Annotated in this window: 83 protein-coding genes, 2 tRNA genes and 2 pseudogenes; 57 read left to right on the forward strand and 30 right to left on the reverse strand. The window is 42.5% G+C overall.

Annotated features, from left to right (window positions below):
- Positions 1–371: 371 nt before the first annotated feature.
- From R2Q26_RS07950 to R2Q26_RS07970, 5 genes and pseudogenes are all read left to right on the forward strand, one after another.
- Entirely contained in the window at positions 372–1,418 is a 1,047-nt protein-coding gene (locus R2Q26_RS07950; protein ID WP_317535796.1) for a hypothetical protein, read from the forward strand.
- Between the two features lie 531 nt (positions 1,419–1,949).
- Positions 1,950–3,419, forward strand: a complete 1,470-nt coding sequence (locus R2Q26_RS07955) for a DegQ family serine endoprotease (RefSeq protein ID WP_317535797.1) — start codon at positions 1,950–1,952, stop codon at positions 3,417–3,419.
- A gap of 57 nt (positions 3,420–3,476) precedes the next feature.
- Positions 3,477–5,087, forward strand: coding sequence for a S10 family serine carboxypeptidase-like protein (locus R2Q26_RS07960; RefSeq protein WP_317535798.1), 1,611 nt, complete (start codon positions 3,477–3,479; stop codon positions 5,085–5,087).
- A gap of 98 nt (positions 5,088–5,185) precedes the next feature.
- Positions 5,186–5,619: pseudogene (gene trxC, locus R2Q26_RS07965) on the forward strand (thioredoxin TrxC).
- Between the two features lie 87 nt (positions 5,620–5,706).
- Positions 5,707–6,675, forward strand: a complete 969-nt coding sequence (locus R2Q26_RS07970) for an ornithine cyclodeaminase family protein (protein WP_317535799.1) — start codon at positions 5,707–5,709, stop codon at positions 6,673–6,675.
- 361 nt (positions 6,676–7,036) lie between these two features.
- On the opposite strand, the gene R2Q26_RS07975 is transcribed toward R2Q26_RS07970, so the two are convergent.
- Positions 7,037–7,555, reverse strand: a complete 519-nt coding sequence (locus R2Q26_RS07975) for a cation transporting ATPase C-terminal domain-containing protein (RefSeq protein ID WP_317535800.1) — start codon at positions 7,553–7,555, stop codon at positions 7,037–7,039.
- A gap of 279 nt (positions 7,556–7,834) precedes the next feature.
- Between R2Q26_RS07975 and R2Q26_RS07980 the strand changes: the two genes are divergently transcribed.
- Entirely contained in the window at positions 7,835–8,419 is a 585-nt protein-coding gene (locus R2Q26_RS07980) for a CBS domain-containing protein (protein WP_317535801.1), read from the forward strand.
- Between the two features lie 706 nt (positions 8,420–9,125).
- Positions 9,126–9,539 carry a VOC family protein gene (locus tag R2Q26_RS07985; protein ID WP_317535802.1) on the forward strand — a complete coding sequence of 138 codons (414 nt, stop codon included), beginning with the start codon at positions 9,126–9,128 and terminating at the stop codon, positions 9,537–9,539.
- A 431-nt stretch (positions 9,540–9,970) separates the two neighbouring features.
- Here R2Q26_RS07985 and R2Q26_RS07990 read toward each other — a convergent pair whose 3' ends face one another.
- The 7 genes from R2Q26_RS07990 to gyrA form a co-directional block, all read right to left on the reverse strand.
- On the reverse strand, positions 9,971–12,718 hold the full coding sequence (locus R2Q26_RS07990) for a pitrilysin family protein (RefSeq protein ID WP_317535803.1): 2,748 nt from the start codon (positions 12,716–12,718) through the stop codon (positions 9,971–9,973).
- 147 nt (positions 12,719–12,865) lie between these two features.
- The gene (locus R2Q26_RS07995) at positions 12,866–13,747 is read right to left on the reverse strand and encodes a prephenate dehydrogenase (RefSeq protein WP_317535804.1); all 882 of its coding nucleotides are present in this window, start codon (positions 13,745–13,747) and stop codon (positions 12,866–12,868) included.
- 54 nt (positions 13,748–13,801) lie between these two features.
- The gene (hisC, locus tag R2Q26_RS08000) at positions 13,802–14,920 is read right to left on the reverse strand and encodes a histidinol-phosphate transaminase (RefSeq protein WP_317535805.1); all 1,119 of its coding nucleotides are present in this window, start codon (positions 14,918–14,920) and stop codon (positions 13,802–13,804) included.
- Between the two features lie 73 nt (positions 14,921–14,993).
- Positions 14,994–16,061, reverse strand: a complete 1,068-nt coding sequence (pheA, locus tag R2Q26_RS08005; protein WP_317535806.1) for a prephenate dehydratase — start codon at positions 16,059–16,061, stop codon at positions 14,994–14,996.
- A 12-nt stretch (positions 16,062–16,073) separates the two neighbouring features.
- Positions 16,074–17,282: a phosphoglycerate dehydrogenase gene (locus R2Q26_RS08010; RefSeq protein WP_090570065.1), complete on the reverse strand. Its 1,209-nt coding sequence runs from the start codon at positions 17,280–17,282 to the stop codon at positions 16,074–16,076.
- Positions 17,275–18,378, reverse strand: a complete 1,104-nt coding sequence (serC, locus tag R2Q26_RS08015) for a 3-phosphoserine/phosphohydroxythreonine transaminase (protein WP_317535807.1) — start codon at positions 18,376–18,378, stop codon at positions 17,275–17,277. Before serC ends, R2Q26_RS08010 begins: the two co-directional genes overlap by 8 nt.
- Before the next feature lie 33 nt (positions 18,379–18,411).
- Positions 18,412–20,958: a DNA gyrase subunit A gene (gene gyrA, locus R2Q26_RS08020; protein ID WP_317535808.1), complete on the reverse strand. Its 2,547-nt coding sequence runs from the start codon at positions 20,956–20,958 to the stop codon at positions 18,412–18,414.
- Positions 20,959–21,365: 407 nt separating this feature from the next.
- Between gyrA and R2Q26_RS08025 the strand changes: the two genes are divergently transcribed.
- The 36 genes from R2Q26_RS08025 (at position 21,366) to rplQ (ending at position 43,746) form a co-directional block, all read left to right on the forward strand.
- Complete coding sequence (locus tag R2Q26_RS08025; RefSeq protein ID WP_317535809.1) at positions 21,366–22,583, forward strand: aspartate aminotransferase family protein; 1,218 nt, start codon at positions 21,366–21,368, stop codon at positions 22,581–22,583.
- A 12-nt stretch (positions 22,584–22,595) separates the two neighbouring features.
- Positions 22,596–23,519, forward strand: coding sequence for an ornithine carbamoyltransferase (argF, locus tag R2Q26_RS08030; RefSeq protein WP_317535810.1), 924 nt, complete (start codon positions 22,596–22,598; stop codon positions 23,517–23,519).
- Positions 23,520–23,558: 39 nt separating this feature from the next.
- Positions 23,559–24,785, forward strand: a complete 1,227-nt coding sequence (locus R2Q26_RS08035) for an argininosuccinate synthase (RefSeq protein WP_317535811.1) — start codon at positions 23,559–23,561, stop codon at positions 24,783–24,785.
- Between the two features lie 433 nt (positions 24,786–25,218).
- Positions 25,219–25,596, forward strand: coding sequence for a 30S ribosomal protein S12 (gene rpsL / locus R2Q26_RS08040; RefSeq protein WP_090570049.1), 378 nt, complete (start codon positions 25,219–25,221; stop codon positions 25,594–25,596).
- Between the two features lie 81 nt (positions 25,597–25,677).
- On the forward strand, positions 25,678–26,148 hold the full coding sequence (gene rpsG, locus R2Q26_RS08045; protein ID WP_090570046.1) for a 30S ribosomal protein S7: 471 nt from the start codon (positions 25,678–25,680) through the stop codon (positions 26,146–26,148).
- Between the two features lie 109 nt (positions 26,149–26,257).
- The gene (fusA, locus tag R2Q26_RS08050) at positions 26,258–28,351 is read left to right on the forward strand and encodes an elongation factor G (protein WP_317535812.1); all 2,094 of its coding nucleotides are present in this window, start codon (positions 26,258–26,260) and stop codon (positions 28,349–28,351) included.
- Between the two features lie 22 nt (positions 28,352–28,373).
- Positions 28,374–29,564: an elongation factor Tu gene (tuf, locus tag R2Q26_RS08055; RefSeq protein WP_317535813.1), complete on the forward strand. Its 1,191-nt coding sequence runs from the start codon at positions 28,374–28,376 to the stop codon at positions 29,562–29,564.
- Between the two features lie 70 nt (positions 29,565–29,634).
- A complete protein-coding gene (rpsJ, locus tag R2Q26_RS08060) occupies positions 29,635–29,943 on the forward strand; it encodes a 30S ribosomal protein S10 (protein ID WP_046851108.1) in 309 nt (102 codons plus the stop codon).
- 72 nt (positions 29,944–30,015) lie between these two features.
- Positions 30,016–30,669: a 50S ribosomal protein L3 gene (rplC, locus tag R2Q26_RS08065; protein WP_317535814.1), complete on the forward strand. Its 654-nt coding sequence runs from the start codon at positions 30,016–30,018 to the stop codon at positions 30,667–30,669.
- Positions 30,670–30,722: 53 nt separating this feature from the next.
- Positions 30,723–31,340, forward strand: coding sequence for a 50S ribosomal protein L4 (rplD, locus tag R2Q26_RS08070; protein ID WP_317535815.1), 618 nt, complete (start codon positions 30,723–30,725; stop codon positions 31,338–31,340).
- Positions 31,337–31,669, forward strand: coding sequence for a 50S ribosomal protein L23 (gene rplW / locus R2Q26_RS08075; RefSeq protein ID WP_317535816.1), 333 nt, complete (start codon positions 31,337–31,339; stop codon positions 31,667–31,669). Before rplD ends, rplW begins: the two co-directional genes overlap by 4 nt.
- 3 nt (positions 31,670–31,672) lie before the next feature.
- Positions 31,673–32,506, forward strand: a complete 834-nt coding sequence (gene rplB / locus R2Q26_RS08080; RefSeq protein WP_317535817.1) for a 50S ribosomal protein L2 — start codon at positions 31,673–31,675, stop codon at positions 32,504–32,506.
- Positions 32,507–32,511: 5 nt separating this feature from the next.
- Entirely contained in the window at positions 32,512–32,793 is a 282-nt protein-coding gene (rpsS, locus tag R2Q26_RS08085) for a 30S ribosomal protein S19 (protein ID WP_090568226.1), read from the forward strand.
- Between the two features lie 11 nt (positions 32,794–32,804).
- Complete coding sequence (gene rplV, locus R2Q26_RS08090) at positions 32,805–33,134, forward strand: 50S ribosomal protein L22 (RefSeq protein ID WP_090568229.1); 330 nt, start codon at positions 32,805–32,807, stop codon at positions 33,132–33,134.
- Between the two features lie 32 nt (positions 33,135–33,166).
- Entirely contained in the window at positions 33,167–33,892 is a 726-nt protein-coding gene (gene rpsC, locus R2Q26_RS08095) for a 30S ribosomal protein S3 (RefSeq protein WP_090568232.1), read from the forward strand.
- Between the two features lie 79 nt (positions 33,893–33,971).
- Complete coding sequence (gene rplP / locus R2Q26_RS08100; protein ID WP_090568235.1) at positions 33,972–34,388, forward strand: 50S ribosomal protein L16; 417 nt, start codon at positions 33,972–33,974, stop codon at positions 34,386–34,388.
- Positions 34,389–34,392: 4 nt separating this feature from the next.
- Entirely contained in the window at positions 34,393–34,587 is a 195-nt protein-coding gene (rpmC, locus tag R2Q26_RS08105) for a 50S ribosomal protein L29 (RefSeq protein ID WP_090568237.1), read from the forward strand.
- A complete protein-coding gene (gene rpsQ / locus R2Q26_RS08110; protein WP_090568240.1) occupies positions 34,584–34,838 on the forward strand; it encodes a 30S ribosomal protein S17 in 255 nt (84 codons plus the stop codon). The genes rpmC and rpsQ overlap by 4 nt, the downstream gene beginning before the upstream one ends.
- 135 nt (positions 34,839–34,973) lie before the next feature.
- Positions 34,974–35,342: a 50S ribosomal protein L14 gene (gene rplN / locus R2Q26_RS08115; protein WP_317535818.1), complete on the forward strand. Its 369-nt coding sequence runs from the start codon at positions 34,974–34,976 to the stop codon at positions 35,340–35,342.
- Positions 35,343–35,360: 18 nt separating this feature from the next.
- Positions 35,361–35,675 carry a 50S ribosomal protein L24 gene (gene rplX / locus R2Q26_RS08120; RefSeq protein ID WP_090568244.1) on the forward strand — a complete coding sequence of 105 codons (315 nt, stop codon included), beginning with the start codon at positions 35,361–35,363 and terminating at the stop codon, positions 35,673–35,675.
- Positions 35,676–35,693: 18 nt separating this feature from the next.
- Complete coding sequence (gene rplE, locus R2Q26_RS08125; RefSeq protein WP_090568246.1) at positions 35,694–36,233, forward strand: 50S ribosomal protein L5; 540 nt, start codon at positions 35,694–35,696, stop codon at positions 36,231–36,233.
- A 7-nt stretch (positions 36,234–36,240) separates the two neighbouring features.
- Positions 36,241–36,546 carry a 30S ribosomal protein S14 gene (rpsN, locus tag R2Q26_RS08130; protein ID WP_317535819.1) on the forward strand — a complete coding sequence of 102 codons (306 nt, stop codon included), beginning with the start codon at positions 36,241–36,243 and terminating at the stop codon, positions 36,544–36,546.
- 86 nt (positions 36,547–36,632) lie between these two features.
- Complete coding sequence (gene rpsH / locus R2Q26_RS08135; protein WP_090568251.1) at positions 36,633–37,028, forward strand: 30S ribosomal protein S8; 396 nt, start codon at positions 36,633–36,635, stop codon at positions 37,026–37,028.
- Between the two features lie 12 nt (positions 37,029–37,040).
- Positions 37,041–37,577, forward strand: a complete 537-nt coding sequence (rplF, locus tag R2Q26_RS08140) for a 50S ribosomal protein L6 (protein ID WP_090568254.1) — start codon at positions 37,041–37,043, stop codon at positions 37,575–37,577.
- A 14-nt stretch (positions 37,578–37,591) separates the two neighbouring features.
- Entirely contained in the window at positions 37,592–37,948 is a 357-nt protein-coding gene (gene rplR, locus R2Q26_RS08145) for a 50S ribosomal protein L18 (protein ID WP_090568256.1), read from the forward strand.
- A 14-nt stretch (positions 37,949–37,962) separates the two neighbouring features.
- Complete coding sequence (gene rpsE / locus R2Q26_RS08150) at positions 37,963–38,502, forward strand: 30S ribosomal protein S5 (RefSeq protein WP_090568258.1); 540 nt, start codon at positions 37,963–37,965, stop codon at positions 38,500–38,502.
- On the forward strand, positions 38,499–38,690 hold the full coding sequence (rpmD, locus tag R2Q26_RS08155) for a 50S ribosomal protein L30 (protein WP_090568261.1): 192 nt from the start codon (positions 38,499–38,501) through the stop codon (positions 38,688–38,690). The genes rpsE and rpmD overlap by 4 nt, the downstream gene beginning before the upstream one ends.
- A complete protein-coding gene (gene rplO, locus R2Q26_RS08160) occupies positions 38,691–39,122 on the forward strand; it encodes a 50S ribosomal protein L15 (protein WP_317535820.1) in 432 nt (143 codons plus the stop codon).
- 14 nt (positions 39,123–39,136) lie between these two features.
- Positions 39,137–40,459: a preprotein translocase subunit SecY gene (secY, locus tag R2Q26_RS08165; protein WP_411182332.1), complete on the forward strand. Its 1,323-nt coding sequence runs from the start codon at positions 39,137–39,139 to the stop codon at positions 40,457–40,459.
- 15 nt (positions 40,460–40,474) lie between these two features.
- The gene (infA, locus tag R2Q26_RS08170; RefSeq protein WP_074905475.1) at positions 40,475–40,693 is read left to right on the forward strand and encodes a translation initiation factor IF-1; all 219 of its coding nucleotides are present in this window, start codon (positions 40,475–40,477) and stop codon (positions 40,691–40,693) included.
- A 53-nt stretch (positions 40,694–40,746) separates the two neighbouring features.
- Positions 40,747–40,860 carry a 50S ribosomal protein L36 gene (gene rpmJ, locus R2Q26_RS08175; RefSeq protein ID WP_090568269.1) on the forward strand — a complete coding sequence of 38 codons (114 nt, stop codon included), beginning with the start codon at positions 40,747–40,749 and terminating at the stop codon, positions 40,858–40,860.
- A gap of 41 nt (positions 40,861–40,901) precedes the next feature.
- Positions 40,902–41,261, forward strand: coding sequence for a 30S ribosomal protein S13 (rpsM, locus tag R2Q26_RS08180; RefSeq protein WP_090568272.1), 360 nt, complete (start codon positions 40,902–40,904; stop codon positions 41,259–41,261).
- 35 nt (positions 41,262–41,296) lie between these two features.
- Positions 41,297–41,686, forward strand: coding sequence for a 30S ribosomal protein S11 (rpsK, locus tag R2Q26_RS08185; RefSeq protein ID WP_090568274.1), 390 nt, complete (start codon positions 41,297–41,299; stop codon positions 41,684–41,686).
- Between the two features lie 12 nt (positions 41,687–41,698).
- Positions 41,699–42,325, forward strand: coding sequence for a 30S ribosomal protein S4 (gene rpsD / locus R2Q26_RS08190; protein ID WP_090568277.1), 627 nt, complete (start codon positions 41,699–41,701; stop codon positions 42,323–42,325).
- Between the two features lie 34 nt (positions 42,326–42,359).
- A complete protein-coding gene (locus R2Q26_RS08195; protein ID WP_317535821.1) occupies positions 42,360–43,361 on the forward strand; it encodes a DNA-directed RNA polymerase subunit alpha in 1,002 nt (333 codons plus the stop codon).
- Entirely contained in the window at positions 43,351–43,746 is a 396-nt protein-coding gene (rplQ, locus tag R2Q26_RS08200) for a 50S ribosomal protein L17 (protein WP_090568282.1), read from the forward strand. Before R2Q26_RS08195 ends, rplQ begins: the two co-directional genes overlap by 11 nt.
- Positions 43,747–44,315: 569 nt before the next feature.
- Here rplQ and R2Q26_RS08205 read toward each other — a convergent pair.
- Entirely contained in the window at positions 44,316–44,558 is a 243-nt protein-coding gene (locus R2Q26_RS08205; protein ID WP_317535822.1) for a hypothetical protein, read from the reverse strand.
- Between the two features lie 341 nt (positions 44,559–44,899).
- Positions 44,900–44,984: transfer RNA gene (locus R2Q26_RS08210), tRNA-Leu, on the reverse strand.
- Between the two features lie 56 nt (positions 44,985–45,040).
- Between R2Q26_RS08210 and rnr the strand changes: the two genes are divergently transcribed.
- Both rnr and rlmB read left to right on the forward strand, forming a co-directional pair.
- The gene (rnr, locus tag R2Q26_RS08215; protein ID WP_317535823.1) at positions 45,041–47,218 is read left to right on the forward strand and encodes a ribonuclease R; all 2,178 of its coding nucleotides are present in this window, start codon (positions 45,041–45,043) and stop codon (positions 47,216–47,218) included.
- Between the two features lie 170 nt (positions 47,219–47,388).
- Positions 47,389–48,132, forward strand: coding sequence for a 23S rRNA (guanosine(2251)-2'-O)-methyltransferase RlmB (gene rlmB, locus R2Q26_RS08220; RefSeq protein WP_317535824.1), 744 nt, complete (start codon positions 47,389–47,391; stop codon positions 48,130–48,132).
- Between the two features lie 586 nt (positions 48,133–48,718).
- Here rlmB and R2Q26_RS08225 read toward each other — a convergent pair.
- Positions 48,719–48,795 (reverse strand) — tRNA-Val (locus R2Q26_RS08225).
- A gap of 317 nt (positions 48,796–49,112) precedes the next feature.
- On the opposite strand from R2Q26_RS08225, the gene R2Q26_RS08230 reads away from it, so the two are divergent.
- Entirely contained in the window at positions 49,113–50,087 is a 975-nt protein-coding gene (locus R2Q26_RS08230) for a hydrolase (RefSeq protein WP_317535825.1), read from the forward strand.
- Between the two features lie 36 nt (positions 50,088–50,123).
- Here the strand turns inward: R2Q26_RS08230 and yegQ are convergent, their stop codons facing one another.
- Positions 50,124–51,479 (reverse strand): tRNA 5-hydroxyuridine modification protein YegQ, encoded by a 1,356-nt coding sequence (yegQ, locus tag R2Q26_RS08235; RefSeq protein ID WP_317535826.1) that lies wholly within the window; start codon positions 51,477–51,479, stop codon positions 50,124–50,126.
- Positions 51,480–51,610: 131 nt separating this feature from the next.
- Here yegQ and dnaE point away from each other — a divergent pair, with 131 nt between their 5' ends.
- The gene (dnaE, locus tag R2Q26_RS08240) at positions 51,611–55,150 is read left to right on the forward strand and encodes a DNA polymerase III subunit alpha (protein ID WP_317535827.1); all 3,540 of its coding nucleotides are present in this window, start codon (positions 51,611–51,613) and stop codon (positions 55,148–55,150) included.
- 21 nt (positions 55,151–55,171) lie between these two features.
- On the opposite strand, the gene odhB is transcribed toward dnaE, so the two are convergent.
- The 8 genes from odhB to R2Q26_RS08280 form a co-directional block, all read right to left on the reverse strand.
- A complete protein-coding gene (gene odhB, locus R2Q26_RS08245; RefSeq protein WP_317535828.1) occupies positions 55,172–56,401 on the reverse strand; it encodes a 2-oxoglutarate dehydrogenase complex dihydrolipoyllysine-residue succinyltransferase in 1,230 nt (409 codons plus the stop codon).
- Between the two features lie 15 nt (positions 56,402–56,416).
- Positions 56,417–59,272, reverse strand: a complete 2,856-nt coding sequence (locus R2Q26_RS08250) for a 2-oxoglutarate dehydrogenase E1 component (protein WP_317535829.1) — start codon at positions 59,270–59,272, stop codon at positions 56,417–56,419.
- Positions 59,273–59,451: 179 nt separating this feature from the next.
- Positions 59,452–60,753, reverse strand: coding sequence for a citrate synthase (gltA, locus tag R2Q26_RS08255; RefSeq protein WP_317535830.1), 1,302 nt, complete (start codon positions 60,751–60,753; stop codon positions 59,452–59,454).
- A 60-nt stretch (positions 60,754–60,813) separates the two neighbouring features.
- Positions 60,814–61,047: a succinate dehydrogenase assembly factor 2 gene (locus tag R2Q26_RS08260; RefSeq protein WP_090568308.1), complete on the reverse strand. Its 234-nt coding sequence runs from the start codon at positions 61,045–61,047 to the stop codon at positions 60,814–60,816.
- On the reverse strand, positions 61,044–61,739 hold the full coding sequence (locus tag R2Q26_RS08265) for a succinate dehydrogenase iron-sulfur subunit (RefSeq protein WP_317535831.1): 696 nt from the start codon (positions 61,737–61,739) through the stop codon (positions 61,044–61,046). Before R2Q26_RS08265 ends, R2Q26_RS08260 begins: the two co-directional genes overlap by 4 nt.
- Before the next feature lie 115 nt (positions 61,740–61,854).
- The gene (gene thrC, locus R2Q26_RS08270) at positions 61,855–63,270 is read right to left on the reverse strand and encodes a threonine synthase (protein ID WP_317535832.1); all 1,416 of its coding nucleotides are present in this window, start codon (positions 63,268–63,270) and stop codon (positions 61,855–61,857) included.
- Positions 63,271–63,366: 96 nt separating this feature from the next.
- Positions 63,367–64,680, reverse strand: coding sequence for a homoserine dehydrogenase (locus R2Q26_RS08275; RefSeq protein ID WP_317535833.1), 1,314 nt, complete (start codon positions 64,678–64,680; stop codon positions 63,367–63,369).
- A 97-nt stretch (positions 64,681–64,777) separates the two neighbouring features.
- On the reverse strand, positions 64,778–66,013 hold the full coding sequence (locus tag R2Q26_RS08280) for a pyridoxal phosphate-dependent aminotransferase (RefSeq protein WP_317535834.1): 1,236 nt from the start codon (positions 66,011–66,013) through the stop codon (positions 64,778–64,780).
- 243 nt (positions 66,014–66,256) lie between these two features.
- Here R2Q26_RS08280 and R2Q26_RS08285 point away from each other — a divergent pair, with 243 nt between their 5' ends.
- Positions 66,257–66,625 carry an Mth938-like domain-containing protein gene (locus R2Q26_RS08285; RefSeq protein ID WP_317535835.1) on the forward strand — a complete coding sequence of 123 codons (369 nt, stop codon included), beginning with the start codon at positions 66,257–66,259 and terminating at the stop codon, positions 66,623–66,625.
- A 266-nt stretch (positions 66,626–66,891) separates the two neighbouring features.
- On the opposite strand, the gene R2Q26_RS08290 is transcribed toward R2Q26_RS08285, so the two are convergent.
- Both R2Q26_RS08290 and R2Q26_RS08295 read right to left on the reverse strand, forming a co-directional pair.
- The gene (locus tag R2Q26_RS08290; protein WP_317535836.1) at positions 66,892–67,554 is read right to left on the reverse strand and encodes a zonular occludens toxin domain-containing protein; all 663 of its coding nucleotides are present in this window, start codon (positions 67,552–67,554) and stop codon (positions 66,892–66,894) included.
- Positions 67,526–68,221 (reverse strand): type IV secretory system conjugative DNA transfer family protein, encoded by a 696-nt coding sequence (locus R2Q26_RS08295; RefSeq protein ID WP_317535837.1) that lies wholly within the window; start codon positions 68,219–68,221, stop codon positions 67,526–67,528. Before R2Q26_RS08295 ends, R2Q26_RS08290 begins: the two co-directional genes overlap by 29 nt.
- Positions 68,222–68,357: 136 nt before the next feature.
- Between R2Q26_RS08295 and R2Q26_RS08300 the strand changes: the two genes are divergently transcribed.
- Positions 68,358–69,107, forward strand: coding sequence for an IS5 family transposase (locus R2Q26_RS08300; protein WP_317535838.1), 750 nt, complete (start codon positions 68,358–68,360; stop codon positions 69,105–69,107).
- Here R2Q26_RS08300 and R2Q26_RS08305 read toward each other — a convergent pair.
- Complete coding sequence (locus R2Q26_RS08305) at positions 69,096–69,452, reverse strand: hypothetical protein (protein ID WP_317535839.1); 357 nt, start codon at positions 69,450–69,452, stop codon at positions 69,096–69,098. The genes R2Q26_RS08300 and R2Q26_RS08305 overlap by 12 nt on opposite strands.
- A 17-nt stretch (positions 69,453–69,469) precedes the next feature.
- Positions 69,470–71,107, reverse strand: coding sequence for an ABC transporter ATP-binding protein (locus R2Q26_RS08310; RefSeq protein WP_317535840.1), 1,638 nt, complete (start codon positions 71,105–71,107; stop codon positions 69,470–69,472).
- Between the two features lie 183 nt (positions 71,108–71,290).
- Between R2Q26_RS08310 and rfbA the strand changes: the two genes are divergently transcribed.
- From rfbA to R2Q26_RS08330, 4 genes are all read left to right on the forward strand, one after another.
- Positions 71,291–72,244: a glucose-1-phosphate thymidylyltransferase RfbA gene (gene rfbA / locus R2Q26_RS08315; protein WP_411182333.1), complete on the forward strand. Its 954-nt coding sequence runs from the start codon at positions 71,291–71,293 to the stop codon at positions 72,242–72,244.
- A gap of 2 nt (positions 72,245–72,246) precedes the next feature.
- Entirely contained in the window at positions 72,247–72,792 is a 546-nt protein-coding gene (rfbC, locus tag R2Q26_RS08320; RefSeq protein WP_317535841.1) for a dTDP-4-dehydrorhamnose 3,5-epimerase, read from the forward strand.
- Positions 72,793–73,083: 291 nt separating this feature from the next.
- Complete coding sequence (gene radA, locus R2Q26_RS08325) at positions 73,084–74,457, forward strand: DNA repair protein RadA (protein WP_090568343.1); 1,374 nt, start codon at positions 73,084–73,086, stop codon at positions 74,455–74,457.
- A gap of 40 nt (positions 74,458–74,497) precedes the next feature.
- On the forward strand, positions 74,498–75,286 hold the full coding sequence (locus tag R2Q26_RS08330) for an alkaline phytoceramidase (RefSeq protein ID WP_317535842.1): 789 nt from the start codon (positions 74,498–74,500) through the stop codon (positions 75,284–75,286).
- 127 nt (positions 75,287–75,413) lie between these two features.
- Here R2Q26_RS08330 and R2Q26_RS08335 read toward each other — a convergent pair whose 3' ends face one another.
- Complete coding sequence (locus tag R2Q26_RS08335; RefSeq protein WP_317535843.1) at positions 75,414–76,781, reverse strand: DEAD/DEAH box helicase; 1,368 nt, start codon at positions 76,779–76,781, stop codon at positions 75,414–75,416.
- A gap of 331 nt (positions 76,782–77,112) precedes the next feature.
- Complete coding sequence (gene tyrS, locus R2Q26_RS08340) at positions 77,113–78,327, reverse strand: tyrosine--tRNA ligase (RefSeq protein WP_317535844.1); 1,215 nt, start codon at positions 78,325–78,327, stop codon at positions 77,113–77,115.
- A gap of 180 nt (positions 78,328–78,507) precedes the next feature.
- On the opposite strand from tyrS, the gene R2Q26_RS08345 reads away from it, so the two are divergent.
- Positions 78,508–79,809, forward strand: a complete 1,302-nt coding sequence (locus tag R2Q26_RS08345; RefSeq protein WP_317535845.1) for an OapA family protein — start codon at positions 78,508–78,510, stop codon at positions 79,807–79,809.
- A 44-nt stretch (positions 79,810–79,853) separates the two neighbouring features.
- The gene (locus tag R2Q26_RS08350) at positions 79,854–80,954 is read left to right on the forward strand and encodes an anhydro-N-acetylmuramic acid kinase (protein ID WP_317535846.1); all 1,101 of its coding nucleotides are present in this window, start codon (positions 79,854–79,856) and stop codon (positions 80,952–80,954) included.
- Positions 80,955–80,972: 18 nt separating this feature from the next.
- On the opposite strand, the gene erpA is transcribed toward R2Q26_RS08350, so the two are convergent.
- The 4 genes from erpA to rplM form a co-directional block, all read right to left on the reverse strand.
- Complete coding sequence (gene erpA / locus R2Q26_RS08355; protein ID WP_317535847.1) at positions 80,973–81,338, reverse strand: iron-sulfur cluster insertion protein ErpA; 366 nt, start codon at positions 81,336–81,338, stop codon at positions 80,973–80,975.
- Between the two features lie 159 nt (positions 81,339–81,497).
- Positions 81,498–82,526 carry an N-acetyl-gamma-glutamyl-phosphate reductase gene (argC, locus tag R2Q26_RS08360; protein ID WP_317535848.1) on the reverse strand — a complete coding sequence of 343 codons (1,029 nt, stop codon included), beginning with the start codon at positions 82,524–82,526 and terminating at the stop codon, positions 81,498–81,500.
- A gap of 88 nt (positions 82,527–82,614) precedes the next feature.
- Positions 82,615–83,007 carry a 30S ribosomal protein S9 gene (gene rpsI, locus R2Q26_RS08365; protein ID WP_090568365.1) on the reverse strand — a complete coding sequence of 131 codons (393 nt, stop codon included), beginning with the start codon at positions 83,005–83,007 and terminating at the stop codon, positions 82,615–82,617.
- A 3-nt stretch (positions 83,008–83,010) separates the two neighbouring features.
- On the reverse strand, positions 83,011–83,445 hold the full coding sequence (rplM, locus tag R2Q26_RS08370) for a 50S ribosomal protein L13 (RefSeq protein WP_090568368.1): 435 nt from the start codon (positions 83,443–83,445) through the stop codon (positions 83,011–83,013).
- A gap of 281 nt (positions 83,446–83,726) precedes the next feature.
- On the opposite strand from rplM, the gene rpsT reads away from it, so the two are divergent.
- Positions 83,727–83,990, forward strand: a complete 264-nt coding sequence (gene rpsT, locus R2Q26_RS08375) for a 30S ribosomal protein S20 (RefSeq protein ID WP_317535849.1) — start codon at positions 83,727–83,729, stop codon at positions 83,988–83,990.
- A 75-nt stretch (positions 83,991–84,065) separates the two neighbouring features.
- A pseudogene (locus R2Q26_RS08380) lies at positions 84,066–84,454 on the forward strand (hydroxylamine reductase); the annotation flags it as partial.

Below are 84,454 nucleotides of genomic sequence, written 5' to 3' on the forward strand. Positions count from 1 at the left end.
TTCTTCCGTTTTTTGGTTGATTCATAAAATGGTGAATGTTAACAAACAGCAAAAATCGCTACATCAGCTAGCTCTCACAATTTCCAAACAGTTTCTTAGATGCTGAGGGATAAAAATTGTATGCTGATGCATTATTGTCTACCTGATTGCTGTTGGCTAGCATCATAATGTAATAAAGGCTAGGCCGGTTTGATTGTTGCTTCTGTTCGGGTACTTGGAGTCAGCAGATAATTACAACTTTATATGCAGCGGTGACACAATCTATATTTTGAGATAGATAATGGCAACGTAATAGTAATGATCTGGGAGGGAAAAAGATGCAGCAAGCACCTGCAACCGCGAATTCTCAACTGGGTATAAAGGGATAATGAATGGGTAAGTCTGTCATTAGTTATCCAATGCGCGTTGTATTCTTGTGGTTTCTACTTGGGCAGATGCCGCTGTTGTCTGCTACGGAGGTTGCGGCATCCACACCCACGGCTGACGCCATCTTTACCATGCTTAAGCTTGATCGGGATAAAGTAGCTGATCTTGAACGCGGTAAGATCGTCACTTTTGAGACAGGGGAGGCAACAACCCAAAAGGAATTGATGATGGGGTTGAGCATGTATCTTCCATCATCACCAGTGAAGCTGGCAGTTTTTTTCAAACATAAAGATTTGGCGACGATTGATCAAGATGTCTCGGCACTGGGCGAGATATTTCCACAATCCGGTGTAGACGCTTTCAAGGAATTTGTTTTTACGCATGAGCAGAGCAATGAAGCCCGGAATTTGCTCGCAGTTACTGCGGGTGATCAATTCAATTTGTCTGCCGAGGAAATTGATAGCTTTGCTTCTCTTAGAGAAAAATTGACCGATGCCGACGAAGCGGCTTTGGTTACAAGCGTATCGCAGCATTACCAGCAGATCTTATTGCAGCGCTGGCAAGCTTATAGTAAGCATGGTCTGGCTGGACTCGCGCCTTACGTACGCAAACGAGCAGATGTTAATCTTGTTGACGAATTACGCATAGCAGCTGCTAACAGCAAATTGCTGGCGCACTTTTCTCCAGCTTTACAAAAGGTCTGGTTAAATTATCCGACCCAGCTGCCAGCCAATACTGAAGAACGATTTTTTTGGCTCAATCGACAAGTGCAAAATCGACCTACGGCAATTCTCAGCCATCGTATCGTGTTAACAACTGATGCTGCTTCAGTAATTATTACCAGACAATTCTTTGTCGGCCATTCTTACAACTCCAGTCATCTGATCTTGGGTTGCCTGCCGTACCGTGATGGCTCTATCGTGTTTTATACACACAGAACTTCAACTGACCAGGTTACTAACAGTTTAAAGCGCAGCATCGGCCGCCAGCGGATTAAACAGCAAATGATTAAGAATTTGCAAGGTTTACGTACTGCACTCGAATCCTTCTAAGCACGTTAGCGGGATTGATTCTTTGCCATCTTATTAATACTGTCTGCGGCTTGCCTTCGCGTCATATTTGATTTGGAAATGGAATAAGTCGTAAATCGGTAAACCTGGCAATGAAAACGGTGTCTCAGAAATATAGTTACCAAAAGTTGTTTTCATTTAAGGAGATTCTGAATAATTCCATTTCTAAATCAAAGCTGACTTTATTGGCTTCTCCTTGCAGTCTTATTAATACTGTCTGCGGCTTGTCTTCGTGTCATGTTTGATTGGAAATGGAATAAGTGCTATACGTAGGCGAAGTGGTGCAGAGGGGTCTATATTTGGTGCTCGAAAACTCGCTCTATCTATTCTGATATGTAGCTATGCCAAAACATAGTTTCGCTAAAATTTTGTTTGATCGAAACTCGTTGAGCTTGTTTTCCCGTTTCCTGCGCTCTGTCTGCCTTACAGTTTATCCTGCTTGGCAACTTATTCAAGGCTTCCTTAGATAGATCACTCATTTGTCTCAGATGTGTAAAAGGAGGTTCTAACAATATGAAAAAAAACTTATTTACTCAGCTCCTGTACCTGGCGTGGCTGCTAGCCCTGCCTGGCCATGCAAGTGATGATGCTATCGCTAATCTGCGGCAGACCGGTAAGGCATTTGCCTCTGTTGCACGCGCCGTTTCACCCTCTGTCGTGTTCATACAGGTGGAGGGTAAAGCATCGAGAGGGGTTACACCATTTTCTTCTCCATTCGATGATGAGTGGCCTTTTGGTGAGGATTTCTTTAAACGTTTTTTTGGTGATCAGTTTCCAGGAATTCCTCGGACGCCACGCTCTGATAAGCTACAAGAAGAGCGCCGCGTCATGGGACAGGGTTCCGGTTTCGTTTTTGCAGCCAAGGACGGTCTGCTATCTAATAAAACTTATATTCTGACGAACAGCCACGTGGTAGAAAATGCCGACAAAATCCGGGTGAAATTTCAGGATGATCGTGAATTCGTGGCCAAGGTCACCGGCCGTGATCCGCAATCTGATATCGCGGTGATAGAGATCAATGCGCATGGCTATCACCCACTCACGTTAGCGGATTCTTCTAAAGTGGAGGTTGGTGAGTGGGTGGTGGCGATTGGTAATCCCTTTGGCCTTAGCCACACGCTGACAGTCGGTGTAGTCAGCGCCAAGGGGCGAACGAGTCTTGGCATCAATGATTACGAGGATTTCATTCAAACCGATGCTGCAATCAACCCCGGTAACTCAGGTGGCCCATTAGTCAATCTGGATGGTGAGGTAGTAGGCATCAATACGGCCATCTTTAGTCGCAGTGGAGGGTACATGGGCGTAGGCTTTGCTATCCCTAGTAATCTGGCCAAGACAATTGCCAATCAATTGATTGAACATGGCGAAGTTACACGTGGTTACTTGGGTATCGTCATTCAGCAGCTGACATCTGCCCTGGCAGAATCGTTTGGAATTGAGGCATCGCAAGGGGTTCTTGTTGCTCAGGTCAGCAAGCATTCCCCTGCAGAGAAAGCAGGGCTGCGCCAGGGCGATATCATCGAGCGCTTTGAGGGCGAGCCAGTCAAAGATGTAGGAAGCTTTCGTAACCGGGTAGCGTTGACTGCTCCCGGTACCACTGTCGAGTTAATTATTCTGCGAGATGGCAAGCAAAAAACCATGGAAATCACGATCGGTAAACTCACCAAGGATAAGCAGCTTGCCGAGGAAACATCGCAACGTGCAGAAGATATTGGTTTGACAGTGCAGACGCTGACACCGCAACTGGCAGAACAGTTTGATGCAACAGTGGGTGAAGGTGTACTCGTCACGGAGGTTCGACGCGGCTCCATTGCTGCCATGGCGGGAATCAAGCCAGGTACGATTGTCCTTCAGGTAAATCGCAAAGAAGTGAAGAGTGCTGCCGAGTTTCAACGTGCAGTCAAAGAAAGCAGCAGTGATAAACGTTTGTTGCTGCTTATCCGTGAGGGTGAAACGCAACGCTTTGTCGCTTTGAGCTGGTAGCAAACTAATGCGTGTAAATAAAATGCCAACTTAGTGCTTGTGGAAGGGGAGCTTACGATGACGGGAAAATTTGTTCTAAATCCGCGCATGTTATGGATATTCGTTACAACCTGGTTCTGCTTGTCGCAGGTAACGATTGTGCTGAGCGCACCGGAGAAGGCTCAAGTACAAATAGAGCCTTTGAACGAACCAGGTGTTCTTGATGTTTCCAATCGCTCCATTACTTCGCATACCTTTACGGCTGGCGGAGTAAAATTTGACTATACGGCTACCGCTGCATCGATCACGGTTTATGATAAACGATCAAAACCAATAGGCCAGATTTTCTATGTTGCCTACACGAGGGAACAGCAGGGTGGGTGTCCCCGACCGCTTACCTTTGTATTTAATGGTGGCCCTGGTGCCGCTTCCGCGTACCTGCACCTTGGCGCGCTCGGACCACAGCGAGTGGTTTTCAATCCAGATGGTACCGTGCCGCCGATGCCAGCGCGAATCGTGGACAACCCGAGAAGCTGGCTAGCTTTTACTGATCTGGTTTTTGTTGATCCTATCGGAACGGGTTATAGTCGTGAAGTGAGGCATGACGAAAGCAGCAAGAAAGATGATGAGGTTAGGCGGAAACCGGAATCTTCCGGCAATACCTCTCCGCAAGCGAAGGCCTGGGGGGTTGAGGAAGATACCGTTTCGCTGTCTCGTTTTATTCGTACCTATCTGACTGAAGAAAATCGCTGGTTATCGTCCATTTATCTGGTTGGTGAGAGTTATGGGGGATTCCGGGTCGCGCGCCTGTCTAAACGGTTGCAATCCAAGTTTGGTATTGCGCCAACGGGTTTGATCCTGATTTCGCCTGCGCTGGATTTTAGTTTTATCTTGAGTGATGAGCGCAACCTGTGGCCATGGGTGTCGTTATTGCCGAGTTACGCGGCGGTTGCGGCAGTCCATGAACGCAGTAACAAGATAAACTACCGGGCGAGTGATCCCCGTTCTTCGCTAGCGGAAGTGGAGCGTGTCGCCTCGTCCGACTATCTTCGCGGACTGGCAACGGGCTCGTTCGAACAGGATTTGCTTGAGCAAATCAGTAGATTGATCGGTTTGGATAAGGATATCCTGCTACGTGGGATGGGGCGTGTTCCTTCCGCACGTTTTGCCAAGGCGCTGCTCGCCCACCAGCGTCGTGTGCTGACTTTGTATGATGGATCGATTACACTAATCGATCCAGAGCCAGCTACATCACTGCTTACTGGCAGCGATTTCTATCTCCAGCGGCTCAATGCGCCTCTGACAGCAGCTTTTAACAATTATGTCCGCGATCGCCTCAATTTTAAAACTGATATACCCTTTCTGCTGTTAAATGAAGAGGTATCTGAATCGTGGAATTGGCGATCTGGAATTCGCGGGCAACAAGGCTTTGCCGAAGCCCTTTCAGATCTGAAAGAGGCCATGAACCTGAATCCCGCTATGCGGACGCAGATTGTGCATGGTGTTTTCGACCTGGTCACCCCATACTATGCCTCGGAGATGATGATCAAACAAATGGCGCTGGATCCGCTGATAAGTAATAACATTAAGCTCAAGGTCTACCATGGCGGACACATGCCTTACTTGCATCAGAAGACGCTTGATAGCCTGTTTGAGGATGCGCTACAGTTTTACAAATTTACGCCATGACTGAATCACCCTGGCAGTTGATCAGGCGATGTACAGATGCTGGTTTGAGTGTAATCTGGCTAATAGGGAGATCGGTAATCTTTGATCAGGAAGATATAATGAACGAGTCTATGCATATTGTTTGTCCGCAGTGTGATGTCATCAATCGTATTCCTTCTGCGCGACTGAGTGAAGCACCGAAATGTGGTAAATGTCACCGGCCACTGTTTGATGGTCATTCCGTTGAATTGACTGAGTCCACCTTTCAGCAGCATATTAGTCATAATGATATTCCGTTGTTAGTAGATTTCTGGGCGCCATGGTGTGGTCCCTGCAAAATGATGGCGCCTCAGTTTGCTCAGGCCGCCATCCAGCTTGAGCCCAAAGTGCGTCTGGCCAAGTCAATACCGAGGTTGAGCAGATGCTGGGCGCCCAGTTCGCTATTCGCAGTATTCCGACGCTGGTGTTGTTTCAGCACGGTCGTGAGGTGGCACGTCAGTCGGGAGCTATGGGAATGGCAGATATCGTGAGATGGGCGCTTAATCATAGCTGATTAGATCTTTCTTCGGATTGCTTATACGTTTGTACCTGCCATAGCAGTCATTCTGAGTTTCAAGGTAATGAAAAATGGGTAGTAGAAATGGAACAGCCTGAGAGCTTATTGTATCTATCCCATAAGACGCTTGAGAGCTTGGCTCTCACGACAAAAGATATTATCGAAAGTATTGAGTATCTTTTGCATGGGCGTAGACAGTCACAGGTCTGGAATGCACCGAAGGCTGTTATTACACCGCCGGATGGCAGATACATGATGGCGACACTGTCTGCGGCCGATGATCCACCTTTTCTGGCTGTAAAGTCGCTTATTCTCAATCCGCGCAATCGGGAACATGGACTCCCGGATATTAACTCATTGGTTACCCTTCTTGATAGCAATACAGGTCTGCCACTGGCTGTCATGGATGGTAATTGGATTACAGCAGTGCGCACAGCAGGATTGAGTGCGGTTGCCGCCAGGCAGCTTGCAAAGTCTGATGCTTCCACCGCTGCATTTATCGGTTGCGGTGTTCAGGCACGCAGCCATTTGCAGGCCTTTTCTGAGTTGTTTCCTCTAAAGGAAATTCGAGTGTTCGGTCGCGGAAGCGCAAACCGGGAAGCTTTATGTCAGGCAGCGGAAAAGCTGGGTCTATTGGCAGTCGCTAGCAAGAGTGCCCGGGAAGCGGTGAGTGACGCTGATCTGATAATTTCGACCGTTACCCTTTCGCCCGAGCTCGTTCCCTTTCTTGATGCATGCTGGTTGAAGCCAGGTGCCTTTGTCACGGCGGTTGACTTGGCTGCATCCTGGTTAAAAAACGGTATGCCCACATTCGACCGAATTATCATTGATGATATTGAGCAGGAGGCGCAAATGTCCACACCTCTGGTTGATCCTGAGTTAGTGAGTGGTGATCTGACAGGTTTGGTTAATGGTGACATCGCTGGGCGCTGCTCTGACGATGAAAAGACTGCTTTTATTTTCCGCGGTCTGGCTTTGGGAGATCTTGCTCTTGCAGCGCTTGCCTACCAGCGTGCCCGTCAGTCATTCAAGGGATTTGAAATTGAACGCTAGTGAAACCTGGATTAAAAAAAGAGAAATCAGCAAGAAACCACGCCTCGCTCTGATTAAATAATACCGTGCTGCGCCAGCTATTTTTCAGCTTCGATAGCAAGTAACACAATCCACGGGATCGTGCAGCAGAATATGAGTTCTTCCGTTGATAACGGTACAGTATTAAAGATATCGTTAAGCAGGGGGTATGTAGATCACACCTAACTGTAGCAGCACGGTCAGCAATACTGCGTCAATCAGGACTCGATTCGTCAATCAGCCGATGGTAAACAATGATTGTGTTTCCGAGCGGATCGCCAGCACGTGGACCAACTGCGAAAACGTCAGGACAGTAAAGACCCTCGTCTGTCAATTTTTGACGTTATTTTGCAAGCCCCATGCTTGCGTAAACAGCGATAACGCGCCAATCAGCAATCCGATTCATAAAATATGTTTGCCACATGCCATGCGCAAAAATGCTTTCTCGCGGATGCCGTGGTGGTCGCTGCATGATATCTTGTTCTGCTTTCTCCTGGCTCAATGCCAAATTGGGCGTTAGCATTCCAGTGGCTGTCACCACCCCTGTTGCTCGGCCGCGTGTGGTAAGGGTGCCACGAAACAGCATGTTATGCCGTTCAGCAAGGATAGCGTTCTTGTCCAGTATCGGAGCAATGATTTTGCTCACTGGCATGGATTCACATGTGAGCGCTGCTTCGTCAACCTCTAGATCTGTTGCTTCCAGCAGGTGAATATCTGCTGACACCATATTACCGGCCTCCAATAACACGATATTGCCTGGAACAAGCTCTATCGCGGACAACAAATGAGTGATTTCATCATGTCGTATTCGTACCATCTGCTTCAAGGCAGCTACAGCTCGCTCGGCGCGATATTCCTGCATAACCAAAAATTAAGCTATTGTTGCAACCCATAAACAGTTTTGAAGCTGTTTGATTTGATTGAATCGTTGATAGGCTTGAGCAAAGTAAAGTAGCTAGTGCGCGTTTGGCATGTTTCTGAGCTTGGGTGGATGTAACATACGCAATATTTTGTAATACGACGCAATATGCAGTATTGACCCTCCATTTTGATAAGCGTAAAGTTAAATAAGATAGTCTGAAGTTTGCTTTAATCCTTCTCACTTTCACGTATTTATCCACTAACCATGGAGGATGTTATCATGACTGAATACCATGTACTTCCTGCTCAACACTTAATAGGTGCTGTTCGGATTGCCCACCCAACTCCGCCAAAATTTGTGACAATGGAATCGCCTGCGCTCGAAATTATGACTGATTTGCGGCATAGTCATGTTGCTGAGATCGACCCACATGCAACTATGGAGTCAGCCAATGAATATATGATGCAACGAGGGGTGCGCTCGTTGTTTGTATTAAATGATGATCATCTTCTGCAGGGTGTGATTACCGCCTCCGATATTCTTGGTGAGAAACCCTTGCGCTTCATTCAGGAACACCGCATGAAACGTAGTGAGATTCTAGTCTCGGATATCATGACACCACTCGATTACTTAGAAGTGATTCCTTTCAAGGAAGTGCTGCGTGCAAAAGTTGGGGATGTGATTGCTAGTTTGTGTGATGCAGGGCGCCAGCATACCCTAGTTATGGAGGGAGATATCGATGGTGCCCCAACGATATGCGGGGTTTTTTCACTGACCCAAATCGAAAAGCAGTTAGGCATTGCCATTCCACTTCCAGGGGTTGCCAAAACTTTTGCGGCGATTGAAGCGACCTTGATTCATTGACAACAGCATAGCTCAGCTTGATTACAATGACCGGAAGGTACTAATAAAGGATCAGTACCTTCAACCTCGAAGCGGGGTGTAGTGTCTGGTAACTACCTCGACATTAACAGGCCGTTGAAAAACGTATTCGAGGCAGTCGATGATAGGCAAAAACAGGTGAAAGAAGCGGAGTTTATATCTGATAAATGAGCATTTTGAACCTGTTTTTAACACCGCAGCGGCAACGTAGATAGTTTTTCAACAGCTTGTTAAACCATATTTTTTGCAGGTAGCATTGGGCTTTCTTACCATATATTCAATATGGCTACGAAATTACCCATTGTCTTTTGTCTTGGTTAAGATTAAATGATTCATCAGTCAATTGGTAAGGTCGCATGATTTTTAATTTGCCTTGAGAAAAATGTGCTTAACCCGGATATTTCACCAAGTCGGCTTTTACTACAATGCAAAAATTGATGAACAAGTGTTTCTGGACAGATTTACGCAAATCCAATTTGTACCGTTGGCTTTCGCGGATGCTGGCGGGAGATTTGCAGCATTTCTCCGCCCCCACTTCGCACCAATATTCGTGGATATCGGCTTAGCGCGGGATACGTAAATCTGCTCGCAAATCTCTTCACCATCATCCCGCGTCCTGGCAAAATATCCGGGTTGAAATGTTGCGTCACTTAGACTATTAAAAAATGACAAATTCTGGGAAATCAAAATGGCAATCGAGGGTATGAACCATTTTACAGTGCTGACCAGCGATCTGGAAAAGTGCAAGGCTTTTTATATTGACGTGCTTGGATTAACGGAAGGATATCGCCCACCTTTTTCTTTTCCAGGTGCTTGGCTTTATTCCGGCGACCAAGCCATTCTACATATCATTGCAGGCAGACCTTTACCAGCAGATGCGCAGGGCGTCATTGATCACATGGCGTTTACTGCATCCAATCTCCAGTCAGTCGTGGATAAACTCAACCTGCACGGCATTGTGTTCAAGCTCCATCGACTCATAGGTCAACAAACGTGGCAGCTTTTTTGTCATGATCCAGATGGCGCGAAAGTAGAACTCGATTTTGTAGCGAGTGAGCCTGAGCCCAAGATGGGTATTGCGAGGGAAGGTCTCAATAAGTAAGCGAAGTGAATACAGTGCAAGGCACACCCAACCTCTTGCTTGTTTTGCCAGATTCTTTTAACCTAAATTCCTCAGTTGAAGACTCCTAAATCGCTCAAGAACCCTATTGATTAAGGTTCTTTGAAAGATCCATGGCATTACCAATCAGATGAGATTTTAGTGAAATAATCAAAATCTGCTGAAAGTGTTGCCACACCTTGCTCTCAGCTTGTTTACTGTAACTGAGGAGCAGTTAACATTTTTGGCTATAAACCGTTGATAGTATTAGATTACAGCTATTTTCATTCTAAATTCCAACTGAGGAATTTAGGTTTAACAGAGATATTAAGGAATGTATTGCACTTCTCTATGCTCGGAGCGCAGTGTATTTCCAGGGCTCCGAGCGTTGTTACTTATCATCACTCCATAGCGATTATTGAGATCGCTTTAAGTTATTGTGAAGCAGTAGCAGTGGTGACTTTGGAAAAGTCACCGGCTTTTATGATCGTCAGCTTGTTGAAATCAAGATGCTTGCGCAGTGCAGCGAGAATCGATTCTGGAGTGAGCGCTGCGATTTTGGCCTCAAACTCGATATCCCATTGCATGGTACGTTTGCGTGTCAGGTAATTAGCCAGACGTTCAGCAAGTGCTTTATCTTGCCCACGGGCGATGCGCCTTGCTTGCAGATAACCAGCCTTGGCTGTTTCAACTTCTTCTGTAGTGAAACCTTCTTTCATTACGCGCTCCAGTTCTTCCTTCACGGCTGACTCAACACGTGCACGGTTTTCCGGCGCATAGATGGCATATATACTGAATTCGCCTTGTTCATCAAAAGCACTTGCCGAGAGAGTCGAGGCGACATTGTAGGACAAGCCTTCTTGTTCGCGGATGCGGCGCCATAATCTTGAGTCGGCCGAGCCACCAAGAAGATAATTGCCTACAATCAGAGCAGGATAATCAGGATGATCATCACGCAACCTTAGGTTCATACCAGCTTGAAATACGGCATTGGCTTTATCTGGTGTTTCAAGGTCATGATTGATGGGGGTGATGTCTTGATAGGGCACAGGAATACGCTGGTAGGGACGTGGACTTTTCCAATCACCAAAAAGCTGTCGTGTGAGCTGGAGAATTTCTTCCGGCTCAAAATCACCTATGATAGAAAATTCACTGTCCGAAGCACCAAATAGCTCACTGTGGCATTGCTTTACTTCGTCAAGGGTCAGCCCATTGATGCGCTCAATACGTTCTTCTAGTGTAGGTGTGTAATGCCAGTGCGAGGCAGGGTAAGGAGCAAGATGACGCTCTATGAGCAAGCTTGCCTGGGCGCCAGGTTCACTTCGCTTGCTTTCGATGGATGACAGCATTGCGAGTTTTAGCTGTTCAAACTCTTTTTCAGGAAAAGTTGGTTCGCGCAATACTTCAGCAACCAGTCTGAGTGTATCGGGGAGATTGGCGCGTACTGTTTCAATGGAAACGCCTTCATTATTAACGTTGACCTGTGCTTTGAGTCTGTCGAATGCGTCACGTAGCGTTTGACGAGTATGGTGTTTCGTACCGCGCATCAGCATGGCGCTTGTTATATCACATGCTGTAGCCCGGTTTTGTGTGCTTTCCTCATCACCCCAATGCAGTAAAAGTGATGTCACGACTGTACCGCCACGGGTTTTCTTGGGTAACATGGCAAGCTTCATGCCTCCAGGTAAGGTAGCACGAACAATTCTTGCTTCAATATTCGTGGGTGTGGGATCAAAGGCTTCTCCAGCGCTTACGCTGGGATCACCACGATACCCTTCAAGCATGAGGGCTACATCTGGGACTGCTGGTATCTCGGCACGATCAAGTGTCGAAGTAGGGATAAATAAACCCAATGTCCGATTGCTTGGTTTGAAATAATTATTAGCGGCATGCTGTACCTCATCGAGTGTTACTTGTTTGATGCGATCGCGATGCAGGAACAGTAATCGCCAATCACCCATGGCAATGTATTCAGTGAGCGTGATGGAGAGCTTGCGTGTATCGGCAAGTAGTTGTTCAATTTCATTTAGCAGGCGAGTACGAGCGCGCTCAAGCTCTTCGGCAGTAATCGGGTGAGCAGCGAGCGATTCGATGGTATTGATCAGGACATCGCGCGCAGTATCCAGTGACATGTCGGGTCGTAGATTTGCGCCGAAAAAAGCATAACCTGCTTCCCGCAACTGTCGTTCAAAACCCAGAATGGAGGTTGCATGTTTAGACTCTACTAGTGCTTTGTGCAATCTGCCGCCAGGAACTTCTCTAAGGATGGTGACCAGTAGATCAATCGCAGCATATTCAGGATGTGCGCCAGAAGGAATATGATAAAGTGTGGCGGCAATCTGGGTATCACCCACACGACGCAGCTTAACCATGCGTTCACCGTCTTGCGTTGGTTCGGCTGTATAGGTTTTTTGCAGTTTGCGCGTCGGGCGTGGAAGAGGACCGAAATGACGCGCCACCATTTTTAATGCTTCAGCCTCCTCGAATTTTCCTGCAACGACAAGCACAGCATTATCTGGCTGGTAATAATGACGATAGAAAGCCTGCAATCGCTCAATTGGTACATTTTCGATATCTGAGCGTGAACCAATGATGGAACGGCCATAATTGTGCCAGGAATAAGCTGCCGAAGTCATGCGGTCAGCTAGCACGCTGAAGGGACTGTTTTCACCGGCTTCGAATTCGTTGCGTACCACGGTCATTTCGCTATCGAGATCTGATTTTGCAACGCGTGAATTGACCATGCGATCAGCTTCTAAGCGAAGCGCCCAGTCAAGATTATCCGCGCTGGCGGTAAAAGTTTCAAAATAATTGGTGCGATCATAGGAAGTGGTACCGTTCCAACGGGCACCGCGTTTGGTAAATTCATTTTTGATGTTGGAAAATTGCTCCGTTCCTTTGAATAAAAGGTGTTCGAGCAGATGCGCCATGCCTGATTCGCCGTAGCCTTCATCACGTGAACCAACGAGATAAATAACATTGACCGTAATCGAGTCGAGTGAGTTATCCGGAGCAAGCAGGATGCGTAATCCATTGGTAAGTTGATATTCCGAGATACCTTCAACAGTCGTCATTTTAGTTAAACCAGCAGGTATTTCTGCATTGGGTTGCTGAGCGTTAGCTTCCTTAAATAATATAAGAGATATGACAAAGGTGATAAACGTAATCAGATGTCGATACATAGTTGCTTTTTTATTCTTAAATTAAGATTAATAAACAATAAAGAGACTACTCTTTCAATAGGAAGTTCGATCAAGCTGCTTGCTTTTTTTCCCATCTTTGCAGAGTAAGCTTGCAGGGAAGTGGCTCCATAGCGGTTACTTGGAAATCTAATAGTTTTTTAGCCATTGTTGCCGTGTTTCGCGAGCATTCGCAAATGCCCTTTCGAGTGCTTCCCCATCGTTGTTTGCTAGAATAGTGCGCAGGCTGGTTAGCTCATTCTGATAGACATCAATTTGTTTAAGTAACATTTCCTGGTTAGCAAGACAGATGTCGCGCCACATTTCCGGCGAGCTGCTTGCAATGCGAGTGCAATCACGAAAACTGCTGCCCGCAAAGCGCAATACCTCTTCAGGTTTGTCTTCAATGTTGGTTCGAACGTGATTCATGAGCGTAAACGCTAGAATGTGAGGCAGGTGGCTGATGATGGCGAGTATCCGGTCGTGCTGATCTGCTGCCATGCAAGAGACTTTTGCACCACAATGCTGCCAGAGTGCTGACACTAGGTTGATTGCCTGATCATTATTTTCTGCTAAGGGAGTGATGATCAGATGTTTGTCGCGAAATAAATGGGTACTGGCAGCTTCAGCACCACTGAATTCAGTTCCGGCAATAGGATGACAGGGAACGAAGTGAGTGAGATGCCGGGCAAGATGAGTACGTGCAGCGAATATTACATCTTGTTTGGTACTTCCAACATCAGAGACAATCGTTCCAGGCTCGAGAAAGGGAGCGATCTGCTCCATGATGTTGCTGGTTTGGCCTACGGGCATGGCAAGCAGGACAAAATCCGCGTCTTTTAGCGCAGATGCCGAGTTATCCGCTACTTCATCAATGATGTCCAGCTCAAGCGCACGCTGCATATTTTTTTTGCTACGTCCGATGCCAACGATGTGCTTGACCATTCCAGCGTGACGCAATGCTAACGCAAAGGAACCTCCAATCAGACCGACACCGATGACAACTAGCTTGTGCAGTAGGGGAGAAATCATGTTTGCGTACTTTTAAATGGATTATAGGGTTATCGTGATTCTGGACATTGATCTTCAGAGGGAGGTTTTCAATACTTGTTCCAAATCATACAGGAATTTCTGGTTCTCAGATTCCAATCCGATGGTAACCCTTAAATGATGGGGCATTTCGTAAACACCCAGTGGCCGTACGATAACGCCTTGCTCAAGTAAGCTTTGGTAAACCTTAATTGCATTAGTAGCATCACCTCTCACGCGGAAGCTGATGAAATTTCCGTAGGAGGAAATATATTCCACTCCCAATTGGCGCAGCCCAGTGGTTACTTGCAGCATGCCCGCTCGATTCAGCGCATAGGAACGTTTGACAAATTCGATATCTTGTAACGCAGCGAGCGCACCCACTAATCCAATACTATTGACATTGAACGGTTGGCGGATACGGTTCATCAAGTCTGCCAAATCAGGGTTGGTCAGCGCAAATCCTACCCGAATGCCTGCTAGGCCGTATGCTTTTGAAAAGGTGCGTGTAATTAACAGATTTGGAAATTTTCTCAACCACGAAATACTATTGGCTTTATTAGCTTCAGGTAGATATTCATCGTAGGCTTCATCCAAAATGACCAAGACGTCCGGTGAAACCCGCTCAAGAAAACGTAATAAGTCATCAGCATCGCAGAGTGTGCCTGTGGGATTATTGGGGTTAGCGATAAAGACGATTCGTGTTTCTGGTGTGATGGCATTGAGCATGGCAACCAGATCGTGGCCATAAAGTCGGGCAGGAACGGTAATACCATGCGCTCCTAATGCCTGTGCCAGTAGTGGATAAATTGCAAAAGCATGTTGTGAATAAACAGCTGAAGCACCTGGTTTCAAGAAGATACGAGCAGCGAGTTCCAACACATCATTCGAACCATTCCCCAGTACAATTTGATCGACATTTACGCCATAGTGTTTTGATAAGGCATTTTTCAGTTCAAAACCACTTCCATCAGGATATCGAGCAATTTCTTGGAGTGCGTTAATCATTGCTTCCATAGCCATTGGGCTTGTTCCGAGTGGATTCTCATTGGATGCAAGTTTGATAACACCGTATTTTTCCAGGCCGAGCTCTCGTACCAAGTCTGAAATGGGTTTGCCTGGCTGATAAGGGTGTATAGCTCGGATACATTCTGGTGCAAGTTCACAAAGTTTCATAAGATTTGAATACTAAAACTGGAAAATAATATTGAATTAAAAAATTACCAAGATCAGGAATAGGCGCAAATTATTACGCGACTGGATATGAGCCAAGTATTTTAAGGAAAGTTGCTTTGTCTCGAATTTCTTCAAGCGCTTTTGCAACGTTCTCATTTTCTTGATGGCCTTCTATATCGATAAAAAATACATATTCCCAGAGCCCTCTACGAGAAGGCCGGGACTCTAGCCGACTCATACTGACTTGATAGCGGGCAAAAGGGGCTAATAGTTCATGGATGGCGCCAGGTCGGTTACTTATCGATGTGACAATTGAGGTTTTATCCTTGCCGGAGGCAGAAACTTGCTGTGTGCCAATAACTAGAAATCGGGTAGTATTGTTCGGATCATCTTCAATATTCTTGGCGCAGATCGTAAGACCAAACACGTCAGCAGCTTTTTTTCCTGCAATAGCAGCAGCGCTTTTGTCTGTTGCAGCCATTCGAGCTGCATCAGCATTGCTTGCGGTATCAATGCGTGCTATGGCTTGTAAATTGGGTAAATGTTTGTTCACCCACCCAAGGCATTGCGCAAATGATTGTGGGTGGGAGTAAATTCTTTGAATAGCTGTTAGATCTGTCTGTTGTGCCATCAAACACTGATGGACTGGCAATTCTATTTCACCACATACGGTGAGTGAGGTTTGTAACAGCAAATCCATAGTCCGTCCGACAGCACCTTCTGTAGAGTTTTCCACAGGAACAACACCATAACTAGCAGTACCTAATTCTACTTTGCGAAAGACATCATCAATCGAATTGCAGGCCAGAGTTACCACCGTGCTGCCAAAACGCTTAGTTACAGCTTCTTCAGAAAAGGTTCCTTGAGGGCCAAGATAAGCAACAGTCAAGGGTTCTTCCATCGCGCGGCAGGCCGATATGATTTCCGTGAACAATTGTATGATACGCTCATTGGTGAGCGGCCCAGGATTTAATTGCTGTAGGCGTGCTAATACCTGAGATTCGCGTTCAGGACGGTAGGTTACACCATTTTTCTGATGGCCGATCTGTTGTGCTAATTCAGCACGCGTATTGATGAGTTTGAGTAATTCGCTATCAATCGAATCGATTTTATCTCGCAACTGTTTGAGTTGTTCAGTCATGGGAAATCAATATTAGTCTGAATTTTTTGCCGGAATGGGCAAATAGCGTACCAGTAAGACACCGGTAATTCCAGAAAGATCGTCAATCACATTTTCTGGTACGGGACTGTCTGTATCTACCAGGGTATAGGCCATTTCACCACGCGACTTATTGGTCATATTATGTATATTCAGCTCCGCTTTAGCCATGCAAGTTGATATTTGACCTAAAAGATTAGGAACATTGGCGTTGGCAACTGCAACCCGATAGGGTGATCCTCGTTCCATTACTACATCCGGAAAATTAACCGTATTAATAATATTGCCGTGTTGTAGATAATCCATCAATTGATTAACAACCATTATTGCGCAGTTTTCTTCTGCTTCCTGAGTGGATGCTCCCAGGTGAGGTAGCGTAATGACTGCTTCCTGATGCTGTAATTTTTGACTTGGAAAATCACATACATAGTATTTAATCTTATTATTCTTGATTCCAGCAAGAACTGCATCTTCGTTAACAATAGCATCACGGGAGAAATTAAGAAGTATTGTATCTCGCTTTAGATAGTGGATAAGCTCATCGTTGATGAGATGATAAGTAGAATCCATCAGAGGCACGTGCAACGAAACGAAATCACTGTGGCGTAACAGATCTTCGATACTGTGGGCTTTTTGTACCTCTGAAGAGAGACTCCAGGCAGAATCAACAGTAATTTTCGGATCATATCCCAATACTCTCATGCCAAGCTTAATGGCAGCATCAGCAACGAGTCGTCCAATTTTGCCCAAACCAATGATGCCAAGTGTCCGCTTGGGCAATTCCACTCCCAAGAATTTTTTTTTGTGATCTTCAACCTGCTTGTGCAAGACTTGATCATTACCTTGCAAACTTTCCACAAAGCGAAATGCAGGAATAAGATTGCGTGCTGCTATTAACATGCCGGCTAATACCAATTCTTTGACAGCATTAGCATTGGCACCTGGTGTATTAAATACTGGAACACCCCGATGATTCATTTCGTTAACAGGAATATTATTTGTGCCAGCACCCGCTCGCCCAATTGCGATAACGCTTTTGGGTATGTCCATATTCAGCATATTGTGCGAACGTACCAAAATAGCTTCAGGGTTAGTTAAATCACTACCGATATGGTAGCAATCTGAGGGAAAACGCTTCAATCCAACTGTTGAAATTTGATTAAGCGTGAGGATATTAAAAATCCTTTGCGTCTGGTCAGCCATAGATCTTCTCAAATTCTTTCATGAAAGAAACCAGAGCCATGACCCCTTCATAGGGCATGGCATTATAGATCGAGGCTCGCATTCCACCCACAGAACGGTGGCCTTTTAACTGAAGTAATCCACGTGCCTTAGCTTGCTTTAGAAATTCATTATCGAGTGCAGCATCTTTCAATGTAAACGGAATATTCATACGTGACCGGTCGGGTTTGGCAACTGGGCATTGATAGAAATCACCAGAATCGATTAAATCATAAAGTAATTTGGATTTGGAGATATTGATCATCTCCATTGCCGCTAATCCGCCCTTTTGTTTCAGCCACTCAAGCACGAGACCCATGATATAAATTAGGTAGGTAGGTGGTGTGTTATACATGGAGTGATGCTCTGCATGAGTTTTATAATGATACATGGTCGGAGTGCCATTTATCGGCCTACCTAGTAAGTCCTCGCGTACGATAACAACCACAAGCCCAGCTGGACCGATATTTTTCTGTGCACCAGCGTAAATAAGTCCAAATGGTGTGACATCCAGCGGGCGTGACAAAATGTTGGAAGACATATCGGCTACCAGGGGAATATCAGCCCTTCCGCCTTTCACTTGTGTGAGATCAGGCACCCAGTTGAATTCCACTCCACCAATGGTTTCGTTGGGTGTGTAATGAACATAAGCGCTATGAGGGTCAATTTCCCATTTATCGAGTGTGGGAGCATAGGTAAAATGAGCGTCTTCTGCTGAAGCAGCGATATGAACCGTGCAATATTTTTTTGCTTCATCGATAGCTTTTTGTGACCATTGACCAGTGTTGACGTAATCAGCACTCTTTTTTTCGTGCAGAAGGTTCATTGGCACCATGGCAAATTGACTGGAAGCACCTCCCTGAAGAAAAAGTATCTTGTAGTGATCAGGAATATTTGCTAATTCACGTAAATCACTTTCGGCTTTGGCGGCGATGGACATAAACTCTTCACCGCGATGACTCATCTCCATGACAGACATGCCGCTGCCATGCCAATCCAGCATCTCGTCACGAGCTCGTTGGAGAACTTCTTTAGGCAATACAGCTGGTCCCGCGCTGAAGTTGTAGGTTATGTTCATTGGTAGATTCCTGGATTGTTAAAAAAATTGATCCTATGTTTCATCAGTTTCAATCACTCTTTCCAGCCCAGCAAGTTTTTCTCCCTGATCTAGGTTAATGAGTGTAACACCCTGCGTGGCACGACCCATTTCACGAAGTTCATTGACACGGGTTCGAATCAATACACCACCTGTTGTGATCAGCATGATTTCATCATCTGGTTTGACAAGTTGTGCTGCTACCACTTTGCCGTTACGTGCGCTGGTGATGATTGCGATCATGCCCTGGGTGCCACGGTTATGGCGAGTATATTCGCTGATCGGGGTACGCTTGCCGTATCCATTTTCGGTTGCCGTCAAGACAGCTAGTTCCTCGTTCTCAGCGACAAGCAGTGAAATAACTTTCTGACCAGCGCCGAGCTTCATTCCGCGTACGCCGCGCGCATTGCGCCCCATTGGTCGAACATCATTTTCGTCGAAACGCATGGCTTTGCCGTTGTCCGAAAACAGCATGACATCATGCTTTCCTTCGGTTAATGCGACACCGATGAGATAATCACCTTCATCGAGATCAATTGCGATAATTCCATTATTGCGTGGTCGTGAGAATTCAGATAAAGGTGTTTTTTTAACAGTACCGAAAGAGGTCGCCATAAAAATATAACGATTATCGTCGAATGTTTTTACCGGTAATACCGCATTAATTTTTTCATTTTTTTCCAGCTGTACCAGATTGTTTATGGGTTTTCCTCGGGAAGATCGGCTACCCTGAGGGACATTGTAAACTTTAACCCAATACACACGCCCTAGGCTGGAAAAACATAAAATATAATCATGGGTGTTGGCGATGAACATATTGTCAATGAAATCATCTTCTTTGGTAGTTATCGCTAATTTCCCGCGCCCACCACGTTTTTGAGCTCGATAATCATCCATCAACTGTGATTTGATGTAACCCGCATGCGATAATGTAATGACCACATCGGCTGGTGTAATCAAATCTTCTGTGTTTAAATTTTGGGCATCAATAACGATTTCACTGCGACGTTTATCGCCAAATTGCTGCGTTATACCAGTGAGTTCTTCCGAAATAATGGCAGTAATTCGCTCCGGACTAGCAAGGATATCAAGAAGATCAATGATTTTATCGATGATTTCCCTATATTCATCAGTTATTTTATTTTGCTCTAGGCCTGTAAGGCGCTGAAGGCGAAGATCTAGGATCGCCTGAGCTTGTGTATCAGACAGGCGATAATCTTGATCGAATAAACCAAATTCAGCTGATAATCCCTCTGGACGGAAAGCTTTTGCATCGACCATTGCTCGCGTGAGCATTTCTTCTACCAGCTGGGAGCGCCAAACTCTAGACATGAGCGCTCTTTTAGCATCGGAAGGAGTGGGTGCAGCTTTGATGAGCGCGATAATTTCATCCACATTGGATAATGCTACCGCTAAGCCCTCGAGCAAGTGTCCGCGTTCACGCGCTTTCTTCAATTCAAAGCTGGTGCGGCGCGTTACTACTTCACGCCGATGGCGCAGAAATGCTTCTAATATCTGTTTTAGATTCAGTAGGCGAGGTTGACCATCTACCAAGGCTACCATGTTCATCCCGAAGGTATCTTGCATCTGCGTATCTTTGTACAGATTATTCAGGACTACTTCGGGAATTTCGCCGCGCTTCAGCTCAATGACTACACGCATGCCTGATTTATCAGACTCATCTCGCAATTCAGAAATACCCTCGATTTTTTTATCACGTACTAGCTCACCGATACGTATGAGTAAATTAGCTTTGTTTACCTGATAAGGTAATTCATCAATGATGATGCTGTGGCGATTACCTTTATCTATGTCTTCAAAATGCGTACGTGCTCGCATGATTACTCGACCCCGCCCAGTATGATAACCATCTCTTATACCTGCTGTACCATAAATAATGCCAGCTGTAGGGAAATCAGGTGCTTGAATATGTTCCATTAACTCATCTATACTGGTTTCTGGACTACTAAGTAACAAAAGACTGGCATCGATTACTTCAGTTAGATTGTGTGGCGGAATATTAGTCGCCATGCCTACCGCGATTCCGGAAGAACCGTTGATGAGTAAGTTAGGAATCTTTGCAGGAAAAATGAGTGGCTCTTGCTCAGAGCCGTCATAGTTAGGCCCGAAATCAACAGTATTTTTATCAAGATCGACAAGTAATTCGTGCGCGATACGCGACATCCGAATTTCGGTATAACGCATGGCTGCGGCATTATCTCCGTCAACAGAACCAAAGTTGCCTTGCCCATCGATTAGCATATAACGTAAAGAAAAATCTTGAGCCATCCGGACAATTGTGTCATATACCGCGGTGTCGCCATGTGGATGATATTTACCTATGACATCGCCTACGATACGCGCAGATTTTTTATAGGGACGATTCCAGTCATTTGAGAGCTCATGCATGGCATACAGGACTCGCCGATGGACTGGTTTTAGTCCGTCTCGCACATCGGGTAGAGCACGCCCAACAATTACGCTCATTGCATAATCAAGATAGGAGCGTCGCATCTCTTCTTCGAGACTAATGGATAAAGTTTCCTTTGCGAATTGATTCATTTTGATGGATTTTATCGAGTTCGGAATTCAGCTCGTCACATTTAATTTTATTGGATTGAGCTGAAAAGTTTGATATGACTATAAAAATTGATTTCTTGCTAAGAGAATCAGAGCATTAATATTATATTTTAGCATGCATCGTAAGCCTTAGCTTTTTATAAGTAAAAGTTGCTAATAAGTCTTGATGACAGAATATATTAATTTAAGCTATTGAGCAGATCAGATGCCTCAATCATAAAATGTTTTCATGTTTAAAAATAACACAAAACAAAAAAGACCTTGAAAAAGCTTACTAAATAAGTAAATATAGATTTAATACAAGGTTACGGTTACTAATCGATTTACGGCGGCAAATGCCGCCGTATTTGTTTTCTTTTCTTCAAACTTAAATGTGAGAGTGTAGCGCTGTGTCAAACTTGATGAATACTTATTTGCGGCTTCCTGTAACTTTTATCAAGGGCGAAGGAGTCTGGTTATGGGACGATCGTGGCGATTGTTATCTTGACGCTCTTTGCGGAATTGCTGTATGTGGCCTTGGGCACAGCCATCCCGAATTGACTAAAGTGCTGTGTGAACAGGTAGGGATGTTAATACATACTTCAAATCTTTATCAAATCGAAAAACAGGAATTACTGGCTGGTAGATTGGCTGCTTTGTCGGGAATGGACAGAGTATTTTTTTGTAATTCAGGAGCAGAGGCAAATGAGGCTGCTATCAAATTGGCAAGATTGTATGGTCACAATAAAGGAATTGAATTACCTACAATCATAGTGATGGAGCGATCCTTTCACGGCCGTACTATGGCGACTTTGACTGCAACGGGTAATCGTAAAGCTCAGGCTGGTTTTGAGCCATTGCTCGCTGGTTTTGTGCGTGTTCCCTATGATGACCTTAATGCGGTAGCTCAGATTGCTGATAATAATAAGCACGTCGTAGCAGTGTTAGTGGAAACTTATCAGGGTGAAGGAGGCGTTAATTTTCCGCAAATCAATTATCTGCAAGGTTTACGTCAATTATGTGATCAGAATGGCTGGCTGCTAATGCTTGATGAGGTGCAGTGTGGTATTGGTCGCACAGGAAAATGGTTTGCATTCCAGCATAGCGGTATCATGCCGGATGTTATGACGCTAGCAAAAGGTCTGGGTTCTGGTGTACCTATTGGTGCTTGTATTGCAAAAGGTGAGGCGGGAGAGGTATTTAAGCCTGGTAATCATGCCTCGACGTTTGGGGGTAATTCCCTTGCTTGCACAGCAGCGCTAACTACCTTGGATGTGATTGAAAAAGACCGTTTGATGCAGAATGCAGTTCAGGTGGGTAGTTTTATACGAGATCAGTTTAAGGAAAAACTTGCTCGTTGGCTTGATGTGATACAAATTCGGGGTCAAGGGCTCATGCTGGGTGTTGAACTTCCTGTACCTTGCAGTGAGCTGGTTAAGGAGGCCCTAAAAAATCGACTATTGATTAATGTAACTTCGGAAAGAGTGGTGCGGTTGTTACCTGCTCTGGTAATGAATCAAGCAGAGGCTAAGCAAGTGGTTGATATTGCTTCTGAAATTATTGATGGATTCTTGGCAAGTCAAACTGCGAATATGATCACGCGTGACAGACCTGATTCATCAAATTAAATCAGTCATTTTATGCAAATAAAGCATTTTCTGAAGATTAGCGATTTAACCCGCAAAGAGTTTGAATATTTGTTCGAGCGGGCGCGCTGGATTAAAAATGAGTTCAAGCAATATCGACAATATTGGCCGCTGACGGACCGGACTCTAGCAATGATTTTTGATAAGAATTCTACGCGTACACGATTATCATTTGAGGCGGGGATGTATCAGTTAGGTGGGAATGCTATTTATCTCTCAACCAGGGATACTCAACTAGGTCGCGGTGAACCTGTAGAGGATGCAGCGCAAGTAATTTCGCGAATGGTGGATATAGTCGTAATTCGCACTTATGAGCATAGTATAATTGAACGTTTCGCAGAATATTCTCGTGTTCCTGTTATTAATGGGTTAACTGATGAATATCACCCTTGTCAAATTTTGGGTGATATTTTTACTTATATAGAGCATCGTGGAAGTATTACTGGTAAGACTGTGGCATGGATCGGTGATTCCAATAACGTGTGTAATACATGGCTACAGGCTGCGGAAATATTTGATTTTAATGTTCATGTCTCAACTCCTCCTGGTTATGAAGTCGAGCCAGAGCGCGCTGGACTATATAGTACTGATCATTATGAGGAATTTGCCTGTCCACATGACGCTGTAAAAGACGCTGATCTTGTTACTACTGATGTATGGACAAGCATGGGTTTTGAAGACGAGGAAGAAGCTCGAAGAAATGCCTTTGCTGATTTTTGTGTTGATGAAGAGATGATGTCTTATGCTAAGAAGGATGCTCTGTTTATGCATTGCTTACCTGCCCATCGCGGGGAAGAGGTGACTGCTGAGGTATTAGATGGTCTGCAATCGGTGGTCTGGGATGAGGCAGAAAATCGATTGCATACTCAGAAAGCATTAATGGAATATTTATTGTTAGGCAAAGTGGAAATTAAGTAAGCGGATGCTTCAATTAATCTGTATGGATTCTGTTTTGTTATGAATAAAATTAACAAGGTAGTTCTAGCTTTTTCTGGTGGGCTAGATACTTCAGTCATATTGAAATGGTTGCAAGATGTTTATCAGTGTGAGGTTGTTACTTTTACTGCTGATATTGGTCAGGGCGAAGAAATTGAACCTGCGCGTGCAAAAGCACGAAGCTTTGGCGTTAAAGAGATTTATATAGAAGATTTACGTGAAGAGTTTGTTCGAGAGTATGTGTTTCCAATGTTTCGTGCAAATGCTGTCTATGAAGGAGAATATTTGCTCGGAACAAGTATTGCAAGACCACTTATTGCCAAGAGGCAGATTGAGATCGCTCAAGAAACGGGCGCAGACGCTGTTTCACATGGCGCAACGGGTAAAGGAAACGATCAAGTTCGCTTTGAGCTTGGTTATTATGCGTTGAAACCCGATATCCATGTGATTGCTCCGTGGCGTGAATGGGATCTCACTTCACGCGAGAAGCTCTTGGAGTATGCAAAAAAACATGGTATTCCAATTGAGATGAAGCAGCAAACTGGGTCTCCGTACAGTATGGATGCAAATTTATTGCATATTTCCTATGAAGGACGTCTATTGGAAGATCCGGCGAAAGAGCCCGAAGAATCAATGTGGCGATGGACAGTTGCGCCAGAAAAAGCGCCTGATCAACCAGAGTATCTCGACTTAGAATTTGAGCATGGTGATATTGTTGCGCTGAATCAAGAAAGGTTATCGCCCGCGGCAGTTCTCGCAAAACTAAATCAATTGGGTGGTAAACATGGTATCGGACGTTTAGATTTGGTTGAGAACAGATATGTCGGTATGAAGTCACGAGGATGCTATGAAACGCCAGGTGGCACAATCATGTTGCGGGCTCATCGCGCCATTGAGTCTGTCACATTAGATCGGGAAGTGGCTCATTTAAAAGATGAGTTAATGCCACGTTATGCGGCCCTTATTTATAGCGGATATTGGTGGAGTCCTGAGCGAAAAATGTTGCAGGCTATGATTGATGAATCACAGCTTAATGTTAACGGTTGGGTGCGGGTAAAGCTCTATAAAGGCAACGTAGTAGTGGTTGGTCGTGATTCTAAAACTGATTCCTTGTTTGATTCGGCGGTGGCAACATTTGAAGATGATCGCGGTGCTTATAATCACGCAGATGCCGCAGGATTTATCAAATTAAATGCGCTTAGAATGCGAATAGCTGCGAAACTCAGAAAATCGTTGAAAAAAGAATAGAAACAAAGCTGGCTTAAGAAATTATCAGATTGATAAAAAACAGAAACTTAAGGCATAGGTTAATATCCAAAGAAATATTGAGCAAATTGTAGCCAGAAAAATTATTTAACCGGAAAATTATGCAGCTAATTTAAAAGCAATAAAAAATTTCTGCTGTACTGTATTTTCGTAATTTATTTGTAATTTTGATAAATGAAAATCAGACAATAATTGTTCTTCCTTCTTGACATAAGAAGATAAACCCCATACAATCCGCAGTCTTTTTAGCTGCCTCTTTTAAGATCTTAAACATGAGAACTCGGAAAAGAGAGAAATAGATTTTTAGAAAAGGCGAGTCAAGATAAGATGAAATAAAGTTAAAGCAGTTTACCTATACCAATATTAAAATCGTGATGAAAAATAAGACAAAGGTTTAATTGAGAAATAAAATATTATGCCAACCATAAGTCAACTTGTAAGAAAGCCGCGAAAAGCAAAGCGTGTAAAAAGTAAAGTGCCAGCACTAGAGAGCTGTCCACAAAAGAGGGGTGTTTGCACTCGAGTCTATACAACGACTCCTAAGAAGCCAAATTCAGCTTTACGCAAAGTTGCGCGGGTAAGATTGACAAATGGGTTTGAAGTCACAAGCTACATCGGTGGTGAAGGTCATAACTTGCAAGAACACTCAGTAGTGTTAATCCGGGGAGGTCGCGTTAAGGATTTGCCTGGGGTCCGTTACCATACTGTACGTGGAAGTTTAGATACGGCTGGAGTGAAAGACCGTAAGAAAGCACGATCCAAATATGGTTCTAAGAAACCAAAAGCATCATAATAAGATGTTTCTAGCAATATGATGATTGTGCAATGTGACGAGTGTGAAATCATTAAAGATAAAATAGTTCGGGGTTAGTAAATGCCAAGACGTAGAGAAGTACCAAAACGCGAGATTCTGCCAGATCCGAAATACCATAATGTAGAGGTAGCTAAATTTGTAAATGTATTGATGATCCAAGGAAAGAAGTCGGTAGCGGAGCGAATAATTTATGGCGCGATGCAACAAATTGAGAAAAAAACTGGCAAAGATCCTGTAGAGGTGTTTACTCAAGCGATGGCAAATATTAGGCCTATCGTCGAGGTTAAAAGTCGGCGTGTTGGTGGTGCTAATTATCAAGTTCCAGTAGAGGTAAGATCGGTGCGTCGTAGTGCGTTGGCAATGCGCTGGTTGCGGGATGCTGCTCGTAAACGCAGTGAGAAGTCTATGGATATACGCTTGGCTGGAGAGTTAATAGAGGCTTCAGAGGGTCGTGGCGGAGCAATTAAGAAGCGTGAAGAGGTGCATCGCATGGCGGAGTCAAATAAAGCATTCTCTCACTATCGATTTTAATGAATTTGTAAAGATTTGAACTTTGTCAAATAAGCGCCAATGAAGCATTTGATGAAGAGTTTTATCAGTTAAATATTTAATTCGTAACATAAGATAAGAGTTTAGATTAATGTCTAGAAAAACGCCCATAGAACGCTATCGCAACATTGGAATCATGGCGCATATTGATGCTGGGAAAACAACAACGACAGAGCGTGTTTTGTTTTACACCGGCGTATCCCATAAGTTAGGGGAGGTTCATGATGGTGCGGCAACGATGGATTGGATGGAGCAAGAGCAGGAGCGTGGTATCACAATCACCTCGGCTGCGACAACCTGTTTCTGGAAAGGGATGGCAAGTAATTATCCGGAGCATCGTATAAATATAATCGACACGCCCGGTCACGTGGATTTCACTATTGAGGTAGAGCGTTCCCTGAGAGTGCTAGATGGTGCATGTACAGTATTTTGTGCGGTCGGTGGAGTGCAGCCCCAAACTGAAACGGTTTGGCGGCAGGCTAATAAGTATAAGGTGCCACGACTTGCCTTTGTAAACAAAATGGATCGCTCAGGTGCGAATTTCATGCGTGTTTTAGAGCAGATAAAAACACGCTTGAAAGCTAATCCTGTGCCTATTCAATTACCAATAGGTGCGGAAGATAGATTTGAGGGCATTGTTGACCTGGTAAAAATGAAAGCTATTTATTGGGATGAAACTTCTCAGGGTATGAAATTTGAGGAGCGAGATATTCCCGATAATTTGAAGAATGATGCGAAGACTTGGCAAGAGAAAATGATAGAGTCTGCTGCAGAAGCTTCGGAAGAGTTAATGAATAAATACCTTGAGGAAGGGGTGCTTTCAGCAGCTGAAATAAAGCAGGGTTTAAGAGCGCGAACTCTGGCTAATGAAATTGTCCCAATGCTGTGTGGTTCGGCTTTCAAAAATAAAGGTGTGCAGGCCATGCTGGATGCAGTGGTGGAATATATGCCTTCTCCATCAGATATTCCTGCTATTCAGGGTGCAACGGAAAGTGGTGAAAAGGATGAGCGTCATGCAAGTGATGATGAACCGTTTTCTAGCTTAGCTTTCAAAATTGCTACCGACCCATATGTTGGCCAGCTAATTTTCTTCCGTGTGTATTCCGGTGTGGTTACATCAGGGGATACCGTTTATAACCCAGTTAAAGGTCGAAAAGAGCGAATTGGCAGATTATTACAAATGCACGCCAATCAGCGCGAAGAAATCAAAGAAGTGCGTGCAGGTGACATCGCTGCTGCTGTTGGCTTAAAAGAGGTAATAACCGGTGATACTTTGTGCGATCAGGAACATGTTATAACCCTGGAGCGCATGGAATTTCCAGAGCCGGTAATACATGTGGCTGTCGAACCGAAAACTAAGAATGATCAAGAAAAAATGGGGATCGCGCTAAATCGTTTGGCGCAGGAAGATCCGTCATTTCGTGTGCGTACTGATGAGGAGTCGGGTCAAACGATCATATCTGGGATGGGTGAGTTGCACCTAGAGATCATTGTGGACCGGATGAGACGAGAGTTTAGTGTTGAAGCAAATGTCGGTGCACCACAAGTAGCCTATCGTGAAGCAATCAAGAAAAAAGTTGAGATCGAGGGTAAATTTATCAAGCAAAGTGGTGGCCGTGGCCAGTATGGACATGTTTGGTTAAGAATGGAGCCCAACGAGGCTGGGAAAGGGTTTGAGTTTATTGATGAAATCAAAGGTGGCGTAGTTCCTCGTGAATACATACCAGCAGTAGAGAAAGGATTGCTGGACACTTTGGGATCAGGAGTTCTAGCTGGTTATCCAGTGGTAGATGTTAAAGTTGCCTTGTTTGATGGTTCTTACCACGACGTTGATTCAAACGAGAACGCATTTAAAATGGCTGCTTCGATTGCATTTAAGGATGGTATGAGAAAAGCCAGTCCAGTATTGTTGGAGCCAATGATGTCGGTCGAAGTGGAAACACCAGCAGAGTTTATGGGGAATGTCGTTGGTGATTTGTCATCAAGGCGCGGCATGATTCAGGGCATGGATGATACAATGGGTTTCAAAATTATAAGAGCAGAAGTTCCATTAGCAGAAATGTTCGGTTATTCAACTATTTTGCGTTCCGCAACACAGGGCAGAGCGACATATACAATGGAATTTAAACATTATTCAGAAGCACCAAAAAGTGTTGCTGAAGCGATTATCAATAAAAGCAAATAATTATTGAAGATAAGGATATAACATGGCGAAGAGTAAATTTGAGCGATTGAAGCCGCATGTAAACGTTGGCACAATAGGTCATGTTGATCATGGCAAGACGACATTGACCGCGGCTATTACGACAGTGTTGTCAAAGAAATTTGGTGGTGAGATAAAATCGTATGCTCAGATTGATTCTGCGCCGGAGGAGCGTGCACGAGGCATTACCATTAATACGTCACACGTCGAGTATGAGACCGAAAAGCGTCATTATGCGCATGTGGATTGTCCTGGTCACGCAGATTATGTAAAAAATATGATTACAGGCGCGGCCCAGATGGATGGAGCTATATTGGTAGTATCAGCTGCAGATGGGCCGATGCCGCAGACGCGAGAGCATATCTTGCTGGCAAGACAAGTTGGGGTCCCATATATCATAGTCTATATGAATAAAGCGGATATGGTGGATGATGCTGAATTGCTCGAGTTGGTAGAGATGGAAATACGAGAGCTATTGTCCAAATACGATTTTCCGGGAGATGATACACCGATTATTATAGGGTCAGCATTGAAGGCGCTTGAGGGAGATCAGAGTGATATTGGGGAACCGTCGATATTTAAATTAGCGGATGCGCTGGACAGTTATATTCCTGAGCCACAACGGGCCATAGATGGTGCTTTTATCATGCCGGTGGAGGATGTATTTTCAATATCTGGACGCGGCACGGTTGTGACAGGGCGTGTGGAGCGAGGTATAATTAAAGTTGGTGACGAGATTGAGATAGTAGGCTTGAGACCAACATTGAAAACGGTGTGTACCGGTGTGGAGATGTTCAGGAAGCTACTTGATCAAGGGCAAGCCGGAGACAATGTTGGAATATTGCTGCGTGGAACTAAGCGTGAAGAGGTTGAGCGTGGTCAAGTGCTTGCAAAACCTGGGAGCATATTGCCGCATACGAAATTTACAGCTGAGATATATGTTTTAAGTAAAGAAGAAGGTGGGCGGCACACGCCGTTTTTTGCTGGATATCGTCCTCAGTTTTATTTCAGGACAACTGACGTTACGGGGTCGATAGAGCTGCCATCCGGTACCGAGATGGTGATGCCGGGAGATAATATTTCGGTGGCAGTAAATCTTATTGCTCCGATTGCAATGGAAGAAGGATTGCGGTTTGCAATTCGTGAAGGTGGCAGAACTGTTGGGGCAGGTGTTGTAGCTAAAATTATTGAGTAGAATTGTTGCCAATTAAGATAGTGATCTAATTCTGGAATTAGAATACGGATCGGCTAATCTCAGGATTAATATGCAAAATCAAAAAATACGTATTCGTTTAAAAGCGTTTGATTATCGACTTATAGATAAGTCAGCGATGGAAATTGTGGAGACAGCAAAACGTACAGGTGCTGTTGTTAGAGGGCCTGTTCCGCTGCCGACACGAATTGAGCGGTTTGATATACTGCGTTCCCCACACGTGAATAAAACATCGCGTGATCAATTTGAAATTCGGACACATTTACGCTTAATGGATATCTTAGATCCAACGGATAAAACAGTAGATGCTTTAATGAAGCTTGATTTGCCCGCTGGTGTTGACGTGGAAATCAAGCTGTAGTCTTAAAAAGTAATGTTGAATTTAATGTTAGTGCAAGCTTTCTAATGAAGATGTCTGCAAAGGAATAGATTAATGAGCATAGGTTTAATCGGTAAAAAAGTAGGAATGACCAGGATTTTTACTGATAATGGAGATAGTTTGCCTGTAACAGTGCTGGATGTATCAAATAATCGAATTTCACAAATTAAAAAATTTGAGACTGATGGTTACGATGCTATTCAAGTAACATATGGCAAACAGCATGCTAATCGGTTGAATAAATCGATCCAGGGACACTTTGCAAATGCTGGAGTAGAGGCCGGGCGTGTTATCAAAGAATTTCGTGTAAGTGCGGAAGAGTTAAATGAAGTTAAGGCAGGGATGAAACTTGGATTAAACATGTTTCAAGTCGGGCAAATTGTAGATGTAACCAGTAAAAGTATAGGTAAAGGGTTTGCTGGAACAATTAAAAGGCATAACTTTTCCTCGAATAGAGCAAGTCATGGAAATTCAAGATCGCATAATGTTCCCGGCTCAATTGGTATGGCGCAGGATCCGGGGCGTGTATTTCCTGGAAAAAAAATGTCAGGAAGACTTGGTGGCGAAAAATGTACAATTCAGAATCTTGAGATTTTGCGTATAGATACTGATAGAGAGTTGATTCATGTAAAAGGGGCTGTTCCAGGTGCCAAGGAAGCAATCGTAGTATTACGATCAGGTATTAAGAGTAAGCCGGGAAATAAATAAGAAGTTCTGTATATTAGAATAAAAAACAAATTGCCAAAGAATAGGGGCTAGCAGTGGAAGCTAAATGTATCGGTTTTGATGGAACAACGAGCAATATATCAATTTCGGAGTTAGTGTTCGGAAGAGATTACAATGAAACGCTAGTCCATCAAATTGTAACAGCATATATGTCGAATGCGAGACAAGGTACTCGAGCCCAGAAAGGTCGATCGGATATAGCAAAGTCTACACATAAGGTTTGGAGACAGAAGGGAACAGGTAGAGCTAGGGTTGGTGCAGCTTCCAATCCATTGTGGCGAGGTGGTGGTAAAATTTTTCCCAGCAGTCCACTGGAGAATTTTGCTCATAAAGTCAATAAAAAAATGTATCGAGCAGGTATATGTACTATTCTTTCCCGCTTATTAAGTGAAAATAGATTACATTTAATTGAAGAATTTTCTGTAGATACTCCAAAAACAAAGGAGTTAATAAGCAAACTAGAAGCGCTAAATTTTAAGAATGCGTTGATTATTACAGAACAGGTTGATGACAACCTTTATTTATCTTCAAGAAATGTACCAATGGTAAGTGTAATTGATACATCGCACATAGATCCAGTAAGCTTATTAAAGCACAATGATATTCTAATTAGTCGCAAGGCATTAGCGAAAATTGAGGAAATATTAAAATGAAATCTTCTAGCATTGATCATGAAAGAGCTCTGAAAATTATTTTAGCTCCTCAAATTTCGGAAAAAGCAACATTAATCGCGGAAAAAAATAATCAAATTGTTTTTCGTGTACTACCTAGCGCTGATAAGACTGAGATTAAGGCTGCCGTTGAATATCTGTGGAAATCTCAAAAAATAGAAGTGACAAAAGTGCAGATTTCAAATATTAAGGGAAAAGAAAAAAGATTTGGCCGCAACATGGGACGGAGGCCAAATTGGAAAAAAGCATATGTTAGCGTCAAAAAAGGTCAGGAAATTAATTTTTCTGAAATAACTAAAGGAGAGGATTAAGTAATGGCTTTAGTAAAAGTTAGACCGACTTCTCCCGGGCGGCGTGCTGTTATTAAAATTACAAATAAGGAATTATACAAAGGCAAGCCTCATTCTGCACTCGTAGAAAGCAAAAAGAATGCTGCAGGTCGCAATAACTCCGGGCGCATCACTCAGCGTCACCAAGGAGGTGGCCACAAAAGAAACTACCGGATGATTGATTTTCGTCGTAATAAAGATGGAATCATCGCTAATGTAGAGAGGATAGAATACGATCCTAATCGTAGTGCTAATATTGCCTTGTTGTGTTATCTCGATGGAGAAAGACGCTACATTATTGCACCTAAGGATATCGAGACTGGCGCCAAACTGCTAAGTGGCGTTAAGGCACCGATCAAGACTGGCAATGCAATGGAACTGCGACATATACCAATTGGGAGTACAGTGCATTGTATAGAGTTGCAGCCAGGCAAAGGAGCGCAATTGGTGCGATCTGCAGGTTCATCAGCTCAATTGCTTGCACGAGAAGGAAGTTATACCCAAATTCGATTACGATCAGGGGAAATTCGTAGAATACATGTAAATTGTAGAGCTACGATTGGTGCTGTAGGAAATGATGAACAAAATTTAAAATCGATTGGAAAAGCTGGTGCGCAGCGATGGCGAGGTATCAGGCCAACAGTACGGGGTGTAGCAATGAATCCAATTGATCATCCTCATGGTGGTGGTGAGGGAAAAACGGCAGCAGGTCGACATCCCGTAAGTCCTTGGGGACTGCCTACTAAGGGGTTCCGCACCAGAAGAAATAAGCGTACAGAAAACATGATAGTGCGTCACAGACATTCTAAGAAGGGTTAAGTTTTATGGGGCGATCTGTAAAAAAAGGTCCGTTTGTAGATACGAACCTTTATGACAAAATACAACACGCTAAAGCTGGTAATGACAAGAAGCCAATTAAAACATGGTCTCGTAGATCTACCATACTTCCAGATTTTATTGGTTTAACCATAGCGGTACATAACGGTAGACAACATATACCTATTTATATTACTGAAAATATGGTAGGTCACAAGCTAGGAGAGTTCTCACTTACTCGAACTTTTAAAGGCCATGCAGGTGATAAAAAAACTGCAAGTAAAAAATAGGAATATAAATTATGCAAGCAACAGCAATATTGCCAAGCATTAGATTGTCTGCGCAGAAAGGGCGTTTAGTGGCAGATCAAATACGAGGTTTAAAAGTAGCTAAAGCAATTGAGCTATTGACTTTTAGCCCGAAAAAAGGTGCAGCTATTTTTTTAAAACTTCTAGAGTCAGCCATTGCAAATGCTGAGCATAATGAAGGTGCTGATATTGATGAGCTGCGTATATCTGAAATTATGGTGGATCGTGGAACATTTTTAAAGCGATTAAGTACACGAGCAAAAGGACGTGGCAATCGTATAATGAAACCAACATGTCGTATTTTATTAACAGTTAGCGATTAATAATCACTTAAAGAAAAGCTTGCCGATAGATTATGGGACAAAAAATAAATCCTACGGGATTCCGACTTTCTGTACTAAAGAATTGGTCATCAAAATGGTTTGCACATGGCAAAAATTTTTCAAAATTATTAAATGAAGATATTAAAGTTCGAGAATATCTCAGAAAAAAATTGCTTCATGCTTCTGTCGGTCAGATTGTAATTGAACGCCCATCTAAGAATGCACGTATAACGATATATAGCTCGCGTCCAGGAGTTGTCATAGGCAAAAAAGGAGAAGATATTGAGATTTTAAGGAAAGATCTCGAGAAGTTGATTCATATTCCTGTGCATATAAATATTGAAGAAATACGAAAACCTGAAATCGATGCTCAACTAATTGCTGATAATATTGCTCAGCAATTAGAGAAAAGAATTATGTTTAGAAGAGCGATGAAGAGAGCCATACAGAATGCGATGAGATTAGGTGCTCAGGGTATTAAAATTATGAGCTCAGGGCGCTTAAATGGAATCGAAATAGCACGCACCGAATGGTATCGAGAAGGTCGTGTGCCGCTACATACATTGCGCGCAGATCTTGATTATGCTACTTCAGAAGCTAAGACAACATATGGAATTATTGGTATAAAAGTGTGGGTATTTAAGGGGGAGCAGTTAGAAACTAGAAACCGTGATCTAACATCAAGCAATTCATATCCCTTAGCTACGGATGAAAATAAGAAACGTACGGATAAAATTAACCCAGAAAAAATTGCTTGAAGATAAAGCATATAGTTTTGAATATTAATCTAGTTACAAATACAAGATTTTTTCAATAAATTAAGGATTAATAAATAAAATGCTCCAACCAGCAAGAATGAAATATCGCAAGCAGCATAAGGGGCGAAATACTGGAATTGCTACTAGCGGTAATAAAGTGAGTTTCGGTGAGTATGGATTGAAAGCCATTGGGCGAGGCCGAATAACAGCTAGGCAAATCGAAGCAGCACGTAGAGCAATGACAAGGCATATTAAGCGAGGAGGGAGAATCTGGATTAGGATATTCCCGGATAAGCCAATCTCGCAAAAGCCTGCCGAGGTCAGGATGGGAAAAGGCAAAGGCAATCCTGAATATTATGTATCAGAAATAAGGCCAGGTAAGATGCTATATGAAATGGATGGCGTTGATGAGCAATTAGCAAGAGAAGCATTTAAGCTTGCAGCTGCCAAATTACCAATAAAAACGCAATTTATAGTTCGTCATATCGGAAGTTAAAGCAATGAAAGCAAGCGAGCTTAAGAAAAAAAATGATGAAGAACTGAAAAGTGAATTAATGTCTTTGCTCAGAAGTCATTTTAATTTGAGAATTCGACACGCAACTCAACAACTTGAGAATGTATCTCAGTTGCGAAATGTTCGGCGAGATATTGCTAGGGTCAAAACAGAACTAAATCAAAGAGTAAGAATGTCATGAATATAAGTAAAAAACCTAATACCCTAGTAGGCAAAGTAGTGAGTGATAAAATGAATAAAACTATTACGGTACTAGTTGAACGTAAGATTAAACATCCACTTTATGGCAAAACCATTACACGTTCAAAGAAAATTCATGCTCACGATGAAAATAATCAATTTAGTTTAGGTAATGTAGTGATGATACAAGAAACCCGTCCACTATCTAAAACTAAAGCATGGCGTGCAGTCAAATTATTGAGTGCTACCTAATAAACAAACTGAAAATAAGCAAATATAAATCAGTTTTTGAAAACAAAAAGTTAACTTCTTTTGAAATTAAAAAGATTTGAATCAATCCAAGAAATAAAACGGATTAATTTACTTATATACATGGATTAAGACAAAATGATTCAGCCTCAGACGATACTGAATGTAGCAGATAACACAGGCGCGCGATCTGTAATGTGCATTAAAGTGCTAGGAGGATCTAAGCGACAATATGCTGGTATCGGCGATATTATTAAAGTAGCTGTAAAAGATGCTGCGCCCCGCGGTAGAGTAAAAAAAGGTGAAGTTTATAATGCGGTTGTAGTTCGCACAGCAAAAGGGGTTCGTCGAACAGATGGATCATTAATTAAATTTGATGATAATGCCGCGGTAATATTAAATGCAAAGCTAGAGCCTATTGGTACACGGATTTTTGGCCCAGTTACAAGAGAGCTCAGAACGGCACAGTTCATGAAGATAGTGTCACTTGCACCAGAGGTAATATAAAGACATTTAGGTGTTAATATGAAAAAAATTAAAAAAGGTGATGAGATTATAATCCGATGTGGTAAAGACAAAGGAAAAAGAGGCACTGTGCTGCGGTATGAAACCGATAATTACATCGTGATACAAGGATTAAATAAGATTAAAAAGCATGTAAAACCAAACCCGGCAAAAGGTACTGTTGGGGGTATTACAGAGTTAGAAAAACCTATACATATATCAAATGTGTCAATCTATAATCCGGTAACAAAAAAAGCAGATAGAGTTGGTATTAGATTAAGTGATAATAAAAAATTACGAATATTTAAATCTAACAAAGAAGAGATTAGCATTTAACAAGGATATATAGAGTAAATGGCCAGATTACAGGAATTTTATAATCAAACTGTGAAGCAGCAACTAATGCAGCAATTTAATTATAAATCAATCATGGAAGTCCCACGAATTACCAAAATAACACTCAACATAGGTGTGGGGGAAGCGACATCGGATAAGAAAAAAATTGAAAATGCGATTAGCGACCTTGAAAATATTAGTGGGCAAAAGCCTATTACAACAAAGGCAAGAAAATCGATTGCTACATTTAAAGTGCGAGTTGGTTATCCTATTGGATGTAAAGTTACATTACGTGGCAAAAGGATGTTTGAATTCCTTGATAGATTAATTAGTATTGCGATTCCCAGGATTAGAGATTTTCGTGGAATTACTGGAAAAGGATTTGATGGAAGAGGGAACTATAATATTGGAATTAAGGAGCAGATCATTTTTCCTGAAATTGAGTATGAGAAAATTGACGCATTAAGAGGCATGAATATTACCCTTACGACCACAGCTAAGACTGATTTAGAAGCAAAAGCGTTACTATCAGCTTTTAAATTCCCATTTAAGAATTGAGACTGGAATGGCAAAAAAATCTCTTATTAATAGAAATTTGAAAAGACAAGCAACGGTAAAGAAATACGCGGGCGTCCGAAATTCTTTATTAAAAATTATTGCAAGCAGTCAAGCAAGCTTTGAAGAAAAAGATGAGGCTAGGAAGAAATTGCAAAATTTACCAAGAAACTCTAGCCATACTCGACTTCGTAATAGATGCGAACTGACTGGAAGAGCAAGAGGATATTACCGAAAATTTGGATTAGGACGGAGTAAATTAAGAGAACTCGCTATGAGTGGTCAAATTCCAGGGATCACGAAAGCCAGTTGGTAACTGATTGAATCTATAACGGTAATAGATATTACAAATAATAACGAATAATTTAACATTAATCCAGGAAGGTTTTAATAGGTAAAAATATGAGTCTAACGGATCCAATAGCTGATATGTTAACCCGCATAAGAAATGGGCAATTATCTCAAAAATCCTCAGTGCTCATGAGTTCGTCTCGATTAAAAAAAGCTATCGCTCAAGTGCTTAAAGATGAAGGTTATATTGAAGATTTTCAAATATTCCAAGAAAAAGAAAAGATAAATTTGGAAATCAAGCTAAAATATTATGCTGGCTATCCTGTAATAGAGAAAATATCTAGAGTTAGTCGTCCTGGACTAAGAGTATATAAATCTTGTTCTGAATTACCCAGCGTAATGAATGGATTGGGAATTGCAATTGTATCTACTTCAAAAGGTGTTATGACGGAAGGAAAAGCGCGACTGAATGGAATCGGTGGCGAAGTTTTATGCGTTGTAGCTTAAGGGATTAATTTAATGTCGCGAATTAGTAAAAAACCAATTCAAATACCGAGTAATGTTAATTTTACTATTTCAAATAACGAAATAGTAATTAAAGGTCCGTTAGGCTCTCTTCAGCAGCGACTTTCTGCTGAGCAAGTTACCATAACGAGTGAAAATAATGAGTTATTTGTTAAATCAGCTGATTCAACAAAACAATCACATTCAATGTCGGGAACGATACGGTCTTTAGTTAATAATATGGTAACTGGAGTAACGACTGGTTTTGTGAAACGATTAAATATTGTTGGTGTTGGATATCGTGCGCAGGCGAGTGGTAATACATTAAATTTGAGTTTAGGTTTCTCACATCCGATTGCTTACAAAATGCCAAACGGAATTACTGTTGAAACACCTACTCAAACGGAAATTGTGATCAAAGGAATTGATAAACAGCAGGTTGGACAAGTTGCAGCAGAAATACGCTCGTTTAGACTTCCTGAGCCTTACAAGGGCAAGGGAGTACGTTATGCTGACGAAATAATAATCCTTAAAGAAACTAAGAAAAAATAGTAAATAGGAAGCTCATGAAAAACCTTAAGCTATCTCGCATGAGGCGTGCTCGCAAAACGCGAGTTAAAATTGCATTATTAAAAACTTACCGACTCTCAGTACATCGGAGTAATAAGCATATATATGCGCAAATTATAGATGATGAAAATAGTAGAGTATTAGTGAGTGCATCAACGCTTGAGAGTGAAGTTAGAAGTGTAATAACAAATGGCGGAACAGTGCAAGCTGCTGAATTTATTGGAAAAAGATTAGCGGAAAAATCAAAAAGCTTAGGAATTGATACTGTTGCCTTTGACCGAGCTGGCTATAAGTATCATGGGCGAGTCAAAGCATTAGCTGAGGGTGCACGAAACGGCGGAATTAAATTTTGAGATAAGGAATATTAATGGCTAAAGCTTCAAAATCACAAAACATTACCTCGGTAAATGATGAGCAGACCGATGAACTTAAAGAAAAAATGGTCTCAATTAATCGTGTTACTAAAGTTGTGAAAGGTGGACGTATCTTGGCCTTTGCTGCGTTAACAGTAGTAGGAGATGGTAAAGGTAGAATTGGTATGGGTAAAGGTAAATCAAGAGAAGTGCCTGTTGCCGTACAAAAAGCAATGGATGAAGCGCGACGCAAAATGGTTAAAGTTGAATTAAAAAATGGCTCACTGCAACATGCTGTTGTTGGAAGACACGGCGCTGCTAAAGTGTTTATGCAGCCTGCTTCAGAAGGTACTGGTATAATAGCAGGTGGACCAATGAGAGCAATATTTGAAGTTATGGGCATTACTAATATACTTGCTAAGTGCATTGGTTCAACTAATCCTTATAATGTTGTGCGTGCCACGATACAGGGACTCGAATCAATACGCACACCTTCAATGATAGCTTCCAAACGAAATAAAAGCCTTGAAGAAATTATAGGAAGATTAAAATGACAAGCAATGATAATAAAAAATTGTGCGTTAAATTAGTTAAAAGCCTAATAGGTAAAAGAAAATCGCATCGTAGAATAATTGAAGGATTGGGACTTAAACGAATTAATAGTATTGCAATATTACAAGATAGCCCCTCATTGAGAGGTATGATAAATAAAGTCTCATATATGGTTAAGGTTGAGCAATAAATGGATTTAAGTAATATAAAATCAAACAAAGATTCGAGGAAAACAAGAAGAAGAGTAGGTAGAGGAATCGGATCAGGATTAGGTAAAACAGCAGGTAGAGGTCATAAAGGTCAAAAGTCTAGAGCGGGAGGCTTTCATAAAGTTGGTTTTGAAGGCGGGCAGATGCCTTTGCATCGACGCTTACCAAAACGTGGATTTACTTCGCTGGACAATAAGCAAGTTAAAGAAATCAAATTATCAATTCTTGCTCAAACTTTTAAAGAGATTAATGGAATTGATGATTTGAAAAATGCTGGTTTAGTATCAAAATCTATACACGCAGTAAAAGTATTATTTGATAAAGAAATAAATACAGCAGTGGTAATAAAAGGATTATCTGTTTCAAAAAATGCAAAAAAAGCTATAGTTAATGCTGGTGGAAATATTGATTAGTTAAAGGAATAGTTTTGGCTGCAAATAAATTTAATAAAAATGTGAATAAATACTCGGATTTAAAACGAAGACTTTGGTTTTTGTTATTCGCGCTAATAGTTTACCGAATTGGTGCTCATGTACCTGTACCCGGAATTGATCCAGTTGTTTTAAAGGATCTTTTCGATACACAGGAAGGCGGCATATTGGGTATGTTTAATATGTTTTCTGGCGGAGCTTTGTCACGTTTTTCAATATTTGCATTAGGCATAATGCCCTATATTTCTGCATCTATTATAATGCAATTGGGAACAGTAGCTATTCCATATTTAGAATCGCTTAAAAAAGAAGGTGAGTCTGGAAGAAGAAAAATAACGCAGTATACTCGCTACGGTACAGTTGCTCTTGCATTAGTCCAAAGCTATGGAATATCCATGGCATTACAGGCGCAGGCTGGATTAGTAATAGAGCCTGGAATTTTTTTCGTGATAACAACTGTAACTACATTGGTTACAGGTACTGTTTTTTTGATGTGGCTTGGCGAGCAGATTACTGAACGTGGAATTGGAAACGGAATATCACTTATTATTTTTGCGGGAATTGCTGCTGGCTTACCAGCCGCTATTGGAGGTACTCTTGAATTAGTACGTACGGGTGCCATGCATTTTTTAGTAGCTTTAGGCATATTTATTGCGGTGATTGCTGTAACAGGGTTTGTGGTATTTGTTGAGCGTGGTCAAAGAAAAATTTTAGTAAACTATGCCAAACGCCAAGTAGGAAAGCAGGTCTTTGGAGGACAAAGTTCACATTTACCTTTAAAATTGAATATGGCTGGTGTAATACCTCCAATATTTGCATCTAGTATTATTTTGTTTCCAGCTACGCTGGCGGGTTGGCTGTCAACTGATGAATCATTGATTTGGTTAAAAGATATAAGTGGAGCTTTATCTCCTGGCCAGCCTATGTATGTCATGTTATATGCAGTGATGATAGTATTCTTTTGTTTCTTTTATACAGCACTTGTTTTTAATCCGAAAGAAACAGCTGACAATCTTAAAAAGAGTGGTGCGTTTATTCCAGGCATACGTCCAGGCGAGCAAACAACGCGATATATTGAAAAAATAATGCTAAGACTTACGCTTGTTGGGTCTATGTATGTGACACTAGTCTGCTTATTGCCAGAATTTTTGATATTGAAATGGAATGTACCTTTTTATTTTGGCGGAACCTCATTACTCATAATAGTTGTTGTAACTATGGATTTTATGGCACAGGTTCAATCTCATGTTATGTCAACCCAATATGAAAGCTTGCTTAAGAAAACTAGCTTCAAAACAAGCCCTTATATTTCAAGATAAGACGCAGTAATAATAATGGCAAAAGAAGAAACAATTCAAATGCAAGGCGAGATACTAGAGACACTGCCAAATGCTACATTTAAAGTTAAATTAGAGAATGGTCATATTGTATTGGGTCATATATCAGGGAAAATGCGCATGAATTATATTCGTATATTACCTGGAGATAAAGTGACTGTTGATTTGACTCCCTATGATTTAACTAAAGCTAGAATTACTTTTAGATCTAAATAAATTTTAAGCTTTTAAATTAAATTAACTTTATTCAAATAAAAAGGAAACTTCAATTGAAAGTACATGCTTCTGTAAAGAGAATATGCAGAAATTGTAAGATAATTAGGCGCCAAAGAGTTGTTCGAGTTGTTTGTATAGATCCAAGACACAAGCAACGGCAAGGTTAATATTTAAGCATTGGCTAATAAATGATATTCAAGGTGAATAAATGGCGCGTATAGCCGGAGTAAATATTCCTAATCATCAGCACGTGAGAATTGCTCTAACAGCAATTTATGGTATCGGCAACACAACTTCACAAAAAATATGTGATGAATTAGGAATTGATGGTTCTATTAAATTAAAAGATATATCAGAAGCTCAATTAGAGCAAATACGTGAAAAAATTTCCAAATATACCGTTGAAGGAGATTTGCGACGTGAGATATCGATGAATATTAAAAGATTAATGGATCTTGGCTGTTATCGCGGATTGCGGCATAGAAGAGGCTTACCTGTAAGAGGACAACGTACGAGAACGAATGCTCGGACAAGAAAGGGGCCTAGAAGATCCGCAAGTGTACGTTAATTATCTATAAATATTGATTCTAAGGTAATAAATTAATGGCAAAGATTCAATCTAGATTGCGAAAAAAAGTCAGGAAAAACATTGTTGAAGGAATCGCGCACATACATGCTTCATTTAATAACACGATTGTTACGATTTCTGATAGACAAGGTAATGCATTATCATGGGCAACTTCAGGAGGTGCTGGATTTAAAGGCTCTCGGAAAAGTACACCTTTCGCTGCACAGATTGCTGCAGAGCAAGCTAGCAAAATTGCACATGAATATGGAATTAAAAATTTAGAAGTACGTATTAAAGGACCTGGGCCAGGCAGAGATTCAGCAGTCAGATCATTAAATGCTGCTGGTTTTAAAATTACGAGTATCTCCGATGTCACCCCTGTGCCCCATAATGGATGTCGACCACCAAAAAAACGGCGAATTTGAGAGGAATATTTAGTGGCTAGAAATCTTGAACCAAAATGTCGGCAATGTCGTCGAGAAGGTGAAAAATTATTCTTGAAAGGCGACAAATGCATGTCAAGTAAATGTGGAATTGAAAGGAGAAATTACGCTCCTGGTCAACATGGACAGAAAAAGAGTAGAATTTCTGACTATGGATTGCAATTAAGAGAAAAGCAAAAGGTACGTCGTATTTATGGTTTACTTGAACGGCAATTCCGAATTGTTTACAAAAATGCAGACAGAATGCGAGGTGTAACTGGTGAAAATTTGTTACAGCTGCTAGAGAGTAGATTAGATAACGTGGCGTATCACATGGGGTTCGGGGCTTCTAGATCAGAGTCTAGACAAGTGGTACGACATAATTGCATTTTAGTGAATGGACGTCGAGTTAATATACCGTCCTATCAGGTACTTCCAGGGGATGTTATTGAAGTAGCTGACAAAGCTAAGAATTATCTTAGGATTAAATCATCTCTTGATTCTGCTGAACAGCGTGGATTTCCTGCATGGTTGGATGTTGATGTCAAAGCTATGAAAGGGAAATACAAAATGAAACCGGAAAGATCTGAATTATCATCAACTATTAATGAATCTTTGATAGTCGAATTATACTCAAAATAAAGAATTTTATATCTTTCTAGTTAAGGATTTTTACATGTCGAGTAGCCCGTATCTTATACCCAGAATAATCGAGGTCCAAAATATTACTCCTGTCCAGGCAAGGGTAATAATGGAACCATTTGAGCGGGGGTATGGTTATACATTGGGTAATGCATTACGTAGAGTATTATTATCCTCAATGCCTGGTTCTGCAGCAACAGAAGTTCGAATAGCTGGGGTAGTGCATGAATATTCCTCGCTTGAAGGCGTACAAGAAGACGTAATTGATATACTTTTGAATTTAAAAAATATTGTATTTAAACAGCATACCGGTACTAAATCTATATTAACATTAAAAAAGAATATAGATGGGCCGGTTACAGCTGCGGATATTGAAAGCACTCATGATGTTGAGATTGTGAATCCTGATCATGTCATTGCGCATATCGTAAAAGGTGGGATGATTGATATGCAAATTACAATTGAAAAAGGACGCGGTTATGTTCCTGCTACTGTAAGAAGATCTGCAGATGCAAGTAGTCAGGTTGGCAGTATTTTATTAGATGCTTCATTTAGTCCAATAAAGAAGATTAGCTATTCTGTTGAAAATGCGCGCGTCGAGCAACGTACCGATTTAGATAAATTAGTAATTGATATTGAAACCAATGGATCCGTGGATCCTGAAGAAGCGATTCGATATGCTGCACGAGTACTGGTTGATCAATTGTCAGTTTTTGCTGAGCTTGAAACTACTCCTCTTCCTAAAGAGCAACCTAAAATTCCACAAATTGATCCGATACTCTTACGCCCAGTTGACGATTTGGAATTGACCGTGCGATCAGCAAACTGCTTAAAAGTTGAAAATATTTACTATATCGGGGATTTAATACAGCGTACAGAAGCTGAGTTATTACGAACTCCCAATTTGGGAAGAAAATCCCTTAATGAAATTAAAGAAGTCTTAGCAGCTCGAAATTTATCTTTGGGAATGAAATTGGAAAATTGGCCGCCGGCTAATCTGGAAAATCAAGGAAAGGAAACTGGTCATGCGTCATAAAAATGGTCTTAGAAAATTAAATCGCACCAGTAGTCATAGATTGGCCATGTTTCGGAATATGGCTAATTCGTTATTACGGCATGAAATGATTAAGACTACTTTGCCAAAAGCAAAAGAATTGCGAAGAGTTGTTGAACCACTTATAACAATAGGAAAAGAACCTACTGTTATGAACAAACGAATTGCTTTCAACAGGTTGCGGGATCGTGATACAGTTGTAAAATTGTTTTCAGATCTCGGCTCTCGTTACAAGCTTCGAAATGGTGGGTATCTTAGAATTCTAAAATATGGATTTAGAAAGGGAGATAACGCCCCTATGGCCATCGTTGAGCTCGTGGATCGACCTCATGATGTTGATACATCTGTTTCACAAAAAGATGAATGAGATTAATCGAGCTCTATAATGCTAAATTAGATATTAGCATGTAAAAACTGAGATCAACTGATAATTAGATTATGATAAGGCTACTGTCACTAGTAGCCTTTTTCATGTATATATATTAACCATAAATGATTTCTTAAATAAGAAATAGCTTTGAAAGCTTATATACATTTAGCCAGAGCCAGTCTTGGCATGTCATTTGCACCATATCCTTGAGCAATCGCATGAAACTGATAAAGCAAAGAATTGTTCCGTGATCTTATTCCATTTCCAAATCAAAGATGGCACGAAGGCGAGCCGCAGACAGTATAAATAATACGGCAAGGTGAAGCCGACAAAGTTAGGTTTGATTTAGAAACGGAATTACGAATGGATGAAGCCACAAAAATATCTTTGATGCGCTCATAGATATCGATCTTCAAACTCAGCCTCTACTCAACAAAATCGACAGCAATATTAGATAATCTGCATTATCAGAAAACGAAGCTTCGCTGAAGGGTGCACACAACAGGCTGCTTTGGTGGCATGGATATACGAAAGCACAAACAATCAGAATCAGCTGGCCTAGTGTATCACCCACGATAAGTCGTTTCCCCACTCTTCATTTTCTTTTCCCCGTTGAAATCCATGGAGGTCACCGTATGGCACAGTTTTATCACTTTAACAGTTTTCCATGGCAGGAAACGCCTGGGCAACATACGCCTATGGTCACAGGCTAAGTTAATGTAGAGCCGCATTGGCGATAACGCATTTACTGTGAACCAATTTTTCTGCCGAGAATCTTTACGCTCAAAATGGTGAGCTAGCTCACCCATTCCTCGCCCGATGAGTTGTTTTGGTGCTTTGGTTTATAAAATGATTGAGAACAAAGTCGCAGCTATATGACAGATCATTGAATTATTTTACGGCAGATCCTAATTTTGTTAGGCATTGCCCTCTACTTTGTGCTTTAGGAGGTAGAGGCATTAAAGGGGCTATTGACTGATTGCAGCTGGTATTAAGATTTTGCTATTGAAGTATGCGCCAATTTATTGCTTCATTAAGTAGACTTAATTAAGCAGAGTATTTCTACTAATAAGCTAATGCTATTTAATTTAATATAGAATTTTTTTTGAAAAATTATCTCTATATTTTACATCATGTTATGATGTTCAAATGGTGCCCAGAAGAGGACTCGAACCTCCACACCCGAAGGCACATGGACCTGAACCATGCGCGTCTACCAATTCCGCCATCTGGGCAATACTCGTAATCTAGTTGTCAGGAGCAATCCGTGATTCTATAGGAAACAATTGTTTTGTCAATCAAGAAGAAAAGTAAGAAGAATCAGCTACGTAAACATGACCCTTTTCTCGCTCGTGAAAGTGAGCGATATGGCACGCCTTTGCCAAGTCGAGAATTCATATTGCAAATACTTGAGGAACAAGGCATCCCTGTAAGCGAAACAAAATTACGGGAACTGCTGGATATAACTCCAAAAGAAACCGAATTTTTTAATCGACGATTGGCAGCCATGATCCGTGCAGGCCAAATCATGCGCAATCGCAAAGGGGATATTTGTGTCATTGAAAAACTTGAACTGATTAGAGGAACGGTACAAGGACATAGTGATGGCTATGGCTTCTTGATTACAGATAGTGGGGGCCCTGATTTATATCTTGGTCCCAAAGAAATGCACAAGGTATTTAATGGCGATCGTGTCATCGCACGAGAAATTGGTGTGGATCGTCGTGGTCGTAGTGAATGTGAAATCGTTGAAGTGCTGGAACGTGTCAACACACAGTTAATAGGGAGATTTTATACCGAGCATGGTATTTTTTTCGTCATTGCTGAAAACAAGCGTATTAGTCAAGAAATACTGATTCCTCGTGAAGCTACTATGGAGGCTAAGACTGGCCAGGTTGTAATGGTCAAAATTATTCAGCAACCTGATATCCATATCCAGCCTATTGGTCATGTTATTGCAATTCTAGGTGAATACACTTCGCCTGGCATGGAGATCGAAATCGCATTGCGTAAACATGACTTACCCTATGAGTTTTCATCTGAGATAGAGAAAATCTCTGCCAAATTTCCTAAAAAGGTACTAAAAAAAGAACTTACCAAGCGGAAAGATATTCGTCATTTACCTTTTGTTACAATCGATGGCGAAACTGCGCGTGATTTCGATGATGCAGTTTACTGTGAACGTGAGGGAAAAGATTATCGATTATATGTAGCCATCGCTGATGTCAGTCATTATGTTCAAGACGCTGATGCTCTAGACAAAGAAGCATGCAAACGAGGCAATTCGGTATATTTTCCACGACGAGTGATCCCGATGTTGCCAGAAGTACTTTCCAATGGTTTGTGTTCGCTTAATCCGCAAACGGACCGTCTTAGTATGGTATGCGAAATGCAATTAGCTACGAATGGTGAATATTTAGATTATCAATTTTACCCGGCAGTCATGCACTCACATGCCCGCCTTACGTACACCGAAGTCGCAGCGATGCTGGATAGACCCAAAGATACCAATACCAAGCAATATACCGAACTACTTCCGCACATTCAGTTACTCTATAAGGTATATAGGGGTTTACAGAAAGCACGCAAGAAACGTGGGGCCATTGACTTTGAAACGATTGAAACCCAGATGATCTTTAATGTTCAGGGCAAGATTGAGCAGATACTTCCGCTGCAACGCAATGTAGCGCATCGTCTGATAGAAGAATGCATGCTAGCTGCCAATGTCTGTGCCTCAGATTTTTTGCAGAAACATAGGCAACCGGTGCTGTATCGTGTCCACGAAGGGCCAGCGCCGGAGAAATTAACAGCGCTGCGAGATTTTCTTAAGGAATTTGGCGTGCAACTAGGAGGCGGTAGTGAACCACACGCCAAAGATTTTGCTAAAACATTAACTAAAATCATCGGCAGAGCCGATGCCCAATTATTACAAACTGTTATGTTAAGATCGTTACGACAAGCGATGTACAGTCCTGAAAATATCGGCCATTTCGGATTGGCTTATGAAGCGTACACTCATTTCACTTCACCAATTCGGCGCTACCCTGATTTATTAGTACATCGTGCTATCAAAGCTGTTCTAAATAGCAATAGCTATTCACCATCGGGTGGCGACTGGCACGAACTTGGTAAGCATTGCTCAATGACAGAGCGTCGCGCTGATGAAGCATCACGTGATGTTGAAGCGTGGCTTAAATGCTTCTATATACAAGATAAAATTAATGAATGCTTTGATGGCGTCATCAGCGGTGTCACCGGGTTTGGTTTATTTGTTGCACTTGATCAAATTTATGTGGAAGGATTAGTCCATATATCAGAGCTACCTAGCGATTACTTCCATTTTGATAGCACTAAACACATGTTGTATGGTGAACGCACTGGGAAAAAATATCGCCTGGGTGATCGTTTACATGTCAAACTTGTAAGGGTTGACTTAGAAACTCGCAAAATTGACTTTGTTCTTGCTTAGAAACCGGAAAAATCGTAGAGCACAGATTTTCTGGGTGGGAGCGAGGAATACCAAACGGTTAATGGAAACATACTTTAGACTCTCCGCAGACACTAAATAGAAGCATACGATTCTTTTAGATAATTGTATTGATGCAGCTTTTACATTAATTCTACTGAGCTAGCAACGACATGTCTCAGACACGACATATTTTTGGGTTTCATGCGATTATGAGCCGTTTACGGCAAAACCCAGATAGTATCAAAGAAATCTATATCGATTCGGCGCGACATGATCAGCGTGCGCGTGATCTATGCAAACTTGCTGAAATTAAAAATATTCAATTGATACTTTGTGACAATACGAGGCTCGCCAGAATAGTGGGCACTACGCGCCATCAAGGTGTAGTGGCCAACATTACGGCTACTCAGAGCTATGTTGCTATTGAAGATGTCTTGGAAGTACTGAGCGAACCCGCTTTATTCTTAATACTGGATGGTATAAAGGATCCTCACAATTTAGGAGCATGCCTGCGCGTTGCTGATGCATTGGGTGCTCATGCTGTTATTGCACCTAAGGATCGCTCGGTAGGGTTGACGGCTACAGTGCATAAAGTCGCTAGCGGCGCTGCCGATACTGTTCCTTTTGTTACCGTCACCAATTTAGCTCGAACCTTACGTGAACTCAAGCAACATGGTATCTGGATTATTGGCACTGCAGCTGATGCAAGCCATAGCCTTGAAACGATCACACTTGATGGTCCCGTGGCTTGGGTATTAGGTGCAGAACATGAGGGTATACGTCGCTTGACAAAGGAAACCTGTGATCAACTGGTGCGTATTCCAATGGTCGGCAGTGTTGAAAGCCTGAATGTATCAGTCACTGCTGGGATTTGCTTATTCGAAACTTTCCGCCAGCGATCAAAGAAAGTTTGATTAATAGGCTAAGGCGAAAATTCTTAATTTTTCTGAAGAATCTAGATTTAATTTTGACTGGGAAGTTTATATCCCTTGGAGCGTGTTAAAGGCATTTTGATTTATCCTATTTTCCTCAGTTGAAGTCTCTTAATCGTTCAAGAATCCTGTAGATCAAGGTATTTTGGAAGATTTTTAGCGCCACCAATTGCGTTAGATTTTAAAGAAACAATCAAAATCAGCTGAAAGTGCTGCCATATCTTGCTTCCAGTTTGTTTATGGCAATTGAGGAGCAGTTAATATTTTTAGCTAGAAACCGTTTTGCAGTATGAGATTCCTCGTAATAAATTTCAACAGAGGAATTTAGGTTAATAACTTATCCTAATGGAAAACCTGGGTTTAAGAAAGTTTGTTTATCCCTTTGTTCATCTCATATGTTGTACCGAAGTACGGTGTACTACAGTACGATAGGCAGAGGGTATGTGATTTATCAGAATGAGACCATAGCAAGCAATTTATTTTTGCTTATACGAAATATTTTTTAATATGCGAGAAACAAAAACACAACCTAAAGTTCGATATTAGCTTGTGTTTTTATTGGATATTTTGGTAGGCGCGATTGGACTCGAACCAACGACCCCCACCATGTCAAGGTGATGCTCTAACCAGCTGAGCTACGCGCCTAGGGAATACAGCATTCTAACTGAAACATCGTATGGGTTCAAATATAAGTTAAAAAGAATGATTTCTCTAGAATTTTGAAGTTTATATATCGTTTTGATTAGAATAACCAACATGATTAGAAGCAAGGTAACCAAATATTGATTACTTTTAGAAATAAAAAATAAATTTTTTACTACACTTATAATTAGTAACATTTTCCCTCGCTTAAAGTTAGGTTAAATGAAAATCTAACAAGAACTGGTTTATTGGCATGGCAAGAAAATAACTATTATTCTTTGTCATTTTTGAGAAACTCATTACTGAATGTCTGAGGCTAAATGAACGTTAAATTTAATTATGTTGCTCCCAAATGGTTACCAGGCGGTAATGTACAGACCATTTATCCTTATTTTCTAAAGCCATCACCGCAGGTAACTTTGCAGCGTGAGCGCTGGGAGATTGATGATGGTGATTTTGTCGATGTTGATTGGCTTGAAGGTCCTTTGGATAAGCCGCTGGTGGTTATGTTTCATGGACTTGAAGGAAGCTCACGCAGTCATTATTCGCTCAGTATTTTGAATCATTTGCGAGAGCAAAACTGGCGTGGCGCGGTCATTCATTTCCGTGGTTGCTCTGGGGAGTCTAATAGACTACCCCGTGCTTATCATGCGGGTGATTCAATGGAAATAGATTGGATGCTACGACGGATAGCGCATCAATGTGAGTTGCAGAAATCAGGTTTGCCACTTTACGTAATCGGCATTTCACTTGGAGGAAATGTTTTATTGAAATGGTTGGGTGAACAAGGTGGTCAAGCAAGCAGATTGATTACAGCTGCTGCTGCAGTTTCAGCTCCACTTGATTTGGCTGCTGCTGGAAAGACGCTTGATTTAGGTTTTAACCAAATCTATACCCGGCATTTTCTGAGCTCTTTAAAACGTAAAGCATTAGAAAAACATAAGCGCTTTCCGGGTTTGCTCGATGAGAAGGCGATCGCTTCAACTAGCTCGTTATATGAATTCGATAATCATGTCACAGCACCCTTGCATGGCTTCCTTAACACGGAGGAGTACTGGAGTAAATCCAGCAGCAAGCCTTGGCTTCAACATATCCAGGTTCCCACTTTTGTTATCAATGCGCAAAATGATCCATTCATGCCGGCTGATGCATTGCCGGCAAGAAGCAAGGTTTCATCTATGGTTTTTCTTGAATTTCCTGAGCAAGGTGGACATGTTGGATTTATGCATGGAACCTTCCCTGGTCAGCTTAGTTGGCTGCCTCAACGGATTACCAGCTTCTTTCAATCAGCGTGAACGTTCGGACTGTTCTCTTTAGTAGATTTGTTTGGATCAAGATAGGAACCTTGCTAAAAAAGCTTTTTCAACATTTCCTTTGAGTGGAATTCTCACCCGGTGACCACTACCTGGAGCGACATGAATAGTCATGCCATCTAAGTTTTGCATCTGCTCCAATTCAATCACTTGGTTGCCGGAAGGGTGAATGATCTCCAAGCGATCACCTATCTCAAAGCGATTCTTAACCAGAATTTCAGCCATGCCACTGATTTCATCGATAGCAGTAACATCGCCCACATATTGACTACGGTTTGATTCTGAATGACCGCGCAGATAGTTCTGAGTTTCATGACTGTGATGCCGCTGGTAGAAACCGTCGGTATAGCCACGATTGGCAAGTCCTTCCAATTGACTAAGTAGGGCAGGATCGAAGGGGCGATTAGCTATCGCATCATCTATCGCTTTACGGTAAACTTGGGCTGTACGCGCAACATAATAGGCTGATTTGGTTCGTCCTTCGATTTTGAGAGAATCTATTCCGATTTTGACGAGTCGCCCGATATGTTCTACTGCGCGTAGATCTTTGGAGTTCATAATATACGTGCCATGCTCATCTTCCATGATAGGCATTAGCTGGCCGGGGCGTTCTCCTTCTTCAATGAGATAAACATGATCTGCAGCAGGATGTCGTTTGACAGTACCCTGAGGGGTAGGTTGTTGCATTAATGCTTGGTTAAAGTCGAAGTCAATTTTTTGCAAAGGCTCAATGTCACCAGTTGCATTTTCTTCGGCTGATTTGACTTTATAATCCCATCGACAGGAATTGGTGCAGGTACCCTGGTTTGGGTCGCGGTGATTAAAGTAGCCTGATAATAAGCACCGTCCTGAATAGGCCATGCATAAGGCACCGTGAACAAACACTTCCAGTTCCATATCTGGGCAAAGTTGTCGGATCTCACTAATTTCGTCGAGCGATAGTTCTCTGGATAGGATGACGCGTGTTAATCCGATTTTCTGCCAGAATTTTACCGCAGCGTAATTGACAGTATTGGCTTGAACAGAGAGATGGATAGGAATATCCGGCCATTTTTCTCTGACTAACATAATAAGTCCGGGGTCTGCCATAATCAGCGCATCGGGTTTGAGCTCAATGACGGGCGCCATATCAGCCATATAGGTTTTTACCTTGGCGCTATGAGGCATAAGATTGCTTGTAACAAAGAATTTTTTGCTGATCGCATGCGCTTCTGTGATGCCGGTACGTAATTGCTCCAGAGAAAACTCATTATTGCGGGCTCGTAAAGAATACCGTGGTTGACCAGCGTAAACTGCATCAGCGCCGTAGGCATAAGCAATATGCATTTTCTCCAGTGAGCCAGCTGGCAGTAAAAGTTCAGGGGTGTTTAGCATAGTGTAAAATGAGCAAGTAATGTTAGATCGATGTCCAGTTTTGTACGCATACAAGACTACGCAGATTAATAGTTGAATAATCCCCAGAAGTAATCCTGAAAGCTAAATAGCTAATTTTAAATTATAGCATTATGCTGGCTGCCCCCGCTTTTATCCACCTTCGACTGCATAGCGAGTACTCTGTCGTCGACAGTATCGTTCGTATCGATGAAGTTTTATCAAAAGCAGCATCAGATAATATGCCAGCATTGGCGTTGACGGATCTCGCTAATCTCTTTGGATTGATCAAATTCTATCAAAGCGCCTACAAAAAAGGTATTAAACCCATCATTGGGTGTGATATCTGGATTACTAATGAGACAGATCGTGATAAGCCTACCCGCGTTTTATTGTTATGCCAATCTTATGCTGGTTACTTGTTATTGTGTCGTTTGCTATCGCGGGCTTATCGTGAGAATTTGTACCGTGGCCGGGTTGAATTCCGGAAATCATGGTTTCATGCTGATGAAGGTGGAACAGATGGATTGATTCTGCTGTCAGGTGCCTATCATGGCGAGATCGGATGGCATCTATCACAGAATAATTTAAGTACAGCTGAAACACTGGCTCAAGAATGGGCAAACTTGTTTCCAGGACGATTTTATATCGAATTACAGCGAAGCGGCAACGCGAACGAGGAAAGCTGTGTACGCAATTCTCTGCAGCTGGCTTCCAAATTACAATTACCTGTTGTAGCGACGCATGCAGTGCAATTTTTAGAACCTGAAGATTATAAAGCTCATGAAGCTAGGGTATGCATTGCAGAAGGATATGTGTTAGGCGATCGCCGGCGCCCGCATCATTTTACCGAGCAGCAATATTTTAAAACACAAGCAGAAATGCAGGCTCTTTTTGCGGATATACCATCTGCTCTTGCCAACAGTGTAGAAATTGCCAAGCGCTGCTCACTTGTGCTCGAGCTAGGGGTTAACCGCTTACCCATGTTTCCAACACCGGGTACAGTCAGTATTGAACAATACTTACGTGAGCAGGCCGAAGCCGGACTAGAGAAACGCCTGTGTGTTCTGTTTCCAGATGCCGGAGTATATGCTTCGAAGCTGCCAAAGTATCAGGACAGACTGGGTTTCGAAGTCAATACTATTATCCAAATGGGATTTGCAGGCTATTTCTTAATCGTCGCGGATTTTATCAACTGGGCCAAGCAGAACGATGTGCCAGTAGGTCCAGGGCGTGGGTCGGGTGCAGGCTCTCTAGTTGCGTATTCACTTGGGATCACTGATCTTGACCCGATGCGCTATGATTTGTTGTTCGAGCGTTTCCTGAATCCCGAACGGGTATCTATGCCAGATTTTGATATCGACTTCTGTCAGGATAGACGTGAGCGCGTCATTGAATATGTGAAACAGCGCTATGGTGCTGAGAGCGTTTCACAGATTGTTACTTTTGGCACGATGGCAGCAAAAGCAGTCGTGCGAGATGTGGGCCGTGTGCTGGATCTACCGTATAACTTTGTCGATCAATTAGCCAAATTAGTGCCATTCGAGATCGGTATGACGCTAAAAAAAGCACGTGCTGTCGAACCTCAGCTGGAACAGCGTGCACAAGAGGAAGAAGATGTGCGTAATTTGCTGGAACTGGCAGAACGTCTGGAAGGGCTGACTCGTAATGTGGGGATGCATGCAGGCGGTGTGCTGATCGCACCTGGCAAGATTACCGATTTTTGCCCTGTGTATTGCGCCGATTCGGGAGATTCGGTAGTCAGCCAGTTTGATAAGGATGATGTCGAGAAAATTGGTCTGGTAAAGTTTGATTTTCTTGGGCTGCGTACCCTCACTATTCTAGATAGAGCCGTAAACGATATTCGGCAGCGCTATGCTGAAGCAGGTGCACAGGTAGCCGATCGGCAAGCTGGGCAGTCGATACCCTCGCTGAATCAATCTTTTTCTTTAAATCATATTCCTTTAGAGGATGCTGCGACCTATGCGTTGATGAGAAAAGGCAACGCAATCGGAATCTTCCAATTTGAATCACGTGGAATGAAAGATCTGCTGCAAAAAGCGAGGCCTGATCGGTTCGAAGATCTGATCGCGCTGGTAGCACTTTATCGCCCTGGGCCCATGGATTTGATTCCCGAATTTATAGAACGTAAACACGGTAAACGTGTGGAATATCTGGATTCACGTCTGGAACCTATTCTTGGGCCAACGTATGGCGTCATGATTTATCAGGAACAAGTGATGCAAATTGCTCAGGTGATAGGCGGGTATAGCCTCGGGGGCGCTGATTTACTACGGCGTGCGATGGGCAAAAAAAAGGTAGAGGAAATGGCGCAGCAGCGTGATATTTTTGTAGCGGGCGCAATCAGGAATGGTTTGACTGAACAGGATGCGATTACGCTCTTTGGTTTGATGGAAAAATTTGCTGGCTACGGTTTCAACAAATCGCATGCTGCAGCTTATGCTTTGATCGCCTTTCAGACGGCTTACCTTAAAACACACTACCCCGCAGAGTTTATGGCTGCATGTTTGTCGGCAGAAATGAATGATACCGATAAGATCAATGTGTTTTACGGAGACTGCCTGGCTAATCGACTAACTATTTTGCCACCAGATATCAATCGATCCGAATATCATTTTATTCCAGTTGACGAAAAAACCATTCGTTATGGCCTGGGGGCAGTGAAGGGCACTGGGGAAGGGGCTATCTCAGGCATTATCGAAGCGCGTAATCAAGGTGGATTGTTTACTGATTTGTTTAATTTCTGTTGTCGGGTTGATCGTCGAGTGATAAATCGCCGTGTTATGGAATCACTCATTCGTGTCGGTGCATTTGATAGTATCGATCCTAACCGGGCAGGTTTATTAGCGTCAGTAGGGATCGCAATCGAATTTGCCGAGCAACGCAGTTTATCAATTCATCAGACTAGCTTATTTGCGGAGATTGAGAATAATTTTCAACATCCAGCTTTAATCAACGTTTCCCAATGGTCAGAAAAAGAAATACTGCAGAATGAAAAGCTGGGATTAGGATTTTATTTCAGCGGACATCCTTTTTCTGCTCATGTAAAAGAGCTTAGCCAGTTTGTCCAGACCCGCCTAGACCGACTTAGTTCACGACGAGAACTCCAGCTAATTGCTGGTGTGATTCATTCTATTCGCACGCAAATGACGCGTCGAGGGAAAATGGCCATCATCGTGTTAGATGATGGCCATGCTCAAGTAGAGGTCGTGGTTTATAACGAATTATTTCGTCATCACAGTGATTGGTTAAAAGAAGATCAACTTCTGATTGCTGAAGTCACTATTAGCAACATTGTTGGAAGCAACGATGAACTTCGTATTATTGCCGATAAACTTTATAGTCTTGCGAGAGCCCGCTCTTGCTATGCAAAAAAATTAAGGCTCGTAATAAACGGTTCTGCAACATCTGAGATAGCCAGTGTGACTAAGCTCAGTGAATTACTCATGCCTTATCGACAAGATAGCATAGCCAAAAATAAAGGTGCAGAGAACCATCTTTATTCCTACTGCCCTGTAACGATCATTTACCGAAATCAATATGCGATCTGCGAAATGGAGTTCGGTGATGCTTGGCGTGTTTATCTGGATGACATATTGGTTGAATCACTATTTACCTATCTAAAGTCAGAAAACGTTGTAATCATTTATTGATTAGGCCTATTTTTTAATTGCTCATTGCTCAAATAACGGACTGACTGGATATTCTAATGCTTCCTTGATTGCAACGAGCGAGAGCACAGCCTCACGACCATCAATAATGCGATGATCATAAGAGAGCGCAAGATAATTGATAGGTCGTATAACGATCTGACCATTTTCAACTACAGGGCGCTGTTTGGTCGCGTGAATGCCTAGAATCGCACTTTGCGGTGGATTGATAATTGGCGTGGAAAGCATGGATCCAAAGATACCCCCATTAGTAATAGAAAAGGTGCCACCGGTTAATTCTTCAATAGTCAATTTGCCATCGTGCGCTTTTTTTGAGAAATCAGCGATTTGCTTTTCTATCTCTGCCAGTGATAACTGATCAGCGTTACGGATAATCGGTACCACCAATCCACGGGAACTTGCAACAGCGATACCGATATCGTAATAACCATGATAAACAATGTCGTTACCATCTACCGAAGCGTTGATAATAGGAAATTTTTTCAGTGCGGCAACAGCCGCTTTGACAAAGAATGAGGTAATCCCGAGTTTAACTCCGTGCTCTTTTTCAAAGGCATCTTTGTAACGCGCACGTAAATCCATAATCGCCTGCATATTGACTTCATTGAATGTCGTCAGAGTTGCAGTTGTCGACTGAGACTGTACCAATCTCTCAGCAATACGCATGCGTAGTCTTGTCATAGGTACGCGTTGCTCAGGCCGAGCACCAGCTGCTGCCATTGCACCTATCTCAGGTATTTCCGTTCTGGCTGGAGAAATAATGGCCTTACTTTTCACATAGGCAAGGATATCTTCCTTGGTGATGCGACCGTCGCGTCCTGTCCCGCTAATAGCATTGATTTCATCCCAGCTGAGATTGTTTTCATCAGCAACCTTTTTAGCTGCTGGCATCAGCTTGGGTGTCACCTGTTCAGCTTCTTTTGTTATTACCTCGGGGGAGACAGGCTCTATTTCAGGGACAGCTACAGCTTCAGCACGAACTTGAGCCTTATGAGTTTCTGTCTCTATCTTAGCGATCACTTCACCAGCCATTACTGTGGCACCATCACCCTTAATGATTTCGGCTAGGATACCCTCCCGTGGGGCAGGTAGCTCCATAACTACTTTGTCAGTTTCAACATCAATAAGATTTTCACCGCGATTGACCAGTTCACCTTGCTGCTTGTGCCAGGAAATCAAAGTGGCTTCAGCAACCGATTCAGACAATTGAGGTACTTTGACTTCGATTAACATAATCTGTTTTCCTTTTTAAATTTTATCCCGGAATGCCGCCTCAACCAGTCCCTGCTGCTGGAATCGGTCCAGCTCCAGATAACCAACAGCAGGTGATGCTGAGGAAGGACGCAAAGCGTAGCTGAGGATCTGGTCAGGTCGCTTATGCCTAAGGATGTAGTGTTGAATACGGTGCCAAGCTCCCTGGTTACCTGGTTCTTCCTGGCACCAGATGATTTCCTTGGCATTATGGTAACGATCTATTTCTGCTTGAAAATCTTCGTGTGGGAAGGGATAGAGTTGTTCGAGCCGAATGATGGCCATGTCTGTAATGTCTTCTTTGCGGCGATAGGCGAGTAATTCATAATATACCTTGCCACTACAGGTAATGATACGTTTTACCTTATCAGCATTGAGATGTTCCGTTTCGGGGATGACAGCTTGGAATTGACCATGAGCGAGATCTTCTAGTGACGATATCGATTCTTTATGTCGAAGTAAGCTTTTGGGCATCATGATGATTAACGGTTTGCGAATTGGACGGATCAATTGTCGCCGCAACAAATGAAAGGTCTGAGCGGGTGTAGAAGGAACACATACCTGAATATTATATTCCGCGCATAACTGCAAGAATCGCTCTAACCGAGCCGACGAATGTTCAGGTCCTTGTCCCTCATAACCATGTGGCAGCATCATGACTAATCCGCATAAACGTCCCCATTTGGCTTCGCCCGATGTAATAAATTGGTCAATCACAACCTGTGCGACATTAGCAAAGTCACCAAACTGCGCCTCCCAAATAACGAGCCCATTCGGTTGTGCCGTTGCATAGCCATACTCAAAACCTAATACGGCTTCTTCCGAGAGCATTGAATCGATAATAGTCAAATCAGGTTGCTTCGGTGTAATATACCGAAGTGGCACATAGATGCCACTTTCCCATTGCTCTTGTTCAGGATTCTGATCATGTAATACTGCGTGGCGGTGAAAAAAAGTTCCACGTCCGCTATCTTGTCCGGAGAAACGAATTGGATAACCTTCTTTTAATAGTGAAGCATAAGCTAAATTTTCAGCCATTCCCCAATCCAGTGGCAGATTTCCTTTCCCCATCTCACGTCGATCAGCAATAATTTTCTCAACCCTCGGGTGTAATTTAAAAGTTGCCGGAATATCTGTGAGACGTTCCGCAAGGAACTTTAATTTATCAATGGGAACTCCTGTTTTTATCGGTTGATTCCATTTGCTGGGGTTGAGAAAAGGCGCCCAATTGATTGCATGAGGTGATTTATAATCATAGAGAATGGTCTTGTTAGGGTTGTGACCTGCATCCATTGCATCATAATAGGCCTTGACCATAACCTCTGCCTCTGCCACAGCAATAACGCCCTCTGCTACCAGCTTATCCATGTAAAGCTTGCGTGTCCCAGAATGTTTATTGATGATGCGGTACATGGAGGGTTGCGTGACCATCGGTTCGTCCTGCTCATTGTGACCTTGCTTACGAAAACAGACTAAATCAATTACGACATCCTTGTGAAACTGCATGCGAAAATCCAATGCAATTTCTGTCACCATGACTACAGCCTCAGGATCGTCGCCATTGACATGAAAAATTGGCGCTTCGATCATTTTTGCCACATCAGTACAGTAAAGGGTGGACCGGCTGTCACGAGGATCTGAGGTGGTAAAGCCGATTTGGTTGTTAATAATGATATGAACGGTACCACCTGTACCATAACCTCTTGTTTGCGACAGGTTTAATGTTTCCATTACCACCCCCTGTCCTGAGAAGGCTGCGTCGCCATGCAGTAGCACGGGAATGACTAACTCTCCCTTTTTATCGTGTAAACGATGTTGGCGGGCGAGGACCGACCCCTCTACCACGGAATCAACGATTTCAAGGTGTGAGGGATTAAACGCGAGTGCAAGATATACAATTCCACCCTGTGTCATAACAGCGGACGAGAATCCCTGGTGATATTTGACATCGCCAGCAGTGAGCGTCTGCACTTTTTTTCCTTCAAACTCTAGAAACAAGTCTGAGGGCATTTTACCTAGTGTGTTGACGAGGACATTAAGTCTGCCTCGATGTGCCATGCCGATCACGATTTCTTTTATGCCTACTTCTCCGGCGTGCTGTAGCAATTTATCCAGTAAAGGAATCAGACTTTCGTTTCCTTCACCGGAGAAACGTTTTTGTCCAACATAACGAGTATGAAGGTATTTTTCCAGACCCTCTGCGGCAGTTAGACGTTCAAGGATATGTCGTTTATAGTCAGCAGTAAGGCCCGGCTGAGAGCGCGGACCCTCCAGGCGGTTCTGTATCCAGCGTTTCTGCTTTAAATCGGTAATGTACATATATTCTGCGCCAATTGTGCCGCAGTATGTTTGCTGCAGTATCTGTAAAATTTCCTTCAATGACGCATGCTCTTGACCTACCAATGAACCGGTATTAAAAACCGTTTCCATATCGGCTTCAGTCAATTCATAAAATGCCGGATCAAGCTCTGGTATATCGAGTACTTGCTGATGGTTAAGCGGATCGAGACGCGCCAGACGCACGCCGAGAAAACGGTACATGTTGATAAGCTGCAGAACAGCTATTTGCTTACGTTCTTTAGCCTCAGCCGAGGTTAATGAAATAGTTACTTGGGGATAGCCAAGACGCTTTTTAGATGGAAGAGTTTGTGCAAGTCTTACAAATGATTCAATAATAGGAGTATGAGGTACATCTCGAGCAGTTATCGTCAAAGTCTGCTGCAATGAATCAAAATAACTACGCCATTCAGGAGATATCGAATCCGGGTTACTGAGATATTTTTCATAGAGATCTTCGATAAAAGGAGCATTAGTACCAAATAACATTGAATTCTCAAAGAATTGTCTCATCATGACCAGACTCATTTTATTTTAAAAAACGAAAGCACATTAGAATAGATAGTACCTGCGCAACACGATTTATTTGATATGTCGGTCGACCTGTATTCTAGTGATATTAATTTAACTTTATGATTTTTACCTTCTTACCCATATACACATAAAAATTAATTCTAAAACTAAGAGTGATCTTACTATTTGTCAGTTTCTTTCGATGATACGTTTCTTTGTGTAACACCGGTATAGAGCTGACGAGGACGTCCTATTTTTTGATCAGGATCAGCGATCATTTCATTCCATTGAGCTACCCAGCCAACCGTCCGTGCCATTGCGAAAATTGCAGTAAACATGGAAGTCGGTATGCCTAATGCACGTTGTATGATGCCAGAATAAAAATCGACATTAGGGTAAAGTTTTTTAGCGATGAAATAGTCATCCTCCAGAGCGATTCTTTCCAGCTCTAAGGCGAGCTTGAAAAGGCGGTTATTATGGAGCCCCATTTCATCCAATACCTCGTGACAGGTTTCACGCATGAGTTTTGCGCGTGGATCAAAATTTTTGTATACCCGATGACCGAAGCCCATCAGGCGGAAAGGGTCATTCTTGTCTTTCGCGCGTCTGATATATTCATTAATGCGTGAAACATCGCCAATTTCTTCCAGCATGTTAAGACATGCTTCATTTGCACCTCCATGCGCGGGCCCCCATAAACAGGCGATACCTGCAGAAATACAGGCAAACGGATTGGCGCCACTGGAGCCTGCCAGACGGACCGTAGAAGTTGAGGCATTTTGCTCATGATCGGCGTGAAGAATTAAAATACGATCTAACGCTTTTACGAAGATCGGATTGGGAACATAATTTTCAGCTGGCGTGGCAAACATCATGTACAGAAAGTTTGCAGCATAGCTTAAATCGTTGCGTGGATAAATGAAGGGTTGCCCAATATTGTATTTGTAAGCCATGGCCGCAATTGTGGGCAATTTGGCAATCAGCCGAAAGGCGGATTGCTCACGATGAACCGCATCTGAAATATCCATCGCTTCATGGTAAAAGGCTGACAAGGCACCTACCACCCCCACCATCACTGCCATAGGGTGAGCATCTCTTCGGAACCCACTATAAAATCTGACCAGTTGCTCATGCAGCATGGTATGGCTTTTAATAGCATGAACAAATTGCTTTTTTTGTACGTCAGAGGGTAACTCGCCATTCAGCAGCAAATAACAGACTTCCATGAAATCACATTGTGTAGCTAGCTGTTCAATAGGGTAGCCACGATAGAGAAGAATACCTTTATCGCCATCAATAAATGTGATAGTGGATTTGGTGCTAGCTGTAGAAAGAAAACCAGGATCATAAGTGAACATACCACCCTTGGCATAGAGCGTACGGATATCAATCGTATCCGGCCCCATATTACCCGACATAATCGGGAGCTCAACCGGTTCTCTATTCTCGCCAAGCAGTAGGGTTGCTGTACGTTGTTCAGACATATCTATCTCCCATGGTTTGAGGATCTACACGCTTTAGTATAGCAAGCAGCGTTAGTTTGCTTAACTTTGTTGAAGAAGCTTTAGAACTGACTTCAAGTTCTCGTTTGCTGTTTCCTTTTTGGAGGAAATTATATCCCATAGATCATTATCAGGGAGTGTCAGCAATGTTTCAAACGTTTTTAACTGCGTTTCATCTAATTGCACATAGTATTTATCCAGAAAGCGCTGCAATATAATATCCAACTCCAGCAAACCGCGTCGACAACGCCAACGGAGGCGTTCTCGCTGCTTCATACTGTTCTTTTTACCAACATATTTTTGATTTTACCAATCGCATTGGTTGGATTTAATCCTTTTGGACAAACATCCACACAATTCATAATGGTGTGGCAGCGAAACAGGCGATAAGGATCTTCCAGATAATCCAATCGTTCAGCAGTAGCTTGATCGCGGCTGTCAGCCAGAAAACGGTAAGCTTGCAGCAAGCCAGCAGGACCGATAAATTTATCCGGATTCCACCAGAACGAAGGGCATGCTGTGGAGCAGCATGCACACAAGATACATTCATACATCCCGTCCAATTCGGCTCTTTCTTCTGGTGATTGCAATCGCTCGGTCTCCGGGGGAGGATCATTATTGATCAAATAAGGTTTGATCGAGTGATATTGCTTAAAAAATTGTGTCATATCCACGATTAAATCGCGAATAATCGGCTGGCCAGGCAGAGGGCGGATTTCTATCGGTTCTTTCAGACTGGCTATCGGAGTGATACAGGCTAATCCATTACGACCATTGATGTTCATTGCATCTGACCCACATACACCTTCCCGGCAGGAGCGACGCAAACTTAGGCTGTCATCCTGAGATTTGATTCGAATCAAGGCGTCCAGCAGCATTTTGTCAGTTGGCTCTAACTCAATATCATAATCCTGCATGTAAGGTTTCTCATCCTTGTCAGGATCATAGCGGCTAATTGAGAATCGCATGATTGAAGCTCCTCTGTTTCTTAACAGTTAATATTCACCGATAAGGATAGCAGGTGCAGGGCGATGGCATCGATGCAGCTTAAAAGATTGATGTATTCAGAGTGATACCTAATTATCAAGTCTGTTCAATCTTCTGGGAGATAAAGGTCTTGATTGCATCCACATCTTTATCCATGACCTCAAAGTGTTGAGGAAGGTCTTCCAGATTTTCAAGTCCCGCAGGCCGTATTGGCTCAAATCCCACAGCTTCCTTGATACTTTCGGCAAATTTTGTGGGTAGCGCGGTTTCCAGGCAAATAAGCGGAATGCCCGGTTCGCGATATTCAAGTCCAACTTTTACTCCATCTGCGGTATGGGTGTCAATCAAAACTTTGTATTCATGATAGAGCTTACGAATTGTATCAATACGTGCGGCGTGATGACTGGTTCCAGAAACGAAGCCAAACTCTTTTGTCTTAACCCACAAAGTGTTACCAAATAGATCGAAAGCATTTCCTTTATCAATGGACTGCCACAATTCCTTAACCCGCATAGCATTGCGGTCTGTCAGATCAAAGATAAATCTCTCAAAGTTAGAAGCCTTGGAGATATCCATTGAGGGGCTGCTCGTGTGGTGTGTTTCGCCAGTAGTGCGCGGCCGGTATAGACCCGTACGGAAGAACTCATCCAATACGTCATTTTCGTTGGTAGCTAGAATGAGTTGTTTGATCGGCAGCCCCATCATGCGCGCTACATGACCAGCAAAAATGTTACCAAAATTCCCTGATGGCACAGAAAATGATACTTGTTCATCGTTTGATTGGGTAACTGCAAAATATCCTTTGAAATAATAAACAATCTGTGCAGCTATGCGCGCCCAGTTGATCGAATTGACCGTGCCGATATGGTATTTTTGCTTGAATGCATGATCATTACTTACCGCTTTGACAATATCTTGGCAGTCATCAAAGACACCGCGAATAGCGATATTGAAAATATTTTCATCTTGTAAGGAAAACATTTGCGCGGTTTGGAAGCGGCTCATTTTGCCAAGCGGTGAAAGCATGAAGACACGGATATCGCGTTTGCCGCGCATGGCATACTCAGCGCTTGAACCGGTATCACCGGAAGTTGCTCCGAGAATATTCAGCTCAGCTTTTGTCTTGTCTAATGTATATTCAAACAGATTCCCCAATAGCTGCATGGCAATATCCTTGAATGCCAAAGTGGGACCATTAGACAGGCACAAGATGTGCAACCCAGGTTCGAGAGTTCTAACCAGCGTAATGTCTGGGCTGCCAAATGCTTCTGCTGTGTAAGTACGCGCTATCAAGTGACGCAAATCATTAGCAGGAATGTCATCCATGAAACGGGAAAGTATTTCAAATGCGAGCGCCTGATAGTCAAGAGAACGCCATGTTTCAAGTTCAGACGGACTGATTTTTGGATAAACTTCAGGTACAGCGAGCCCGCCATCAGGAGCAAGACCGCTCAGCAGTATTTCAGTAAAAGTTCTTGGCGACATACCGCCGCGAGTAGAGATATAATGCATAGTATTCTGATTGAATAATGAGAGAGTAGAAGAAATAAACTACTACCCTAGACTAGTTTGAAAAAATACGGCAAGTCAGCTCAAATTGCATCATGCTTATTTGCTTAATTCTTCCAAACGGATACGCACTACCTTTCCTGCCATGGTAGGCAACTTCTCAATTTTATCTATTGCAGCATTAATGTTCTTTTCTATCGTTGTATGGATGAGCATGATGATATTGACTTTATCCTCTTCCTCAGCATGTTCTTTCTGCACCATAGCGTTGATCGAAATATCTGAATCAGCCAAGATGCGTGTGATATCGGCAAGAACGCCAGGTTTATCCATTGTCTGGAAGCGAAGATAGTAAGCTGTTTCAACCTCTTCCATCGGTACGATCGGGATGTCTGATAATAATTCTGGCAGAAATGCGAGATAAGGCACGCGATGTTCCGGATCGGCAGTGAGCAGACGTGCCACATCGACCAAATCAGCTATGACCGAGCTGGCTGTAGGCTCTGCGCCTGCGCCTGCACCATAGTAAAGCGTAGGGCCGGCGGCGTCACCTTTGACGACCACCGCATTCATCACGCCTTCCACATTGGCGATCAGTCTTTTAATAGGAATGAGAGTAGGATGCACACGTAGTTCAATACCCTTCGCTACACGCTTGGTAATACCGAGTAGCTTGATGCGGTATCCAAGTTCTTCAGCGTAGCGGATATCATCATTACTGAGCTTGGTGATGCCTTCGATATAGACCTTGTCGAATCTGACTGGGATACCAAAAGCGATAGCTGCCAAAATGGTTATTTTATGAGCGGCATCGATTCCTTCAATATCGTAGGTAGGATCAGATTCAGCGTAGCCAAGTTTTTGTGCGTGAGCCAACACCGTATCGAATGCGAGCCCTTTCTCACGCATCTCCGACAAAATAAAATTACTGGTGCCATTGATAATGCCAGCGATCCATTCTATCCGATTGGCGGCTAACCCCTCACGTAATGCTTTGATAATGGGAATCCCCCCTGCAACTGCAGCTTCAAAGGCAACAACCACGCCTTTTTGCTGAGCGGCTGCAAAAATCTCACTGCCATGAGATGCCAAAAGGGCCTTATTGGCCGTAATCACATGTTTGCCGTTAGCAATAGCTTGTAGTATCAGCTCCTTAGCAACCGTTTGTCCGCCAATCAATTCGATTACAATATCAATATCGGGACGTGAGACGACTTCGAATGCATCAGCGGTTACGATGGTGTCGCGATCGGCTAGGCGACGTGCTTTTTCAATATCACGGTCGGCAATAATACGGATCACAATATTGCGACCGACACGACGGGCAATTTCTTCCTGGTTACGTTTCAGGACGGCATAGGTACCACCACCGACCGTTCCGATTCCTAATAAACCAACGTTAATGGGCTTCATATTCTGATTTATAAAATTAAACTAAGAATGTTATAAAATAATTAAATTATGAATTTTTCAGAGTTTCTGAGAATATTCAATGAGATTTGCCATGGAATTATACGGGGTGTATCCCATGACGTTTACGATAACGTTCCAGGAAACGTGCAATTCGACCGATTGCTTCAGCCAGATCGTCACTATTGGGTAAAAACACCACCCGGAAATGATCGTGATAGAGCCAATTAAAACCAGTTCCCTGTACTACTAGCACCTTTTCTTCCTGCAACATATCTAGTATGAATTGCTCATCATCTTGAATAGGATAAATTTTTGGGTCCAAGCGCGGAAACAGATATAACGCTGATTGGGGTCGATAGCAGGTTACACCCGGAATATCAGTTAGCAGTTTCCAGGCAAGATCACGTTGCCGCTTGAGTCGCCCAGTAGGCATCGTCAAATCATATATACTCTGATAACCTCCTAATGCAGTCTGGATACCGAATTGTGCGGGTACATTTGCACACAGACGCATAGAAGCCAGCATATTTAAACCCGCAATATAATCCTGTGCACGTTGCTTATCACCCGATACCACTGCCCAACCAGAGCGAAAACCAGCTGCCCGATAATTCTTTGATAAACCATTGAATGTTACAAACAAAATATCATCAGCCAGGGAAGCTACCGAAGTGTGCGTTGCTTGATCGTAAAGTATTTTGTCGTAGATCTCATCAGCATAAATGATTAGATGATGCTGACGAGCAATTTCAATAATCTCAAGCAAGAGGTCAACCGGATATAATGCACCCGTTGGATTATTGGGATTGATGATGACAATTGCGCGTGTACGAGGCGTGATTTTAGCACGAATATCATCCAGATCCGGAAACCAATCAGACTGTTCATCACAAATATAATGGCGTGCAACCCCACCAGCCAACGATACGGCTGCTGTCCACAGGGGATAATCAGGCGCGGGGATGAGCACCTCATCGTTGTTTTCCAGTAGTGCTTGCATGGCAAGCATGATCAGCTCGGAAACACCATTACCAATATAAATGTCATCCATTTGCACGTTAGGAATGCGTTTTTCCTGTGTGTAATGCATGATGGCTTTGCGTGCAGCAAATAGACCCCTTGAATCACAATAACCAGAGGCGGCGGACAGATTTCGGATTACATCCTGTAATATTTCCTCGGGCGCTTCAAAGCCGAATGAAGCAGGGTTACCGATATTGAGTTTGATAATGTGATGACCTTCCTCTTCCATTTGTTTGGCCCGGTCGAGGACGGGACCGCGAATGTCGTAACAGACGTTAGCAAGCTTGCTGGATTTTGTGATGGGCTGCATGATTAGTGTGAAAAACTACGCTGTAGTGGATAGATATTGAAAAAATAAAGAGAATATAATGTTACCTGACCCATATTTTTTTGCAAAAAAGTAAAATAAAAAAATCTGAATTAAGTCTAAATTTTTATTGATAGCTATTTGCTGCACAACGTTTTACAACGCAATAAACTGAAAATAATTTTTAAATACATCCTATCGGTAAAGAACAGACTCTTTATTGATAAATAAGCAGGAGGTTTTACATTGAAGCTGCATCTTTCAGAGCATGAAGGATTCAATATTTTTTCCGGGTATGGGGAAGGCTATATCGCAATTAATCAAGTCCGTTATGAGCATAATTTGATCGTGCTGCCAGATCATATTATCGAGAACTGGCAAATCGAAAGTATAGAGCAATTAAAAGCAGCCCATTTTGATTGCTTACGACCTTTTCAACCAGAAATTATTTTACTCGGAACGGGAACAACACTGCGCTTTCCTAACCCGCAATTGATGAAAGCGATGATTTCTTCAGGGGTTGGTTTGGAAGTAATGGATACCCATGCGACTTGCCGAACCTATAATGTTTTAGCTGCAGAGGGGCGGCGTGTTGCTGCGGCGTTAATTATCTGATTCCATTACTATCTTGCTGAAGAGACATGCACGAATTTATCTTGATTGCACCCCATTTCTAACCAAAAAAGAAAGATCTAATACGTGACGAAAAAGATGAATTTGCCGTTTTATTGCTCGCTAACCTCAATATTTCATCCGATGGGACCTGTTTAGTTTGAATTAGAGAAGGATCCGCCTTGAAGCTACCAACTTCGCCATTATGAATAGCGTGAAATTCCCCAGTCGTCTGGTTGGGAAGCTTGCTAGTGATATCAATTTTCGCTTCACTGAGCAGTGGGACGTAATTTATCAAGAGCCGTGTTCTGTGTGACCCGCCCAATAAACCATGAAGAAATCTGATCGCGGGCTCTGTAATCCAGATCTCCTGGACTTTGTGTGGCGAGCATAAGTCCTAAGCCTGCTGAGCGCGCGCGTCTAAGTAAGTTTTCTAGTGGATCTTTAGTAGCTGATTTCGATTGGACTGGAAGATAAAGATCGGCCTCGTCTAATAGGATAACTGCCTGGAGTTTGTCACTGGGTGATCTTTTTGCGTAGTGGCTTATTTCCAGCAAAAACTGTGCGACCCAGAATAATATGTTTTCATCATTACCGAGATAAGTTGTATTAATAATACTCAGACGGGTTTTGTCTGTATGTTTGTCGGGCTCAAGGCCGAGCAAACTTTGTGCATTGAGTAATTCTCCGTGCTGCGCGAAGAGATTACCACTTGTCAGGCTCAATGTTTGCAAGTCTCCAACCAATTTCTTGAATAATTTTGAGTCAAGCTTGCCAATTGCATTAAGTAATAACGGATCTTCGCTATCAATGAAGTCCATCAATGAATCGAGTGATAAAGCCTGATCTAGCTGCAATTCGCTTAGAATTGCAATCGCTTGTCCAAGGATAGCGATACGGGATTTATCTTGCCCAGAATCTTTGTGGCCCATGATTCTGCCCAATGCAAAGGCGGCATGATTGGCTAGTTGCTTGCGTTCTTCGCTTGGAAGTTGCCCCAGCCCAGAAGGTGCGATAGGAATACTCAAGGTTCGTCCCTGACCTTCTACAGCACCAGGAAGTATAGACAGCGATTTCGATCTTGGCACGAAGCTTATCGTGCATCTGGGCGCGTACAGGATCTGATATTGGAGTCTGCCATGCGGCTTCTAGGGCATAGCTGTATAAATCCCCTTTTCGATCCAATAAAATTGCAGGTACACCTTCTAACAATAATTGCTCGATAATATTCAGGGCCAATGTAGTTTTGCCGCTACCTGAACCACCAAGAAAAGCAGCATGACGAACCAAGTCAGCATGATTAATTTCGTAAGGGCGTGACTGATAATCTTGTGTGACCCCGATTCGTAAGTGTGAAGGATTAGTTGGAATCACTGTCAGAGGAATTGTGTTCTTATTTTTTTCACCCTCCATTGATACACCGGGGTTAGGTCGCTGGGTAGAGTCAAGATTCTCTATATCCAAAATCTGTTGCAATGAAGGCAAGCTGAGCAATGGTTGCTCAGTGTGCAGCCAGTCCAAAAATTTAGGGTGGCTTTCATATTCCTGTTGAAATGATGCCATAGCGACCATAGTGCGCCAATCGGAATCAGCAACCACAATCCTTTGCCCGCCGGCTGCTATGAATTCTCCTAATCGCTTAGGGTCTGTTGACGTTTTGAGATAAGTTATTTCATAAATAGAAAGCAAACTCGTAATATTGAGGTTCTCACACCACTAATAAAACGAGTTTGCGATGCCCCGATTGATGCTCAACGATGAGTTCTGGTCGAAGCTGGAGAAAATTCTGCTTCAAGAAGCGATTTATAACAAGCGCAATTTGCGCATGACAGTAGAAGGTATGTTGTATCGAATGCGGGTTGGTTGTCCATGGCGAGACTTACCCGAGATGTTTGGATGCTGGAATTCCATCTATAAGAGATTCAATGCCTGGTCATTAAGTAACAAGTGGAACAGAATTTTCAAGGCACTGATTATTGATCCAGATTGGGAGTGGGAATTTATTGATGGCAGTTATATTAAAGCGCATCAGTATAGTGCGGGTGCAGCATGTCAAGAACCGCAGGCCATCGGGAAAAGCCGTGCGGGCAACACCACAAAGATTCATTTGGCGGTTGATAGTTATGGTTTGCCGGTTGAATTTGAAATCACCGGTGGAGAAGTGAATGACTGTTCTGTAGCACCACAGCTGATTGCCAGATTACCTGATGCGCAAGCGATTGTAGCGGATAAGGGCTATGACAGTGAGTGTATACGTGAGCAGATAGTAAAGAAGGGAGCCATGGCTGTGATTCCAAGAAAGCGCAATTCGTTGAAGGGTAACGCAGATATGGATTGGGGCTTGTATAGATATCGACATTTGGTGGAAAACGCCTTTGCCCGCCTAAAACAGTACCGGGCAGTGGCTACGCGATATGACAAATTGAAAAGAAATTACGAAAGTATGATTGCCATGGCATGTGGATATCTGTGGCTACCTATGTGAAATGTCAACAGACCCTAGATATTCTAAAAAATATTTATCTAGTGCTTGTCTTGCAAGCAGTTCTTCTAACCAACATAAAAATAGTGATTGAGATGCAGTAGGGGGCCAAATTATTGTTGTTAATGTATGGTTTGTTATCCATCTCTGCCATATTTTCCGAATGTTGTTAGAATATCCATTTAAAGTAGAAAGTGTTGGAATGCCTTGTTTGCGCCATTGTTGGTGTGTATCGAGCTGGGAAAGAACAAATTCCATTCGTTTTGTTTGAGCTATATCAAGGTTGAAAACCATTTGTTCACCTGTTTTTTTGGGATTGGGCTCAGTTGTATGTAAGTATCTTTTCAATAATCTAATGATTCCTATCATATTAGCTTGAGGATCCGATGCGCTTTTCCAAGCATACTTGACTGAGATGAGATAATCAAAGTAGTACGGTTTTTTATTAGAGTATTAAGTGCATCTTCAACTAATGCACAATGGCTATCAAACTCGGCTGTTGTTTCATCAATAATGACAATCGTCGGATTTTTAAGTAACACCCGGGCGATCAAGATACGTTGGTGCTGATTTGCCGAGAACTCAACATCTTTTCTGTCGATTCTGGTTTGCAGTCCCTGCGGCATTTCACGAGCAAATTTTGTCACATGGCATGTGCGTGCAACTTTCATGATGCTGGCTTCCATTGCGCAGTGCGTTGTACCATATGCGATATTGGCTGCGATGGTATCGTTGAGAAGCTTGGTGTCAGGTGTTAACCACGCAATATTGGCACGCAAGTCAGCTAGCTTTATTGTGGCGATATCGATGTCGTCTAGCAATATTCTTCCATTTGTTGGGTGAATGAAACGTGCAATGAGATCGATTAATGTTCTTTCCTGACCTTCGCTGGAACTTGCCAACGCAACGATTTCACCCGGCTGGATCGTCAATGTGAGATTGAAGAGGGGAGGGCAAGTTTGTGAGTAATCACAAGCGCTGACTTCTTCAAACCGTATTTGACCGCGCGCGCTTGCGATCTCAACTTTCCCTGGATCAGATTCATTTTGCTGGGCAAGGAGTGAATCGATATTGTGGATGATGTGTAACCTATTTTGCGAAGATGTCAGTATGTTTAGTAATTGTTTTACTGGAAGAACAAGCATTAGTATTGCTGTGATCAAAGCACCGGCATCTCCGACCGTCATCATGCCAAGAGAGATTTGCTGCTTAAAAAGGAAAAAGAATACCGCTAAAATCGTAGCAATAATTAAGAATGCAAGGGTTTTGCTAAACGTTTTGACAACTGCTTGCTTTAGGTTAAGACTTCTTTGCTGCTCAATGGAATTGCAAAAATGTTTGCTTTCTTGTAACTGGCTGCCATTGAGCTTGATCGATTTGATGTGTTTGATCGATGTTAAGGATAAGAGAGGGGAGGCCATTGATAGATGAGGTGTTTTCTGATCCAAGTCGCTTGCTTGAGAGATAAATTGCATGATTGAGCCAATAATCAATGCGATTAGAAGTCCCATGACTGAGAATTCCCAATTTAAGAACAGCATCACTGTCAGCAAGCCAATTGCTGTTAATATTTCTTTCCCTAGAATGGTGAGTATCTGAACGATGTCATCAGTAGTCTGCTCGATATCAGAGAAGAGGTTGGCATTGAGCTTATCTGGATCCGCTTCTTCTGGGTAAGAAACAGGTAGCGCCAGGAGTTTCTCAAACAGTAATTTTCGCTGATCCATACTGACTTTCCCGATTATCCAATTGATTGCGTAACTATTAAAAAAGTTTGCGACACCATGTAAAGTTAATAAGCCGAGTATAGTGAGTAGAACAAACTGAAATTCTTCTAATTCATGTTCAATGACTAGAATACTATCGAGTAATTGTTTGATGAGTAATGGTAAGAGGGATGTAGTCACTGCAACGGCAATTAAACTGCTGATAGCGATTGCGACCATCGTTCTGTAGGGAGCAATCCATGCTATAAGGCGGTAGAGCAAATGTTTTTCGATCATGACCAGCTTATCTAAATATCAAGATACAATTGATGCATTTTGCAGCAGGGGAGGTAAAGAAAAAATTAGACACGTCGTTAAGTACAAGAAACATTATGGCCAATTTATATAATCTATTTTAGTCAGGCTTTTGTTCGAATAATTGATAGAAGCATTCAAATTTAACGCAATAAAATGATAAAAATGACTCCAATGCATCCAGTTAATCAGACACAGACTGCCGTTTGCCGAAGAAAGGGTATTATTCTAGCGGGTGGTTCTGGCACACGGCTATATCCTGTTACTCAGGTTATTTCCAAGCAGCTGCTACCGATTTTTGATAAACCAATGATCTATTATCCGCTAAGTACACTGATGCTGGCGGGTATTCGAGATATTCTCATTATTTCTACACCACAGGATACGCCGCTTTTTAGATATCTGCTGGGAAGTGGTGAGCACTGGGGGCTGAATTTATCTTATGCTGTTCAGCCTTCACCAGATGGATTGGCTCAAGCTTTTATCATTGGCGAATCATTTATCGGCAATGATAATTCTGCACTTATTCTGGGGGATAATATTTTTTATGGGCATGATTTCCATTATTTGCTCGAGAATGCCATGATGCGTCAAGAAGGTGCGAGTGTTTTTGCCTATCATGTCAATGATCCTGAACGTTATGGTGTGGTTGAGTTTGATCAAAAAGGGCTTGCGGTCGATCTAGAAGAAAAACCCAAGCAGCCAAAATCAAATTATGCTGTAACTGGTTTGTATTTCTATGATCAACAGGTAGTTGATTTTGCGAAAGGTCTTAAACCTTCAGCACGTAATGAACTGGAAATTACTGATCTCAATCGGATTTATTTAGTTCAAAATGGGCTCAACGTTGAAATTATGGGTCGTGGCTATGCCTGGCTCGATACGGGTACCTATGATTCTTTGCTGGATGCCAGTAAATTTGTGGCAACGATAGAACACAGACAAGGACTTAAAATAGCCTGTCCAGAAGAAATTGCTTATCGAAAAGGATGGATTGATGCTGCCCAATTGGAAAAGCTGGCTCATCCATTAACTAAAAATGGTTATGGTCAGTACTTGATGCAGATTCTCAAGCATGGTCATATAGACAGTGCGAGTAATGAGGAGAGGTTTGGTTGAATATGAAAGCTACGCAATTAATGATACCTGAGGTATACCTCATTGAACCACGCGTATTCGGTGATGAGCGTGGTTTCTTCTTTGAAAGTTATAATCAGCGCCAATTCGACGCTTTAATCGGTAGAAATGTTACGTTTGCCCAAAGCAATCATTCCCGTTCTGTGAAATATGTTTTGCGCGGATTGCATTATCAAATCAAGCAGCCTCAGGGTAAGTTGGTGCGTGTGATTGCAGGTGAAGTGTTTGATGTGGCAGTAGATCTTCGTAAAACTTCTCCTACATTTGGGCAGTGGGTGGGAGAAATTCTTAGTGCGGAAAATAAGAAACAACTCTGGATCCCTGAAGGTTTTGCCCACGGTTTTGTCGTACTTTCAGCATTTGCAGAATTTCTCTATCAAACAACTGATTACTGGGCACCTGAATATGAGCGTAGTGTTCTGTGGAATGATCCGGTATTAAATATCCACTGGCCCATCGAGAGTGAACCTGTGCTATCCACCAAAGATTCGCAAGGAAAATCTTTTTACGAGGCAGAAGTTTACGACTAATGGACTGGTCTGCCCTTTTGGTCAGGCTAATAGCAGCAATTATTTTATCTAAAAACCGCAATTGACCGTTTGATTGGAGAGTTAAACCCATTACATATAGAGGCATTTTCGAAATTTTCTTATTTACCAGAATGGTGAGACTGCTACGGGGTGCATCATATGTCGCTCCAGGCGCGAATGCGGCGTTGCTCTTCGTTGCAAAGAGCTGCCCTGCGGCCTCATCGCGCCTTACCTCGTATCTGGATCACCACACGCTCCTCCCCGTCCAACTGCGGTTTCTAGGTTTAGTCAATGACTAGATCTAAATCGCTTTATTTCTGCAATGCCTGTGGTGGCCAAACTTTGAAATGGCAGGGCCAGTGCCCGCATTGCCGGGAATGGAACACGCTAGTAGAAACAGTTGCTGAGAAAACGAGATTCACGAGTTTCGATAAAAATGGCTTTCGCTATATTTCTGCAACTGAGGTTAGCCAAGTATGCAATTTAAATGAGGTTGAAACAGAGGAATCTCCGCGTTACTCAACAGGGATAATCGAATTTGATCGCGTATTGGGGGGCGGCTTGGTGCGGGGAGGGGTTGTCCTGCTTGGTGGCGATCCCGGTATTGGTAAATCTACGCTGTTATTGCAGGCATTCTCGGCCATGTCGGCCCGGCACGAGGTATTGTATGTCAGTGGGGAGGAGTCGGCGCAACAAGTTGCACTACGTGCCAAACGTTTGGCGCTTGAGGTGTCAGCAGTCAAACTGTTGACAGAAATTCGGTTGGAAAACATTCAGGCAGTACTTGCTGAATCTCAACCCAAAGTGGCCGTGATTGATTCGATTCAGACAATTTATTCGGATGCGCTGCAATCGGCACCAGGGTCAGTTGCTCAGGTGCGCGAATGTGCTGCTCAGTTGACACGATTAGCTAAGACTCAAGGAATCTGCATGCTTCTAATTGGTCATGTTACCAAGGAGGGTGCACTGGCTGGACCGCGTGTGCTGGAACATATGGTGGATACCGTGCTGTACTTTGAAGGTGATACCCATTCCAGCTTTCGTTTGATTCGGGCATTCAAGAACCGCTTTGGCGCCGTCAACGAATTGGGTGTTTTTGCAATGACCGAGAAAGGTCTGCGTGAAGTGAGCAATCCCTCAGCCTTGTTTCTTTCCCATCATGATAGCCGAGTGCCCGGCGCTTGTGTGATGGTGACACAAGAAGGCTCGCGTCCATTATTGGTAGAGATCCAAGCATTGGTAGATGCTGCGCATGCGCCTAATCCCAGGCGATTAAGTGTGGGATTAGAACAAAATCGACTGGCAATGTTACTGGCGGTATTGCACCGACATGCAGGCATACCTTGCTTTGATCAGGATGTCTTTATCAATGCGGTAGGTGGTGCCAAAATCACAGAGCCTGGCGCAGATTTGGCTGTGGTCCTTGCGATTGTTTCTTCCCTGAAAAACAAACCATTGCCAGAAAAAATAGTGGTGTTCGGTGAAATCGGCTTGGCAGGAGAAGTGCGTCCCGTTCAGCGTGGTCAGGAGCGATTAAAAGAGGCGGCCAAATTGGGTTTTGTTAAAGCGATTATTCCCAGAGCTAATCAGCCCAAACAATCTATCCCTGGCCTTGAAATTATCGCGGTGCAGCGGATCGAAGAAGCAGTGATTCAATTGCGTTGAAGAAGTATTAATCCGATTTTTATAACCAAAACTGAAGATCATGAAGGCCAGATCTTGTATTCTGATAATACTTTTCATTATGGGACTGCTAGCTGCTGCGATCTTGCCGCCCATTCCTCAACCTCTTTCTTATCATGAATTTATTGACCAGCGCTCATTTCTGGGTATCCCTAATTTTTTCAACGTTATTTCTAATCTGATTTTTTGGGTTGTTGGGGTAGCTGGTTTAGTATTCCTGAGACATGTGCTGGTGTTGCCCTCACAAAAAACGTTTACTGCATTGTCAGAATGTTGGCCATACGTGATCGTATTTTTAAGTACTATCCTGGCAAGTGTGGGATCAGCTTATTATCATTGGCAACCAGATAACAATACTTTATTTTGGGATAGGTTACCCATAGCAACTGGAATCATGGGCCTATTAGCTGCAACCATGACGGAGCGGATTGGTGTCAAACAAGGCTTGCAATGGTTACCAGTATTACTAATAATTGGAGCTGCTAGTGTAATTTACTGGTACTGGAGTGAGTTACAAGGTGTCGGGAGCCTGAATTTTTATATCGTCGTGCAAGTCTACTCGATACTATTGATCGTTTTACTGGCGATTCTGTTTCCATCTCGCTATACGCGAGGACGAGATATTTACGTGGTTATTTCCCTTTATGGTCTGGCTAAGCTGGCAGAAATACTGGATGAGGAGATCTATCATTTCGGTCAGATTATTAGTGGTCACACGGTTAAACATCTTCTCGCAGGTCTTGCCGTTTACTGGATTCTACGCATGCTAAAAAAGCGAAGATTAGCAGAGAGATTTGATCAAGCAGATTAAATAAGGAAAGGTAATTAGAAATGAAAATATCCAAATCTATTGCAAGGCTGATGGCAAATGAATAAACGGTATACTACGGCAGTGATCTGCCGTAGTTGTTTGTTCAGTCTTCGCTTTTCACAGATAATTAATTGCTTGATTCAGCATAAATTCCTGAGTTAAATTGACCTGGGCGTCTAAAGGAGCGTTTCTTGCCATCGTTAGCAGTGGAACGCTCGAATTTATGAGGGTGGTTCCTGTTTGAATCTGCGTGATTAAATGAATTTCTTTCATTTGATGCCCAAGAACGATTACGCTTATGAACAACATGAGGAACTTTTTGGGTTTTTCCCTCATTTTGCCCAATTCGTGGCTTGAATTTTGGTTCCATCCCTGGAATGACAGAAGGGGTAATGCGCTGACCCATGAAACGTTCAATTCTCTTCAGGCTGATGCTATCTTTCCCGGAGGCAAAGGAAACAGCAACGCCTGAAGCGCCAGCGCGGCCTGTTCGTCCGATACGATGCACATAGTCTTCAGCAAATTTCGGCAAATCAAAATTAATAACGTGAGTGATATCGGCGATATCAATTCCTCTTGCCGCCACATCAGTTGCAACCAGTATACGAAGTCTGCCATTACGCAGTTTAGTCAACGTGCGCGTGCGTTCACGCTGACTCATGTCGCCGTGGAGTGCTTCAGCCCCATGTCCTTGTGCTGCGAGATCATCAGCTAATTCATCTGCGTCACGTTTGGTTGCAGTAAAAACAATGGCTTGCTTGAGTGATTGATCACGCAATAGATGATCGAGCAGTCTATTCTTGTGAGAGAGATCATCCACGTAATGAAGTCGCTGCTCAATGTTTTCCAGCTTGGTGCGCTGTGAAGCAACTTGGATACGTTTAGGGGACTTCAATAAACGTGCTGCAATTTTGTCTATCGTCGAGTCAAGTGTGGCGGAGAACAATAATGTTTGACGACTTGATGGTGTAGCTGAGGCAATACTTTCGACATCTTGGACAAATCCCATGTCTAGCATACGATCTGCTTCGTCTAATACCAACATTTCCAGGCGGGAGAAATCAATACGTCCCCGCTGAATATGGTCGATTAGACGTCCGGGTGTTGCAACCAAGATATCGACATTTTGAGATAATAATTTGTTTTGCAATACGTAAGACATTCCACCCAAAATACTAACGACTTTAATGCGAGGCAGGTATTTGCCATACTTGCTTGCTGCATCAGAGACTTGCAAGGCTAATTCACGAGTGGGTGTCAATACGAGGATGCGCGGTCCACGACCATGTACTTTTGTAGGTGTAGCGATGCGATGAAGTGCGGGTAACATGAATGCAGCCGTTTTGCCGGTGCCTGTTTGGGCCGAAGCCATGACATCATGACCTTGAATTAATTGTGGAATAGCTTGTTGTTGGATAGGTGTTGGTGTGGTGTAACCTAAATCATTAATTGCTTTGATAATAGCGGGATGTAAATTCAAATCTTCAAAAGACACGTTGTTTTCCTGATGTGTATAAATAAAAAATACGCGAGCAGGGATTGAGACCAGAAACTCGTAGGTAACAAATACCGCTGGCGCAAAAATAAAGCATCGCAGCTAACCAGTGGTATTACGCAATTTCCAGACTACGTAGTGGGAAAATCGGAAGAAGGTCAGAAACGATGGAATCTAAAAAGATAGCTACTATTTGTAGTAGACCATTCAGTATACCGGAATTACCAAATATGTCGAGTCTTTTTTTCAATTGCCGAGACAAAAAAGCTGGCTATCTTAAAGAAAGAACGCTATTTACTTTCGGAACTGGTGCGAAAGCAGACAGCAAGCATTAATACTTGGCTGAAGTTATCGTTACTTTAGCGAATTTACGCTTGCCTACTTGGATAATGATGGTTTCACCCGCTGCTATTTGGATTGCCTTATCGATAATTTTATTACCATTTAGCTTTACACCTCCCTGCTCAATCATCCGCAACGCTTCGCTGCTACTAGATGTCAATCCTGCTTGCTTCAGTAACTGGGCAATAGAAATATTGTTATCGTCAATCTGGAGTAATTTTTCAGGAATGTCATCTGGTATCGCCCCTTTTTTAAAGCGAGTCTCGAAATCGATCAGTGCTTTCTCAGCATCCGCCTTAGTATGGAAGCGGGTAACGATCTCCTGAGCAAACAGTACTTTAATTTCTCGTGGATTTCGACCTTGCTCTACCTCCTGCTTCCACTCATGGATAGTATCTAATGATTCAAATGACAATAACTCAATATAGCGCCACATCAAAGTATCGGAAACTGACATGAGTTTTCCGAAGACATCGGGAGGGCTTTCAGTAATACCAACATAGTTATTCAAAGATTTGGACATTTTGTTGATGCCATCTAATCCTTCCAGCAATGGCATGGTGAGAATGCATTGAGGGGGCTGGCCAAAATGTTTTTGTAATTCGCGTCCCATCAATAAATTGAATTTTTGGTCAGTACCGCCTAATTCGATATCGGCCTTGAGAGCAACTGAGTCATAGCCTTGAATGAGCGGGTAGAGAAACTCATGGAGAGCAATAGGTTGGTTATTACGATAACGTTTGTTGAAGTCGTCTCTTTCCAGCATCCGGGCAACAGTGTGAGTTGCAGAAAGTTTGATTAGATCAGCGGCGTTAAGTTTATCCATCCAGGTGGAGTTAAATACTACTTCGGTTTGGTCCGATCTAAGAATTTTAAAAACCTGACTTGTATAAGATTTTGCATTCTGCGTGACTTCCTCACGTGTTAGCGGAGGGCGTGTTGAATTTTTACCAGTAGGATCGCCGATCATTCCCGTAAAATCACCAATCAGAAATAGGATATGGTGACCCATATCCTGCAATTGGCGTAGCTTATTGAGCAATACCGTATGACCCAGGTGCAAATCAGGCGCAGTAGGGTCAAATCCAGCTTTAACTCTCAAAGGAGTGCCGGCCTTGAGTTTTTGGATTAATTCTTCTTCTACCAACAGTTCATGACAACCGCGTTTGATTTTTTTTAATTGATCGGTAATTGAATTAGGCACAATAAATACAATGGGTTATTTTTGGGATCTTAAAAATCTGCTTATTTTAAGTTTGTTTGCTATGGAATACCAGGCTAGTGATTGCACATTTTTGTGCTAGACTTTACGGCCGGCTCATAACAGGGCTCCAATAGATAGGAGATGTAACATAAGATGCTATATACGTCACCACGCGATAAAATGAGAATTCTAGCGCAAAAGCCATCGGTGTTTACACATAAAAGATTACGGTGGTTAACAATCTTATCCAGTCTGCCCCTATTTGGTATGGTAACTGCATTTGGTATCGCGCCAAATACTTCTTTGCAAGATATCCCAGAACGTAAAATTGTTCGTACTCTTCCACTTCCTGAAATGGCAATTTCTACTGATACTAATAGTGCTTTCTGGCGTCAGGAAAACATTCGTCGTGGGGACACGATTGCTGCGATTCTTTCGCGCTTGGAAATTAATCAGCAGGATAAAGACAATTTCTTACGCGCTGCCAAAGACAGTAAGGCAATGCGGCAACTCAAACCAGGAGAAATTATTCATGCTGAAACAACAGCAGATGGGGAATTGTTAGCGCTACGATATTTTTATGGCAATGGTGAGCAGTTCCTCATAGAGAAGGTTGATGATGCTTATGAAATGAGCGAGCAATCTGCTGAAGTAAACGCGCGTGTCAGTGTTGGGTCTGGAGTTATAGAAAGTTCTTTGTTTGCAGCCACGGATGCTGCTGGATTGCCCACTAGTATTGCGATCCAGATTGCTAATATTTTCGCATCAGATATTGATTTTTACCGCGACTTGCAAAAAGGTGATCGTTTCACGGTTGTTTATGAGACTTTTCATGATAATGGCGAGAATACTCAATATGGGCGTGTTTTAGCGGTTGAATTTATCAACAAGGGTAAATCTTATCGGGCAGTCTATTTCCAAGCCTCCGATGAAGAAGGTGATTACTATACACCTTCCGGTGAGAATTTACGCAAACCGTTTTTGCGAGCGCCACTAGAATTTTCTCGAATCAGTTCAGGATTCACAAATGCTCGTTTCCATCCGATATTGAAGCAATGGCGAGCTCATAGGGGAATTGATTATGCAGCACCAACTGGTACCCCTGTTATGGCAACGGCAGATGGAATATTAGAGTACAGTGGGTGGAAGAACGGATATGGTAACCTGATCGTATTAAAGCACCGGGAAGAATACAGTACTGCTTATGGGCATTTATCCGCTTTCAAAAAAGGAATACAAAAAACAAGATATATTAAGCAAGGTGAAGTGATCGGATATGTTGGTTCAACCGGAATGGCAACAGGTCCACATCTACATTATGAGCTTCGTATAAATGGTGTTCAGCGCGATCCGTCAAAGATGGTAATGCCTGCTGCACTTCCTATCAGTAAAAGAAATAGAGCTGCATTTCATAGAGATACTAAAGAACTTGTTGCTCGCTTAGATCTGCTTCGTAATGCCAATTTTGCTTCCGCCAACTGATTCCTAGGTTTTGTAAATATACTACAGTTTAGCGAGTTAATCCTTTGAGAGAATCTCTTTATATAGGGATCATGTCTGGAACAAGCCTCGATGGAGTGGATGCAGCTTTAGTCGACTTTAATTCTTCGACTCCTTCCTTGGTCCAGACTTATTTCTTGGCATACGACAAATACTTACGGGAGCAGTTGTTGGCGTTAAATCAGGCTGGCTATGATGAGCTTCATCGTGCTGCTTTACTGAGTAATAAACTATCTAGATCATATGCTGATGCGGTAGAAGGTCTTCTTGGCAAAAGTGGGATTAGCTCGCAAAGTATTACTGCTATTGGCTGTCATGGGCAGACAGTGAGACATTGTCCTCAATCTGAAAGTGCTTATAGTATCCAATTAGGTAATGCTGCACTTTTGGCGGAACTTACTGGTATTACTGTAGTTGCAGATTTCCGAAATCGTGATATCGCAGCAGGAGGGCAGGGTGCTCCTTTGGTGCCGGCATTTCATCAGGTTATGTTTGGCCGTCCAGAAAAACATCGTATCATAGTTAATATTGGTGGCATTGCAAACATTACTAGTCTTTCACCTAAGGGGGAGGTTATTGGTTTTGATTGCGGCCCAGGAAATATATTAATGGATGCTTGGTGTTTACAGCACAAAGGAAGCATCTATGATCACAATGGCTCCTGGGCTGAAACTGGATGTATTATTCCAGGATTACTGGAAGCATTGCTAGCATTTTCCTTTTTCTCGCTACCACCACCGAAAAGTACGGGTAGAGAGATGTTTAATAGTGAGTGGTTAAAAAGTTATTTGCATGGAAAAGAATCACCCAAAGATGTGCAAGCAACATTGCTGAGACTTTCTGTTGAAGCAATTGCGCAATCCATAAAGTTTCATTTCCCGGAGGTCGAAGAAATTTATTTGTGTGGAGGGGGTGCACGCAATGGAAAGTTGGTAGCTGAGCTGGAAGCAGCTTTACCTGGGAAAAGCGTGAATCTGACCGATATGTTGGGTATCGATGCAGATTGGATGGAAGCGTTTGCGTTTGCCTGGTTAGCCAAACAAACGATTAGTAAAGTGCCTGGTAATCTTCCCTCTGTTACGGGTGCTCAAGGTCACCGGATTCTTGGGGCAATTTATACTGCCTGAGCCTCGGTGGCTAAACAATTAAATAGAGAAGGAAGAGCCACAGCCGCATGTACTTGCTGCAGAGGGGTTCCGAATAATGAACTGCGCTCCTTGAGGATTCTCCTGGTAATCAATTTCGGCACCAATTAAATATTGGAAGCTCATTGAATCAACTAAGAGTTTTACTCCTTCTTTTTCCATAACAAAATCATCTTCATTAATGATTTCATCGAAAGTAAAACCATATTGAAAGCCTGAACATCCTCCCCCACTTACGAAGACTCTTAATTTTAAATTATGGTTTCCTTCTTCTTCTATAAGATGCTTAACTTTGTCTGCTGCATTCTCAGTAAAAATTAAAGGTGACTGCTTTTCAGTATTTACGTTAGTAATCGTTGCGCTCATATCTCTCCACCTATCTATTATTAAATAAAAATCTTGAATAAGTTATGTTGTTATTTTGATATTTTAAAAATCAACTTATGCCTGAAATTTATTTTATTTAGAAGTATTTCTCTTGGAACAGTTTCTTATTCAATAGATAAATTAAGTTCAAAATATTGTTTAAGGCAATAATGGAACATGTTCAATTCCTAATGTTTCCGAAAATCCAAATATAATATTCATGTTTTGTACTGCCTGCCCCGCTGCGCCCTTCACGAGATTATCTGTTACCGAAAGTATTACCGCAATGTCGCCATCCTGGGGGCGATGTACTGCAATTCGACAATAATTAGATCCCCGGACGGAGCGTGTTTCTGGATGATTGCCCGTTGGCAGTACATCAACAAATGGCTCTTTGGCATAACGATCCACATATAAAGTTTGCAAATCAACCTTATTAGTAAGTTTTGCATAGAGCGTTGCATGTATTCCGCGAATCATGGGTGTAAGGTGAGGCACAAAGGTAAGACCAATCTGTTTCTTAGCTATATTGGATAAGCCCTGTTTTATTTCAGGTAGATGGCGATGCCCTGGCACTGCATAAGACTTGAAGTTATCAGCAGCTTCTGAAAATAAGGTATGGACTTCTGCTTTACGTCCTGCGCCTGATACTCCTGATTTAGCATCAGCAATCAGATGATTCATATCTACTACCCCAGCTTCAATTAAAGGCAAGAAGCCTAATTGTACTGCGGTAGGATAACAACCAGGGTTAGCTATTAGTCGCGCATTTTTTATTTGTTCACGATTTATTTCAGGTAAACCATATACTGCTTCTGCAACTAATTCCGGACAAGCATGAGGCACTCCATACCACTTTTCCCATTCCGCGACATCTTTGATACGAAAATCTGCAGATAAATCAATAACAAGAACACCAGCGTCGTACAAGGCTTTTGCCTGTTGCATAGCAACTCCATTGGGCGTTGCAAAAAAAATGATATCACATTTGTTTAGCTCCGCTTTGCTGGGATCAGTAAACTTAAGTGTTACTTGTTTACGTAAACTGGGAAATAATTCATCAACAGACATGCCAGCTTCCTGGCGCGATGTGATTACTTTTAATTGAACTTTTGGGTGTTGTGCGAGAATGCGTAACAACTCTACCCCTGTGTAGCCTGTTCCGCCTACTATACCGACTTTTATCATAGAGTTCCTGTGCCCTAGAGCATATCTTAATTCTGGTAAAACAAAAAAGCCGCCAATATAGGCGGCTTTTATTGAAAAGTTTAATAAATCAGCGTTTAGAAAATTGTTTACGCCGCCGCGCTTTACGTAAACCAACTTTCTTCCGCTCAACCTCACGCGCGTCGCGTGTCACAAAACCTGCCTTACTTAAAACTGGTTTAAGGGAAGCGTCATAATCAATTAGAGCCCTGGTTATTCCGTGGCGTACTGCCCCTGCTTGTCCAGATTCTCCGCCACCGCAGATATTGACCATTATATCCAGATTCGTCACGTTACCAGTTAATTCAAGCGGTTGACGAACAATCATGCGACCGGTTTCACGTGAGAAATACTCATCGAGTGGTTTATTATTTATGGTAAATAGACCATTTCCCGGTTTAATAAAGACTCTAGCTACAGCGCTCTTCCTGCGACCAGTCCCGTAATTATAATTTATTGCCATAAATTAAGCCCTGATGTCTAATAGCTTTGGTTGCTGTGCAGTATGAGGATGTGTGTCTCCTGCATACACCTTAAGTTTTTTGAACATGGCATAACCTAAAGGACCTTTAGGTAACATGCCTTTAACTGCTTTTTCTAAAGGCCTTCCAGGAAAACGTGCATGCATTTTCTTGAAACTAGTTTCGTATATTCCTCCAGGATAGCCACTGTGACGGTAATATTTCTTATCTTCTGCCTTATTACCCGTTACACGTATCTTGTCAACATTAACGACAACGATATAATCTCCTGTATCAATATGAGGAGTATAGATAGGTTTATGTTTTCCACGCAAACGATGTGCTATCGCTGCAGCTAATCTTCCTAAAACTTTATCGGTCGCATCTATAACAAACCAATCATGTGTGATTTCATGTGGTTTAGCTGAAAAGGTTTTCACTGAACTTATCTCGCTTTTATTTTATTGAGTGTATTCTTCTTATACACAAATCAACAAAGAATATTATGCTAATCAAAAGAAATTGTCAATTTTCAAGTCTCTTCCAGTATAAAATCAGTCTGCAGAGAGCTGACAGATAATTAGATTTCTAATGGAAAATCTAGCTTTTTCTCGGATTACTTACTATTTGATTGAAGAATATTGATAGTGACGTAATATTGCATTATTTCTAGAATAAACGTAACATCCTAAATTTTTTTTAGCAAGAATTAAGGAATTATATGGCCAATACTGCGCAAGCCAAGAAGCGGGCAAGACAAACTATCGTGAGGCGAGAGCAAAATTTTAGCTTGCGATCCAGAATGAGAACTGCGATCAAAAGCGTAAGAAAAGCGATTGAATCTGGAGATAAAAATTTAGCTGAGACTGTGTTTAGGAAATCAACCAGTATTTTGGATTCTATCGCAGACAAAAGGATTATTCATAAAAATAAGGCCGCGCGGCATAAAAGCCGTTTAGCAAGTTCGATTAAAGCTATGGTGTGATAATCTGGGTAGAAATTTTCGTGTATTAATTTTTTAAAAAAGAAACTTAAAAAAGCAAAAAGGGAGGAGAGAGGAATGAATGCCAGGAAATGGCTGAAGGGGCTAGCAATAGCCTGTGGGGTAATGTTTGCTGGGGTATTGCATGCGAACCTATCGACAGTACCGGATGAGACGTACAAGGCATTGAATCTGGATCGTAGCAAAGCGACGCCGAAAGAGACCTATGAAGCGCTGGTCAAGCGCTACAAAGATCCTGCGCAAGGAGCAGGGCGTGGCACGATGGCTGAATACTGGGAACCGATCCCCTATAGCATGTATTTAGACCCGAACACATTTTACAAACCACCTTCCTCGATGAAGGAAGTAGCCAGCCGTAAAGAATGCGTGGAATGTCACTCAGACGAATCACCGGTGTGGGTGCATGCATGGAAGCGCAGCACCCATGCCAACTTAGACAAAGTACG

Origin of the sequence: Nitrosomonas sp. Is37 (genome assembly GCF_033063275.1) — a bacterium.
In the GTDB taxonomy this organism is placed as follows: Bacteria; Pseudomonadota; Gammaproteobacteria; order Burkholderiales; family Nitrosomonadaceae; genus Nitrosomonas.

Excerpts from the sequence above, each read along its gene's own strand:
- dnaE (WP_317535827.1), top strand. The coding sequence starts at position 51,611 with ATGCTGGCTGCCCCCGCTTTTATCCACCTTCGACTGCATAGCGAGTAC.
- rpsE (WP_090568258.1), top strand. The coding sequence starts at position 37,963 with ATGGCTAAAGCTTCAAAATCACAAAACATTACCTCGGTAAATGATGAG.
- gyrA (WP_317535808.1), bottom strand. The coding sequence starts at position 20,958 with ATGAATCAATTCGCAAAGGAAACTTTATCCATTAGTCTCGAAGAAGAG.
- R2Q26_RS08205 (WP_317535822.1), bottom strand. The coding sequence starts at position 44,558 with ATGGGTGAGCTAGCTCACCATTTTGAGCGTAAAGATTCTCGGCAGAAA.
- rplW (WP_317535816.1), top strand. The coding sequence starts at position 31,337 with ATGAAATCTTCTAGCATTGATCATGAAAGAGCTCTGAAAATTATTTTA.
- tuf (WP_317535813.1), top strand. The coding sequence starts at position 28,374 with ATGGCGAAGAGTAAATTTGAGCGATTGAAGCCGCATGTAAACGTTGGC.
- rpsJ (WP_046851108.1), top strand. The coding sequence starts at position 29,635 with ATGCAAAATCAAAAAATACGTATTCGTTTAAAAGCGTTTGATTATCGA.
- rfbA (WP_411182333.1), top strand. The coding sequence starts at position 71,291 with ATGACTCCAATGCATCCAGTTAATCAGACACAGACTGCCGTTTGCCGA.
- argC (WP_317535848.1), bottom strand. The coding sequence starts at position 82,526 with ATGATAAAAGTCGGTATAGTAGGCGGAACAGGCTACACAGGGGTAGAG.
- rplN (WP_317535818.1), top strand. The coding sequence starts at position 34,974 with ATGATTCAGCCTCAGACGATACTGAATGTAGCAGATAACACAGGCGCG.
- rpsM (WP_090568272.1), top strand. The coding sequence starts at position 40,902 with ATGGCGCGTATAGCCGGAGTAAATATTCCTAATCATCAGCACGTGAGA.
- R2Q26_RS08300 (WP_317535838.1), top strand. The coding sequence starts at position 68,358 with ATGCCCCGATTGATGCTCAACGATGAGTTCTGGTCGAAGCTGGAGAAA.
- thrC (WP_317535832.1), bottom strand. The coding sequence starts at position 63,270 with ATGCATTATATCTCTACTCGCGGCGGTATGTCGCCAAGAACTTTTACT.
- rplP (WP_090568235.1), top strand. The coding sequence starts at position 33,972 with ATGCTCCAACCAGCAAGAATGAAATATCGCAAGCAGCATAAGGGGCGA.
- rpsQ (WP_090568240.1), top strand. The coding sequence starts at position 34,584 with ATGAATATAAGTAAAAAACCTAATACCCTAGTAGGCAAAGTAGTGAGT.
- R2Q26_RS07950 (WP_317535796.1), top strand. The coding sequence starts at position 372 with ATGGGTAAGTCTGTCATTAGTTATCCAATGCGCGTTGTATTCTTGTGG.
- R2Q26_RS07990 (WP_317535803.1), bottom strand. The coding sequence starts at position 12,718 with ATGTATCGACATCTGATTACGTTTATCACCTTTGTCATATCTCTTATA.
- infA (WP_074905475.1), top strand. The coding sequence starts at position 40,475 with ATGGCAAAAGAAGAAACAATTCAAATGCAAGGCGAGATACTAGAGACA.
- hisC (WP_317535805.1), bottom strand. The coding sequence starts at position 14,920 with ATGAAACTTTGTGAACTTGCACCAGAATGTATCCGAGCTATACACCCT.
- R2Q26_RS08275 (WP_317535833.1), bottom strand. The coding sequence starts at position 64,680 with ATGAAGCCCATTAACGTTGGTTTATTAGGAATCGGAACGGTCGGTGGT.
- rpsN (WP_317535819.1), top strand. The coding sequence starts at position 36,241 with ATGGCAAAAAAATCTCTTATTAATAGAAATTTGAAAAGACAAGCAACG.
- R2Q26_RS07980 (WP_317535801.1), top strand. The coding sequence starts at position 7,835 with ATGACTGAATACCATGTACTTCCTGCTCAACACTTAATAGGTGCTGTT.
- rplQ (WP_090568282.1), top strand. The coding sequence starts at position 43,351 with ATGCGTCATAAAAATGGTCTTAGAAAATTAAATCGCACCAGTAGTCAT.
- argF (WP_317535810.1), top strand. The coding sequence starts at position 22,596 with ATGCAAATAAAGCATTTTCTGAAGATTAGCGATTTAACCCGCAAAGAG.
- R2Q26_RS08310 (WP_317535840.1), bottom strand. The coding sequence starts at position 71,107 with ATGATCGAAAAACATTTGCTCTACCGCCTTATAGCATGGATTGCTCCC.
- rfbC (WP_317535841.1), top strand. The coding sequence starts at position 72,247 with ATGAAAGCTACGCAATTAATGATACCTGAGGTATACCTCATTGAACCA.
- R2Q26_RS08290 (WP_317535836.1), bottom strand. The coding sequence starts at position 67,554 with ATGGGCCACAAAGATTCTGGGCAAGATAAATCCCGTATCGCTATCCTT.
- erpA (WP_317535847.1), bottom strand. The coding sequence starts at position 81,338 with ATGAGCGCAACGATTACTAACGTAAATACTGAAAAGCAGTCACCTTTA.
- R2Q26_RS07975 (WP_317535800.1), bottom strand. The coding sequence starts at position 7,555 with ATGCAGGAATATCGCGCCGAGCGAGCTGTAGCTGCCTTGAAGCAGATG.
- rplV (WP_090568229.1), top strand. The coding sequence starts at position 32,805 with ATGCAAGCAACAGCAATATTGCCAAGCATTAGATTGTCTGCGCAGAAA.
- R2Q26_RS07985 (WP_317535802.1), top strand. The coding sequence starts at position 9,126 with ATGGCAATCGAGGGTATGAACCATTTTACAGTGCTGACCAGCGATCTG.
- rpsL (WP_090570049.1), top strand. The coding sequence starts at position 25,219 with ATGCCAACCATAAGTCAACTTGTAAGAAAGCCGCGAAAAGCAAAGCGT.
- rplO (WP_317535820.1), top strand. The coding sequence starts at position 38,691 with ATGGATTTAAGTAATATAAAATCAAACAAAGATTCGAGGAAAACAAGA.
- R2Q26_RS07995 (WP_317535804.1), bottom strand. The coding sequence starts at position 13,747 with ATGATTTCTCCCCTACTGCACAAGCTAGTTGTCATCGGTGTCGGTCTG.
- rplE (WP_090568246.1), top strand. The coding sequence starts at position 35,694 with ATGGCCAGATTACAGGAATTTTATAATCAAACTGTGAAGCAGCAACTA.
- rpmC (WP_090568237.1), top strand. The coding sequence starts at position 34,393 with ATGAAAGCAAGCGAGCTTAAGAAAAAAAATGATGAAGAACTGAAAAGT.
- rpmD (WP_090568261.1), top strand. The coding sequence starts at position 38,499 with ATGACAAGCAATGATAATAAAAAATTGTGCGTTAAATTAGTTAAAAGC.
- radA (WP_090568343.1), top strand. The coding sequence starts at position 73,084 with ATGACTAGATCTAAATCGCTTTATTTCTGCAATGCCTGTGGTGGCCAA.
- gltA (WP_317535830.1), bottom strand. The coding sequence starts at position 60,753 with ATGTCTGAACAACGTACAGCAACCCTACTGCTTGGCGAGAATAGAGAA.
- R2Q26_RS07955 (WP_317535797.1), top strand. The coding sequence starts at position 1,950 with ATGAAAAAAAACTTATTTACTCAGCTCCTGTACCTGGCGTGGCTGCTA.
- serC (WP_317535807.1), bottom strand. The coding sequence starts at position 18,378 with ATGAACATAACCTACAACTTCAGCGCGGGACCAGCTGTATTGCCTAAA.
- rplX (WP_090568244.1), top strand. The coding sequence starts at position 35,361 with ATGAAAAAAATTAAAAAAGGTGATGAGATTATAATCCGATGTGGTAAA.
- rpsC (WP_090568232.1), top strand. The coding sequence starts at position 33,167 with ATGGGACAAAAAATAAATCCTACGGGATTCCGACTTTCTGTACTAAAG.
- rpsK (WP_090568274.1), top strand. The coding sequence starts at position 41,297 with ATGGCAAAGATTCAATCTAGATTGCGAAAAAAAGTCAGGAAAAACATT.
- rplB (WP_317535817.1), top strand. The coding sequence starts at position 31,673 with ATGGCTTTAGTAAAAGTTAGACCGACTTCTCCCGGGCGGCGTGCTGTT.
- yegQ (WP_317535826.1), bottom strand. The coding sequence starts at position 51,479 with ATGCTAAACACCCCTGAACTTTTACTGCCAGCTGGCTCACTGGAGAAA.
- R2Q26_RS08010 (WP_090570065.1), bottom strand. The coding sequence starts at position 17,282 with ATGGCTGACCAGACGCAAAGGATTTTTAATATCCTCACGCTTAATCAA.
- fusA (WP_317535812.1), top strand. The coding sequence starts at position 26,258 with ATGTCTAGAAAAACGCCCATAGAACGCTATCGCAACATTGGAATCATG.
- R2Q26_RS08035 (WP_317535811.1), top strand. The coding sequence starts at position 23,559 with ATGAATAAAATTAACAAGGTAGTTCTAGCTTTTTCTGGTGGGCTAGAT.
- rlmB (WP_317535824.1), top strand. The coding sequence starts at position 47,389 with ATGTCTCAGACACGACATATTTTTGGGTTTCATGCGATTATGAGCCGT.
- R2Q26_RS08345 (WP_317535845.1), top strand. The coding sequence starts at position 78,508 with ATGAGAATTCTAGCGCAAAAGCCATCGGTGTTTACACATAAAAGATTA.
- R2Q26_RS07970 (WP_317535799.1), top strand. The coding sequence starts at position 5,707 with ATGGAACAGCCTGAGAGCTTATTGTATCTATCCCATAAGACGCTTGAG.
- rpsS (WP_090568226.1), top strand. The coding sequence starts at position 32,512 with ATGGGGCGATCTGTAAAAAAAGGTCCGTTTGTAGATACGAACCTTTAT.
- R2Q26_RS08260 (WP_090568308.1), bottom strand. The coding sequence starts at position 61,047 with ATGAAGCAGCGAGAACGCCTCCGTTGGCGTTGTCGACGCGGTTTGCTG.
- pheA (WP_317535806.1), bottom strand. The coding sequence starts at position 16,061 with ATGACTGAACAACTCAAACAGTTGCGAGATAAAATCGATTCGATTGAT.
- rpsI (WP_090568365.1), bottom strand. The coding sequence starts at position 83,007 with ATGGCAATAAATTATAATTACGGGACTGGTCGCAGGAAGAGCGCTGTA.
- R2Q26_RS08330 (WP_317535842.1), top strand. The coding sequence starts at position 74,498 with ATGAAGGCCAGATCTTGTATTCTGATAATACTTTTCATTATGGGACTG.
- rpsG (WP_090570046.1), top strand. The coding sequence starts at position 25,678 with ATGCCAAGACGTAGAGAAGTACCAAAACGCGAGATTCTGCCAGATCCG.
- R2Q26_RS07960 (WP_317535798.1), top strand. The coding sequence starts at position 3,477 with ATGACGGGAAAATTTGTTCTAAATCCGCGCATGTTATGGATATTCGTT.
- rpsH (WP_090568251.1), top strand. The coding sequence starts at position 36,633 with ATGAGTCTAACGGATCCAATAGCTGATATGTTAACCCGCATAAGAAAT.
- R2Q26_RS08265 (WP_317535831.1), bottom strand. The coding sequence starts at position 61,739 with ATGCGATTCTCAATTAGCCGCTATGATCCTGACAAGGATGAGAAACCT.
- rplR (WP_090568256.1), top strand. The coding sequence starts at position 37,592 with ATGAAAAACCTTAAGCTATCTCGCATGAGGCGTGCTCGCAAAACGCGA.
- R2Q26_RS08250 (WP_317535829.1), bottom strand. The coding sequence starts at position 59,272 with ATGATGAGACAATTCTTTGAGAATTCAATGTTATTTGGTACTAATGCT.
- odhB (WP_317535828.1), bottom strand. The coding sequence starts at position 56,401 with ATGTTAATCGAAGTCAAAGTACCTCAATTGTCTGAATCGGTTGCTGAA.
- rplC (WP_317535814.1), top strand. The coding sequence starts at position 30,016 with ATGAGCATAGGTTTAATCGGTAAAAAAGTAGGAATGACCAGGATTTTT.
- R2Q26_RS08195 (WP_317535821.1), top strand. The coding sequence starts at position 42,360 with ATGTCGAGTAGCCCGTATCTTATACCCAGAATAATCGAGGTCCAAAAT.
- rplF (WP_090568254.1), top strand. The coding sequence starts at position 37,041 with ATGTCGCGAATTAGTAAAAAACCAATTCAAATACCGAGTAATGTTAAT.
- R2Q26_RS08280 (WP_317535834.1), bottom strand. The coding sequence starts at position 66,013 with ATGCAGCCCATCACAAAATCCAGCAAGCTTGCTAACGTCTGTTACGAC.
- rpsT (WP_317535849.1), top strand. The coding sequence starts at position 83,727 with ATGGCCAATACTGCGCAAGCCAAGAAGCGGGCAAGACAAACTATCGTG.
- R2Q26_RS08230 (WP_317535825.1), top strand. The coding sequence starts at position 49,113 with ATGAACGTTAAATTTAATTATGTTGCTCCCAAATGGTTACCAGGCGGT.